The 112,173-nt window shown below is 69.5% G+C and carries 105 protein-coding genes and 4 pseudogenes (2 of these 109 only partly in view); 54 read left to right on the top strand and 55 right to left on the bottom strand.

Going from position 1 to position 112,173, the window contains the following annotated elements:
- Positions 1-304, top strand: the final stretch of a protein-coding gene (locus ACP4J3_RS10995) for an aldehyde dehydrogenase family protein (RefSeq protein WP_426532924.1). It extends 1,163 nt beyond the left edge of the window; the window shows 304 of its 1,467 coding nt (coding positions 1,164-1,467); its start codon lies off the left edge, out of view; its stop codon occupies positions 302-304.
- A gap of 108 nt (positions 305-412) precedes the next feature.
- Here the strand turns inward: ACP4J3_RS10995 and ACP4J3_RS11000 are convergent, their stop codons facing one another.
- The 6 genes from ACP4J3_RS11000 to ACP4J3_RS11025 form a co-directional block, all read right to left on the bottom strand.
- On the bottom strand, positions 413-1,210 hold the full coding sequence (locus tag ACP4J3_RS11000; RefSeq protein ID WP_426532926.1) for an SDR family NAD(P)-dependent oxidoreductase: 798 nt from the start codon (positions 1,208-1,210) through the stop codon (positions 413-415).
- Positions 1,211-1,267: 57 nt separating this feature from the next.
- Entirely contained in the window at positions 1,268-2,116 is an 849-nt protein-coding gene (locus ACP4J3_RS11005) for a TIGR03619 family F420-dependent LLM class oxidoreductase (RefSeq protein WP_426532928.1), read from the bottom strand.
- Positions 2,113-2,799, bottom strand: coding sequence for an SDR family NAD(P)-dependent oxidoreductase (locus tag ACP4J3_RS11010; RefSeq protein ID WP_426532930.1), 687 nt, complete (start codon positions 2,797-2,799; stop codon positions 2,113-2,115). Before ACP4J3_RS11010 ends, ACP4J3_RS11005 begins: the two co-directional genes overlap by 4 nt.
- Complete coding sequence (locus ACP4J3_RS11015; protein WP_426532932.1) at positions 2,796-3,488, bottom strand: FadR/GntR family transcriptional regulator; 693 nt, start codon at positions 3,486-3,488, stop codon at positions 2,796-2,798. The genes ACP4J3_RS11010 and ACP4J3_RS11015 overlap by 4 nt, the downstream gene beginning before the upstream one ends.
- A gap of 144 nt (positions 3,489-3,632) precedes the next feature.
- Positions 3,633-4,742, bottom strand: a complete 1,110-nt coding sequence (locus ACP4J3_RS11020; protein ID WP_426532933.1) for an acyl-CoA dehydrogenase family protein — start codon at positions 4,740-4,742, stop codon at positions 3,633-3,635.
- Complete coding sequence (locus tag ACP4J3_RS11025) at positions 4,739-5,932, bottom strand: acyl-CoA dehydrogenase family protein (RefSeq protein WP_426532934.1); 1,194 nt, start codon at positions 5,930-5,932, stop codon at positions 4,739-4,741. The genes ACP4J3_RS11020 and ACP4J3_RS11025 overlap by 4 nt, the downstream gene beginning before the upstream one ends.
- 414 nt (positions 5,933-6,346) lie before the next feature.
- Here ACP4J3_RS11025 and ACP4J3_RS11030 point away from each other — a divergent pair, with 414 nt between their 5' ends.
- The 6 genes from ACP4J3_RS11030 (at position 6,347) to ACP4J3_RS11055 (ending at position 15,047) form a co-directional block, all read left to right on the top strand.
- Positions 6,347-7,456, top strand: coding sequence for an NDMA-dependent alcohol dehydrogenase (locus ACP4J3_RS11030; RefSeq protein WP_426532935.1), 1,110 nt, complete (start codon positions 6,347-6,349; stop codon positions 7,454-7,456).
- A gap of 134 nt (positions 7,457-7,590) precedes the next feature.
- Positions 7,591-9,075: an aldehyde dehydrogenase family protein gene (locus tag ACP4J3_RS11035; RefSeq protein WP_426532936.1), complete on the top strand. Its 1,485-nt coding sequence runs from the start codon at positions 7,591-7,593 to the stop codon at positions 9,073-9,075.
- 142 nt (positions 9,076-9,217) lie between these two features.
- Complete coding sequence (locus tag ACP4J3_RS11040; RefSeq protein ID WP_426532938.1) at positions 9,218-12,019, top strand: ABC transporter permease subunit; 2,802 nt, start codon at positions 9,218-9,220, stop codon at positions 12,017-12,019.
- Positions 12,016-12,759, top strand: coding sequence for an ABC transporter ATP-binding protein (locus ACP4J3_RS11045; protein WP_426532940.1), 744 nt, complete (start codon positions 12,016-12,018; stop codon positions 12,757-12,759). The genes ACP4J3_RS11040 and ACP4J3_RS11045 overlap by 4 nt, the downstream gene beginning before the upstream one ends.
- Before the next feature lie 77 nt (positions 12,760-12,836).
- Positions 12,837-14,072 carry an FAS1-like dehydratase domain-containing protein gene (locus tag ACP4J3_RS11050; RefSeq protein WP_426532942.1) on the top strand — a complete coding sequence of 412 codons (1,236 nt, stop codon included), beginning with the start codon at positions 12,837-12,839 and terminating at the stop codon, positions 14,070-14,072.
- A 99-nt stretch (positions 14,073-14,171) separates the two neighbouring features.
- On the top strand, positions 14,172-15,047 hold the full coding sequence (locus ACP4J3_RS11055; protein ID WP_426532944.1) for an SDR family NAD(P)-dependent oxidoreductase: 876 nt from the start codon (positions 14,172-14,174) through the stop codon (positions 15,045-15,047).
- A gap of 104 nt (positions 15,048-15,151) precedes the next feature.
- Here ACP4J3_RS11055 and ACP4J3_RS11060 read toward each other — a convergent pair whose 3' ends face one another.
- Complete coding sequence (locus ACP4J3_RS11060) at positions 15,152-16,327, bottom strand: CaiB/BaiF CoA transferase family protein (protein WP_426532946.1); 1,176 nt, start codon at positions 16,325-16,327, stop codon at positions 15,152-15,154.
- A 72-nt stretch (positions 16,328-16,399) separates the two neighbouring features.
- On the opposite strand from ACP4J3_RS11060, the gene ACP4J3_RS11065 reads away from it, so the two are divergent.
- Positions 16,400-17,650, top strand: a complete 1,251-nt coding sequence (locus tag ACP4J3_RS11065; protein WP_426532948.1) for a CaiB/BaiF CoA transferase family protein — start codon at positions 16,400-16,402, stop codon at positions 17,648-17,650.
- 23 nt (positions 17,651-17,673) lie between these two features.
- On the opposite strand, the gene ACP4J3_RS11070 is transcribed toward ACP4J3_RS11065, so the two are convergent.
- Entirely contained in the window at positions 17,674-18,801 is a 1,128-nt protein-coding gene (locus ACP4J3_RS11070; RefSeq protein ID WP_426532950.1) for an acyl-CoA dehydrogenase family protein, read from the bottom strand.
- 110 nt (positions 18,802-18,911) lie between these two features.
- On the opposite strand from ACP4J3_RS11070, the gene ACP4J3_RS11075 reads away from it, so the two are divergent.
- Both ACP4J3_RS11075 and ACP4J3_RS11080 read left to right on the top strand, forming a co-directional pair.
- Entirely contained in the window at positions 18,912-20,042 is a 1,131-nt protein-coding gene (locus ACP4J3_RS11075; RefSeq protein WP_426532952.1) for a hypothetical protein, read from the top strand.
- A gap of 32 nt (positions 20,043-20,074) precedes the next feature.
- Positions 20,075-21,175, top strand: a complete 1,101-nt coding sequence (locus ACP4J3_RS11080) for a hypothetical protein (RefSeq protein WP_426532954.1) — start codon at positions 20,075-20,077, stop codon at positions 21,173-21,175.
- 145 nt (positions 21,176-21,320) lie between these two features.
- On the opposite strand, the gene ACP4J3_RS11085 is transcribed toward ACP4J3_RS11080, so the two are convergent.
- The gene (locus tag ACP4J3_RS11085; protein WP_426532956.1) at positions 21,321-22,835 is read right to left on the bottom strand and encodes a class I adenylate-forming enzyme family protein; all 1,515 of its coding nucleotides are present in this window, start codon (positions 22,833-22,835) and stop codon (positions 21,321-21,323) included.
- Positions 22,836-22,938: 103 nt separating this feature from the next.
- Here ACP4J3_RS11085 and ACP4J3_RS11090 point away from each other — a divergent pair, with 103 nt between their 5' ends.
- Positions 22,939-23,670, top strand: coding sequence for an enoyl-CoA hydratase/isomerase family protein (locus ACP4J3_RS11090; protein WP_426532958.1), 732 nt, complete (start codon positions 22,939-22,941; stop codon positions 23,668-23,670).
- Positions 23,671-23,815: 145 nt separating this feature from the next.
- On the top strand, positions 23,816-25,063 hold the full coding sequence (locus ACP4J3_RS11095; RefSeq protein WP_426532960.1) for a cytochrome P450: 1,248 nt from the start codon (positions 23,816-23,818) through the stop codon (positions 25,061-25,063).
- A gap of 62 nt (positions 25,064-25,125) precedes the next feature.
- Here the strand turns inward: ACP4J3_RS11095 and ACP4J3_RS11100 are convergent, their stop codons facing one another.
- The 8 genes from ACP4J3_RS11100 to ACP4J3_RS11135 all read right to left on the bottom strand — a co-directional run bounded on the left by ACP4J3_RS11100 (position 25,126) and on the right by ACP4J3_RS11135 (position 35,079).
- The gene (locus tag ACP4J3_RS11100) at positions 25,126-26,187 is read right to left on the bottom strand and encodes a phosphotransferase family protein (protein WP_426532962.1); all 1,062 of its coding nucleotides are present in this window, start codon (positions 26,185-26,187) and stop codon (positions 25,126-25,128) included.
- Positions 26,177-27,382, bottom strand: coding sequence for an acyl-CoA dehydrogenase family protein (locus ACP4J3_RS11105; RefSeq protein WP_426532964.1), 1,206 nt, complete (start codon positions 27,380-27,382; stop codon positions 26,177-26,179). The genes ACP4J3_RS11100 and ACP4J3_RS11105 overlap by 11 nt, the downstream gene beginning before the upstream one ends.
- 30 nt (positions 27,383-27,412) lie before the next feature.
- Complete coding sequence (locus ACP4J3_RS11110; protein ID WP_426532966.1) at positions 27,413-28,969, bottom strand: AMP-binding protein; 1,557 nt, start codon at positions 28,967-28,969, stop codon at positions 27,413-27,415.
- Between the two features lie 54 nt (positions 28,970-29,023).
- Positions 29,024-29,848: an enoyl-CoA hydratase/isomerase family protein gene (locus ACP4J3_RS11115; protein ID WP_426532968.1), complete on the bottom strand. Its 825-nt coding sequence runs from the start codon at positions 29,846-29,848 to the stop codon at positions 29,024-29,026.
- Positions 29,845-31,137: a phenylacetate--CoA ligase family protein gene (locus tag ACP4J3_RS11120; protein WP_426532970.1), complete on the bottom strand. Its 1,293-nt coding sequence runs from the start codon at positions 31,135-31,137 to the stop codon at positions 29,845-29,847. The genes ACP4J3_RS11115 and ACP4J3_RS11120 overlap by 4 nt, the downstream gene beginning before the upstream one ends.
- Positions 31,138-31,205: 68 nt before the next feature.
- Positions 31,206-32,465 carry an acyl-CoA dehydrogenase family protein gene (locus tag ACP4J3_RS11125; RefSeq protein ID WP_426532972.1) on the bottom strand — a complete coding sequence of 420 codons (1,260 nt, stop codon included), beginning with the start codon at positions 32,463-32,465 and terminating at the stop codon, positions 31,206-31,208.
- A gap of 5 nt (positions 32,466-32,470) precedes the next feature.
- Positions 32,471-33,667, bottom strand: coding sequence for an acetyl-CoA acetyltransferase (locus ACP4J3_RS11130; RefSeq protein ID WP_426532974.1), 1,197 nt, complete (start codon positions 33,665-33,667; stop codon positions 32,471-32,473).
- The gene (locus ACP4J3_RS11135) at positions 33,664-35,079 is read right to left on the bottom strand and encodes an OB-fold domain-containing protein (RefSeq protein ID WP_426532976.1); all 1,416 of its coding nucleotides are present in this window, start codon (positions 35,077-35,079) and stop codon (positions 33,664-33,666) included. The genes ACP4J3_RS11130 and ACP4J3_RS11135 overlap by 4 nt, the downstream gene beginning before the upstream one ends.
- A gap of 86 nt (positions 35,080-35,165) precedes the next feature.
- Here ACP4J3_RS11135 and ACP4J3_RS11140 point away from each other — a divergent pair, with 86 nt between their 5' ends.
- Positions 35,166-36,140: an LLM class F420-dependent oxidoreductase gene (locus ACP4J3_RS11140; protein WP_426532978.1), complete on the top strand. Its 975-nt coding sequence runs from the start codon at positions 35,166-35,168 to the stop codon at positions 36,138-36,140.
- A gap of 152 nt (positions 36,141-36,292) precedes the next feature.
- On the opposite strand, the gene ACP4J3_RS11145 is transcribed toward ACP4J3_RS11140, so the two are convergent.
- From ACP4J3_RS11145 to ACP4J3_RS11155, 3 genes and pseudogenes are all read right to left on the bottom strand, one after another.
- A complete protein-coding gene (locus ACP4J3_RS11145; protein ID WP_426532980.1) occupies positions 36,293-37,993 on the bottom strand; it encodes an enoyl-CoA hydratase-related protein in 1,701 nt (566 codons plus the stop codon).
- 44 nt (positions 37,994-38,037) lie between these two features.
- Positions 38,038-38,190: pseudogene (locus ACP4J3_RS11150) on the bottom strand (SDR family NAD(P)-dependent oxidoreductase); the annotation flags it as partial.
- A 397-nt stretch (positions 38,191-38,587) separates the two neighbouring features.
- Complete coding sequence (locus ACP4J3_RS11155; protein WP_426532982.1) at positions 38,588-38,866, bottom strand: hypothetical protein; 279 nt, start codon at positions 38,864-38,866, stop codon at positions 38,588-38,590.
- A 457-nt stretch (positions 38,867-39,323) separates the two neighbouring features.
- On the opposite strand from ACP4J3_RS11155, the gene ACP4J3_RS11160 reads away from it, so the two are divergent.
- Positions 39,324-40,166 carry a MaoC/PaaZ C-terminal domain-containing protein gene (locus tag ACP4J3_RS11160; protein ID WP_426532984.1) on the top strand — a complete coding sequence of 281 codons (843 nt, stop codon included), beginning with the start codon at positions 39,324-39,326 and terminating at the stop codon, positions 40,164-40,166.
- A gap of 6 nt (positions 40,167-40,172) precedes the next feature.
- On the opposite strand, the gene ACP4J3_RS11165 is transcribed toward ACP4J3_RS11160, so the two are convergent.
- Positions 40,173-41,690: an AMP-binding protein gene (locus ACP4J3_RS11165; protein ID WP_426532986.1), complete on the bottom strand. Its 1,518-nt coding sequence runs from the start codon at positions 41,688-41,690 to the stop codon at positions 40,173-40,175.
- Positions 41,691-41,775: 85 nt separating this feature from the next.
- On the opposite strand from ACP4J3_RS11165, the gene ACP4J3_RS11170 reads away from it, so the two are divergent.
- The 4 genes from ACP4J3_RS11170 (at position 41,776) to ACP4J3_RS11185 (ending at position 43,889) form a co-directional block, all read left to right on the top strand.
- Positions 41,776-42,516 (top strand): SDR family NAD(P)-dependent oxidoreductase, encoded by a 741-nt coding sequence (locus ACP4J3_RS11170; protein WP_426532988.1) that lies wholly within the window; start codon positions 41,776-41,778, stop codon positions 42,514-42,516.
- Between the two features lie 110 nt (positions 42,517-42,626).
- Positions 42,627-43,172 (top strand): enoyl-CoA hydratase/isomerase family protein, encoded by a 546-nt coding sequence (locus ACP4J3_RS11175; protein WP_426532990.1) that lies wholly within the window; start codon positions 42,627-42,629, stop codon positions 43,170-43,172.
- Positions 43,173-43,326: 154 nt separating this feature from the next.
- Positions 43,327-43,566: a helix-turn-helix domain-containing protein gene (locus ACP4J3_RS11180; protein WP_426532992.1), complete on the top strand. Its 240-nt coding sequence runs from the start codon at positions 43,327-43,329 to the stop codon at positions 43,564-43,566.
- On the top strand, positions 43,536-43,889 hold the full coding sequence (locus ACP4J3_RS11185; RefSeq protein ID WP_426532994.1) for a hypothetical protein: 354 nt from the start codon (positions 43,536-43,538) through the stop codon (positions 43,887-43,889). The genes ACP4J3_RS11180 and ACP4J3_RS11185 overlap by 31 nt, the downstream gene beginning before the upstream one ends.
- A 75-nt stretch (positions 43,890-43,964) precedes the next feature.
- On the opposite strand, the gene ACP4J3_RS11190 is transcribed toward ACP4J3_RS11185, so the two are convergent.
- Positions 43,965-44,798, bottom strand: coding sequence for an SDR family oxidoreductase (locus tag ACP4J3_RS11190; protein WP_426532996.1), 834 nt, complete (start codon positions 44,796-44,798; stop codon positions 43,965-43,967).
- 29 nt (positions 44,799-44,827) lie between these two features.
- On the opposite strand from ACP4J3_RS11190, the gene ACP4J3_RS11195 reads away from it, so the two are divergent.
- Both ACP4J3_RS11195 and ACP4J3_RS11200 read left to right on the top strand, forming a co-directional pair.
- On the top strand, positions 44,828-45,043 hold the full coding sequence (locus tag ACP4J3_RS11195; RefSeq protein WP_426532998.1) for a dienelactone hydrolase family protein: 216 nt from the start codon (positions 44,828-44,830) through the stop codon (positions 45,041-45,043).
- Positions 45,027-45,449: a dienelactone hydrolase family protein gene (locus tag ACP4J3_RS11200; protein WP_426533000.1), complete on the top strand. Its 423-nt coding sequence runs from the start codon at positions 45,027-45,029 to the stop codon at positions 45,447-45,449. Before ACP4J3_RS11195 ends, ACP4J3_RS11200 begins: the two co-directional genes overlap by 17 nt.
- 25 nt (positions 45,450-45,474) lie before the next feature.
- Here the strand turns inward: ACP4J3_RS11200 and ACP4J3_RS11205 are convergent, their stop codons facing one another.
- From ACP4J3_RS11205 to ACP4J3_RS11240, 8 genes are all read right to left on the bottom strand, one after another.
- A complete protein-coding gene (locus tag ACP4J3_RS11205) occupies positions 45,475-46,713 on the bottom strand; it encodes a cytochrome P450 (RefSeq protein WP_426533002.1) in 1,239 nt (412 codons plus the stop codon).
- Between the two features lie 305 nt (positions 46,714-47,018).
- Entirely contained in the window at positions 47,019-48,479 is a 1,461-nt protein-coding gene (locus ACP4J3_RS11210) for a CoA transferase (RefSeq protein WP_426533004.1), read from the bottom strand.
- Between the two features lie 5 nt (positions 48,480-48,484).
- Positions 48,485-49,390: an alpha/beta fold hydrolase gene (locus ACP4J3_RS11215; RefSeq protein ID WP_426533006.1), complete on the bottom strand. Its 906-nt coding sequence runs from the start codon at positions 49,388-49,390 to the stop codon at positions 48,485-48,487.
- A 7-nt stretch (positions 49,391-49,397) separates the two neighbouring features.
- Entirely contained in the window at positions 49,398-49,802 is a 405-nt protein-coding gene (locus ACP4J3_RS11220) for a Zn-ribbon domain-containing OB-fold protein (protein ID WP_426533008.1), read from the bottom strand.
- Complete coding sequence (locus ACP4J3_RS11225) at positions 49,799-50,929, bottom strand: thiolase family protein (RefSeq protein ID WP_426533010.1); 1,131 nt, start codon at positions 50,927-50,929, stop codon at positions 49,799-49,801. The genes ACP4J3_RS11220 and ACP4J3_RS11225 overlap by 4 nt, the downstream gene beginning before the upstream one ends.
- A 47-nt stretch (positions 50,930-50,976) precedes the next feature.
- Entirely contained in the window at positions 50,977-52,188 is a 1,212-nt protein-coding gene (locus tag ACP4J3_RS11230; RefSeq protein WP_426533012.1) for a CaiB/BaiF CoA transferase family protein, read from the bottom strand.
- Complete coding sequence (locus ACP4J3_RS11235) at positions 52,185-53,303, bottom strand: CoA transferase (protein ID WP_426533014.1); 1,119 nt, start codon at positions 53,301-53,303, stop codon at positions 52,185-52,187. The genes ACP4J3_RS11230 and ACP4J3_RS11235 overlap by 4 nt, the downstream gene beginning before the upstream one ends.
- A 16-nt stretch (positions 53,304-53,319) precedes the next feature.
- Positions 53,320-54,135 (bottom strand): enoyl-CoA hydratase/isomerase family protein, encoded by an 816-nt coding sequence (locus tag ACP4J3_RS11240; RefSeq protein ID WP_426533016.1) that lies wholly within the window; start codon positions 54,133-54,135, stop codon positions 53,320-53,322.
- Positions 54,136-54,312: 177 nt separating this feature from the next.
- Here ACP4J3_RS11240 and ACP4J3_RS11245 point away from each other — a divergent pair, with 177 nt between their 5' ends.
- From ACP4J3_RS11245 to ACP4J3_RS11255, 3 genes are all read left to right on the top strand, one after another.
- Positions 54,313-54,942 (top strand): TetR/AcrR family transcriptional regulator, encoded by a 630-nt coding sequence (locus tag ACP4J3_RS11245; RefSeq protein WP_426533018.1) that lies wholly within the window; start codon positions 54,313-54,315, stop codon positions 54,940-54,942.
- Positions 54,943-55,031: 89 nt separating this feature from the next.
- Positions 55,032-56,534: an aldehyde dehydrogenase family protein gene (locus ACP4J3_RS11250; protein WP_426533020.1), complete on the top strand. Its 1,503-nt coding sequence runs from the start codon at positions 55,032-55,034 to the stop codon at positions 56,532-56,534.
- A gap of 60 nt (positions 56,535-56,594) precedes the next feature.
- Positions 56,595-58,010, top strand: a complete 1,416-nt coding sequence (locus ACP4J3_RS11255) for an FAD-binding protein (protein WP_426533022.1) — start codon at positions 56,595-56,597, stop codon at positions 58,008-58,010.
- Positions 58,011-58,585: 575 nt separating this feature from the next.
- Here ACP4J3_RS11255 and ACP4J3_RS11260 read toward each other — a convergent pair.
- From ACP4J3_RS11260 to ACP4J3_RS11295, 8 genes are all read right to left on the bottom strand, one after another.
- Positions 58,586-59,518, bottom strand: coding sequence for an amidohydrolase family protein (locus ACP4J3_RS11260; RefSeq protein WP_426533024.1), 933 nt, complete (start codon positions 59,516-59,518; stop codon positions 58,586-58,588).
- Positions 59,519-59,676: 158 nt separating this feature from the next.
- Positions 59,677-60,102 carry an SRPBCC domain-containing protein gene (locus tag ACP4J3_RS11265; protein ID WP_426533026.1) on the bottom strand — a complete coding sequence of 142 codons (426 nt, stop codon included), beginning with the start codon at positions 60,100-60,102 and terminating at the stop codon, positions 59,677-59,679.
- Entirely contained in the window at positions 60,102-62,555 is a 2,454-nt protein-coding gene (locus ACP4J3_RS11270) for a xanthine dehydrogenase family protein molybdopterin-binding subunit (protein ID WP_426533028.1), read from the bottom strand. Before ACP4J3_RS11270 ends, ACP4J3_RS11265 begins: the two co-directional genes overlap by 1 nt.
- The gene (locus tag ACP4J3_RS11275; RefSeq protein WP_426533030.1) at positions 62,552-63,109 is read right to left on the bottom strand and encodes a (2Fe-2S)-binding protein; all 558 of its coding nucleotides are present in this window, start codon (positions 63,107-63,109) and stop codon (positions 62,552-62,554) included. Before ACP4J3_RS11275 ends, ACP4J3_RS11270 begins: the two co-directional genes overlap by 4 nt.
- On the bottom strand, positions 63,106-63,990 hold the full coding sequence (locus tag ACP4J3_RS11280) for an FAD binding domain-containing protein (protein WP_426533032.1): 885 nt from the start codon (positions 63,988-63,990) through the stop codon (positions 63,106-63,108). Before ACP4J3_RS11280 ends, ACP4J3_RS11275 begins: the two co-directional genes overlap by 4 nt.
- Before the next feature lie 48 nt (positions 63,991-64,038).
- Entirely contained in the window at positions 64,039-65,748 is a 1,710-nt protein-coding gene (locus ACP4J3_RS11285; protein ID WP_426533034.1) for a styrene monooxygenase/indole monooxygenase family protein, read from the bottom strand.
- A gap of 20 nt (positions 65,749-65,768) precedes the next feature.
- The gene (locus tag ACP4J3_RS11290; RefSeq protein WP_426533036.1) at positions 65,769-66,992 is read right to left on the bottom strand and encodes a styrene monooxygenase/indole monooxygenase family protein; all 1,224 of its coding nucleotides are present in this window, start codon (positions 66,990-66,992) and stop codon (positions 65,769-65,771) included.
- Between the two features lie 34 nt (positions 66,993-67,026).
- Positions 67,027-67,815, bottom strand: coding sequence for an SDR family oxidoreductase (locus ACP4J3_RS11295; protein WP_426533038.1), 789 nt, complete (start codon positions 67,813-67,815; stop codon positions 67,027-67,029).
- A gap of 115 nt (positions 67,816-67,930) precedes the next feature.
- On the opposite strand from ACP4J3_RS11295, the gene ACP4J3_RS11300 reads away from it, so the two are divergent.
- Positions 67,931-68,914, top strand: coding sequence for an AraC family transcriptional regulator (locus ACP4J3_RS11300; RefSeq protein WP_426533040.1), 984 nt, complete (start codon positions 67,931-67,933; stop codon positions 68,912-68,914).
- Here ACP4J3_RS11300 and ACP4J3_RS11305 read toward each other — a convergent pair whose 3' ends face one another.
- Positions 68,915-69,334 carry an ATP-binding protein gene (locus tag ACP4J3_RS11305; RefSeq protein WP_426533042.1) on the bottom strand — a complete coding sequence of 140 codons (420 nt, stop codon included), beginning with the start codon at positions 69,332-69,334 and terminating at the stop codon, positions 68,915-68,917.
- Between the two features lie 211 nt (positions 69,335-69,545).
- On the opposite strand from ACP4J3_RS11305, the gene ACP4J3_RS11310 reads away from it, so the two are divergent.
- The 14 genes and pseudogenes from ACP4J3_RS11310 (at position 69,546) to ACP4J3_RS11375 (ending at position 83,274) form a co-directional block, all read left to right on the top strand.
- Positions 69,546-70,604: an Ldh family oxidoreductase gene (locus tag ACP4J3_RS11310; protein WP_426533044.1), complete on the top strand. Its 1,059-nt coding sequence runs from the start codon at positions 69,546-69,548 to the stop codon at positions 70,602-70,604.
- Positions 70,605-70,639: 35 nt separating this feature from the next.
- Positions 70,640-72,244 (top strand): phytoene desaturase family protein, encoded by a 1,605-nt coding sequence (locus ACP4J3_RS11315; RefSeq protein ID WP_426533046.1) that lies wholly within the window; start codon positions 70,640-70,642, stop codon positions 72,242-72,244.
- 52 nt (positions 72,245-72,296) lie between these two features.
- A complete protein-coding gene (locus tag ACP4J3_RS11320) occupies positions 72,297-73,025 on the top strand; it encodes an SDR family NAD(P)-dependent oxidoreductase (protein ID WP_426533048.1) in 729 nt (242 codons plus the stop codon).
- Between the two features lie 7 nt (positions 73,026-73,032).
- Entirely contained in the window at positions 73,033-74,634 is a 1,602-nt protein-coding gene (locus tag ACP4J3_RS11325; protein WP_426533050.1) for an FAD-dependent monooxygenase, read from the top strand.
- A 27-nt stretch (positions 74,635-74,661) separates the two neighbouring features.
- Positions 74,662-75,024: a hypothetical protein gene (locus tag ACP4J3_RS11330; protein ID WP_426533052.1), complete on the top strand. Its 363-nt coding sequence runs from the start codon at positions 74,662-74,664 to the stop codon at positions 75,022-75,024.
- The gene (locus ACP4J3_RS11335) at positions 75,017-75,550 is read left to right on the top strand and encodes a cupin domain-containing protein (RefSeq protein WP_426533054.1); all 534 of its coding nucleotides are present in this window, start codon (positions 75,017-75,019) and stop codon (positions 75,548-75,550) included. Before ACP4J3_RS11330 ends, ACP4J3_RS11335 begins: the two co-directional genes overlap by 8 nt.
- Positions 75,551-75,569: 19 nt before the next feature.
- Positions 75,570-75,968, top strand: a complete 399-nt coding sequence (locus ACP4J3_RS11340; protein ID WP_426533056.1) for a RidA family protein — start codon at positions 75,570-75,572, stop codon at positions 75,966-75,968.
- Positions 75,969-75,980: 12 nt separating this feature from the next.
- Positions 75,981-76,868, top strand: a complete 888-nt coding sequence (locus tag ACP4J3_RS11345; RefSeq protein ID WP_426533058.1) for a fumarylacetoacetate hydrolase family protein — start codon at positions 75,981-75,983, stop codon at positions 76,866-76,868.
- A 25-nt stretch (positions 76,869-76,893) separates the two neighbouring features.
- Complete coding sequence (locus ACP4J3_RS11350; protein WP_426533060.1) at positions 76,894-78,057, top strand: XdhC family protein; 1,164 nt, start codon at positions 76,894-76,896, stop codon at positions 78,055-78,057.
- A gap of 496 nt (positions 78,058-78,553) precedes the next feature.
- Positions 78,554-79,267 (top strand): hypothetical protein, encoded by a 714-nt coding sequence (locus ACP4J3_RS11355; RefSeq protein ID WP_426533062.1) that lies wholly within the window; start codon positions 78,554-78,556, stop codon positions 79,265-79,267.
- 195 nt (positions 79,268-79,462) lie between these two features.
- On the top strand, positions 79,463-79,822 hold the full coding sequence (locus ACP4J3_RS11360; protein ID WP_426533064.1) for a hypothetical protein: 360 nt from the start codon (positions 79,463-79,465) through the stop codon (positions 79,820-79,822).
- 501 nt (positions 79,823-80,323) lie between these two features.
- Positions 80,324-80,524: pseudogene (locus tag ACP4J3_RS11365) on the top strand (hypothetical protein); the annotation flags it as partial.
- Positions 80,525-80,817: 293 nt separating this feature from the next.
- The gene (locus ACP4J3_RS11370; RefSeq protein WP_426533066.1) at positions 80,818-81,939 is read left to right on the top strand and encodes a DUF5937 family protein; all 1,122 of its coding nucleotides are present in this window, start codon (positions 80,818-80,820) and stop codon (positions 81,937-81,939) included.
- Between the two features lie 66 nt (positions 81,940-82,005).
- Positions 82,006-83,274 (top strand): MFS transporter, encoded by a 1,269-nt coding sequence (locus ACP4J3_RS11375; protein WP_426533068.1) that lies wholly within the window; start codon positions 82,006-82,008, stop codon positions 83,272-83,274.
- A 175-nt stretch (positions 83,275-83,449) separates the two neighbouring features.
- Here ACP4J3_RS11375 and ACP4J3_RS11380 read toward each other — a convergent pair whose 3' ends face one another.
- Complete coding sequence (locus ACP4J3_RS11380) at positions 83,450-83,758, bottom strand: CocE/NonD family hydrolase C-terminal non-catalytic domain-containing protein (RefSeq protein WP_426533070.1); 309 nt, start codon at positions 83,756-83,758, stop codon at positions 83,450-83,452.
- Between the two features lie 413 nt (positions 83,759-84,171).
- Between ACP4J3_RS11380 and ACP4J3_RS11385 the strand changes: the two genes are divergently transcribed.
- Positions 84,172-85,161 (top strand): acetyl-coenzyme A synthetase N-terminal domain-containing protein, encoded by a 990-nt coding sequence (locus ACP4J3_RS11385; protein WP_426533072.1) that lies wholly within the window; start codon positions 84,172-84,174, stop codon positions 85,159-85,161.
- 503 nt (positions 85,162-85,664) lie between these two features.
- On the opposite strand, the gene ACP4J3_RS11390 is transcribed toward ACP4J3_RS11385, so the two are convergent.
- Positions 85,665-86,144: an HtaA domain-containing protein gene (locus tag ACP4J3_RS11390; protein ID WP_426533074.1), complete on the bottom strand. Its 480-nt coding sequence runs from the start codon at positions 86,142-86,144 to the stop codon at positions 85,665-85,667.
- Between ACP4J3_RS11390 and ACP4J3_RS11395 the strand changes: the two genes are divergently transcribed.
- Entirely contained in the window at positions 86,096-86,491 is a 396-nt protein-coding gene (locus ACP4J3_RS11395; protein ID WP_426533252.1) for a hypothetical protein, read from the top strand. The two genes, ACP4J3_RS11390 and ACP4J3_RS11395, sit on opposite strands and share 49 nt — an antisense overlap.
- A 282-nt stretch (positions 86,492-86,773) precedes the next feature.
- Here ACP4J3_RS11395 and ACP4J3_RS11400 read toward each other — a convergent pair whose 3' ends face one another.
- From ACP4J3_RS11400 to ACP4J3_RS11410, 3 genes are all read right to left on the bottom strand, one after another.
- Positions 86,774-87,319: a 2,4'-dihydroxyacetophenone dioxygenase family protein gene (locus ACP4J3_RS11400; protein ID WP_426533076.1), complete on the bottom strand. Its 546-nt coding sequence runs from the start codon at positions 87,317-87,319 to the stop codon at positions 86,774-86,776.
- Between the two features lie 225 nt (positions 87,320-87,544).
- Positions 87,545-88,234 carry a response regulator gene (locus tag ACP4J3_RS11405; RefSeq protein ID WP_426533078.1) on the bottom strand — a complete coding sequence of 230 codons (690 nt, stop codon included), beginning with the start codon at positions 88,232-88,234 and terminating at the stop codon, positions 87,545-87,547.
- Positions 88,231-89,847: an ATP-binding protein gene (locus ACP4J3_RS11410; RefSeq protein ID WP_426533080.1), complete on the bottom strand. Its 1,617-nt coding sequence runs from the start codon at positions 89,845-89,847 to the stop codon at positions 88,231-88,233. Before ACP4J3_RS11410 ends, ACP4J3_RS11405 begins: the two co-directional genes overlap by 4 nt.
- Positions 89,848-90,225: 378 nt before the next feature.
- Here ACP4J3_RS11410 and ACP4J3_RS11415 point away from each other — a divergent pair, with 378 nt between their 5' ends.
- From ACP4J3_RS11415 to ACP4J3_RS11445, 7 genes are all read left to right on the top strand, one after another.
- The gene (locus ACP4J3_RS11415; RefSeq protein WP_426533082.1) at positions 90,226-90,975 is read left to right on the top strand and encodes a PIG-L deacetylase family protein; all 750 of its coding nucleotides are present in this window, start codon (positions 90,226-90,228) and stop codon (positions 90,973-90,975) included.
- Positions 90,976-91,222: 247 nt separating this feature from the next.
- Entirely contained in the window at positions 91,223-91,972 is a 750-nt protein-coding gene (locus ACP4J3_RS11420; RefSeq protein ID WP_426533084.1) for a ferredoxin reductase, read from the top strand.
- A 549-nt stretch (positions 91,973-92,521) separates the two neighbouring features.
- Complete coding sequence (locus tag ACP4J3_RS11425; RefSeq protein WP_426533086.1) at positions 92,522-92,857, top strand: hypothetical protein; 336 nt, start codon at positions 92,522-92,524, stop codon at positions 92,855-92,857.
- The gene (locus ACP4J3_RS11430; RefSeq protein WP_426533088.1) at positions 92,854-93,099 is read left to right on the top strand and encodes a hypothetical protein; all 246 of its coding nucleotides are present in this window, start codon (positions 92,854-92,856) and stop codon (positions 93,097-93,099) included. Before ACP4J3_RS11425 ends, ACP4J3_RS11430 begins: the two co-directional genes overlap by 4 nt.
- A gap of 33 nt (positions 93,100-93,132) precedes the next feature.
- On the top strand, positions 93,133-93,822 hold the full coding sequence (locus ACP4J3_RS11435) for a 4-carboxy-4-hydroxy-2-oxoadipate aldolase/oxaloacetate decarboxylase (RefSeq protein ID WP_426533090.1): 690 nt from the start codon (positions 93,133-93,135) through the stop codon (positions 93,820-93,822).
- 14 nt (positions 93,823-93,836) lie between these two features.
- Entirely contained in the window at positions 93,837-94,274 is a 438-nt protein-coding gene (locus tag ACP4J3_RS11440; protein ID WP_426533092.1) for a GntR family transcriptional regulator, read from the top strand.
- A complete protein-coding gene (locus tag ACP4J3_RS11445; protein ID WP_426533094.1) occupies positions 94,252-94,500 on the top strand; it encodes an FCD domain-containing protein in 249 nt (82 codons plus the stop codon). Before ACP4J3_RS11440 ends, ACP4J3_RS11445 begins: the two co-directional genes overlap by 23 nt.
- Positions 94,501-94,866: 366 nt before the next feature.
- Here ACP4J3_RS11445 and ACP4J3_RS11450 read toward each other — a convergent pair whose 3' ends face one another.
- The 11 genes and pseudogenes from ACP4J3_RS11450 to ACP4J3_RS11500 form a co-directional block, all read right to left on the bottom strand.
- Positions 94,867-95,574, bottom strand: a complete 708-nt coding sequence (locus tag ACP4J3_RS11450) for an ABC transporter ATP-binding protein (protein WP_426533096.1) — start codon at positions 95,572-95,574, stop codon at positions 94,867-94,869.
- Entirely contained in the window at positions 95,571-96,338 is a 768-nt protein-coding gene (locus tag ACP4J3_RS11455) for an ABC transporter ATP-binding protein (RefSeq protein ID WP_426533098.1), read from the bottom strand. The genes ACP4J3_RS11450 and ACP4J3_RS11455 overlap by 4 nt, the downstream gene beginning before the upstream one ends.
- Entirely contained in the window at positions 96,335-98,335 is a 2,001-nt protein-coding gene (locus tag ACP4J3_RS11460) for an ABC transporter permease (RefSeq protein ID WP_426533100.1), read from the bottom strand. Before ACP4J3_RS11460 ends, ACP4J3_RS11455 begins: the two co-directional genes overlap by 4 nt.
- 30 nt (positions 98,336-98,365) lie before the next feature.
- Positions 98,366-99,523, bottom strand: a complete 1,158-nt coding sequence (locus ACP4J3_RS11465; protein ID WP_426533102.1) for an ABC transporter substrate-binding protein — start codon at positions 99,521-99,523, stop codon at positions 98,366-98,368.
- A 425-nt stretch (positions 99,524-99,948) separates the two neighbouring features.
- Entirely contained in the window at positions 99,949-100,668 is a 720-nt protein-coding gene (locus tag ACP4J3_RS11470; RefSeq protein WP_426533104.1) for a thiamine pyrophosphate-dependent enzyme, read from the bottom strand.
- A gap of 34 nt (positions 100,669-100,702) precedes the next feature.
- Positions 100,703-101,002: pseudogene (locus tag ACP4J3_RS11475) on the bottom strand (benzoylformate decarboxylase); the annotation flags it as partial.
- Between the two features lie 35 nt (positions 101,003-101,037).
- Positions 101,038-101,313, bottom strand: coding sequence for a hypothetical protein (locus ACP4J3_RS11480; RefSeq protein WP_426533106.1), 276 nt, complete (start codon positions 101,311-101,313; stop codon positions 101,038-101,040).
- Positions 101,274-101,462: pseudogene (locus ACP4J3_RS11485) on the bottom strand (thiamine pyrophosphate-binding protein); the annotation flags it as partial. The gene ACP4J3_RS11480 and the pseudogene ACP4J3_RS11485, both read right to left, overlap by 40 nt.
- A gap of 140 nt (positions 101,463-101,602) precedes the next feature.
- Positions 101,603-103,072, bottom strand: a complete 1,470-nt coding sequence (locus ACP4J3_RS11490) for an aldehyde dehydrogenase family protein (protein WP_426533108.1) — start codon at positions 103,070-103,072, stop codon at positions 101,603-101,605.
- 213 nt (positions 103,073-103,285) lie between these two features.
- Positions 103,286-104,689, bottom strand: a complete 1,404-nt coding sequence (gene ligM, locus ACP4J3_RS11495; protein ID WP_426533110.1) for a vanillate/3-O-methylgallate O-demethylase — start codon at positions 104,687-104,689, stop codon at positions 103,286-103,288.
- A 478-nt stretch (positions 104,690-105,167) separates the two neighbouring features.
- Positions 105,168-105,872 (bottom strand): YceI family protein, encoded by a 705-nt coding sequence (locus ACP4J3_RS11500; RefSeq protein ID WP_426533112.1) that lies wholly within the window; start codon positions 105,870-105,872, stop codon positions 105,168-105,170.
- Positions 105,873-106,675: 803 nt separating this feature from the next.
- Between ACP4J3_RS11500 and pabB the strand changes: the two genes are divergently transcribed.
- From pabB to ACP4J3_RS11535, 7 genes are all read left to right on the top strand, one after another.
- Positions 106,676-107,836, top strand: a complete 1,161-nt coding sequence (gene pabB, locus ACP4J3_RS11505) for an aminodeoxychorismate synthase component I (protein ID WP_426533114.1) — start codon at positions 106,676-106,678, stop codon at positions 107,834-107,836.
- 313 nt (positions 107,837-108,149) lie between these two features.
- Positions 108,150-109,046, top strand: coding sequence for a methylenetetrahydrofolate reductase (locus ACP4J3_RS11510; protein ID WP_426533116.1), 897 nt, complete (start codon positions 108,150-108,152; stop codon positions 109,044-109,046).
- On the top strand, positions 109,043-109,915 hold the full coding sequence (gene purU / locus ACP4J3_RS11515) for a formyltetrahydrofolate deformylase (protein ID WP_426533118.1): 873 nt from the start codon (positions 109,043-109,045) through the stop codon (positions 109,913-109,915). Before ACP4J3_RS11510 ends, purU begins: the two co-directional genes overlap by 4 nt.
- A 17-nt stretch (positions 109,916-109,932) precedes the next feature.
- A complete protein-coding gene (locus ACP4J3_RS11520; RefSeq protein ID WP_426533120.1) occupies positions 109,933-110,805 on the top strand; it encodes a bifunctional 5,10-methylenetetrahydrofolate dehydrogenase/5,10-methenyltetrahydrofolate cyclohydrolase in 873 nt (290 codons plus the stop codon).
- Entirely contained in the window at positions 110,802-111,152 is a 351-nt protein-coding gene (locus tag ACP4J3_RS11525) for a protocatechuate 3,4-dioxygenase (protein WP_426533122.1), read from the top strand. Before ACP4J3_RS11520 ends, ACP4J3_RS11525 begins: the two co-directional genes overlap by 4 nt.
- A gap of 1 nt (position 111,153) precedes the next feature.
- Positions 111,154-111,996: a class III extradiol dioxygenase subunit beta gene (locus ACP4J3_RS11530; RefSeq protein ID WP_426533242.1), complete on the top strand. Its 843-nt coding sequence runs from the start codon at positions 111,154-111,156 to the stop codon at positions 111,994-111,996.
- Positions 111,993-112,173, top strand: the beginning of a protein-coding gene (locus ACP4J3_RS11535; RefSeq protein WP_426533124.1) for an alpha/beta fold hydrolase. It continues 527 nt past the right edge of the window; only the first 181 of its 708 coding nucleotides appear in the window; the start codon lies at positions 111,993-111,995; the stop codon falls past the right edge of the window. Before ACP4J3_RS11530 ends, ACP4J3_RS11535 begins: the two co-directional genes overlap by 4 nt.

Genomic DNA, 112,173 nt, shown 5'->3' on the forward strand with positions numbered 1-112,173 from the left:
CGACGAGGTCTTCGGCCCGGTCTACGCCTTCATCCCCTATGACACGGAGGAGGAGGCGATCAGGATCGCCAACGACTCCGCGTTCGGTCTGGCCGGCGCGGCCTTCAGCGCCGACGAGGAGCGGGCGGAGTGGGTCGTGCGGCGCCTGCGCGCCGGTGCGACGTCCATCAACGGCTTCGGTCTCGACCCGGGCGTCCCCTTCGGCGGCTTCAAGCAGTCCGGCATCGGCCGCGAGGGCGGCGTCGAGGGCCTGCGGATGTTCACCGAGGTCAAGGCCATCCACCACGTCAACGCCAAGCGCTGATCGGCCGGGTGACCGAATGGGGCGGTCGGCACACGGGCAGCGGCGCGTTCTCGCCGGAGACCGCGCCGCTGCCCTTGTGCCGTGTCCATACGGCCGCGGCCGGCCGGCTCAGCCCTGCGGCCGAAGTCCTGCCCAGACCCGCTCCCGGTAGGTGTCGTCGTCACACTCGGCGCGCTGGTCCAGCAGGGCCGCCGCCTCCTCACCCACCGTGTGCCGGCTGAACGGCCGGGTCTCCCTCTCGTGCAGGTCGGCGATGACCGTCGCGACCTCCTCAGGAGTCGAGGCGTGCGAGGTGTGCGAGGCCGAGCGGCGCCTGACCCACTGCTCGGTGATGGTGCGGTAGGGCTCGACGTCCGAGGAGTACGTGCTCCGGCGCTCCCCGAACCCGCTGGCGACCGCGCCGGGCGCCACCAGGACGACCCGGGCGCCGGTGTCCTCCAGCTCGAAGGACAAGGACTCCATGATCAGGTCCACGGCGGCCTTGGTGCTGCCATAGCTGCCGGTCAGTGGCCGCGTCGCCCTGCCCGCGGGGGAACTGACGAAGAAGACGGTGCCTTTGCCGCGCGTCCGGAGCGAGGGCAGCAGCGCCTTCGTGATGCGGATCGTGCCGAGCACGTTGATGTCGTAGAGGTTCTCGATGGCCTCCATCGGGACGACCTCCAACGGACCGTGCAGCCCCACGCCGGCGTTGTTGACCAGGACGTCCACGTCACCGATCCGGGACACGAGGGCGGCCACCTGCTCGTCGCTGGTGACGTCGAGCTGGTGGCGCTCGGCCACCTCGAGGTCGGCGATCGAGTCCACTTCGCGCGCGGTGGCGATGACCTCGTGCCCACGGCGGGTGAACTCCAGCGCCGCGGCCCGGCCGATGCCGCTCCCACAACCGGTGATCAGCACTCTGGACATGTCGCTCCTTCGACTGTTGAGTCAGCTCTCTTCAGGTTCGTCGCACGAGAGGCTCCGCTACGCGCGCGGCGGCAGCATCCGGGCGGCGAACTCACGCAGTTCCGCCGCGGCGGTGCGTGACGACGTCCACGGGCGGACGACCACCCGGTCCACCCCCAGCGACTGCCAGCCCGCCAGGTCCTCCGCCGACCGGACCTCTCCGCCGACCGTGATGCCGAACGGACCCTCGCGGCCGGCCTCGGTGCGCAACGTGCGCAGCGCGGCGATCCGTTCCGCGGCCTGCCGCGGCGTCTGGTACATGCCGAGCCGGCCGTCCCCGCGTACGGCCGCACGGCGCAGCGCGGCCTGGGACTCGCCGCCCACGAGCAGCGGGACACCGCCGGGCCTGACCGGCTTGGGAGCGAAGCCGACCGCTGCAAAGACGTAGAACTCGCCGTGGTGCTCGACCAGTTCCTCGGTCCACAGCCGGCGGCAGACGTCGATGCACTCGTCGAGGCGCGCGCCGCGTCGCTTCGGCGGGACGCCCGCGGCGACCCACTCGCTGGTCAGCCAGCCGGCACCCACGCCGAACAGCACGCGCCCGCCCGAGACGACGTCGAGCGTCGCCACGCCGCGTGCCGCGACGAACGGGTGCCGCAGACCCAACAGGTAGACACAGGTACCTAGTTGGACTCTCTCGGTGATGCCCGCGAGGTAGGACAGGTAGCCGAGCGCGTCGAACAGGGGGGTCTGCGGGCGCATGCGCTCCGCCTCGTCGCCCAGTCCCAGCGCGCCGGTGACGGCGGCGGGGGCTACGACATGGTCCGAGACGAACACCGCGTCGATGCCGACCTCGTCCGCGACCAGGGCGACCTCGCGCCACGACTTGGGATTCAGTGTCCCCAGGGAGATGGCGATGGCGGTCACAGCGCTGGGTTCAATCCGCCGGCGACGGTCAGCAGCTGCCCGGAGATGTTGCGTGCGCCGTTGCCGAGCAGGAACGCCACGGCCTCGGCGATGTCCTCCGGCTCGTTGGGACGGCCCAGGGGGTTCCCGAGCTGTTGTGCGGCGGACCGGGTCAGGCTGACCAGTCCCGCCTTGGCGGCGGCGTAGTGCGCGTGCAGCGGGGATCCCGCCCAGCTCGTCGAGGCGACGTTGACGATCCGTCCACTGCCGTGCGCCATCATGGCCTTGGCCGCCTGCTGCGTGCAGAAGAATGCGGAGTCGAGGTTCACCGACACCGTACGGCTCCACTGCTCGGCGGTGATGTCCCACAGCGGGTTGTCCACCGGGCCCTTGATGCCGCCCGCCACGTTGACCAGGACGTCGACGCGCCCCCAGCGCAGCAGGGCCGCCCGCACGGTGGCCTCGGCACCCTCGGTGTCGGCGACGTCGGCCACCACGGTCTCCACCTCGGAGCCCCGGCCGCGCAGTTGTGCGGCCAGGGCGTCGAGGCAGTCCCGCCGGTCGTTGAGCACGAGGCGGTGGCCGGATGTGGCGAGCAGGGTGCTGATGGCGGTGCCCATCATCCCGCCGGCCGCGGTCACGACGGCCACCGGCCGTTCGGGCGTCTCGCCTGCGGATATCGGGCCGGACGCGGGGGCCGTCACTGCTCACTTCCGTCCGGGCGGCGCTGCGTGCTGCCGCTCTTGCCGTCCGGGCGCGCCAGCCACTTCCCGATAGCGGCGAGGTGGGCCTGCATTCGGTGGCGGGCAAGGGCCGCGTCACCCGCGATCACCGCTTCGGCGATCTTGTCGTGTGCGATCCGCACGTCGGCCGCCGCCCGGGGCGTGCTCTCCCGCGAGCGGGCGGTGTTGCTCAGATTGGTGAGCACCTCGACGAACAGCACCAGCGCCGGGTTGCCGGTCAGCTCCGCCAGCACGGTGTGCAGATCGTGCGAGCCCAGGCCTCCCTGGTGCTGCATCTCCTGTTCCAGGGCCAGCGTCTCGCGCAGCCGAACGATGCCCGGCTCGTCTATCTTCGCCGTCGCCAGCTCGACGCACTTCAGCTCCAGGGCCAACCGCGCCTCGAACACATGCTGGGGACTGGCTTTGGTGAACTCCAGCATCAGCGCGCTGGCACGCACGGCGGACTCGCTGTCCGGTTCGGTCACCACCAGGCCGCCGCCCGGCCCGCGCCGCATGGTGGCGACACCATGGTGTTCGAGCACGCGCACGGCCTCGCGGAGGACCGCGCGGCTGATGCCGAGACGTGCGATCAGGTCGGCCTCGGATCCGAGGACTTCGCCGACCGGGAAGCCTTTCGCGACGATCTCGCGTTCGAGCTGGTACGCGATCATCTCGCCGAGCTTGCGGCCGGTCGGCCCCTCGGCGAAAAGCGGTGATTCAGCCATGCTTGGGTACCTGTTTCATCAACGGTTTCCTGACCAACAGTAGACCGGTCCTCTGGGGCAGAAGGGCGAAGAAGGCGCTGCTCAGCCGTGTCATGAAGACGTCGCAGCCGATGCGAACAAGGACTCGGCGAACGTGTCGCTCAGGGCGCGCCGGCCGCCCAGCAGCATCTGGTTCAGCCAGGCCCGCTTGAGGAAGCGGTGGCAGGGGTGCTCCCAGGTGAACCCGATGCCGCCGTGCACCTGGATGGCGTCGCCTGCCACCGAGATGTACGCGCTCGTCCCGTGCGCCCCGGCGGCGGTGACCCGGCGCGGCGCGTCGGGCAGCCCCTCCTCCAGCGCCTGCGCGGCGCGCTCGGCGGCGGCCGTCGTCGACTCGGTGCGGATGTACATGTCGGCCAGCTTGTGCTTGACCGCCTGGAAGGAGCCGATGGCCCGGTCGAACTGATGGCGCGTCTTGGCGTACTCGGTGGCCATGGCGAGCACCGCCGCCGCTCCGCCCGAGGCGTCCGCGGCCACGGCTGCCATCAGCCGCAGTGCCGCGCTCTTCAGCGCGAGACGCGCGGCCTCACCGCCGAGCAGTGTGTCCTGCGCGCTCACCTCGACACGGTCGAAGGTGACATCGGCCGCGCGCCTGGTGGCATCGGCCAGCGGGGAAGGCGCCAGCCCAGCTTGTTCGGCGGGCAGTTGCACCACTACACGGTCACCGCTGCCCTCGATGTCCACGGCGACGAGCAGGACCGCGGCCGGGTCGGCCCCGACGACGCGCCGGGCCGTCCCGCTGAGCACGAGACCGGAGGCGGGCTCGCCGTAGGCGGTGACACCGCGGTCGTCGACCACGCAGGCGGTCGCCGTGCCTTCGGCGAGCCGCGCGGCCAGTGCCCGCGCGCTCGCCGAGCCCGCGCCGGCGGCGGCTACGACGAGGGTGGTCGCCTGCACCGCGCTGGTGAGGAAGGGGCCCGGCAGCAGGACCCGTCCCATCTCGCCGGCCAGCACCGCCACATCACCCATGGAGCCTTCGGAGCCGCCGAGGCCGGCCGGCACGAGCAGCCCCAAGAAGCCCTGGTCCGCCAGGAGTTGCCACAGACGGGTGTCGTAGCCAGGGGCTTCCGCCACGGTGTCCGGCACCGTGTCGACGGGGGCGCGGTCGGTGAGCAGTCGTGCCACCGCCTGCCTGAGCTGGTCCCGTTCGTCGCTGCTCATGACCGTCCCTCGCGAGGTAGACCGAGAACACGCTCGGCGATGATGTTCCGCTGGATCTCGTTGGTGCCGGCGGAGATGGTCCAGGTCCAGGACCGCAGATGGTCGACGAACCAGTGGCCGGAGAGGAATCCGACCTCGCGCGGCTCGCCTGTGCCGCCCATCTGGTCCATGCCGTGCGCCTCCGTGGCCAGCCTGGTGAAGCGCTGCAGCAGCTCGCTGAAGAACACCTTCAGAACCGAGGAGTCGGGGCCGATCTGTCCGGTGGCCGCCGCGGAGGCGAGTGCACGCTCGGTGAGGGCCGCCAGTGCCTCGATGTCGATGCCGATGTCCGCGGCCTCGCGCCGAAAGCCGGGGTCGTCGCCGAGCGGGGTGCCGTCGGGGCCGCGCAGACGCCGTGACTGCCCGACGAGTTCGCCCAGTGAGCGGCGCAGGTTCTCGGTCTGCTCAAGCATCTGCACCGCGCGCTCGGTGAGCAGCGTGGTCTGGGCGATCTTCCAGCCGTCGCCCTCGGCGCCGATGCGCATCGGCTCGGGGACCACGACGTCGTCGAAGAAGAGCTCGCAGAACTCGGCCGAACCGGTGGCCTGGCGGATCGGCCGCACGGTGATGCCGGGCGTGGTCATGTCGAGGAGGAAGAAGGTGATGCCCTTGTGCTTGGGCGCGTCGGGGTCGGTCCGGGCCAGCAGCAGGCACCACTGTGCGTACCGGGCGAAGCTGGACCAGGTCTTCTGGCCGTTGACCACGTACGTGCCGTCGTCGCGGCGCACGGCCCGCGTGCGCAGCGAGGCGAGGTCGGAACCGGCCTCGGGCTCGGAGAAGCCCTGACAGAAGATGGCGCCGTCGAGGATGGCGTCGATCAGTTGCTGTTGCTCGGGGCTGCCGTGCTCCATGAGCGTGGCGGCGGCATGGCCGAGGGAGATGGCCAGCGGGCGGGGACGGGGCGCGTCCGCGCGGCTGAACTCCTGCTCCTTGACCACCTGTCCGAGGAAACCGAGGTCCTGTCCGCCCCATCGCTTGGGCCAGTGCGGCACCAGGTGCCCGGCCTCGTGCAGCTCGCGCGTCCAGGCCCGGTAGAAGTCCACGACCTGCTCTTCGGAGGACGTCTGCAGGTGGTCGCGCCAGTCGGGCGGGGTATTGGTTTCAAGCCACTCCCGGATCTCGCTGCGGTACTCCTCGAGCGATGCCTCCATGGCCCTCACCTCTGTCAGCCGGCGGTCTGTCCGATCCGCCTCGCGGCCGTGCAGAAGCCTTGACCGGTGAGCGGACTGCCACAACAATACCGTATACTCAATTGCCGCCAAGGAGGTGTGGATCTCACTCCGCCCTGGCCAGATGCCTACGGGGCCTGCCGTGACTCCTGGACCGAGGCCGGGGCGCGCACCGCCGTGGGTCCTCGTACCCGCACCCCTTGCCAGTGACCCAGGTATGAGCCGTCGAGCTCATCACGGCGGACGCGCGCCTTCGCCGGTCGGAGAAGGCCGAACAGACGCGTTCGACCGTCCCGCGCAGCCGGCCGCTCCCGGCGGCGGAGCCCCGCGAGACCTGCGGGGCCCGTTCCCCATGACGGACCGGCCGACCCGAATGTACTGAGAAGGAAGGTCCCCATGAGGACGCGATCTGCAGTGCTCTGGAACACCGGTGACAAGTGGTCCGTCGAGGAACTCGAGGCCTCCGATCCGGCAGCGGGGGAGGTCACCGTCCGCATCCGCGCCACCGGCCTGTGTCACAGCGACGACCACAACGTCACCGGCGACTTCTCCGCGCCACTGCCGGTCGTCGGCGGCCACGAGGGCGCCGGCGAGGTCGTGGCGGTGGGTGCGGGTGTGGACCGCTTCTCGGTCGGGGACCGCGTCATCACCTTCCCCATGCCCTCCTGCGGACGCTGCCGCTTCTGCTCCAAAGGCCGGAGCTGGCTGTGCGATCTGTCGGCCCGCACGATGAGCGCGACCGGTGCGAACGACCGCTTCCGCTTCCACAAGGGCGACACCGGCATCGGCGCCTTCACCCAGCTGGGCACGTTCAGTGAGTACACGACCGTCTCCGAGGCGCAGGTCTTCGCGCTCCCGGACGACATCCCCTACACCGCCGCCGCGCTGGTCGGCTGCGGCTTCAGCACCGGCTACGGTGCCGCGGTGCGCGCGGGCAGGGTGGAGCCGGGCGACAACGTGGTGGTGGTCGGCGTGGGCGGCGTCGGCATGGCTGCGGTGCAGGGCGCCAGGATCGCCGGTGCGGCCTCGGTCCTGGCCGTCGACCCGGTGCAGTTCAAGCTGGACGAGGCGGTGCGGTTCGGTGCCACGCACACCGCCCGCAGCATCGAGGAGGCCGAACCGATCCTGCGCGAGTTGAGCTGGGGGGTGATGTCGGAGGTCGTCATCGTCGCCGTCGGGATCATGCACGGTGACCTGCTCGGCCCGATCGCCGACCTGGTCGGCAAGGGCGGCAAGATGGTCATGACGTCGGTGACCCCGTTGTCCGAGACGACGGTCTCGCTGATGCTGAGCCCGTTCGCGATGTCCGGCAAGTCCCTGGTGGGCAACCTGGCCGGCTTCACCAACCCGGTCGCCGACTTTGACGAGATGTGGCGCCTGCACCGCCGCGGCCACGTCCGGCTCGAGGAAATGATCACGAAGACCTACACCCTGGACGAGATCAACCAGGGCTATGGCGACATGCACGCGGGCAACAACGTCCGCGGCGTCGTCGTCTTCGACTGAACGCCGGGCGCGGCCACCTGTTCCAGCCATGGAAATAAGGGTACTCATTTCCTCGGTCGGCCACTACAGTGGCCTCCCGGGCAGCGGATCGCCGTCGCTGCCGGTTCGGATGGTCGTCGGCCTCGGGAGGCCCAGTGACATCTGTCGTGAACTCGCCTGTCGCATCCTTTCTTGAAAGTGGCTCAAAACAACTGTGGATCGACGGCGCCTGGCGGCCTGCGGCCGACGGCGCCGTCATCGAGTCGATCAACCCGTCCACCGGCGAGGTGCTGTGCAGCTTCGCCGCGGGCGGGGCGGCCGACGTGGACGCGGCCGTCGCGGCCGCCCGCCGCGCGTTCGAGGGCCCGTGGTCCCGCTTCACCCCGGTCCAGCGGCAGAACGTCCTGCTGGCCTTCGCCGACCTCGTCGACGAGCATGCCGACGAACTCACCCACCTCGACGTTCTCGACATGGGCGCGCCCATCGGACGGCCGGTCTCCTCGTTCACCCCGGCCGAGGTGCTGCGCTACTACGCGGGCTGGGCGACCAAGATCCATGGGGAGACCATCAGCAACTCGGTCTCGCCGGACATCTTCACCTACACCCGACGCGAGCCGGTGGGCGTCGTGGGCTCGATCATCCCGTGGAACGGCCCGCTCGGTTCCGCCATCTTCAAGATCGCGCCGGTCCTCGCCACCGGCTGCACCATGGTGCTCAAGCCGGCCGAGGACGCAAGCCTCAGCTCCGTCCGGCTGATGGAGCTCTTCGCTGAACTGAACGTGCCCGCGGGCGTGGTCAACCTGGTGACCGGTGTCGGCTCGGCCGCGGGCGCGGCGCTCGTCGAACATCCCGGCGTCGACAAGGTTGCCTTCACCGGGTCCACCGCGGTCGGGCAGCAGATCGTGCGGGCGGCGGCCGGCAACCTCAAGCGGCTCTCCCTGGAACTGGGCGGCAAGTCGCCCGACATCGTCTTCGCCGATGCCGACCTCGAACGGGCTGTCCCCGGCGCCGGCATGGGCGTCTTCGCCAACACCGGCCAGGTGTGCTGCGCCGGCACCCGCATCTTCGTCGAGCGTCCGATCTACGAGGAGTTCGTCGAGGGCTTGGCGCACTTCGCGGACAGCCTCAAGGTCGGCAACAGCCTCGACGCGCAGACCCAGATCGGCCCCATCGTGTCCCAGCGCCAGCTCAACCGCGTCTCGGGCTACGTCACTTCGGGCCTGGAGGAGGGCGCGCGGGCCGTGACGGGAGGCCGGCGGATCGAGACCGACGGTCTGGCCTCCGGCTACTTCCTGCGCCCCGCGGTCTTCGCCGACGTCAAGGACGAGATGCGCATCGCCCGGGAGGAGATCTTCGGCCCGGTCGCCAGCGTCATGCCCTTCGACACCGTCGAGGAGGCCCTGGCCCGCTCCAACGCAACCACCTACGGCCTCGGCGGCGGCGTGTGGACCAACGACCTCGGCCGCGCCCACCGCGTCGCACACGGGCTGCGAACCGGCGTGGTCTGGGTCAACGGCTACGGCTACTTCGACCCGGCCGTCCCCTTCGGGGGTCACAAGCAGAGCGGCTGGGGGAGCGAGCTGAGCGTGCACTCGCTCGAGGAGTACCTGAACACCAAGGCCGTCTGGGTCACCACCTGACGGCGTCGCCGGAAGACCGGCGCAGCCTCTCTCCTGTCCGTCCCCTTCTGTCTTCAAGCGATGCATGTGGCAACCGACCCGGTGGCGCGCTCCGCCACCGAACACCTGAGCCGCGGTGGCGGCATGAGCTCGCGAGGTGCCCATGGGGGTATTGATCCAGTTCGTGGTCCTTGGCTTGTGCACCGGTGCGCTGTACGCGCTCGCGGCGCTCGGGGTCGTGATCGTCCACCGAGGATCCGGAGTCATCAACTTCGCACACAGCGCGGTCGGCGCGCTGGGTGCCTACACGTTCTACGAACTGCACGACGCAGGGCATCACAGTTTCCTGATCGCCTTCGTGCCCAGCCTGGTGGTGTGCGCGCTGGCAGGTCTCATCATCCAGTTCGGTGTCATGCGGCCACTGCGCGACAGTTCCCCGCTCACCCATCTCCTGGCGACCCTCGGTGTCCTGGCGCTGGTGCAGGGATTGCTCTCGCTGCACTACCGCGAGGCGACGCTGGCGGTCGCCTCCTCGCTGCCGCGCGGACGGGTCAGTATGGGCGGCATCCACGTCGGTGAGGACCGGCTGCTCATCCTCGGCATCGTCCTGGTCGCCGCAGTCATGCTGGCGCTGCTGTACGGGGGCACCCGGTTCGGCCGCGCGACCGCCGCGGTGGCGGAGAACCAGCTCGGCGCCTCCTACCTGGGCCTGTCCCCGGGGCTCATCGCCGGCGCGAACTGGGCCATCGGCTCCATGCTCGCCGGCACGGCGGCGATCCTGCTGGCGCCCATCACCGGACTGCAGATAGGCCAGTTGACGCTGCTGATCGTGCCGGCGCTGGCCGCCGCGGTCGTCGGAAACATGAACTCCTTCCCCCTGACCGTCCTCGCCGGCCTGGTCATCGGCGTCGCTGAGACACTGGCGGCGCGGTACGCCAACGGCGCCGACTGGGGGTCCGCAGCGCCCTTCCTGCTCGTCCTGATCGTTCTGTCCCTGCGCGGCCGCGCCCTGCCCGACCGCTCGCACCTGCGCATGATCCTGCCCTCCGTCGGGTCGGGCCGGATCCGCCCGGTCGCGCTGGTGATCGCCACGGTCCTGGGCATCGTGCTGCTCAACGCCCTTCCCCTGGCCTGGGTCGACGGCGCGACGACCACAGTGACGATGGCGGTGGTGGTCCTGTCCATCACCGTGGTGACCGGCTACGGAGGTCAGATCTCGCTGGCCCAGGTCGTCCTCGGCGGCTTCGGCGCCTGGGTCGCGGGCCGGCTGGTGGCCTCGGCGCACTTCGGCTTCCTCCCGGCCCTGGTGGTCGGTGTCCTGGCCACGCTCCCGCTCGGCATCGTGGTGGGGATGCCCGCGCTGCGCGCCAGAGGCGCCAACCTCGGCATCATCACCCTGGCGTTCGGCGTGGCGATGGAGGCGCTGCTGTTCAACTCCGGCTCCCTCACCGGAGGCGACGTGGGCACGCAGGTCGGCGTGCCGACCCTGTTCGGGATCCACCTCGACACGATGCTGCACCCGCGCAACTACGCGATCTTCTCCCTGATCATGTTCATCCTGGCCGGCCTGGCAGTGGCCAACCTCCGGCGCGGCAAGGCCGGCCGGCGGCTGCTGGCGGTGCGCGCGAACGAGCGCGCGGCGGCCGCCAGCGGCGTGAACACCACGGCCGCCAAGCTCTATGCGTTCTCCGTCGGCGCCATGCTCGCCGGCTTGGGCGGCATCCTGGTGGCCTTTCGCAACAGCGCCATCGTCTACAGCAACATCCACGCCTTCGACTCCGTCAACGTCCTCGGCTACGGCGTCATCGGCGGCGTCGGCTACATCGTCGGCCCATTGGTCGGCGGCGTCCTTCAGCCGGGCGGCATCGGTACGAACATCGGCAATCTCTTCTCCCAGTCGGTGCAGGACTACCTGCCCGCGATCGGCGGCGCGCTGCTGATCATCACGCTGATCACCGCACAGAACGGGGTGGCCAGCCTGGAGGCGCGGCGCTGGGGGCCGGCGCTCGACGCCGGCGCGCGGGCCTTCCGCAAGCTGATCAGGCGTGCCGTGGTGGCCGAGCCCGCGGTGCCCGCGGCGGTGTCCGCCGGGGCCGTCACGAAGGTGACGCCCAGGGAGCTGCGGGCCGAGGGCCTGTCGGTGGTCTTCGGCGCCACGAAGGCCCTGGACAACCTGACGCTGGACGTCAGGCCCGGCGAGGTCGTGGGTCTCATCGGCCCCAACGGCGCGGGCAAGACGACGGCCATCGACGCCGTCACGGGCTTCGTGAAGACCTCCTCCGGCCGGCTGCACCTCGGCGGCAAGGACCTCACCGGCAGCAGCCCGCGACGGCGTGCCGAGGCAGGGCTGGGCCGCTCGTTCCAGTCCCTGGAGCTGTTCGAGGACATGACCGTCCTGGAGAACCTGCTCGTCGTCAGCGAGAGCCGCTCCTGGTGGTCGTACGTCACCAACCTGTTCTGGGCCGGCAAGCCGCAGCTGAACGCGGCGGCGCGGGCCGCGGTGGAACTGCTGGACCTCGGCGAGGACCTGCACCGGCTGCCCACCGAGCTGTCCTACGGGCGCCGGCGTCTGGTGGCCATCGCCCGCGCCATCGCCGGCGAGCCGTCGGTGCTCCTGCTGGACGAGCCGGCGGCCGGGCTGAGCCAGCACCAGAGCGCCGAACTCAAGCATCTGCTGCGGCACTTGGCGGAAGAGCGGGGCATGGGCGTGCTGCTCGTCGAGCACGACGTGGACCTGGTGATGAGCAGCTGCGACCGGGTCGTGGCGCTGGTCTTCGGCGCGGAGGTGGCCGCCGGCACCCCGGCCGAGGTCCGCAACGACCGGCGGGTGGTGGAGGCCTACCTGGGCGAGGTCGAGCCGGACGACGACACCCGGCCCACCGACCGCGAAGAGGCGTTGGAGGCCGCCGCCCCCTCCGCCAGGCGCGCGGGGGAGACGGCCTCGGCCGGAACGGAGGAGGCATGACCAGCCAAGGCACCACGAAGGCCGCGGACACGGCCGCCGTGCTGAGGACGGAGAAGCTCTGCGCCGGGTACGGCGGGGTGGCGATCGTCCGCGACCTCGACCTCGAGGTGCGGTCCGGCGAGGTGGTCCTCCTGCTGGGGGCCAACGGCGCCGGCAAGAGCACCACCATGCACACGCTCGCCGGCGGCCTCCCGGTCATCGGCGGACGGGTGCTCGTGGAGGGGAGCCCGACCACCTCCCCGGCACACCGCCGCTGCCGGCAAGCGATCAGCTTCGTCACCGAGGAGCGTTCGGTGTTCCGCTCCCTCTCGGTGGAGGACAATCTGCGCCTCGGCAGGGGAGGCGTGGAGCCTGCGCTCCAGCTCATGCCCGAGCTGCGGCCGCTCCTCAAGCGCAAGGCGGGCCTGCTCTCCGGCGGCGAGCAGCAGATGCTCACCCTGTCCCGGGCGATCGCGGCGCGGCCGAAGATCCTGCTCGCCGACGAACTGTCGCTGGGCCTAGCCCCGTTGATCGCGGCCCGGCTGCTGGACGCCGTCCGCTCCGCCGCCGACCAAGGACTCGGCGTGCTGCTGGTCGAGCAGCACGTCCGGCAGGCGATGCAGATGGCCGACCGCGTCTATGTGCTGCGCCGTGGCGAGGTCGTACTGCAGGGCACCGCGGCGCAGATGCGCGACCGGCTCGCGGAGATCGAGGACAGCTACCTGTCCGAGGGCGAGCAGCCCGCCCGCGCCGGCTCCTGACGGCCTTCCCCTGCGCACACGCACGACCGTGGGCTCGCCCGGCGGGCCCAGGACGAACCCTCACGAGAGAGATATCGATGTCCGATCAGCTTCTGCACGGCAGGATCACCGACGAGTCGCTCGAGAAGATGCGGCGGCGGATCGGCTATCCCAACCCGACGCTACGTACCGGATATGTCGACTGGCCCTGGAACGAGTTCGGTTCGGTGGACGCCTTCCGCCAGTACGCGCACGGCTACGGCGATGTGAACCCCCTGTACACCGACCGCGAGTACGGGGCGTCGACCCGGTGGGGGCAGATGATCGCCCCGCCCGGCTTCGAATGGACGATGGGCGTGGACCACTCGCCCCAGGTCCCCGAGGACGTGCGCGAGGCGACGCGCGGCGCACTGCGCGGAGTGCACTTGTTCAACGCCGGCCACGAGGGCTGGTTCTACCGGCCGGTCGTCTCCGGCGACCGGCTGCACCGCAGCGGTGTCCTCGCGGACGTACAGGACAAGGTGTCCGAGTTCGCCGGGCGATCCGTCATCGCGACGAACGAGCACACCTTCTGGGACGAGTCCGGCCAGGTCGTCGCGCGGCGGCGGCCCTGGTACATCCACGCCGAGCGGCGCGAGGTGAAGGCGGGCGGCGGCAAGCACCGCGGCTCCTCCGAGCGCCCCCGAGAGGAGCGGGCCAGCTACACGGCGGAACAGCTGGAGGAGATCGACGCGGCCTACGACGCGGAGTTCATCCGCGGCAAGGACACCCTCCACTACGAGGACGCCGAACTCGGCCCGGGACCGCGCATGGTGAAGGGCCCGTTCCAGGTCACCGATCTGATCAACTTCTTCATGGGGGCCGGCTGGTACGGCTACGGCTTCCCCGGCCTGCGGCTGGCCCGGGAGAACCGGCGCTCCCTGCGCGGCTTCTACAGCCTCGACGACACCGGCGCGTGGGACGCGATCATGCGTATCCACTGGCAGGACGACATGGCCCGCAAGATCGGCGTACCCGCCGCCTACGACATCGGCCCCCTGCGCTGGACATGGCTGGTGCACTACTGCACCAACTTCGCCGGCGACGAGGGCTGGGTGTACCGGGTGCGCGGCGAGTTCCGCAAGTTCAACTACGTCGGCGACACCACATGGATCACCGGAAGCGTGGTCGAGAAGCGGATCGACCCGGAACTGGGCCCGCTGGTCGAGCTTGCCCTGACGGGGACGAACCAGCGAGGCCAGGAGAACATCCGCGGCACCGCGACCATCCTGCTCCCGTCGCGGGCCAAGGGCCCTGTGGTGCTGCCGAAGGCGCCCGAGTTGCCGCAGCAGTGACCCGGCCTGTCGAGACATGATGCAATTAGGTATACTCAATTTGGTGGAGTGTCATGGAGTGCCCTGCATTCCACCTTCCCGACAGCACGGAAGCACGCCGTGCCACACAGCCTGGAGGAGCGAGTGTCAGGTCTGGAGGGGCGTACGGTCATCGTCACCGGCGCCGGAAGCGGATTGGGCCGGGCACACGCCCTGCTGCTGGCCGAGAACGGCGCGAACGTCGTCGTCAACGACATGGCGGCGCGCGACGGCGTGCCGGCGGCGGACGAGGTCGTCACCGAGATCGAGAAGGCCGGTGGGCACGCCGTCGCCGACCACTCGGACATCAGCCGTCCCGAGACCGGCGACACGCTCGTCCAGTTGGCGCTCGACACCTTCGGCACCCTCGAAGGTGTCATCAACAACGCCGGCATCCTGCGCGACCACACGCTGGTCAACCTGACCGACGCGGAGTGGGACGCCGTGATGGCGGTTCACCTCAAGGGGCACTTCAACCTCTCCCGCTCCGCCGCCGTGCACTGGCGCAACGCCTCCAAGCGCGGCGAGCAGGTGAGTGCCTCGCTGGTGCACACGTCCTCGACCGTGGGCCTGGCCGGAGCCGTGGGCCAGGCCAACTACGCCGCGGCCAAGGGAGGCATCGCCACCTTCTCGCTGTGCTGTGCGCAGGAGTTGAAGCGCTACGGCGTGCGCTCGAACTGCATCGTCCCGGCCGCGCGCACCGGCCTGACCGCCGACCAGCCCGGTATCGGCGAGCTGATGGCCAAGCCCGAGGACCCGGACGCCTTCGACGAGTGGGACCCGGCCAACGTCTCGCCGCTGGTGGTCTACCTCAGCTCGGCGGACTGCACCTTCACCGGGCGCACCTTCCACGTCCGGGGCGGCGTGATCACGGAGATGGTCCCGTGGCAGAAGTCGACGGTCCTCACCAAGGACGGCCGCTGGGGGCTGGACGAACTGGCGGCCACGTTTGCCTGACGCGGACAAGGAGGGCGCACCGCCCCCCGGCGGCCGGAGCCGCCGTGCGACCGGGGAACGCACGACGGCCCCTTGGCATGCCGTCAGCCCGTGCTCAGGGCCGGTCAGTCGACGGGGGCGACGGCTTTGGCGTCGACAAGTGCGCCCATCCGCTCGCTGGTCACGCCCCAGGAGGCCAGGGGCTCGGTCCGCCGGCCCTCGTCCACCGGCTGCACCCGCGCCGGTGTCCGGCTGAATTTCGGGGCGGGAGCGGGCTGCCGTACACCTTGCTCGGTCACGAACAGTGCGCGCCGCCGGTTGTGCGGATGGGCCTCGGCCTCGTCCACGGAGAGGACCGGGCTCACGCAGGCGTCCACACCCTCGAAGGTCCGCACCCACTCGTCACGGCTGCGGGAGCGGAAGGCCGCGGACAGCCGTTCGCGCATGGCGGGCCAGCGCGAGCGGTCCGCCTGGTCCGCGAAGAGCTCGTCCTCCGCCAGGCCCAGCGGACCGAGCAGGGCACGGTAGAACTTCGGCTCCACGGCGCCGACCGCGATCCACTCCTCGTCGGCGGTGGCGTAGACGTCGTAATAGGGCGCCCCGGTGTCCAGGAGATTGGTGCCGCGGCGGTCGCTCCACTGGCCGGACGCGCGCAGTCCGTGCAGCAGCGCCGACAGGAGGTTGCCGCCCTCCAGCATGGCCGCGTCGACCACCTGTCCCTCGCCGGTCGCCACGGCCGACAGGGTGGCCGCGAGTACACCCACCGTCAGCAGCATGCCGCCGCCGCCGAAGTCGGCGAGCAGGTTCGCCGGGGGCGTCGGCGGGGCGTCGGCCCGCCCGAGCATGGACAGCAGACCGGACATGGCCAGGAAGTTGATGTCGTGGCCCGCGTCCTGGGCGAGCGGCCCGTCCTGCCCCCATCCGGTGGCACGGCCGTAGACCAGCCGGGGGTTGCGTTCCAGGCACTGTTCGGGGCCGAGGCCCAGCCGCTCCATCGCCCCGGGCCGGTAGCCCTCCAGGAGGATGTCGGCCCGCTCGACCAGGTCGAACGCGAGCGCGTGGCCCTCCTCACTACGCAGATCGATCCCCACCCCGGGTCGGCCGCGCTGGAGGACGTCCAGCTCGGGCCGGTAGTCGGGGTGGCGGTCGGGGAGCGGCACCCGTTCGATCCGCACCACGTCCGCGCCGAAGTCGGCCAGGAGCATCGCGGCGAAGGGGGCCGGGCCCTTGCCGGCGAACTCGAGGACGCGCAGTCGGCTCAGGGCTCCTGCCGGTCGGTCGTTGGGCGGTGCGGGAGTCATGACACCTCCGGAAGAGTGCAGGTAGTGATTTACAGTATCCTCAATTATTCGATCCTGCAGCAGGGAGTACTGATGAGTCGACTGCTGGCCGGCTACCGCGTCGTGGAGCTGTCGGTGCTTCTCAACGGCGCGACGACGGGCATGATGCTCGCCGACCTCGGGGCGGACGTCGTCAAGGTGGAGAGCCCCTTCCTGGGCGACTACATCCGCATCCCGTCCACGCGGCATCTGCACACCCAGGTGAACAAGAACAAGCGCAGCCTGTCCCTCGACCTGACCAAGGAGGAGGGGCGCGCCGTCCTGCACCGGCTGGTCGCGGAGTCGGACGTCTTCCTCACCAACCTCATGCCGCGCACCACGCCCAAGCTCGGCGCGGACCATGAGCAGCTCCGAGCCCTCAACCCGGGACTTGTCTACTGCCAGGTGACCGGCTTCGGGGCCAGCGGCCCGCTGGCGGACGTGCCGACGCACGGCCAGATGATGGACGCGCTGGCCGGCACCCTGCCCGGGGAGATCGGCCCCGACGGGCTCGCCCAGGCACGCCGGCCGCCTGCCGTGCGGTCGGGCGGGATGCACGTCGCGGGGGAAGCCACCGCGACCGGCGCGGTCTATGCCGCGCTGCACGTCGCGGCCGCGCTGGCGCAGCGGGCCAGGACCGGCGAGGGCTGCCGCATCGACGTGGCCGCCGCGGACGCGGTGGTCGCCAGCGCCTGGACGGCCGCCGTCGCGCAGCTCAACCTCCCCGAGGAGCAGCGCTGGTGGCAGCGCGAGGACGCCGGCCGGGACACCGCGCGCTACCAGCACTACGTCGCGGCGGACGGCGCCTTCGTCATGTTCTGCCCCGAGGAGAAGAAGTTCTGGGAGTCCTTCTGCGACCTCGTGGGGCGGCCGGATCTCAAGCCGCGGCAGGCCGGGTACGACCTGCGCCAGGAGATCCAGGAGATCATCGGCACCCGTGACCGGCAGTACTGGCTGGACCTGGCGGTCGCCCACCGACTGCCCATCGGCCCGGTCAACGACGGCGCGGTCGAGGTCCGCGAGGATGCGCAGATGCGGGCGCGTGACATGTTCGTCGAGGCGCCCTCGGCCGGCGGTGAGTCCTTCGTCTACGTCGCCGCGCCGGCGCTCGTCGAAGGCCAGCCCTACGGCACTCCGACGCCGGCCCCGGCCCTGGGGGAGCACACCGAGCAGATCCTCGCCGAGCTGGGCTACGACCACGACGACCTCGAGCGGCTCGCCCGCACGAGCGTCACCACGGCCGCGTCCCAGGTGGACGACTACATCTCCGAGCAGATCCACGCCGAGGAGAAGGCGGAGAAGTAGCGTTGCGCAGGACGGCGTCGAACTCAGCCGTCGAGCGTCTTGAGCAGTTCCCTGCGCTGTTCGACCGGAGAGCCGAAGAGCCGCTCGGCGGCCTTGGCGCGGCGCAGGTAGAGGTGGGTGTCGTGTTCCCAGGCCATGCCGATGCCGCCGTGGATCTGCAGGCTCGCCCCGGCCACGGCCAGGAAGGCTTCCGAGCAGTACGATCCGGCGATCGCGGCGGCCCGGCGCAGTGCGGGGGTGTCCGGCGCTGCCACTCCGCCGGCGTTGTCCACCTGGTCACGGGCGCTGGTATAGGCGGCGATCGCGCCCTGGACGGCGATGGCCATGTCGACGCAGCGGTGCTTGATGGCCTGGAACGAACCGATCGCGCGCCCGAACTGGTAGCGTGTCCGCGCGTATTCGAGGGTGGTCGCCAGCAAGTGCTCGCACGCGCCCACCTGTTCGGCACTCAGGGCGACCGTCGCCAGCATGCCCAGCCGGCGCAGCCGCCCGGTGTCCTCGGACGGGGTCAGCACGAGCCGGGCGGGCGTGCGCTCGAAGACGTGCTCGCTCTGGGCACGCGTCAGGTCCAGGGTGACCAGCCCCCGGCGCCGGTGCCCGGGCGCCTCGCCGTCGACCGCCCACACCCCCAGGCCGTCCGCGTGTCGCGCCACGACGTACAGGACGTCGGCCCCCAGGCCGTGCAGTACGCCCGTGCCGCGCCCGGTCAGCGCCCACCGCGGGCCGTCGCCGTCGGCCCGCACCTCCGCCGGCCAGCGTGCGGGGTCGGGGCCGTGATGCAGAGCAGTGACGGCCGCGGTGCGCTCGCCCGCGGCGAGGGCGGACAGGTCCTCGGCGACGTCGGTGTCGGCGACCGTGAGGGTCAGCACGGACAGCACGGCGGAGCTGAGAAAGGGGCCGTTGTAGCAGACGGCGCCGAGCTCCTCGAGGACCACGCAGGCGTCGCCGAAACCCAGCCCCAACCCGCCGTGTTCCTCGGGCACCAGCGTCGCGCCGGCGCCGAGGTCGGTGAGGAAGGACTGCCAGCTGCTCTCGCTGTATCCGAGGCCGCCGCTCTCCATCCGGCGGACCTCCGCGGAGGGTTCGATGCGCTTGAGGACCGACTGGGCGGCATCGCGCAACAGCGCGCGTTCGGTGGTGTCTTGGACCATGGCGCGGAGCCTTTCGGGTCACGGGAATGGGCACGAGGTCTTTGCCTCTGACCATAAAAGAGTATACTCCTTTTGGTTACCAGTCGTTGTTATGTCCTGGAGGAGGGTGTATGCGGGCGGCTGATTTCGCCGAGTACGAGTGGCTGCGCAAGCAGTGCCAGTTCCGGATGACGGTGCCGGAAGGCTTCACGGCCCGGGAGGTGATTCCGGTGGGTGACGTGCTGTACGACCCGCAGCTGTGCTGGTTCGAGGAGGACGGCAGCGCGATCGTCAGCGACATCGGCGGTCAGCGGCAGCGGGGCTGGGACCCGGAGGCGGGGCACGGGGCGCTGTACCGGTTGCGTCCGAACGACGAGCTGGAGACGATCGTCGCGCCGGGCGAGGGCGGCGCGGGGTCGTTCATCCGGCCGAAGCTGGCGCCGGAGTGGTTCGGTTCGTACGGGGGGCACATCTTCATCGCCGGGCAATCCAAGCCGGGCCGGGTGGGGGCGCATTCGCAGCACTTCCTGTACCGGCTGGCGCCGGGATCGAGCACGGCGGAGGTGTTCGCGGAGCTGCCGCATTCCGGGTCGATCGGCGGAGGTGTGCCGGGGGCGATGATGCCGGGCACGTTCGGCGCCAAGGGCACTGAGCACGAGGGGTACTTCTTCGCGCAGTCGATGATGAACTGCACGGTGTACCGCATCTCGGCACAGGGTGCGGTGGAGCCTTTCATCGTGTTCGACGAGAAGACCACGCCGAAGCCGATCATGCCGTTGCTGATCTTCTACGCGCCGCCGCACTGGGGTGAGCTGGCGGGGGAGCTGATCGTGGGCGGGCCGTGGGGGACCAGCTTCACGCAGAAGGCGTCGCGCCGGTTGAGTATGCGGTATTGGCGGCTGTCCGGCCCGGAGACGTTCGACCCGACGCCCCTGGAGGGGGTGGCGTACGGCACCAACACCGGTATCGCACCCGAAGGGTTCGGCGGGTTCGCAGGTGACCTCTTCTGGGCGGACGAGGGCACGGCGAACATGATGCATGAGACGCGTGCCGCGGACGGCGCTCTGGAGTACGACGCGAAGATCATGCACACCGGTCTGGACGGCCGCACGGCGCCGTTCGCGGAGAATCTGCAGGGCGGTTCGACCAGCTTCATCTTCGACGGCCGGCGGATGCTGATCGCGAGCCTGCGCAAGAGCTATGCCACGGGCGAGTACCACGAACCCGACGGCAGCATCTACGAAGTCGTCCACACCGGCTGAGCAGGAACGACCGGGCAAGGAGAACCGCTGTCATGAACGATGCGACACCGCGAGAGACCCGGATCATCGGCCGCGTCGCGGGTGCCACCAACCCGGAGAGCGCCGAGCTGCTCGACGACGGCAAGACGCTGATCTTCGGGAACTGCACGATGGTGATGGGCAATCCGCACCACCGTGCCGGCAAGAGCCTGGTCTACCTGGAGGGCCAGGCCTTCATGACCCAGGCGAGCTTCACCGGCGAGGGAGAGGTCACCGTCACCAGGCGGCGCCTGGTCGACGGGCTCACCGGCACCCTCGGCACCGAGGTGCACCGCAAGGGCACCCGGCTGTGGCCGGCCGGGACGGGTCTGACCGCCTGCGGTGGACGGCCGTACGCCAAGAGCCTGGACGCGCCGCTGGCCACCGTCGAGGAGGCCCGTCAGCAGATCTTCGCCTTCGATCCGCTGACGGGTGAGCCGCGCGGCCGGATCGCGCTGTGGGCCGGTTCGCCGGTCGCGCGGGCCCTGGGGCATCACGTCGAGATGCCCAACGGCATCGCGGTGGCGCCCAACGGCGACCTCTATCTGGCCGACAATCCGAACACCAACCCGGAGGCCGCAGAGCCCCCGCCGGTGCCGTCGTGCGTCTACCGGATCCCGTACGAGAGCATCGACGGACTGCTCGAGGACGATCCGGCGGCGGCCGAAACCGTCGACGCCGTGGAGTGGACGGGCTGGTTCAACGGGGTTGCCGCCTCGCCGCTCGACGGGAGCGCATGGGTGGTCACGTCCTCGTACCACGACCCGCTCAACGGCGCGGTCATCCGTCTTGATGCCGACGACTTCGCGGCGGGCAGGCTGCCCGAGCCGTTCGTGAAGGACCTGGGGATCTGCGACGGTGCCGCGGTGACCAGGCGCGGGACGGTGTTCGCCACCAACCCGATCGCGAAGGAGATCTTCGTCTTCCCGGCCGACGGCTCGCGTCAGCGCATGGTGATCGACGGTGAGCGGCTGCCGGTCTCCAATCCGGCCGACATCAATGTCATCTACCCCTCGTTCCTGGGCGGCGAGCCCGCCCTTACGGTGGGTGACATCTGCGTCGGTTCGGCGCCGGAGGCCGCCCAGGTGCTCGTCCTGGACATCGCCGGACTCTAGGCCGGGGCAGATCGAAGGCAGGGCCCCGCCGGACCGCTCCCAGTTTCCCCGGGGCCCTGCCTTGTGCGTTCTTTCTCGGCACCCGTTGCCCCGAGCGGTCTCGTGTCCGCGGTCCGCCTGCTGTGATCCGCGGACACGGGACCGCTCAGCCGATCGGCAGGTCCTCACCGAGCACCAGGCGAAGGACGCCCTGCTTGTCGGGCTTGAGCGCGATGGTGCGCGGCAGCAGCGCCACCGAGCGGATACGGGCGGGCACCTTGTAGGGCTCGAGCCGGCTGCGCACCCAGGACTTGAGCCGGTCCTCGCCCGGGTCGTCCGCCTCGGAGACCAGCTCGACGCACGCCACCGGAACCTCACCCAGGCGCGCGTCGGGAGCAGCGACAACCGCCGCGTCCGACACGGCCGGGTGGTCGCGCAGCGCGCGGGCCACCTCCTCCGCGTCGATCTTGAATCCGCCGCGGTTGATGGCGCCGTCGACGCGGCCGAGGATCCACAGGAAGCCGTCCTCGTCGTAGCGTGCGAGGTCGCTCGTGCGCACCCACTGGCCGGCGCCCTCGGCGGACTGCGCGGTGCGCACCTCGAGCACTCCTTCCGAGCGGACCGGCAGCACGCTGCCGTCCTCCTCGCGGACCACGCGCACCTCGACACCGGGGTGGACCCGCCCCACGGCGCCCTTCTTGGTGGTGTTGAACCTCTGGTAGTCCTTGAGCGTCCAGCTCGCCAGTGCCTGGAACTCGGTGGCACCGTAGGCGCGCAGCACCGGTACGCCGAAGCGGGCCGTGAACTCCTCGGCCACCGCCGGATCCAGGGGTGCGGAGCCGGCGCGTACGGCCTTGAGGGTGGACAACCAGTCGGCCGGTACATCGCTGTCCAGCAGCATCTTGATCCCGGCCGGCGGTATGCCGGTGGTCACCACCTTGTGCTCGCGCACCGCCTTGGCCCAGGCCCACGGTTCGAACCGGTCGAGCAGCGTGAGCTGGCGGCCGCCCGCGACGGTGGTGCAGATCGTCTGGATCGCGCTTGTGTGGGCCAGGGCGAGCATCTGGATGGTGACGCCCTCGCGCAGATGGACCCGCTCCGGCTCCTTGCCGCCGTGGTGCGACTGCACGGCGGCGATCGACGCCGACAGGCTCGTGTAGCTGAGCTCGATGCGCTTGGGCGGACCGGTGGTGCCGCTGGTCTTGAGGCTGATCGCGCAGTCCGCCCCGGCAGTGAAGTAGCTGTCCGGGGCGCCCGAGGGCGGTCGGTGCAGCACCCGCACACCCGCCTCGGGCGCACGCTCCACCACCAGGGCGAGCGTGCCGGCCTGCCGCGCCGCCTCTTCGACGCCCGGCCGCCGCCAGTCCTCCTCGACCGCCACCAGGACGGCCGGGCGCAGCTTCTCGATCTCCTCGGCGAGAGCGGCGTCGGGCTGCATGTCGTTGACGGTCAGCACGGCGCGGTGCCGGGCGAGGAGCCCCAGCAGCGTGGAGACGACTGCCACACGGTTCCGGGTGATCAGACCCACTGCGACATCGTCGGGAAGGGACATCAGGTGCTCGTGCACCTGGTCGGCGATCGTGCTGACATCGCGCCAGCGATCCCATCTCCCTTCCTGCGCGATCGCGCAGGCATCGGGATCCACGGCCATGACGGCCGCGATCCGGTCGGCAATCCTCACCAACGCCTCCTGAGTGTGCTGTCGGGCTTTTAAGGATACTCTTTCTCCTGGATTGGCTCTACAGACCCTCAAAACAGGCCGATCGAAAGGCGGAGGTTGTCAGGTGGATGCACTGATTTCGGTGGAGCGGCGGGATGCCGTGTGCTGGGTACGGCTGCGGGCGCCGCGCTCCAACGCGCTCACGCGCGCGTTCGCGCGTGAACTCGCGGACGCGGTGCGGGAGGCCGGGCGCGACGAGTCCTGTGCATGCATCGCGATCACCAGCGCACACCGCAACTTCTGTACGGGCGCCGACACCTCGCTGCTCGCGGAGGTCGGCCACGACCCGCTGGAGGAGGACAGCTACGCGGCTCTGGGCGAGATCTACGATCTCTTCTGTACGCTGCAGCGCTCGCCGCTCCCCACCGTGGCCGGGGTCGGCGGCAAGGTGCTCGGAGCCGGCATCAACCTCGCGCTGGCCTGTGATGTACGCATTGCCGCGGACGACTTGGACGTGCGCGGATTCGCGGTGGCGGGCGTCCACCCGGGCGGCGGACACCTGCGGATGCTCGACCGTGAACTCGCACCGGGCTGGGCTGCGGCGGTGGGCCTTTTCGGCCAGACGATCGACGCGAGCACGGCGGTGGCCTCGGGCTTCGCGCTGAGTGCGGTGCCGCGCGAGGAACTGGACGGCGCGGTCGCGGAGATCGCCGCGGCTGCCGGCAGCGACGCGGCCCTGGTGCGGAAGGTGACGGCCAGCCATCGGGCCGTCCGGGGTGCGGATCTGACGCCCGAGGCGGCGGTGCTGCTGGAGCGCCCCTCTCAGCTGTGGAGCCTGCGCCGCCGCAAGGGGTGAGGGGGGTGAGCCGGGAGGCGATCAACAGTAACCCGTTTAGGGGTCGGCGGAGTCATCGATGCACGCATATGTCCAGGTGGAAGCCAATTATCGTATACTCTTTTCGGCTCTTGCTCTTCCCCCATCGTCGTCGGAAGGCGCGTCAATGCAGCTGCAAGGTCAATTTGAGAACCCCCTGGCCGGTCTGGATGTCTTCGCAGAGTTCGACAGGGATGCCGGCGGGAACCTCGGCAATCCCCACTCCGTCTACGACGAGATACGCGCACGCGGTCCCGTGTACCGGGGCGATCTGCTGACCGACACCCTGGGATTGCCCAGCTCCAACTCCTCGTTCTGGGAGGGGCAGCCCTATACGGTGCTGGGCCACGCCGAGGCCGTGCACTGCCTCCGCGACTCCGAGCACTTCTCCAACTCCGCGTACACCCGCACCGTCGGCAAGACGCACGGAACGACCATCCTGGTCCTCGACGCGCCCGAGCACACCCGCCAACGGCGCGCCATCCAGAAGGCGTTCACGCGCAAGGCCATCGAGCACTGGCGTCAGGACTTCGTCACGCCCGAGGCGCACCGGCGGCTGGACGCCATCGCCGCCGGCGGGCGCACGGAGTTCGTGAGGGACTTCGCGCTGGTATATCCGGCCGCGGTCCTGCACCACATCATCGGCCTGCCGGATGAGCTGTTCGAGCCGTTCAACCAGTTGGCCATCGGTCTGCTGCTCTACCGCAGCAACCCGGAGCTGGCCGTGCGCTGTTCGGCCTCGCTCGGTGAGCTGATCTCCGCAGCCATCACCGAGGCCCGCGCCAACCCGAGCGACAACTTCCTGTCGTGGCTGTGCCAGGCCCGCACCGAGGACGGCGACCTGCTGGACGACCTGACCCTGGTCTCCTTCGTGCGCATCCTGCTGCCCGCGGGCGCCGAGACCACCTCGCGTGCCCTGGGCACCCTGTTCTACTACCTCACCGCCGACCCGAGCCGCTACGAGGCCGTGCGCGATGACCGTGAACTGGTGGCCAACGCGATCGACGAGGCGCTGCGGATCGAGCCGCCCACGCAGTACTCCTACCGGCTGTGCGTGAAGGACACGGTGCTCGGCGGCGAGCACATCCCGGCTGGGTCCCCGATCGCCGTGTCGCTGTCCGCGGCCAACCGTGACCCGGAGGTCTTCGAGAGCCCGCACGAGTTCCGGCTGGACCGCAAGCGCGGCCAGGTCGCCTTCGGCAACGGCGTGCACGTCTGCATCGGCCAGCATCTGGCGCTGATGGAGACCACCGTGGCGCTCAACCACGCCCTGGACGTCATGCCGAAACTGCGCCGGGACAAGGACGCGGTGGAGCCCGAACTCGCCGGCATCGCCTTCCGCTCGCCGGCCCACCTGAACCTGCGCTGCGACTGAAGACGTCCTGAACACGGCAAGGGCCCCGGTGCCGTCACCGGGGCCCTTGCCGTAGTGCGCCCTCAGCGCTCGCCGCGTGCGGCGGAGCGGGCCGTGTCGATCAGACGCGGCACCATCCACTCGAAGTCGGCGTGATGTGCATTGCGGCTCGCACCGCGGACGTACTTGGCGTAGTTGCCCTCCAGCACAACCACCAGCTTGAACAGCGCCAGCGCCTGGTAGTAGCCGATCGCCGAGACGTCGCGGCCGGAACGCTCGGCGTAGTGCCGCACGACCTCGGCCCGGGTCGGCATGCCCCCCAGCTGGGTCACCCAGCGGCCGCCGGGCGGAGCAGCCGCGGACACCTCGTCCGCGTGCGCCCACAGCCCGACGAACCACCCGAGGTCCATCAGCGGGTCGCCGATCGTCGACTGCTCCCAGTCCACCAGCGCCGCCACCCGGGCAGGACGGCCCTTGGCGAACATGACGTTCATGAAGGTGAAGTCACCGTGCATGATTGCAGGCGGCGCCGCGGGGGGGCGGCTGTCCTTGAGCCACTGCGCCAGCTCGTCCAGGCCCCCCAAGTCCCGTACCCGGTAGGCGTCCAGCTGTGAGCCCCAGCGGTTGACCTGGCGCTCGAGGAAGCCCGCGGGCCTCCCGTAGTCGCCCAGACCCGCGGCCTGCCAGTCGGTCGAGGCCAGGTCGGCGAGCGTAGCCACCGCGGCGAGGGCGAACTCGCGCCGCTCCTCCACGGCAGGCGCGTAGGGGGCGTCCAGGCCGATCTTCAGGTTGAAGCCGTCGACGAACTCCATGACCAGGAAACCGACGCCGAACGGTTCGGGGTCGGAGCAGAGTGCCAGCGCACGCGGGTGCGGTACGGCGGTGCTGTCCAGCGCGCGCAGCACCCGGAACTCGCGGCCCATGTCGTGCGCCGTCGGCGAGGTCTTGTGCCGCGGCGGCACCCGCAGGATCAGCGGGCCGGCACTGGTGACGGCCTGGTACATGCGGTTCGAGGCGCCGACCGAGATGGGGATCAGCTGCTCGACCTTCAGCGAGCTGCCCAGCTCGGGCCGGAGCGCCTCGACCAGGGCACCGAGGTCGACGGACTCGGCCGCCGCCCGTGGGGCGGAGGATTCAGTGCTCACCGAAATCCCACCCGTCGCCGTCCTGGTAGGTGCGCAGGATCCGCTTGGCCACGCGCTGGATGTGTGCCTCGTCCGGGCCGTCGACGACCCGCCCGAACCTGGCCTCGCGGTACATCGCCTCCAGCGGCAGGAGGTTGGACATGCCCTCCGCGCCGTAGACCTGCATGGCCCGGTCGAGGACGTCGGCCACGGTCTGAGCGCAGTGCACCTTGATCGAGCTGAGTTCGACCCGGGCCTGGTCGCCGCTGTCGAGCAGGGCGGCGGCGTTGAGGACCATCAGCCGGCTCGCCATGATCTGCTGGTAGGAGTCGAAGACGAACTTCTGCACCAGCTGGCGCTCGGCGAGCGGACGGCCGTTGAGCAGGCGGCTGTTGGCCCGCTGGTTGAGGTGGTCGAAGGCCCGCTGTGCGGCACCGAGCCAGCGCATGCAGTGGAAGATGCGGCCGGGGCCCAGGCGGCGCTGGGCGAGTTCGAAGCCCTTGCCCCGTTCGCCGAGGATGCTTGCGGCGGGCACCCGGACGTCGTCGAACTCGATCTCGAAGTGACCGGACATGACACCGTGCATGCCCATCACCTCGATGTCCCGGACGATGTTGAAACCAGGGGTCTCCCGGGGCACCACGATCATGCTGAACGCCTGGTGCACCGGCACGTCCTCGGACTCCGTGCGGCACATCACGATGGTGGCGGCGGAGCGGTCGGCCGCGCTGATGAACCACTTGCGGCCGTTCAGCACCCACTCCCCGTCCTCCAGACGGGCGGTGGTGGTGAACTGCGTCGGGTCGGAGCTGCTCACCCCGGGCTCGGTCATGGCGAAGGCCATGCGCAGGTCACCGCGTACGGAGGGCAGGATCCAGCGCTCGCGCTGCTCCTCGGTGGCGACCGGGTCCATCATCAGGACGGTCTGCAGGGTGGTGGTGCCGAAGACCTGGGTGGCGGGCTCGGAGCGCCCGATCACCTCGTTGACGTAGCCGTACTCGAGCATCGACAGGCCGCCGCCGCCGAGGTGGGCGGGGTGGCCCAGCGCCCACAGGCCGGCCTCCTTCGCGCGGGCCTCCAGGTCGCGCAGCACGGTGGTGCCGTGCTCGCCGCCGGCCATCAGCACGGACTCGACGGGATAGACGTGCTTCTCGAGGAACTCGGCCACGCGGCCGCGCAGTTCGGCGACCTCGGGCGGGATGGGGAGCAGGGACATCCGGAACTCCGTAGCAGAGGTGAAAGAGGGTCAGGAAGAGCGTTTGGCCACGTGGCGCGCACTGCCGGAGTGCTCGCCGGGATAGCCTCCGCCGCCGCCGAGCTCGTCCGCCGCGGCGCGGTCCAGCTGCCCGTTGGCCAGCCGCGGGACGCTGTCCACGATCTGCAGCAGCCGGGGCTTCTTGTAGGAGGCGATCCGGGCGCGGGCGAAGTCCGCGAGCTCGTCCAGCCCGATGCCGGCGCCGGACTCGAGTACGACGAGGGCCTTGACCACCTGGCCCCAGTGCACGTCGGGGCAGCCGATGACACACACGTCCGCGATGGCCTCGTGCTGCTGCAGGCAGCGCTCGACCTCGACCGGGTGGATGTTCTCCGAGGCCGACTTGATCAGGCGGCCCATCGGCGCGACGAAGCGGACCGAGCCGTCCTCCTCGCGCACCCCCAGATCGCCGGTGTGATGCCAGCCGTCGGGCTGGCGGGACAGGTCGAGGTCCGGGCGGTTGAGAAAGCCGGTGGTGACCGTCGGTCCGCGGAAGACCAGTTCGCCGACCTCGCCGATCTCGCATTCCCGGCCATTCGGGTCGAACACGCGCAGCGAGACCGTCGGCAGCGGGCGGCCGAACGGCGAGAGCGGCACACGCCCGAGGCCCCCGAAGGTCGCCAGCCCCATGACCTCCGACTGCCCGTAGGAGCCGCTGCGTCCGCTCGTCGGGTTCAGGCTCGGGGTGACGCTGTGCCACTCGTCCGGGTTCAGGCCCGGCCACAGGCTGCCGAGGTCGAACGGGCGGGAAGCGACGACCTCGCGCATGGCGGCGACCGTCGGAGGCGTGAGGAAGGCGCGGTTGCACTGCTCCGCCTCGATCACCTGGCACAGCAGTTCCGGTTCGACCCGGCGGACGAACACGTTGGTGCCGCCGTGGTGGAACGTCGCCAACGTCGAGACCAGCGTTCCGAGGTGGAACATCGGCCCCGAGTTCAGGAACACCGTCTCGTCGGACATCTCGTTGACCCGGCCGATGGCCAGGCACTCGATCAGTACGGCGAGATGGCTGAGCAGGGCGGCGTTCGGACCGTCCTGCGGGTTGGCCACGTAGATCGCGAGGACCGCATCCTCCCCGCCGAAGGGCTCCTCGGTGTCGTCGAGGGAACCGGAGAGCAGGAACTCCTCGTATTCGGGCGCGTCGTGGCGCAGCCACAGGGGGCCGTCGCCGATATCGGCGCGGACCTTCGCTACGGACTCACCGATCTCCTCCTGCTGCCATACGACGAGGCGCGGCTCGGCCTCGCGGACGGCGGTGGTGAGTGCGGCGACGTGCTCGCGCCAGTTCAGCGGCACCGTGACGGCACCGATCTTCGAGCCCGCGACGATCAGTTCGAGCAGATGGGCGGAGTTCTGCCCGTACCAGATGATCCGGTCGCCGCGGTTGATCCCGCGTGCCGCCAGGGCGTTGGCCAGCCGAGTGGTGCGCTCGTCCAGGGTCCGGTGGTTATAGCGGATGTCACCGTCCACCACTGCGAGCAGGTCGGGACGGCTGCGGCGGTGCTCGCGGGCGACATCGCCCAGGGTCAGGCTGCGCAGGGCAGTCATCGGCCGCTCCTCGGGCGGAAAGCAGTGCTGAAACAGTGTGCTGTATTACCCGGTCTACTCAACGTCGTCGGCCGTCCACTGCGGCGGGCGCTTCTCGAAGAAGGCCCGCGGGCCCTCCTGCGCGTCCGGGTGGTGGTCGGCGTGCGCCCGCAGCAGCACGAAGCCGCGGCGCAACGCCTCGTGCAGCGGGAGTTCCAGCGACTCGTAGACCGCCTCGCGGCTGACGGCAATGGCGGCGGGGGAGCCTTCGGCGACGGTGCGGGCGAGTTCCAGCGCCCGCTTGCGCAGATCGGCGGCGGGCACGACCTCGGTGACCAGGCCCAGCTCGTAGGCGCGCTGTGCGGACAGCCGCTCCCCGCGCCCGAGCAGGACCATCCGCATGACCGCGCCCAGCGGCATACGGCGCGCCAGGCCGATCGGCTCGAGGGCCGAGACCTGGCCCACCGTCACATGCGGGTCGGTGAACGTCGCGTTGTCCCCGGCGATGGCGAAGTCGCAGTCGCTGACGAAGTGCAGGCCGGCGCCCGCGCAGACGCCGTTGACCGCGCAGATGGTGGGCTTGCGGACGTGCGCCTGCTGCGGGGTGAAGTAGTTCTCCCGGTCGTAGTCGCTCGTCCGCCGGCGCGAGACGTCCGCCACCGTGGCGACGTCGGCACCCGAGCAGAACGCCCGCTCACCGCTGCCGGTGAGGACCGCGACCCGCAGGTCGGGATCGGAGTCCAGGGCCGCCCACACCGAGCGCAGCTCCTGCTGCATGCGCGGGGAGAGCGCGTTGAGCCGGTCCGGCCGGTCGAGGGCGATGATCGCGACGGGGCCGTCGACCTCGACCTCGAGCGTCTCCCACGGGCCGGTGATCTTCCGGTCGCCGGCCGCCGTCACCGGGCGACCTCGATCCGGCGCGGCTTGAAGGAGGCGCGGGGCAGACTGCCCACCTCGAGGATGGCCACCTCGCTGCGTACGCCCAGGTGTTCCTCGACGAGGGCGGCGACGTCGCCGGCCGACTTCGTCGACTCCACCGACAGGCGTAGGACATCGGCGTCGCCGGGCACCATGCGGAACTCGGGCGAGCCGAGGTTGTCCAGGGCGAGCTGCACGTCCATGGGCAGGATGCGCCTGCCCTGGACGGTGGCGGCGTCGGCGCCCCGGCCCCAGAAGGTGTAGCGCGGGCCGGTCTCGCCGCAGGGACACGGCTCGGTGGCCTTGCTGACGATGTCCTCCAGGTCGTAGCGCAGCGCGAAGGCGTCCAGGCCGAAGGCGGACACCACCAGGTGGCCGCGCTCGCCGTCCACGACCTCCTCGCCGGTCTCCGGGTCGACCACCTGGACCACATGGTGGTTGGCCGACACATGCAGACCAGTGTGGAAGCGGCAGTCGGTGCTGGTGAACCCCGGCAGCTCGGAGGCGCCGCTCAGGTTGTGCAGCCGTACGCCGAAGCCTTCCTCGATGCGCGAGCGCGGACCTTCGAACTGGCAGGACGCCTCGCTCAGCAGCAGGGAGGCACCCTCCATGACGTCGGCCAGATCGATACCGAGGCCACGGGCCACCCGGTCGTAGGTCTGCAGCTGGGAGCCGGTCAGCATGTAGCCCGTCGGCCGCAGCATCTGCCACAGCCGGACGTGCTCGGCCGCGACCTCGTCGGTGAACGGCGGGCCCATGGGGATCTCGAGAATGTCGAGTGCGGCGTAGTCACGGCCGCCGAGCACCGCGGACGGGTACAGCCCCAGCGGCCAGCTGTGCGCGAACCGGCCGCCCGGGCGCAGCCCCACGCGCCAGAGGTACGGGACGCGGATCTTGAGCATCTCGTCCAGGTCGTGCTTGGAGAAGAAGACGAACCACGGCTTGCCGGTCGTCCCGGTCGACATGCCCATGCGCAGCGAGTGCTCCAGCCGGACACTGCGGTGCGTGCCGAAGGGCGGGAACTCCGCCTCGTTGCGGCGCAGATCGTTCTTGGTGAGGGACGGGATCCGCGACAGCGAGGGCATGGCCGATCCGTCCAGGCCCGCGGCCTGGTAGAAGTCCTGGTAGAAGGCGAGGTCGTCGGAGGACCAGACCCGCTCCCATTCACGCGCCAGGGCCGCCTCGGCCCGGGCCTTGAGCTGGTCTGGCGGGATGCTCTGCACCGAGGCGTCCCACAGTTCCCGGTCTTCGAAGGACACGGAAGGGCTCATGGCCTCATCCTTTCTACGATCGTGGTGAGGGGCAATCGTTACGACCATGGAGCGGTCGCCGACCGCGGTCACGGCCCCCGGCGGATGCTGGTCCAGGGGATGTCCTTGTCCGAGAACGGGTCCTTGGGCAGGCCCAGGTCGCGCTCGGCCACGTTGTTGCGCTGGACCTCGGACGTCCCTCCGCCGATGGTGTCGCCGCGGCTGCGCAGGAACCCGAAGACAACGCGGGCGGCCTCGTCGTCGTCCTCGTGGTGCGCGAGCCCCGCCATGCCGAGGAAGTCGAGCATCGCGCCCTGGAGGCGCTGGTTGTGCTCGGACGACATCACCTTGAGCATCGCCGGGGGCGCGCCCGTGCCGCCGGTCTCGCGGGCCCGTTCGTTGGTCAGCCGCACCACCTGGTTCTCCACGTACATGCGGGCCAGCTGGTCCGCGCGGACCGGGTCGTCGATCGGGCGCTCGCCCTCGGGGCCGCGGCTCGCCAGCGCGACCAGCCGGTCGATGGACGAGCCGCTGGTGCGCTGGCGCAGTGCGGAGCCCGCGCCGGACAGCATGGCGCGCTCATTGGCCAGTACGGTACGGGCCACGTCCCAGCCCGCGCCGGTCTCGCCGATGCGGTCGGCGTCCGACACATGAGCGTCGTCGAAGAAGACCTCGTTGAACTCCGCGTCGCCGCTGATCTTGCGCAGCGGACGGACGGTCACTCCGGGCTGGTCCAGGCGGATGGCGAACGCTGTGATGCCCTGGTGCTTCGGCACCGACGGGTCGGTGCGGGCCAACAGGATGCCGTAGGCGGCCTCGTTGGCGAAGCTGCTCCAGATCTTCTGGCCGTTGATCCGCCAGACGTCGCCGTCCCGCTCGGCCCGGGTGGACAGCCCCGCGAGGTCGGAGCCCGCGCCCGGCTCGCTGAACAGCTGGCACCACAGCTCGCCCGCGTCGGCGATGCGGGGCAGCATCCGCGCGCACTGCTCGGGGGTGCCCCAGCTCAGCAGGGTCGGGGCGGCGAGGGCGACACCGACGATGTTCAGCGCCGTCAGGCGGGCCCGCCGGCTCTCCTTGGCGACCACGCTCGCGAGCTGCGGGGAGGCGCCGAGGCCGCCGTACTCGACCGGCCAGGCGGGACCGACCAGGCCGGAGCGGCCGAACACCGGATACCACGCCCGGTAGGCCTCGGGACTGCGCACAGCGTGCAGCCGGGCCATGTCGTCGGCGAGGGCGGCGTCCAGCCACTCGGCCGGCACGTTGGTGGTGATCCACGTCCGCACCGCGTCGCGGAACACACCGGCGTCGCCGCTGCGGGCGGCTTCGAGAAGGTTCGGATCGGGACCCATGACGATCACCCGCGCTCGATGCCGAGGATGGACACGAAGGACACGCAGTCACCGGGCGGACCGCCGAGGTTCTGCGTCAGGGCCCGGGTCCGCGATGTGCCCGGCCCGATGCCGGGAATCTGCCGGTCGCCGGCCTCGCCGCGCAGTTGCAGCCAGCACTCGTAGATCATCCGCAGGCCCGAGGCGCCGACCGGGTGACCGAAGGCCTTGAGCCCTCCGTCGACGTTCACCGGGAGGACGCCGGCGGCGTCGAAGCGCCCGTCCATGACGTCGCGCCAGCCCTTGCCGGGCTCGGCGAAGCCGAGGTCCTCCAGCAGCACCAGCTCGGTCGGCGTGAAGCAGTCGTGCACCTCGGCCAGCGCCAGTTGCTCGGCCGGCCGGTCGATTCCCGCGGCGGCGTAGGCGCGCCGTGCGGAGGCGACGACCTCCGGGAAGCTGGTCAGGTCGGCGTCCGCGCCGACCGCCCCGCCGCCGGGGCCGGCCGCTACTTCGAGTGCCTTCACGTACAGCGGGGCGTCCGAGTGGCGCCCGGCGTCCTCGCCGCGGACCACGATGGCCGCCGCCGCACCGTCCGCCATGCCGGAGCAGTCGAAGAGACGGAGCTTTCCGGCGACGGCCTGCGCCGTGCTGATGGTCTCCTTGTCGATCTCCTTGCGGAACTGTGCCCGCGGGTTGCGTGCGCCGTTCGCGTGGTTCTTCCAGGCGACATGCGTCAGCACCTCGCGCATCGTGCGGTCGTCCAGCCCGTACTTGCGCTGATATGCGTCCACCAGGGCGCTGAACAGGGCGGGCGCGGTCGCGTCCATCGTGGTGCCGTCGTCGAAGATCGTGCCGGCGACCAGACCGGCGTGCGGGGAGTCCTTCAGCTTCTCCACGCCGATGGCCATCGCCACGTCGACCGCGCCGCTGGCGACCGCGTAGCACGCGCCGCGCAGGGCCTCCGAGCCGGTGGCGCAGAAGTTCTCCACCCGGGTCACCGGCTTGTTGCGGATCTTCAGCGGCTTGGACAGCGCGAGCCCGCTGCTGCCGGAGCGAGTGGTCCCGAGCCAGAACGCGTCCACGTCACCGAGCCCGAGGCCGGCCGATTCCAGGGCCGCCGAGGAGGCCTCGATCAGCAGGTCGTCGGTGCTCTGTGCCCACAGGTCGCCGAAGCGGGTGCACCCCATCCCGACGACTGCCGTGCTGTCCTTGAAGCCACTCATGCCTTCTCCGTCCCGGGGCCCGGCAGCGGGACCGCCTTCCAGAAGTAGTTGTGGATCCCGTCCACCGTGCGCAGCACCCGGAAGGACATCGCCACGCGGTCGCCCTCCTTCACCTCGCCGTCGAATGCGTCGGTGATCTCACAGCGCATCCGCCCGCCGTCGTCGAAGGCCACGATCGCCTGGATCAGCGGCGGTTGGGGCGACCAGGCCAGTCGGTCGGTGGTGACCTGGCGGACCGTGCCGGTCTGCTCGGCGACCTCGTACTCGTCCATCGCGTCGGTGGCGCCGCAGGCGCGGCAGACCCGTTCCGGGGGCAGCTGCACGGTGTCGCACTTGCCGCAGCGCGCTCCCACGAGGCCGAACTTCCAGCGCTTGTTGCGGGCGGCGGGCATCGGCGCGGGCGCGGCCAGCGGCGGCCTGCGGCCGACGTCGCGCTCGATGAGCCCGCGCCAGCCCAGGTAGACGGCGTAGGCGAGGTCCTGGCGGGCCTGTGCCGCCTGAGCCCGCACGGTCGGCGCCGTGTTGCGGGACCCGTCGGCGGCGACCTGGAAGAGCAGCGCATCCACACCGTCGGCGAGCGAGACGAGCAGGATGCGCTTGCCGGCGGACGCGGTCTCCAGCGCGGCGGCGAGCAGCAGTCCGGCATCCGCGGCGCCGGCGCAGCCGACCCCGTCGACGCCGGTCAGGACGCGGCCCGCCGCCACCCGGCTGCGGCGGGCCAGCGATCCGCGGACACGCTTGTGCTCGGTGGAGACCACCAGCACGTCGACGGCGCGCTCGGCGTCGCCGAACAGCTCGGCCAGTGCGGTTTCGGCGGCCTGAAGGTATACGGCCTCGGTGGCGCGCTCGTCGGCCTGTCCGCCGAACCGCTCGGAGGCCGGCCGCCAGCGGTCGAGCAGCTCGACCGTCACGCTCGCCGTGCCGATGAGGTCGGCGGCGGCCGGATGCTCGGCCGGGTCGGCCACCAGGAAGGCCACCGCCGCGTCGCCGCCGTCGAGTTCGCCCGGCGCTCCCACACGTTCGGTGCGGGTGTCGGCGCCGGCGACGAGCGTCGGGCGGCTGCCCTCCAGTGCGGCGAGGAGCGCGGTCACGCCCGAGCGGGTCGCCCCGCCGGCGTCCACCGCCCGGCAGGCGGACGGCAGCGAGAGCGCCGCGTGCACGGTGCCGGCCGAACTCTTGACCAGATACGGCGGGTTGGAGGTGGCCAGCACGAGCGACCGCGGCAGAAATCCGTCCACTGTTCTCAATGCCGAGCGGGCGGCCGCGGCCGCGAGCGTGACCGGGTCCTCGTCGTGCGAGGCGACCGCGCGGGCCTTTTTCCCACCACCGCCCATGAGGGCGGTCAGAGCGCGTCCGGTGAGTTGGAAGCGGGGCAGGTGGGTGCTCCAGCCGACGATGGCGAGTGAGGACATGCGTGGCCTCTCCGAGGTGGGCGCAGGGCGAATGCACGGGTGCCGAGCGGATGAAAGGAGTATACTCTTTTATTGTGGATATCGAAATGCTGCAGCCCACTGCGTTCTCCCGACTCGGCCTGACGGCGCCGCTTCCGGTCCTGCTCGCCGACCACAAGGACCTCTTCCGTGAACTCGCGGACGCCGGCTACACCGACATCTGGACCACCGAGGCAGCCGGCACCGACGCCTTCAGTCCCCTTCTGCTGGCGGCGGCCTGGGAGCCGCGCCTGAACCTCGGCACCGGCATCGCCTCCGTGTTCACGCGCGGCCCCGCCCTGCTCGCCCAGAGCGCGGCGGCCCTCGCGGAGGCCGCCCCGGGCCGGGCCATGATCGGCATAGGCGCCTCGTCGCCGATCTTCACCACGCGCTGGAACTCGATTCCCCACGAAGCGCCCTACCAGCGGGTGGTGGACACCCTGGCCGTGCTGCGCCGAGCACTCGCCGGCGAGCGGGTCGATCACGAGGGCAAGACGCTGAGCGTGCGCGGGGTGCGTCTGGAGCGCCCGCCCGCCGTGGCGCCGCCGGTCGTCCTCGCTGCTTTGCGCCAGGGCATGATCCGCCTGGCGGCCCGCGCCGCCGACGGGGTGATGATCAACTGGCTGTCGGCCCAGGACGTGCGCACCGTCGCCGCCACCTACGCGGAGGCCGGCGGATCCGGTCCGATCGTCGACCGCATCATGGTGTGCCCCAACCCTGACGCCGAGCTGGTGCGCGCCAAGGTCAAGCCCTTGATCGCACGCTATCTCTCGGTCCCCGGGTACGCGGAGTTCCAGCGCTGGCTCGGCCGTGGGGAGGCGCTCACTCCGATGTGGAAGGCATGGGAGGCCGGCGACAGGACGGGCGCGGCCAAGGCCGTCCCGGACGAGGTCGTGGACGAACTCGTCGTACACGGGACACCCGAGGAGTGCCGGCGCGGCCTGGCGGAGTTCGTCGCGTCCGGAGTCACCGTCCCCGTCGTAGCGCTGCTCCCGTACGGCGTGGACCCGATCGAGGGAGCGATGGCGATCGCCAAGGGCTGAGCGGCGCACACGTGGCACACCCGGAGCGTGTACGGAACCGGCGGGCGGCGAGCCCCGACCGAAGCGGCCAGGGGCTTGCCGGTCTGCCGGTGCCGGAGGCCGAGCACGGGATGCCTTCGTCGCGGCGGAGGGCAAATCCCGCTCGGACCCGGTCAGTTGGCCCCGGTCAGGCGTTGGCTCTCTGTGCGCGACAGCTGCCATGCCTCGGCCTCGGCGGGTGCGATGCCGCCGCTGATGCCGGCGGCCACGCGCTTGGTCGCCTGCACGGCCGCCGGAGGGTTCGCGGCGACGGCGCGCGCCAGTTCGGTCGCACGGGCGAGCAACTCCGCCGCGGGAACGATCCGGTTGATCAGCCCGAGTTCACGTGCCCGCGCGGCAGGGACGGACTCGCCCAGGAGCAGCATCTCCATGGCGATCTTCGGAGGGATCTGCGCGGGCAGCCGGAACGCCCCGCCGGCGTCGGCGAGCAGGCCCCGGCTCACCTGGGGCAGGCCGAAGATGGCCGTGTCCGCCGCGACGACCAGGTCGCAGGCGAGTACGAGCTCCATCCCGGCGCCCAGCGCGGCACCGTTCACGGCCGCGACGATGGGCGTACTGATGTACTGCGCCGCACAGTCGGCGACGCCCCGCTCCGGATGGGCCGGGTCGAGCGCGGGGCCCGCACTCCCCTCCGCGTCCTCCTCGTCCGCGACGCCCGAGCAGAACCACCGGGAGCCGGAGCCGGTGAGGACGATCGCCCGCACACCACGGTCGCGGTCGGCCTCTGCCAGTACTTCTCCGAGCGCCGTCGCCATGGCCCGGGTGACCGCGTTGCCCGCCTCCGGCCGGTCAAGCGTGAGGGTGAGGACATGGCCGTCCCGCTCGACCAGCACTCCGCTCGTCATCGATGCCTCCTGTGCCGGCGGAAGGTGAGATCTATGAGTGTACTGATTTATCTGGCGTTGTGGACCGCCCGCAAGTCGGCCGCCGCGACCGCTCACGCCCGCAGGACGCGTCCCTGCGCCTCGTCCCCGGCGTGCCGGTACGCCGCGGCTTGCCCCGAGCGGATGGCGCACATCGCGTTCCGTGGGGCGTCCGCGTCGCCGACCACCTGGACCGGCACGTCCGGGAACTCCTTCGCCAGCAGCGGCAGTACCTCCTGCCGGGCCCGCGCCGGAGCGTCGACCACGACCGCGTCGAAGCGCGTCGCTGGAGTCACCGCTCAAACCGTCCAGCGTGGTCACCATGTCCTTGTCCATGGCGGTGACCGAGGTGTTGGGTTCCAGTCGGCAGCCGGCCTCCCGCAGCGCCGTCGGTGTCGAATAGGCGTGGGTGCGGCCTTGGTTGCCGCCGATCATGGGGGCCCGGCTGACGACGGTGACCTTGCCCACCACCAGCACCGTGCCGAGCGGCTCGTTCGTGGTCACCGCGTCGTCCACGGACAGCAGACGGCCCGACCACATCTCGCCGTAGGGCGGAAGCGACCGGCTCGGCTCCGCGCCCGTGGTCACCACGAATGCGTCGGGCGGCAGCGCGGTCAGCACGTCCCGGTCGGCCTCGACGCCGCGGCGGACGTCCACCTCGAGCTCGGCCAGCTCGGCGGAGAGCCAGGTGAGCCTGTCGCCCAGCTCAGCCGCCGAGGCCCCCTCGACCAGGCTGAGCCGGCCGCCCACCCGGGCCGCCCGCTCCAGCACGGTGACGAGGTGGCCGAGACGGATGATCAAGCCGCAGCCACCGGCCGCGCGCCGCTCCTGATAGGCGATGTAGCGACTGCCATCATCGGCGGGGGAGCGGAAGTCGTGCCAGCCACCGTGAGCGGTGGACACGACCCGGTTCGCCACCGTGCGGGGGCCGATCCGTATGGGGGACAGCATTTGGCCTGCACAGCACCGCTGTTGACCAGTACGGACAGGCAGTTCACGGTGACACCGGACGGCCCCCACTCGGCGGCCAGCGCCTTGGTCACGCCGCGGGTCGCCGCCTTGACGGACGCGTAGAACGGGTTGCCCGCACTGCCCTCCAGACCTGCCGCCGACGTCATGAGGAGCAGCCTCCCGGCGTTGTCGCGCAGGGCGGGTAGGCGGCGGTGACGAAAGCGTAGGCGCCGTCCATGGTGACTTTGAGGTGCTGGTCCGGGACGGAGAAGTCGGGTTCTCCAGGGGGCCGCCTTCGCCGTTGCGCCGGGCCATGGCGTTGTGCACGACCGCGGTAAGCCTGCCGCGGCTCAACGCGGCCTCCACCGCCGCCCGGACCCGGGTGGGATCGGTCACGTCGCACCGCGTGCGCTGTGCGCTGCCGCCGCGTTTGGCGATGGGCGCCGCCGTTTCGGCGTCGTTGCGTCCCGGGGACGCGATCACCACGTGCGCCGGCCGCGCCGCAGGCCAGGGCCGTGCCCCGTCCCACGCCGGCCCCGGCGCCGGTGATCAGGACGGTCCGCCCTCGCGCCGCTTCGGAGTTGTCCGGGATGCTCATGGCGCCATGACCTCCCCACCGTCGACGACGACCGTCTGGCCGGTCGGCGCTCCGAATGCCGCGTCACGGGCCATCAGGCCGAGCAGCGGTCCGACGTCCTTGACGAAGCGCGCCCAGGGGCCGCCGTTGTGGGCGGCCTCCAACGCCTTCCGCCCTACGGCGAGAACGTTCGAGGTGATGCCGTCGGTCTTCCACATCCGCGCGGCCGATTTGGCCAGCCCGCGGATGCCTTCTCCGACCACCGCGCCGGCCAGTGACGAGTCACTCCCGAGCATGGCTGCGAGGCCCAGTCGGCGGGGCCGGTCCCGGCGAGGCTCCGGTTCCGGGATCCCTCGATGTCGATCGCTATGGCCACGGCTGCTGTACGCCCGCCGGATGCCGCCTCCGCGGCATCGATGACGGCGGAGCGGCAGGCGGCCGCGAGCCGCTCGGTGTCCGCGGGATCGATGCCCGCGGTGGCGGCACCGACGTCGACGGTGGTGCGGTAGAGGCCGGTGGCCTGTTGCTGTCGGGTCCTGGATCGGAAGAAGGCGGCTGCCCGCACAGGGAGCGCTCCGATGCTACTCGGTTGAGTATCCTTTATCTGTCCGGATGAGTGCCGAGAGGTCTGCCGCGGCGACCTGGGCAAGGCGTCATGTGGGGGGATAGACGCTCCACGCGCAGTAGAGTGCACTTAATGTGAGAGTCGGCCGTAGGCGCCGACGTTCCGCCGCTACGTGAAAGAGGTGCTCCGTGCCAATCGACGAGACCTTGGTGGGCAACACGACGCCGCCGGTGAGGCGCGTCTGGACGGCCTCCGACGCGATGCTGTACGCCGTCGCCGTCGGGGCCGGTCAGCCAGACCCGCTCGCCGAACTCGAGTTCACCACCGAGAACAGCCAGGACAGGCCGCAGCGGGTGCTGCCGACGTTTGCCAACGTGGCACTGCGCCCGAACCGGCCGACCCTGCCCGACGACGTGGACCTCGGCAGGATGCTCCACGCCGAGCAGGCTTTCGAACTGTACGACGCCCTCCCGGCGGACGGCGAGGTGGAGACGGACAGCCGTATCTCCGCGGTGTACGACAAGGGGTCGGGCGCGCTGGTGGTCTCCGAGGCGGTGGCCCGCGACACCGCGGGGAAGCCGCTGGCGACCATCCGTACCTCGCAGTTCTTCCGCGGTGCCGGTGGCTTCGGCGGCCCGCGTGGTGCCGGGTCGGGCTGGGAGAAGCCCACCGGACGGCCCGACCACGTCGTCACCTACCGGACCCGGCCCGAACAGGCACTGCTGTACCGGCTGACCGGTGACCGCAACCCGCTGCACTCCGACCCGGTCCTCAGCGCCCGGGTCGGCTTCGCACGCCCGATCCTCCACGGCATGTGCACCTACGGCTTCACCGGCCGGGCCCTACTGCACGCGGCCGCCGACTCCGACCCCAAGCGATTCCGCGCGATGAGCGGCCGCTTCACCAAGCCGCTGGTGCCAGGAGACCGCCTCACGGTCTCGATCTGGATTGACGGCGGCGACGTACGCTTCCAGACCACCGACGAGACCGGGGCGACCGTCATCGACCACGGGACCGCGACCGTCTCCTGAGACCTGTCACGACTCCGCGAGCAGTTCGCGCCGCAGCAGCTTGCCGGTGGGGGTCCGGGGCAACCGCTCGGTGAACTCGATCGTGCGCGGGCACTTGAAGTGCGCGAGCCGCTCCCGGCAGTACGAGAGGAGCTCCTCGGCGAGCGCCGGACCTGCGGTCGACGGATCAGCCGGGTCGACGACCGCGCGGACGCGCCGGCCGAACTCCGGGTCCGGGGCGCCGACCACCGCCGCGTCGAGCACGGCCGGATGCTGTACCAGGACGTCCTCGATCTCGCGTGGATAGATGTTGACGCCCCCGCTGACGATCAGGTCGACCCGGCGGTCGACGAGATAGAGGTAGCCGTCCTCGTCCAGCCGGCCGAGATCGCCCATGGTGGACCGGCCCTGCGCGTCGTGCGCCTGCGCCGTCCTCTCCGGGTCGTTGTGGTATGTGAAGTCGCCGCTCCCCTCGAACCACACCACCCCCACCTCGCCCGCGGGGACCTCATGGCCGTCCTCGTCGAGCACCAGTGCCCGACCGACCGCGGCCCGTCCCACCGATCCGCGATGCGCGAGCCACTCGGCCGAGTCGATGAAGAAGAAACAGTTGCCCTCGCTGCCCGAGTAGAACTCGTAGACGATGGGGCCCAGCCAGTCGATGAACCGCTGCTTGACCTCGACCGGGCAGGGCGCGGCGGCGTGCACCAGTGCACGCAGGCTGCTCAGGTCGCGGCTCAGCCGGACGGCCTCGGGCAGTTTGAGGATGCGGACGAGCATGGTCGGAACGAACTGGGTGTGCGTGACCCGGTGACGCTCGATCAGCTCCAGCGCCGCGGCCGCGTCGAAGCGGTCCATCAGTACGACGGTCCCGCCCAGCCGGATGGTGCCCATGGACCAGGCGATGGGCGCTGTGTGGTACAGCGGTGCCGGGCACAGGTAGACCGTGTCCTCGCCGACGCCGAGCAGCTTCGGGAGGAAGTTCCGCTCCAGCGTCGAGCCGGTGCCGAAGGGGGCGTCCGGGCGGACCGGGAGGATGCCCTTGGGGCGGCCCGTGGTGCCCGAGGAGTACGACATGCGGGCCCCCTCGCGCTCATCCGCGGGCGGGGTGGCCGGAAGGTCGGCCGACACCACGTCGAGGTCCTCGAAGCCCGGCACGCCTGGGGTCCCGAGAGAGAGGCGGAGTTCCAGACGCGGCGCCAAATCGGCTGCGGCCGCCACCAGTTGCGCACAGGTGCCGGCGGCGATGAGGGCGCGAGCCCCGCAGTCGTTCAAGACGTATCCGGCCTCCTGCGCAGTGAAGTGATGGTTCACCGGCGTCCACAGGAGCCCGGCCCGCTGACAGGCGAACGCGGTCGCCAGGAAGTCGGGGGAGTTGTCCGCGATCAGCGCGGCGTGGTCGCCCGGGCGGAGCCCGCGCAGGGCGAGCAGGCGCGCGAATCGCACCGATCTGCGGTCCAGCTCGCGATAGGTGGTGATGTCTCCGCCAGGGCCGATGATCGCCGGCTTCTCGGGATGCTGTTCGGCGAGTCGGGTCAGGTGCATGCGGCGGTGCTCCTCGCTTGGTCAGGATGCTCTGAGGCCGGATGAAAGATGGATCATATGAGTGTACTTATTTAATGTGAGGGTCATGAGACGTCTGGCCGGCAAGGTCGCAATGGTCACCAGTGCGGGTTCGGCTATCGGAGCCGCGATCGCCAGAAGGCTGCATGCGGAGGGCGCATGTGTCGTGGCCTTCGACTGGTCTGGCGCGGAGGACGGCATCGTCGCCGAGCTCAACGAGCTGCGGGCCGGAGCGGTCGGAGTGCGAGGCGACATCCGCAAGGGCGACGACGTGCGGCGAGCCGTCGCCACGGCGGTCGAGCGGTTCGGAAAGCTCGACGTCCTCGTGAACAACGCGGGGATCGCGGTGCCGCTCCGCCGCGTCACCGAGACGTCCGAGGACGACTTCGACCGCGGTATGGCGATCAACGCCCGAGGGGTCTTCCTGGGCATGAAGCACAGCATCCAGGCGATGATCGAGACCAGCCCGGGCAGCGGCTCGGTGATCAACACCGCCTCCACGCAGTCCATCGACGGCATGGCCAACATGGTGGCCTGCTGCGGTTCCAAGGGAGCTGTGGCGCTGATGACGAAGGCGGTCGCGGTGGAGGTCGCTCCGCTGGGCATCCGCGTCAACGCGGTGTGCCCCGGTCCGACCGGGACCGATATCAAAGTGAACTCGTCGCGCACGGCCGTCGCGCTGCCCGATGAGGCGAAGACACAGACCGGGTCGAGGGCGGTCACGGTCGACGAGGCGGCGATCCGGTCGATGGTGCCCATCGGGCGAGTATGCGGTGGAGCCCCGCTGCCCGCCGTGATGTCCCCGTGAGTGTGCGGGCGGGGATCGCTTCGTGGATCAAAGGGCTACTGGATCGAAGCCGCCGATATAAAGTATCCTTAATTCATTGCCCCAGGGGTGGAAGGAGTTGGAAGGCTCTGATGAAGACCTCTCACAGGGTGTTGTATGAGGTGGTGGACGGCGTCGCCTGGATCACTCTGAACCGGCGGGATGCCCTCAATGCCGCGGATCGGGCGATGGTCACGCAGCTGCGACGGGCGTGGCGGAGAGTGCAAAGCGCGTCCGGCCTCGTCGGGGCCGTGGTGATCGGTGCGGGGGTGGAGGCGTTCTCCCTGGGCCTGGACCGCTCCGGTGGCGTCGCGCCCGGATCCACCGACAGCCTGCTGCCGCCACGGCTCGATGTGCCGCTGGTGGCTGCCGTGAACGGGGCGGCGTGTGCGGAGGCCTGGGGCCTGGTGGGGGCGGCGGACGGCGTGGTGGCCGCACGGCACGCGCGATTGAGCCCGGGCCGGCCGCCGGTGTCGCTGCGCGGCGGTCCCGGGATGAGTGCTGAGGAGGCGTCGGCGGCCCTGGTGGTCGACACGGTCGTGCCGCTGATCCAGCTGCGGCGCGAAGCCGACCGCACCGTACGGCAGTTGGCGCCGGCGGGTGAGGGGTGCGGCAACGGCTACCGGCTCGTCCCGTAGCCCGCCAGGCCGGTCGGGGGCGTATCGCGTCGGCCGGGCGGCGGGCGGTTCCAGGTGTCAGTGTTTACGGAACGTAAGCCGTCCGAAAGTGTGCCCGGAGCGGGCGGAGTGCGTTCAGCATCAGCCGGGAGAGATCGTGTAGGAAAATGAGGCCGTGACTAGCGCGCCCAGGGCCACGCCGGGAGGGCCGCGCGACGACCGGGGCGACCAGCGGATCGCGGACGCTGCCGTCGAGCGGTTCGCAGAGCACGGCTGGGCGTCCTTCAGCATCGAGGCGGTGGCCCGGTCGGCGGGCGTCGGCAAGGCCTTGGTTTACCTGCGCTGGCGCCGCAAGGATCCTCGCTGCCCGCGCAATCGTGCGCCGTGGCATACAGCGCGGCGAACTTCCCGATGACACATCGGTCACCTTCCTCCTCGACCGAGGTCAACGGCGGTCTGCTGCTGGCGCCCGCCCGCAACCGGTCCCAGCAGCAGGTGCGTGAGCGGGGATGGCGCAAGATGGTTGATCTGGAGGGTCAGCTTGTGGCCGTGTTCGGTGAGGGGGCGGTCACTGAAGAGGCCGCCGACGTTGTTCGCGAGCACGTCGATGCGCTCGGTGCGCTTCCGCAGGTCGTCGGCGAGCCCGTGCACCTCGCCGCTGAATTCGCGTACTCGACGAGGTGCACGGGCTCGCCGACGATCGAGCCTGCCACGGCCGCCGACTACTCCGGCGAGTAGCCGACGATGATGACGGTGCGGCCGCCCTCGACGAGGAGCTCAGCCGCTGTCGCGCCGGTGACGACAACCGTATGGTTACTCACTGTGTCCTTGCGCCTCGGCGGACACCTTCTCCCACTCGTTCCAGGTTGCGAGCCGCTGCTCGTACAGGCCGCTGACCAGCGGCAGTGGGGCGGTGCCGAAGAAGATGCGCAGCGGCGGCTGCTCGGCGTCGACGACCTTCAGGAGCGCGGGGCCGGCGGCGACCGGGTCGCCGATGTACGACGCCGGGGTGTGCTTTTGCTGCTCGGCGAAGGCCTGGCGGAGTCCGTCGTACTGCGGCTGAGGTGTGGTGTGGACGGCGCTGCTGCCGCTCCAGTCGGTGGCGTAGCCGCCGGGCTCGACGAGGGTGACCTTGATGCCGAAGGGGGCGACCTCCTGGGCGAGCGATTCCGTGAGGCCTTCGAGGGCCCACTTCGATGCGTGGTAGCCGCCGAGGTACGGGAAGGCGGCGATGCCGCCGATCGTGGAGATCTGGACGATGTGGCCCGAGCCCTGCTCGCGCAGGATCGGCAGGACCGCCTGGGTGACATGCAGCACGCCGAAAAGGTTGACCTCGAACTGGTCGCGCAGCTGCTCGACGGTGATCTCCTCGACGGGGCCGAAGAGGCCGTAACCAGCGTTGTTCACCACGACGTCGAGTGCGCCGAATTTGGCCTTGGCGTCGGCCACCGCCTGGAAGACGCTGTCACGGTCGGCCACGTCGAGCTGCAGCGGCAGCAGCGCATCGCCGTACTGCGCGAGGAGGTCGTCGAGGGCATCCGTGTTCCGGACGGTCGCCGCGACGCGGTCGCCGCGATCCAGCGCTGCCTTCGTGAACTCCCGGCCGAATCCTCGGCCCGCTCCCGTGATGAACCATGCCTTTGACATAACTTTTCCTTTTCGACTACGGACAGCAGGTGTACGTGTTCGCGCCCGACGACGCGACGCACCCCGATGTGATCATGTACGCGGATGCCTTCGACATCCGACCGCCAGCGCTGGGCATGGGCTGGCGCCTTGCTGAATACGGCTACGTCGGCATCGTCCCCGACGTCTTCTGTCGGGCCGGGGCCGACGGACCGCTGAAACTGAAGGAGGGTCTTCGGGAGCTCGAACATGTCGGAAGTGCTTGACCCGATGACCTCCTTGACCGACGCTCGCCGCGCTGCCGAGGACAGCAAGGCGTTCCTCGACTACCTCGCCTCGCGCGACGATGTCGCCAGTACGGGATTCGGCGTGACCGGTTACTGCATGGGCGGGGCGCTCGCATTCACCGCCGCCGGCACCTGTCCCGACCGGATCGTCGCGCTCGCGACGTTCCACACCGGGTGCCTCATCACCGACGACGAGCTGAGCTCGAGCCGCGTCGTGCCGAACCTCAAGGCCCGGGTGCTCGTCGTCGGCGCGGACCATGACGCGGGCTACTCACCGGAGATGGTCGAGGAGTTCGACTGGCAGCTGACCGAGGCCGCCGCAGAGCGCCACAGGACCGAGCTAATTGTCCTGTTCGACGAGACCCTGACGCCGACGGACGCATGATGGCCTTTCTGCGCGCAGCCCCGGATCATGCTCGCGCGACCGGCAGCTCGGTGATCTGGTTGATGAAGTTCGACCATCCACGCTTCGGAGCACCGTTCAAGCGGAGGCGGATGCCGGCGGCGCGTAGTTCCTCGAAGAGGATCTGGACCTCGAGCTTCGCGAGATATGAGCCGATGCAACGATGAACCCCACTGCCGAAGGCGAGGGTTGCCGTCTCCGTCCGCCACGGATTGAATGTGTCAGGCTTGGCGAAGACGGACCCGTCCCGATTGGCCGAGACGAAGTAGAGAACGACCGCGTCACCCTGAAGCACCTGCGTGCCCGCCACTTCCACGTCGCGAGTGGCCAGGCGAGCCATCTGCATTGCAGGGCTGATGACGCGGATGAACTCGTTCGCCAGCTTCCCGCTGATCCCTTCGTCAACGGCTCGGTCGGTAGCAGCCCGGATGTCCTCGTTCTCGAGAATCATCCGCATCGACTGACCGATCGCCGTGTGCGTCGTCTCGAAACCCGCGGCCAGGATCAAGAGCGTCCACTGAAGAAACTCAGATTGAGTGATGTCGCCGGCATCCGCGATCTTGGCGAGCGCGGTGAACATGTCATCAGCGGGTTCCTTCCGCTTGCGCTCCTGCATGTCGGCGCAGTACGCCTGGATCTCCTCCTGGACGAGCTGCACCGCCGCGATCTGGGCGGCCATGCCGTCCTCAGTCTGCATGCCGGCTGCGAACAGCCTGTTCGTCCAGTCGACAATGCGCTCGCGATCCTCGCGGGGACAGCCGAGCACTTTGGCGATCACATAGGCCGGAATGGTCCGGGCGAACTTATCGACGTAGTCGAATTCCGTCACCGACTCGACGTCGGCGATGACTTCGCGGACGATCTCCCGGATCCAGGGGTCAAAGTTTGCGACGACCCGCGGCCCGAATCCCGCCGCGGCCGCGCGGCGAAGGCCTGCGTGACGCGGGGGGTCGGTGAACATGAGGTTGTCGCACATCGGCGCCGGGGCCGGGAACGGGAAAATCATCGGGTAGGACACGCCGTGTGTTGATGTGAAGGCGCTGGGGTCCTGTTCGATGGCGACGATGTCCTCGAAGCGCGTCACGGCCCAATATCCGCCGCGTGCCGGTGAGGCCTTGGCCGGCTGCCAGTACAGCCCGTCGCGCTCCCGAAGCCGGCGGAACCCGTCATGGGGCACCGCGTCCACGAAAGTCCGCGGATCGCTTAGGTCAGGTATGACATCTTCTACGGCTGTCGATCCGGTCACTTCTTCCTCCTTGAATGAGTGACTCGAAAGAAGCAGAGCGTCCTCAGTCGGAATCCCACTCTGCTTCGCTGCAGACGAAGGTGCGCCCCAGAAACGAGTTGCAGCTTCACGCTACAAAGGCTCTGGGTCGGGGTCAACCGTTTGGTTGACCCACTCGGAAATAGTCAGGCAGCTCATGTCGCGGCCGATGAGCCAGGGCGTTCCGCCGACGCGCGCACGACCCGGTGTTGTGCGGCGGCAGCCCGTTGGTGCCGACGAGGTGATCAACCTTGTGCGTCGCGCGAAAAAAAGGCGGCCGCGAGCGACTAGCTGTTCCAGACGGGGGCTGCGGCCCCAGGTCGGTCGGGGGTCTTGTCCCAGAACAGAGGAGTGCGCTCTATCCCGATCGGGAACACCATCCGCTTCACGGGGCCGAGCGGGCTGCCGTAGACGCGGTCTTCCCAAGGCCCGTCGAGCGGGAGCCGGATGTCGGGTCCGCCCGCGGGGTTCGGCCCGGCCTTGATGAGCAGAGATGCGGTGCGCGCGAGCGAGTACTTGGTCGTCGACCCCGCCCCGGTCTGCAAACGCTTGGTGAGGCCGCGGATCGCGGCCGCCGCGATCTGATACCCGGTGGCGAGATCCAAACCCTCCACGGGGGTGTGGCGTGGCCGCGATGCGTCGAAGTCGTACCCGTTGATCTGGAGCGGCACACGGTGCGACGGGTCGGCGAGCGCCCATTCCTGCGTCGCGTTGGCCAGGCCGACACTGAACTGCACCACGGTGTCGAAGCCGCGGCGCATGCTCCAGGGCCCCTCCCATCCGTAGGCGCGCAGGGCGACCTCGACGAGATCCGGGTTGAGCCGGCGGCGCTCCTCCTCGGGAACGAACCCGTCGATCGCGCCGGGACGGTAGCCGTGCACGAGCACGTCCGCTTCGGCGAGAAGGCGCTTGAACTGCTCGACACCCTCCGGCGTTTTCAGGTCGAGGAAGGCCCACCGCTTGCCCAGCAGCAAGTCGTAGCCGAGCGGGACGTGGCGCGACTCCTCGGAGCCGGGTGCGTCGATGCGCAGTACCTCGGCGCCGAGAGCGGCGAGGAAGCGGGTGCCGGTCGGGCCGGCGACGACACGCGTGAGATCGAGCACCTTGATGCCCGAGAGCGGCCGGCCCGGTGTGGGTCGCCACCCACTGCCCTCCGCGGCGAACTCGGTCACCGCGGCCAGGGGCTCGGCATCCACCGCGGCCCCGGCCGGATGCGCGAACCACTCTTCGGGGGTGCGGCTCGCCGCGACGACGCACCCGACGTCCACGAGTTCCTGCTCGATCTCGTCGGCGGCGCGCTCGCGAACGACGGCTGCGACGGCTTCGATGTCGTCCTCCACGCCGAGTGCCTTGACGACGCGCTCGCGGTTGGCCGGGAAGCCGTGCAGCCGCAGCCAGCGCCCGTCCGTGGTCGCGATCTCCGTGTGGAACGGAGGGAAGTGAACCGGACGCGGCGGCGGCGGGTTCAGCAGTCTCGACGGTCCTGGTGGCAGCAGGAACCATCCGCTGCTGAGCACGCGGTCGACCTCCACCGCGGACGCGGGGGCTCCACCGGCCTCGAGCAGCTCGCTCACGGCGGCACCGGCCACGCCGAACGAGGCGGCGGCGAGATCGGTCTGCGCGAAGGCGCCGGGCAACGAGCCCTCACCGGTGAACGTGACGCGCTCGGTGACGGACGCGTCACCTCCGAGCGCCGCCCACATCTCGGACAGGAAGGCGCGGGCGAGGGGCTGAGTCGTCTCTGACATGGCGGTTACCTCTTCATCTCGGTGTTCGGACGGCCGGGATCGCGCGACCGGTCGCTGGTGCCGCCCGGCATCGACCACCAGCCGTCAAGAAGCGCGCGGAGCACCCCGACGAAGGCGAGCGGCTGCTCGAGCATGGGGTTGTGGCTCGCCTCCGGCACGGTGGTCACCACGGCACGGGCCGGGGTGAGTTGCCGCATCTCCGCCGCCGCCTCGGGCGTGAGCAGCCCGTGGTCGGTGCGCACGATCGCGAGCGGCACGCGCAGGTCCGGCAGGAGGCGGCGCAGCGGGATGCGACGGATCCCGTAGTTGTCTGTGCGCTTCCAGCGCCAGGCATCGCCGTCCCACCTGAGTGAGGTCTCGGCGACATGCCGCAGGAGAGCCGGGTCCACCTCGAGGCCCGCACGGGCGGCCACGGGGGCGAACCGTGCGATCCCGTCCTCGAGGGTCGCGAACCGCTCACTGGGCTTGTCCCGTCCCGGCCACTCTCCGTCGTGGAACCGGACGTCGACGGTCGCGACACCCGAAAATGCATCACCGAACTCGACGGCGGCGGTCACCGCGGGCAGGCCGCCCATGCTGTGCCCGACGACGACCGGACGCTCGAGTCCGTCGTCACGAACCACCGCCACGAGTTCCCTCGCCCACTGCTCGGTGTCGTACCCGGAGCGCCAGGAGCTGTCACCGTGGCCCGTGAGGTCGGGGGCGAGCACACGATAGCCGCCCAGGAGCGGAGCGATGTGGTCCCACCACCTCGCGTGGGCCGCACCTCCATGCACAAGAACGATGCCCGGAGCACCCACAGGGCCCCACGCGCGGTACCGCACCGCTGCACCTTCGACGTCGACGGCCCGCTCATCGGGTCGCGCGGCGAGCGCACGGCGCAGCCACTCGGGTCCGGTCGACTCGGTCATCGACGCGTCACGCGGCGCCGAACCGCACGAGGGTGACCTCGTCGCTGACGTCGTCCCAGGTCGCGGTGACGCGCATGTCCACCTTCGCGTCCTCCGGCGCGATGTCGAGCCGCACCGTGAACACGGGACCGTCGTCGGTCTTCACACGTCCCACGACGTAGGGGATCTCGTCCTTCTTGCTCGGATCGAGCGCACGGTGGTACACGATGTAGCTCCACAACGTGCCGTTGGGCGAGATCTCGGTCCAGGCCTGGTTGGTCGACCAGCACCGGGGGCAGATCTCCAGGGCCGGGTAGCGCAGGTAGCCGCAGTCCAGGCACTTCTGAGCGGTCAGGACATGACGCTTCGACGCCTCCCAGAATCCGGCCGTCAGCGGCAGGTCGGTGGCGGGCAGATTGGGGTTGTCACTCACGGGTTCACTCCGATGATCGATGCGGCGCTCTTGAGGAAGGTCATCGTCGAGCAGTACAGGGCCAGCTCCGCTCCGGGCACCTGACGGTCGGGCTCGACCGTGCCGCGGAGCTGACGCACGGCCTCAACCATGTGCAGCCAGCCCCACATGTAGCTCTCCGACAGCTGACCGCCGTTCGTGTTCAACGGCAGGTCGCCACCGGGACGGATGTGCCCCTCGGCCGCCCAAGCCGCGCCCTCCCCTTCCGGTGCGAAGCCGTAGGCCTCGACCATCTGGAGGTTCCAGACGGCCGTCGGGTTCTGGATGTACAGCACGTCGATGTCGGACGGCGTGAACCCGGTGGTCCTCCAGATCTCCGCCGCGGTGCCCTTGATGTTCGGGCGCATGAGGAAGTCGTCGAAGGTGTCGCCGGCGACCTCGGTGTTCTCGGCGATGCCGAGCACGTAGACCGGCTTGTTCGGGTAATCCTTCGCCCGCTCCGCAGAGGTCACGATCAGTGCGACCGCACCGTCCGAGATCATCGTGACGTCCTCACGACGCAGCGGTTCGACCAGGTACGGCTTGGCCAGGTAGTCGTCGATCGTCATCGGCTCCCGGAAGATCGCGAGCGGATTGCGCTGCGCCCACTCCCGCTCGGAGACGGCGAACCAGCCGAAGTCCTCCTCCTTGGTCCCGTACAGCGCCTTGTGGCGCTGCAGCGCGAGGGCCGCCGGACCGGCGACGTGCACGAAGCCGGACGCGCTCTCCAACGACGGGGCCGCCGCCGAGAAGTTGAACTTGCCCGATCGGGCATTGGCGCCATAGACCAGCACGACCGTCTCGGCGAGTCCGGAGAGGACCGCCTGGGTCGCCAGGTGCAGCGAATAGTTGCAGGTGCCGTAGTCGAGCGTCTGCGCGTACTTCGGGCTCAGCCCGAACAGCGGGCCCACCTGGATATCGATGTTGTTGCCCTGAACCGACTTGCAGGTGATCAGCCCGTCGAGCTGATCCTTGGTGAGTTGCGCGTCGGTCAAGGCCGCCTGGATCGCCTCGATCGAAAGCTGCTCGGCCGTCTTGCCGGGGAACGTGCCCTGGTCGGAATGGCCGACACCGACGATCGCGACCTTGCCGCGGACGTCCACTGTCATTTCTTGTCCTTGCTCTGAGTTCTCTGAAGTCCGTGGATTCGGGTGCGTCAGCCCTGGTGGGCGTTGGCTGGGGCCGACACGACTCTCCGCTCGACGAGCGACGTGATCTCGTCCTCGTCGTAGCCGAGTTCGCCGAGCACCTCGAACGTGTCCTGGCCGATCCGCGGACCGTTGCGACGGATACGGTCCGGACCGCCCTCGTCGAAGGCGACCGCCCAGCCGCGCTGGCGTTCGGTGCCGCCGCCCGGCGCGGGCACCTCCTGCCACCACCCGCGCGAGCGCAGATACGGGTCATCGAGCAGCTGCTCGCCGCTGCGTACGGGCATCGCCATGACGCCCGCCGCCCGCAGTGACGCGGAGGCATCCGCGTCAGAACGGGATGCCGACCACCGCTCGGTCGCCGCGCGCACCAGCGCGGCGCGCGCCGCGTCGTCCCCGGCACCGGAGAGGTCGGCACCGACGACGGATGCGACCAGTTCGAGCTCCTCCGGCGAACGCAGCGAGATCGCGACCCACGCGTCGTCTCCCGAGCTCGGCGTCAACCACTCGATGCTGTCGGGGGTGCTGTTGCCGGTGGGCACCGGATTCTCGCCGGTCAGGGAGGTGCGCAGCACCTGGTCGCCCATCAGGGCGGTGACGGTCTCACGCTGGGACAGGTCGAGCCAGCGCGCCTGACCGTCGCGACGGGACGCCAGCACGGCCGCGATGATGAGGGCCGGTCCGAGCGAGTTCGCCGTCTGGTCGGGGTAGTTGATGCGCGCGCTCGACCAGATCGGGCTGTCGCTGTCGTACCCGGAGTACGACATGACGCCGCCGAGCGCGTCCAGGGTCAGGCCGAAAGAGGTGAAGCCGCTGCTCGGACCGGTGAGGCCCTGGCTCGAGATCGAGGCCAGCACGATGTCGGGTCGGATGGCGATCAGGTCGCGGAACCCTAGGCCGAGGCGCTCGACCACGCCCCGGCGGAAGTTCTCGGTGACGACGTCGCTCGTGGCCACGATCCGCCGCACGACCTCCAGCCCGTCAGGGGTCTTGAGGTCGACGGCGATGGCGCGCTTGTTGCGGTTGGCCGTGCGGAACGGCGGGAAGGCGACGTCGGCGCCGATGTCGCCGCCCATGCCGCCGCGGTACAGGTCGGGGCGGGTGACGCCCTCGATCTTGATCACGTCGGCGCCGAAGTCGGCCAGTACCTGGGTGGCCGCGGCCCCGGCGGTCACGATGGTGAGGTCCGCGACGCGCAGACCGTCCAGCATCCCGCTCATGCGACCGCGTCCTCGGGACCGAAGACCTGCCACGGCGCGTCCGGGAGCAGTCCGGCTCCCGCCTCCGGCACCTCGATCGGCTCGAAGAAGCCGCGCGCGACGTACTGCGGCGATTCGAGGAGGTCGGTGACGGTCGCCACGTACCCGGCGGGGATCCCGCGGGCCTGAGTGGCGTGGTAGAGGTCCTTCTTCGACATGGTTGTGGTTGTCTCCTCGATCAGGGCGACGAGCCGCGCTTGGTTGCGGAGCCGGCCCTGAGGGGTGTCGAACGCCTCGTCGTCGAGGCGGCTGTCGCCGATGATCTCCTTCATGACGCCCCAGTCCCGGGGGATGTAGAAGGCGGCGAAGTGCCCGTCCCGGCAGCGCAGGACCAGTGCGCCGTTGTCCTCGCCGCGCAGCTCGCGGCGGAGCCCTGCCTGCGAGAACGTGGCGATCTTCCACTCGGCGTGCGCCGCGGCCTCGAACTCGGAGGTCGTGAACCGTGCGCCCTGACCGGTGCGTTCGCGAGCGAAGAGCCCGATCATCACGCCGTCGAGTGCGAGCAGTGCCGCGATCGACTGCAGCGGGTGGCCGCCGAGCCGTACGGGCTCGTGGTCCAGGTCGCCGATGAGCCGCATGAAGCCGCTCGCCGCCTGGAGCGCCAGCTCGCTGGAGGGAAGGCCCGCGTACTCGTCGCTCTCGCCCCAGGGACTGATGCGGCCGATGATCGCTGTGGGCGCCAGCTCCTCGAGGCGATCGGCGGACAGACCACGTGCGCTCCACTCGGCAGCGGTGCCGGCCACGAGGACCACATTGGCGGAGCGCAAGCGCTCGTGAAGGTCCTCGCGCGCGGTCGCGTCGTCCAGGTCGACGTCGACGCGGGTCTTGCCGTCGCGGAGCCAGAGGCCCAGCGTGGAGACGCGCTGCGAACCATCACCGACGAAGGGTCCGCTCTCGTCGAGTACGTGCGCTTCTCCGGCAACCGCTACCTGCGTGACCTGCGCCCCCAGCTTGAACAGGAGGCGTCCGCAGATCGCGGTCGACACGGACTTGCCGAGCTCGACCACCCGGAGCGTTCCGGGCAACAGCGCCGAATTGCGGGGGGCGCGCGCGCCCCCGTGTGCAGTCTTGGTCATCGACGTGTCCTCGGTCTCAGCGACCCTGGCCCGGGCCACGCGCGCCCGCCAGGAACTTGTTTACGCCCTCCGCCGCCTCGGGGGCCTGCGCACGGATGCTGGTGACGATCAGGCTGCTGTAGTCCTGGGCCTCGTCCCAGGTCATCGACTGCACTCGGTGGTACGCGCGCTTGGAGATGTCGAGGCTGAAGGCGTTGAAGGCGGCGATGTGCTCCGCGAGCGCGATCGCCTCGTCGAGCAGCTCGGCATCCGGCACGACCTTGTTGACGAGGGCCATACGGAAGGCGGTCTGCGCGTCGGCACGCCGTGAGGTGAAGATGAGCTCCGCGGCGTGCTTGGGAGCGATCCGCTTGATCGAGGCCGGCCCCGCCTGCATCGGCCAGCTGCCGAACCCCTGCTCCGGCATGGCGATCTGCGCGGACTCGGCGGCGATGGCGAGCTCGCACGTGTTGATGAGCGTCGACCCGCCGCCGAGAGCGTACCCGTTGACCGCGGCGATGAAGACGGCGCGGTGCGCTCGGATGTCGGCCTGTACCTGTGTCCAGGGGTGCAGCACCTGGGTGCCGTTGGCCTTGGTGTACTCCTCCATGCGGTCCTGGTTCTCCGGCGAGAGATCGACGCCGGCGCAGAACGACGGACCGGTGCCGGTGAGCACGACGACCTTCTTGTCGGCAACCTCCACGAGCGCCTCGCGCAGCCGCCTCATGGAGTCGACGCTCATCGCGTTGCGCTTCTCGGGACGGTTGATCGTCAGTACGGCGTAGTCGCCTCGGTCGTCGACGAGCACGAGTTCGTCGTACGGGGTTACGGAGCTGTTGTTGGAATGCGGCACGGGAATCCCTCTCGAATCGGGACGCCGACCGGACGCGCCCCGGGCCCCTGAGGAGGTCATGCCGTCGCGTCGCTGAAGGTCGGCGTGGGTGATGGGTGGCACGTTACGCGAGACCAGCATCCGCTTCAACCGTTTGGTTGACATAAGGCTGCCCGGTCGGGGGACTACCGTTGACCCATGACCGACAGCGACACAACCACCGCGCTACCTGCGCTCACGGCCAGAGAGCGGATTCTCCGCGCAGCCATGGAGGAGTTCGCCGAGCACGGGTTCTCCGGCGCCCGGATCAACCGCATCGCGGAGGCCGCGAACTTGAACAAGCAGCTGATCTACCACTACTTCGACAGCAAGGACGGCCTCTATGCCGCAGTGCTGGGCGAGATGCTGACGTCGATACACGACTCGGTCGACGCCACATCGGACATCCGGGACCTGATGCGGCAGCAGATCGGCAACCCAGAGGCGCGGCGTGCATGGTCACGCATGGTCGCCTGGGAGGGTCTCGCCGGCGATCGGCCGGTGGCCGCCGCCGCCGAACGCCAGGAGTCGATCCACCGGCAGGTGCAGGTGATCATGCGTCTGCAGCGGGAAGGCCAGCTCGCAACGGACATCGACCCCCGGTTGGCCCTCGCCACCATTTACGCAGTAGGCACCGCGCGGTACGTGATCCCGCAGCTGATCGACTTCTGCCTCGGGCCGGAAGCGTCGGATTCCGAGGACACGATGGCAGCCTGGGCCGACATGATCACGCGGCTGCTCACTCGGCGCGCCCCCGCGGTTCGTGAACGCGGAGAATCGACCGCGTAGTAACCAAACGGTTGACGATGGATCGTCGCAGGAATATTTTGCTCATCACACCGGGCAGCGACGCCCGTGCTGAAGACAAGGGCAGTTCGATGACGATTGCAAACCCGCGGAGTGCCATCCGCTTCCCCGAGTTCGACTACCAGCAGCGCTACTGGATGATCATCGACGGCGAGCAGGTCCAGGCCGCAGACGGTCAGACCTACCGCTGCGTCGACCCGTTCGAAGACGCCGAGTGGGGCTACGTTCCCGTCGCAGGAGCCTCCGACGTCGACCGCGCCGTGCGCTCCGCCCGCGCAGCCTTCCCCGCGTGGGCCAAAACGTCGCCCTTCGCACGACTCGAGCTGTTCCGACGCTGGGCCCAGCTCATCCGCGAGCACTCGTCGGAGCTGGCGCGGCTGCAGGTGCATGAGAACGGCAAGACCATCTCCGAGATGAACATGGTGCCCGGCGCACTGGCGCAGAGCGCCGAGTTCTGTGCCAACTACGCGTTGACACTGCACGGCGAGACGGTCACGCCGATCATGCCGGGGCACACCGCGTGGACGGAGCGCGTCCCGATCGGCGTCGTCGCCGCGATCGCCCCGTGGAACAACCCGCTCGGCCTGCTCCAGTGGAAGCTGTTCGGCGCGCTGGCGTCCGGCAACACGGTCGTCGTCAAGCCGTCCGAGGTGACGCCGGTGTCCACCATCCGGTTGATCGAGCTCGCGCTGGAGGCCGGATTCCCGCCCGGCGTCGTCAACGTGGTGACCGGGGCCGGAGCCACCGGGGCAGCCCTGGTCGAGCATCCCGGCATCGACAAGGTGGCGTTCACCGGGTCGACTGCGACGGGCCGGTCCATTGCGCAGGCGATCGCGCCCCGTCTCATCCGGGCGACCCTCGAACTCGGCGGCAAGGGCGCCAACATCGTCTTCGAGGACGCCGATCTCGACCGCGCCGCCGAGGGCGTGCTCACCGGGATCATCGCCGGGACCGGCCAGGCCTGCAACGCCGGCTCGCGCATCCTGATCCAGAGCAGCGTCCGCGACGAGGTGCTGGCCCGGCTCGAGAACCTCATGTCGCAGGTCGTGATCGGCGACCCGCTGGAGCCCACCACCCAGATCGGGCCCCTCGCGTCGCGTCCCCAGTACAAGAAGGTGACCGGCTACTTCGACATCGCCGACGGCGAGGAGGACACGTCGCTCATCGTGGGCGGCCGCTGCGGCACCGATGTTCCCGGCGTCACCGGCGGCTTGTTCGTCGAGCCGTCCTTGTACGCGACTCCGGACCGCGCGTCGCGGCTGCGACGCGAGGAGATCTTCGGGCCGGTCGGTTCCGTCATCATCTTCGACACCGAGGACGAGGCCGTCGAGATCGCCAACGACACCGAGTTCGGTCTGGTCGGCGGCCTCTGGACGCGAGACCTGGACCGGGCGCGACGCGTCTCACGGCAGATCGACACCGGCGTCGTCTGGATCAACACCTGGCGCGCCTTCAGCCCCAACGTCCCCTTCGGCGGCCGCAAGGTCAGCGGACTCGGGCACGAAATGGGGCTCGACATCTTCGAGGAGTACACGGAGCCGAAGGCCTACTGGCACGGTCCTGACAACTCCTGACCCCGTCCGTCCATCCCACCCGTCAGTCTCCTCATCATGCATTTGAACAAAGGTGTTCATATGTCCGAATCCAGCACCCCCAATGTCCGCGGTCCTTGGGATGCGGTGGTCGTCGGCCACGGCTTCGCCGGCCTGACCGCCGCAAAGGCGCATCTGGAGGGCGCGGCGAAGGAGGGGCGCACCGCGCGCGTCGCCGTCTTCGAGCGCGCCCCGTTCGAGCAGCGTGGCGGTTCGACCCGATGGACCACCGCAGTCCTCTCCCTGACGCCGGAGCAGGAGCTCATCCCGTTCTGGGGCGAGCGTGTGCGTGAGACCGCCGGTCAGCTGGCGAACGAGGCATACATCGACGCGTTCTACCGTCTCGTTCCCGAGACGCTCGAATGGCTCCGCGGCAGCGGCATCTCGTTCGACAACTACCACGGCATGTGGAGCGTCCACGGCGGTGGTGCGTCCGTCGTGGAGGCCTTCCCCGACCAGATCCGTGCGGCGGGCGGAGAGATCTTCTACGACACCACCGCGCTCGGCCTGGTGCGCGGCGACGAGGGACGAATCGTCGGCATCGACGTGCGCGACGCCACTGGCGCCACCGTGCGTGTCGACACCCAGGCGGTGATTCTGGCCAGCGGCGGCTTCGAGGGCAACCCTGAGTGGCTGACCCGCTACATCCCCGAGGCCTACAAGCTGCGAACGGTGTCGCCCGGCACGCGCAACAACCGCGGCGACGGGATCCGCATCGCGATGGAGGCCGGTGCCGACACCGCCGGCCAATTCGACGGCGCACACGTTGAGCCGTGCGACCCGCGTTCGGACGACATCGAGCCGCTGGTCGGCGCCTACTGGTGGGGCATCCTGGTCAACCAGCAGGGCGATCGGTTCATGGACGAGGCCGCCGATGTGCAGATGATCCATTTCGACACCGTCGGCAACACGATCCTCCGCACGCAGGGCAACCTCGCGTACGCGATCGTCAGCGACCCGCAGTCGAAGTTCATCGTCCCCATCCCGAGCGTGCGCCAGACCGACATCGACCCGGTGGTGGCCGATTCCATCGAGGAACTCGCCGAGAAGCTCGGCATCGACCCCGGTCGCCTCCGCCGCACCGTCGACGATTTCAACGCCGCAACGCCCGACCAGGCCGGCTTCGACCCCACGGCCCTGCTCGACGGCCTGGGCACGACCGGCATCGTCCCGCCGAAGTCCAACTTCGCCACACCGCTGACGCAGGGTCCCTTCCGCGCCTGGCCGGTGTCCGGCCAGATCTGCTTCACGTACGGCGGCCTTCGTGTCGACGGCGACACGCACGTGCTGGACGTCTTCGGCCGTCCGATTCCGGGCCTGTACGCCGCAGGCGAAATCGCGGGGATCTTCTACGAGCAGTACCCGGCGGGAACCTCCGGCCTCCGTTCGATGACCTTCGGCCGGTGGGCGGGGCTCACCAGCTCCCGCGAGATGGCTTCCACGGCGGTCACCGCATGACCTCGGGGCATCCCTACGCGAGGGACGCGGAGAGCAGCCGCTCACAGGACGTATCTGACAAACGTTGAGCGTGAGGCTGAGGGCCCGCTTTCGTGTCGCAAGTGTCAGGTGCTCTCGCATGCTCAGTGGTCGTTGATCGAGGCGATGGTGGAGCGGCCAACGGTGACGCAAAGCTGCTCGAGCGGAGGGATCAACGAGGGTGCGTCCCCCGACTGCCCGGGCCATCGGGATCACCAGTGGAAGCCCGTTCCCGTCGACGATGTGGTGGATCTTCGTCGACTTCCCGCCACGAGAGGTGCCAAGCGCGTGGTCACCCAGCTGCGTTACCGGCAGACTGCACCGTCCGTGGCAGTCCCGGCGGCACGGCTCGGAGGGGCATTCCCTCCCGCTTCGCCGCCGTGCGCGGGGGTCCCGGCAGCAAAGCAGTCGAGAGCCTCACCAAAGTCCGCTTCAAGATCGAACGCTGTCGCGGAGCCGGAATTCCGACTCCGTGGACCATCGAATCGGCAGCCGGCCACGGCTGACCGCTGAGCAAGACACCTGGAGAACACTACGTCACCCGCGCGCACCGAGGTTCAGGGACAGCGGCCCAGGGCCGCCTGTGCGATGCTCAGCTCGGCACGGCGTACCAGGTGTCCGTCCCGGTGGGCGATGAGCGAGCGCGGGTCCTTTGTTCCCATGGGGAAGGGCCAGTCGCTGCCGAGGACGAGGCGGTCCTCGCCGAAGGTGGCGATCGCCAGATCCACCACCGCAGGGTCGTGGGCGAGGCAGTCGACGTAGAGGCGGCGCACGGCGGTACGTGGTGGTTCGGTGAGGTCCGGGACGCCGGGGCGATGGGTGTCGGCCCCTCGCTGCCAGCGGCCGACGACCGCCGGAAGCAGCCCACCGCAGTGCACCAGCACGAAGCGCAGGCGGGGGTGCGTGGCGAGTATGTCACCGAAGACGAGCTGGGCGGCGGCGAGCGCGGTCTCGGCGGGGTTGCCGAGCAGGTTGGCGAGGTAGAAGGAGCTGAGACGGGGATCGGGGGCGGTGCCCGGGTGCAGCAGCAGCGTGCGGGCGTCTGCGTCCATGGCCTTCCAGAGTGGGGCAAGGGCGGGATCGGCCAGGGAGTACGAGCCGCCGCCGGCCGCGGCGGTCAGGCCCGCCCAGCGCTCGTCCTCGCGCAGGCGCACGTATTCGTCGAGGGCCAGCTCCGGGTGGTCCAGGGGCAGATAGCCGAGTGGTGTGAGGCGGTCGTATGCGTCCACGGCTTGGAGGAGACCGTCGTTGACCTGACGTACCCACGTACGCGCCGCAGCCTCGGGCAGGCCCTGCCGGAAGAAGGGCGGAGGGATGGTGACGACCGCCTCGCCGAGGTCTGCCGTGTCGAGGTGGTCGACCAGCCGGTCGGGGCGGTAGAGGTCCGGTGGACCGATCGGGTGCCCGTCGATCAGCAAGAGGCCGTCGGCGTTGCGCGGCTGGTCGCCGAGGTCGGGAGCGAGGTGGGTGTGCAGGTCGATTCCGGGCACGAAGGGACTCCGATCAGGCAGGAGGAATACGTGGAACGAGTGGGGGGTGGTGCGGCACGCCCTGACAGTGCCGCACCACCCGAGGGGCCTCGGCTCCGGCCAGGTCGGTGCAGGTAACCGGACCGGCCGAGGCCCCGTTCGGGGAGCCTGACCCGGGATCAGGCGAGGGCCGCCGCAGACTGGAGCACCTCGGCGATGGCCCGGCCGGCGACCTCGCGGGCCACGCGCTGGCCGACGCTGGCGGCCGGTCCGCGGACCGTCAGATCCGCTGCCCAGCTGACGCGGCTGCCGGACTCACAAGCGGTGAAGGTGAGTTCCATGCGTACGTCGACGGCATGCTGGGCCCGCACCGCGTGCACCGAGAGCAGCGCCCGGTCCGCGGCGGCGTGTTCGGCGCGGATCCGGGTGCGCAGGGGGAGCGGGCCGAAGGGGGTGGCAGGGGTGAACAGAGCATGCACCGAGCCGTCCGGACCGGTCGTCACCTCGTCGAGGGTGGCGACGGACTTCAGTTCGGCGGTGCGGTCGGCCAGCGCCGCGAGCGCCGAACCGGACCCTCGGGTCGTGAACTCTCCGGTGACGCGCATCAGTCCACCTTGACCTTCTCGGCGTTCGCGCCGCGCAGAGCCCGCAGCACATGCTCCGGGGGGTTGTACGAGTCGAGGATCATGCCGGTGTCGCCGATGGCGTCCTGGATCGCGGCGCAGATGGTGTGCAGAGGGGCTCCTCCGCCCTCGCCCATGCCCTTGGCGCCGACGGGGGTGAACGGGGAGGGACTGACCACGCTGTCGTAGCGCAGGCTGGGCATGTCGTACGGGGTCGCCGCGTGGTAGTCGTAGAAGTTGGCGGTGACCAGCTGGCCGTCCGCGTTGTAGGCGAAGTCCTCGAAAAGGGCGGCCGAGATGCCGTGCACGGTGGCGCCGTGCACCTGGCCCTCGATGACCATGGGGTTGATCGGGGTGCCGCAGTCGTCGACCATCGCGTAGCGCAGGATGTCGACCTGGCCGGTCTCCTCGTCGATCTCCAGGACGCAGGCGTGGATCTGCGTGGCGTAGGTGAGGGTGAGGTTGCCGTACTTCCGTTCCAGGTCGGGCAGTTCGAACGGGGCGCGGTAGACGGCGCGGCCGACCAGGCCGACCTCTTCGGCGACCTCGGGCGGCAGTGAGCCGGGTGAGAAGTGGACGATGCCGGCGATCGCGTCGAAGGGCAGGGCGCGTTCGGCGTCGTCGCGGACCTTGGCCAGGCCGCCTTCCAGGACTATGTCCTTGGGGGGCGCTTCGAGGACGGCGCCCGCGACGAGCTGGATCTCGCGGATGAGTTTCTTCGTCGCGTTGATGATGGCGCCGATGCCGGTGACCGCGAACTGCGAGGCGTAGGAGCCGGAGAAGCCGGTCTGCGCCGACAGAGCGGAGTCGCCGCCCCGGTGCACGATGACATCGTCGTAGCCGATGCCGAGCAGGTCGGCGACGACCTGGGCGACCGTGGTCTCGTGGCCCTGCCCGAAGGCGACGCCGCCGGTGACGGCGTAGACCGAGCCGTCCGCGCCGAGCCGCACCAGACCGCCCTCGGTGTTCCCGGCGAACGGCAGATGCTCGTTGATCAGGCGGGCCTGCGCGAAGTTGTTGGTGCCGGAGTCGAGGGTGGAGCCGATACCGATTCCGATGCGCCTGCCCGTGCCGTGTGCCTGCTCCTGGAGGCGCCGTGCGTCGTCGTAGTCGATGAGGGAGAGGGCCCTGCGCAGGGAGAGAGGAAGGTCGCCGGAGTCGTACACGCAGCCGTTGACCGTGGTGTACGGGTACTGGTCCGGCTGGACGTAGTTCTTGATGCGGAACTCGACTGGGTCGAGGCCGAGTTTGTGGGCGGCGATGTCCATCATCCGCTCCACGACCCACATGTGCTGGAGCCGGGAGTAGCCTCGGTTGGGGTGGACGGGGCCCTTGTTGGTGTAGACGGTGCGGTAGCGGACCTTCAGGTGCTTGAGCTGGTAGCAGGCGTTGGCGACCTGGGTCCAGATGGCCCCGCCGAGCGGCTCGTAGCGGGTGTACGCGCCCACGTCGTCCAGCGCTTCGTAACTGAGGCCGAGGACCGTGCCGTCGTCCTGCACCGCCATCTTCACGTCGTGGAACCAGCGTTCGTTGCCGTGACCGCCCATGTAGTGGTGCTCGGTGCGGGTCTCGGTCCAGCGCAGCGGGCGGCGCAGCTTGCGGGCCAGCAGGGCGACGGCGACGGCGGGCACGTACATGCCGATCTTGACGCCGAAGGAGCCGCCGATGTCCTTGCTGACGATGCGGATCCGTTCGGCGGGATGCCGCATCGCCGCAGCCATCATCAGCGTCGTGATCTGCGGCATCGCGCAGCCGCCGGTGATGTGGAAGACGTCCGTGCCGGCGTCGTACTGAGCAGTGACGACCATGCACTCCAGGGGAGTGGAGCTGAAGCGGTGGAAGTGCAGTTCGTCGACGCTGATGACGTGGTCGGCGTGTTCGAGGGCGAAGTCGATGTCGCCCCAGTCGTAGTCGCCTTCCCATGCCACGTTGGTGCCCGTCTGGGTGTGGACGAGCGGGGCGTTCGGGGCGACGGCGTCGCGGGCGTCGACCAGGTGCTCCAGCGCCTCGTAGTCGACGACCACGGCCGCGGCGGCGTCCCGTGCGGCCTCGCGCGAGTCGGCCGCGACGGCCACGACCGGCTCGCCCACGAAGCGGACCACTCCACCGCTCGCCAGGCAACGGTCCACTTCCGGCTCGCCGCCCGGCGGCGGGCCCTGGATCTCCATGAACGGCTCGGTGAGGGCCTCGGCCTCCTCGGGCAGCAGGCAGCCGAGGTAGCCGGGCACGCGAGCTGCGGCGGAGACGTCGATGCCGGTGACGCGGGCGTGGGCGTAGGGCGAGCGGACGAAGAAGACATAGCCGAGCCGGGCCACGGGCGTGTCGTCGCCGAACTCGCCCTCGGCGCGCAGCAGCCGGTCGTCCTCCTTGCGGGGCATGGAGCGCCCGGTCCACGACCGGGTGCCCGTGGTGGTCCGGGTGGTGGTGCTGGTCACTGCTCCTCGCCCTCCTCGCGGCTGTGGGGTTTCGGCACGTCCTGGCCGGCCGCGGAGCGGATGGCGCGGACGATGTTCTCGTAGCCGGTGCAGCGGCAGATGTTGCCCTTCAGGGAGCGGCGCACCGACTGTTCGGTGATCTCCGCGTCGGACTCCAGGAGGTCCGTGGCGGTCATCAGCATCCCGGAGGTGCAGTAGCCGCACTGCAGGGCGTGGTGCTCCTTGAAGCACCGCTGCAGGTTGTTCAGGGTGCCGTCCTCGGCGGCCAGCGAGGCCGCCGTCTCCACCTCGGTGCCGTCCGCCTGGACCGCGAGGATCATGCAGGACTTGGCGATACGGCCGTCCCACCGGACCGTACAGGCGCCGCAGTTGCCGGTGTCGCAGCCGATCTTGGGGCCGCGCTTGTCGAGGTCGTCGCGGAGCCAGTGGACGAGCAGCGTGCGGGAGGAGACGGTGCCCTGTTCGGTCCGTCCGTCGACGGTGACCTCGATCGCGTGGATGTCGGGGCCGTCGGGGGTTGTGTCCCCGGGGCTCGTGGGGTCGGCGATGGTCATGCCGTGGTGCTCCTCTCGGCGGTGGTGTCGATCGCGTCGTCGATCGCGCGGCGCAGCTGGACCCGGGCCATTTCGAGGCGGTACTCGGCGGAGCCGTGCGCGTCGCCCGCGGTCTCGACCCCTGCCCCGTCGAACGCGACCAGGGCCGCTTCCGTGAGCGAGGTGTCTGCCGGGCGCCCGATCAGCGCTTCCTCGACGGCGGCGACTCTGAGGGGCGAGCCGGGCACGGTGCCGAGGACGACACGGGCGTCCTCGACCACTCCGTCGGTCACATCGAGGCGGACCACGACCCGGGCCAGGGCCCATGAGTCCTTCGCGAGCTGCTGGTGCCGGTGGACCACGCGGCTGCCCTCCGGCAGCGGCCGGAGGTGCACGGACGTCAGCAGTTCGCCCGGTCGCACGGCGGTCGCCAGGCTGCCCGCGAAGAGGGTGTCGGCGGTGATGCTGCGCCAGCCCGTCGCCGACGTGAGGTGGAACCAGGCGCCGAGTGCGGTGAGCAGCGGGGGGTAGTTGCTGGTGGGGTCGTTCAGGCAGCAGTTGCCGCCGATGGTGCCCCGGTTGCGGACCTGCCGGTCCACCAGGCCGGCGGCCATCTCGGCCACCGACGGCTGGAGTCGCCGTACCTCGGGAGACGCGGCGATCTCGACGTAGGTGGTGGCCGCGCCGATGACCACAGTGCCGTCCGTGGTGACCTCGATGCCGCGCAGCTCGTCGAGGCGGTGGACGTCGATGAGTGCGGTCGGCTGGACCAGGTCGAGCTTGAGGGCGTTGATCAGGGTCTGGCCGCCGGAGAGCACGGCCGCTCCGTCGATCTCGGCGAGCAGAGCGGCCGCCTCGGTCACGGACCGGGGGCGCACATAGCGCAAGGGGGGAAGGATCATCCGGGCCTCACAGGGGCGGGAGCGGACGGTTGTGCGGGAGACGGGAGGTCACAGGTCGGGGTGTTTGGCGGCCAGGCGGTACAGGCCCGAGTGGAAGACGAGCGGCTCTCCGCCGGGCGCGTCGTACCGCTCGACCTCTCCGATCATCAGGATGTGGTCGCCGGCGTCGACGGTCTGCACCGTGCGGCACTGGAACCGTGCAACTGTCCCTTCGATAAGGGGGGTTCCGGCGATGCCCTCGGCGATCTCGGTGTCGGCGAACTTGTCGTCGGCCCGGGTCGAGAACTGGCGGGAGAGGTGGTGCTGGTCGGACGCGAGGATGTTGACGGCGAAGTGGGAGGCCGACGTGAAGTCGGGTGTGCTCGGCTGGTTCTTGCCGGGGCACCACAGGACCAGCGGCGGGTCCATCGACACGGAGGTGAAGGAGTTCGCCGTCATGCCCACCTTGCGGCCGTCGGCGGCGCGTGCGGTGACCACGGTGACGCCGGTCGCGTACTGGCCGAACGCCTGGCGCAGGCCCCGTGCGTCGAAGGCGGAGTCCGCCTGCACGCGCTTCTCTTCGATCAGGTGCTCGCTCTGCGCCGGGTCGGACCACCACGGGTAGAGCGTGCGCGGGTCGTCGAAGCCGTTGGCCAGCGCACCGGCCACGCCGGGCACCTCGGCCGCCTCGGTGACGAGTCGGCGCTGGTGCGGGCGCAGGCCCTCCAGCAGGGAGTTGGTCCAGGCGACCGACCACTGGGCCCAGCCCCGCCAGTAGCCGTCGAAGGTGCGGCGCATCCACTCCGGGGTGAAGTCACCACTGCCGTGGCGGACGATGCTGTCCAGGTAGTGCTCGGCCGCCTGGGCCGCGTTGTTGGAGCCCTGGCCGGTGATCGGGTCGCACAGGACCACGGCGTCGGCCAGGCCCAGCACGTGCCGTCCGGAAGGGAGCTGGGCGACCGGCTTGCGCACGGTGGGTGTGAGCCGGCCGCGCAGCACTCCGCCGTCATCGGTGAGCGTCGCCTCGCGGCACCGCTCGTACTCGTCGGGGAAGTGCTGCCGCAGGATGTCGAGTGAGCGGGCTAGGTGCTGCTCGGGGGTACGGACATCGTCCCAGCAGTCCATGGGCCCGCCCGGCACGCCCTCGAAGACCATGATCTCGCAGGGGCCGGAAACCGTGAGTGCCGGGAAGGTGAAGTACTCGCCCACCCCGGGGGCGATCCGGAGATCTACGGCCGTGTCACCGGGACGGGGCCGTGCCCCGGTGACGTAGGTGAGGGCCAGGGCGCGTCGCGGGCGGTCGTACGGGGACCGCTCCGCGTCGCGCGGGAAGATCCGGCCCAGCTCCCCCTTCCCGGTCGCCACGACCACCAGGTCGTTGCTGCGGGCGTACTCCTCCAGGTCGGCCACCGTCGCCGCCCGCACCACGAGCTTGCCGCCGGCCTTCTCGTAGCGCTCCAGCCAGGCAGCGCACTTGACCCGCTGGTCGACGGACTGGGCAGGCGCGTCCAGAGGTGCTTGCCACGCCACCCCGTCGTCGGCCAGGGACACCCGGATCCCGGAGATCTGCGGGCACTCCTGCTGCCAGTAGTCCAGGCCGAGGGCGCGTTCGGTGCGCAGAGCGGTGTCGAACATGCACTGGCTGGACATGACCTGCCCGCGCCGGACCTCGTCCGGGCCCCGGTCGGTGACGAGGGTGACGTCGTAGCCCCGGTCCAGCAGACCGAGGGCGAGCTGTGCGCCGGACTGCCCGGCTCCTATGACCGCGATGCTGCGCATGGCCGTACTCCCCGAGCTCGTCAGGCCGCGACGGCGGCGAGGTAGGACTCGGCGGCGGCCGGGTCCATGAACCAGTGGAAGAAGTCGCGCGGGTCGTCGAAGCCGTTGGCGAACCGGCGCGCGATGCGCGGGCTGTTGCTTGCCGCGCCGAGCAGCTTCAGCACGTGCTCGGGAGGCGTGCCCAGCAGGGCGTTCGTCCAGGTGGCGACGTACTGCGCGTAGTCCCAGTACCGCTCGAAGGTCTCCTGCATGAACGCCCGGTCGAAGGGACGCTCACCGTGCTCCAGGATGCTGGAGAGATAGGAGGCCGCGCACTTGCCGGCGTTGTTCGAACCCTGTCCGGTGATCGGGTCGTTGAGAAGCACGACATCGGCCAGGCCCAGGACCGTGGCGCCGGAAGGGAGCTGCCCGACGGGCTTGCGCACGGTGGGTGGGAAGCGACCGGCGAGGATGCCGTTCGGGTCGGTGAGCTGGAGGTCGGTGCAGCGCTCTGCCTCCCAGGGGAGGTAGCTGCGCACGAGCTCCAGGGAGTGCTCCAGGTGCTGCTCCGGGGAGGCGATGTCGCGCCAGGAGTCGAGCGGGCCGCCGGGGACGCCCTCGAAGACCATGATGTCGCAGGGGCCGGTGGTGGTCAGCGCCGGGAAGGTGAAGTACTCGCCGATGCCCGGCAGCAGGTTGAAGGCGACCGCGGAGTAGTCGTCGCGCGGCTTCATACCGGTGACGTAGGTGAGGGCCAGGGCGCGCTGCGGGGCGTCGAACGTCGACCGCTCGGCGTCGCGCTCGAAGAGGCCGGCGATCTGGCCCTTGCCCGCGGCCACGATGACCAGGTCGGACTCACGGGCGTAGAACTCCAGGTCGTCCACGTCCGCGTCGCGCAGCTCGACCTTGCCGCCGCGCCGCTCGAACTCCTCCAGCCACACCGGCATCTTGACGCGCTGGTCCACCGACCGGGCGGGAGCGTCGAGACGGGAAGCCCAGTCGATCGCCTTGCCGCCGGTGCCGTCCGGCACACAGAAGGAGATGCCCTCGACCGGCGGACAGTCGCCGTCCCAGAAGTTCAGGCCGAGGTTGCGCTCGTGCCCGAGGGACGTGCCGAACATGCACTGGCTGGACATGACGCGGCCGTCGCGGATCTGCTGTCCGGTGCGGTTGGAGACGACGGTCACGTCGTAGCCGTGTCCCAGCAGTCCGATGCCGAGTTGGAGACCGGCCTGACCGGCCCCGATGATGGTGATCTTGCGCATGGTGGTGGACCTCCGGTCCAGGAGAAGTCGGGGATTACTCGGCGAGCTTCGGGATCGCCGGGACGAGGCCCTCAGGGCCGATGGCCGAGTAGCCGCCGTCGACGGCCCAGTCGGCGCCGGTGACGAAGGACGCCTCGTCGGAGCAGAGGAAGGCCACGACGCGGGCGACCTCCTCGGGGTCACCGACCCGGCCGAGCGGGTGGAAGGGGGCGGCGACGCGGTCGGTCTTGGCCCGGTCACCACCGGTGAGCTGGTCCATCACCTTCGACCAGGTCCAGCCGGGGCTCACGGAATTGACCCGGATGTTGTCGGCCGCCAGGTCCGCCGCCATGTTGCGGGTCAGCTGCACCAGGGCCGCCTTGCTCACCGGGTACAGCCAGCGGCCCGGCTGGGCGACCTTGCTGGAGATGGACGTGAAGTTCACGATGGCCCCGCCGCCCTGCGCGAGCAGGTGCGGGTGGACGGCCTGGGCCATGAGCGCCGCGCTGGCCACGTTCACGTCGAGGGCCTGGATCCACTGCTCACGGGTCGAGGCGAAACCGTCGTCCACATAGCTGCATGCCAGGTTGACCAGGATGTCCAGACGGCCGAAGGACTCGACGGCGCGGGCCACGCAGTCGGCGACCTGGGCGTCGTCGGAGATGTCCGTGTGGACGAAAAGGACGCGGTCTCCCAGTTCCTTTGCCAATTCCAGGCCGCCGTCGTCGTCGATATCCGCGATGACGACATTCGCTCCCGCGGAATGGAATGCGCGTACGACCGCTTTGCCGATAATGGTTGACCCGCCGGTAACAAGCGCGGTCTTGACCGACAATCCGCTCATGCTGTCTCCTGGTCTTTGTCGGGAGTTGCCGAAAAATTAGGCTGGGCGGCCAGGAGCCGCTATCCGCATCCCGCCGCTCCCTGTCCAGATCGCGCTCCCGGCGGTGGAGGTCCTCATGACGACGAGTGCACCGGTCCCGCTCAGCGGGCACGAGCGCTTCCACACGACCGAAGTGGAGGTCGCCCGCGCACAGGTCGGCCGTGCCTTCCGCCCGCACGACCTGCGCGTGGTCGGCCGGACGGCCCGGCTCGACGCGCGGCTGCACGGTGTCACCTTCGGCGACACCGGCCTCTACTACCTGGACTACGGGGCGGACGTGATGATCACGCCCGGCCCGCTGGAGGACTTCTACCTGGTCCAGATGCCGCTCGCCGGGGCCGCCGAGATCACCTGCGGCTCTGAGCACATCGTCTCCACGCCCTCGCTGGCGTCCGTGCCGGCGCCCACGGAGTGCCTGGCGATGCGCTGGCACGAGGGAAACCCCCAGCTGATCCTCTGGATCAAGCGGTCCGCGCTGGAGGACCATCTGGGCAAGCTCCTCGGCCGTCAGCCCAAGATGCCCCTCCGCTTCGACCTCGGCATGGATCTCACGACGCCCGGGGCCCGCTCCTGGCTGGGCATCATCGACATGATGCGGCGCGATACGGACAATGTCGGCGGCATGCTCGGTCAGCCCCTGGTCGTGAAACAGCTCGAATACCTGCTCAGCACGCAGCTCCTGCTCACCCAGCCGCACAACTACAGCTCCGCCCTGCACGGCGAGCAGCCGCGGGTGGCGCCGCCCGCGGTCCGTCGGGCCATGGAGCTCATCGAGTGTCACGCCGCCGAGCCGCTGACCGTGGAGGACGTGGCCGAGGCGGTGGGTGTGAGCGTGCGGGCGCTGCAGGAGGGCTTCCGCCGGCACCTCGGGACGACGCCCGTGTCGTATCTGCGCGAGGTGCGCCTCGACCGGGTGCGGGCCGACCTCAAAGCCGCGGACCCGGGCATGGTGACGGTGACCGACGTCGCGTTTCGCTGGGGGTTCTTCCACCCGGGCAGGTTCGCCATCGCGTACAAGGAGCGGTTCGGGGAGCACCCGTCACAGACCCTGCGCGGGTGATCAGCGAGCGTCGAACTCCGCCCAGCGGACGCATTCCCCCGCCTCCTTGTACGCGCCGCAGTTCGCGGCCAGGAGTGAGACGATCGCGCAGCCCCGTCCGTGCTCGTCCTCGGACAGATCCTGAACATCCTCGGCGGCGGCACCCTGGTCGCGCACCTCGACACGGAGACGGTGTCCGTACGACAGCCTCAGCGCGGCCGGCGGCCGCGCGTGGACGACAGCGTTGGTGACCAGCTCGGAGACGACCAGGACGACCTCGTCGGCCGCCTCGTCGGGCACTGCCCATTCCGTCAGGAGTGAGGTGACGCGGCGGCGGACCAGGCCCACGGCCTGGGGGATGTGCGGCACCGGGCACTCGTACGCGAGGCGCTCGGAGTCCGCGATCGCCGTGTCGGCGGTGAGAACAAGATCTGCGGTCATCTCGATGCACCTCCTGCGGGTCCTGTGCGATTCACGCTAGAGACGCCACGGATTCCCGCTATCCGCCCTGCGCGACGGACTGTCCGGATAGCGCTCCGGCCGTCCGTGGGCGTGGAAAGTGGACAGGCGCCCGCGTTCTGCGGATAGCGAGGAAATTCACGGTCTCCTAATTTCATGGCCACCCGATGTCAGCCACCGTGTGGAGATCCGAATGACCGACCCCATTTCCCTTTCGTCCGAGTGGCTGGTCGAATCCGTCGGCGCTGTCTTCGTCGCCGCCGGCCTCTCGCCGAAGGCGGCCACCACGGTGGCCGAGAGCCTCGTGGAGGCGGATCTCCGCGGTACCCCGTCGCACGGAGTGCTGCTGGTGCCGATGTACATCGAGCGGCTCCGCAAGGGGTCCGTGAGCAGGCACGAGAGCGCCGAGGTCGTTCTCGACGCAGGCGCGATCGCCGTGCTCGACGCCCGGCACGCGCTCGGCCAGCTCACCGGGGACCAGGCGATGGACCTGGCCGTCGAGAAGGCCCGCACCTACGGGCTCGGTGTGGTGACGGTCCGGCACGCGTTCCACTTCGGCGGCGCCTACCGCTATGCGCGCACGGCCGCGACGAGTGGCTGTATCGGCATCGCCGCCGCCAACACCCGGCCTCTCATGCCGGCGCCCGGCGGAGCGGCTGCGGTGGTCGGCAACAACCCGATCGCGGTCGGTGTCCCGACCGGGGACGGCGAGCCGATCCTGCTCGACATGGCTCTGTCCGAGGCGGCCCTCGGCAAGGTCCGGCTCGCCGCCCAGGAGGGCCGCCCGATCCCGCCCACCTGGGCCACCGACCGCGAGGGCACACCGACAACCGACCCTGCGAAGGCCCTGGCCGGCCTGCTCCTGCCCGCGGCCGGACACAAGGGCTACGGCCTCGCTCTCGTCGTGGACGTCCTGAGCGGTGTGCTGTCCGGAGGCTCCTTCGGCAACGCGGTCCGGGGCCTGTACGCCGACACCGCGACCCCCAACGACTGCGCGCACTTCTTCCTCGCGCTGGACGTCGCCGCCTTCGGGGAGAGGGCCGACTTCGAGGACCGCGTGAGCACACTCGCCGGTCAGATCACCGGTTCGGCCAAGGCGCCGGGCACCGAACGGCTGCTGCTCCCGGGCCAGTTGGAGGCCGAGCGCCAGACCGCCGCACGCCGCACGGGGGTCCCGCTCGACGCGAGCGTGCTGCGTGCCCTGCGCGAGACCGCCGCGTCGGTGGGCATCGCCCTGGGCGACCCCTGTTGAGCGGCAGCCCCGACCCACGAGCCCGAGGAGTACCCATGTCCCGTACGGTGGACGCCATCGTCGTCGGATCAGGCGTCAACGGTCTGGTCGCCGCCGCCGAACTGGCCAAGGACGGCTGGTCGGTGGCCCTGGTCGAGCGCAACACACGGCTGGGCGGCTTCATCGCCACCGAGCAGCGCACCCTGCCGGGATACCTGCACGACACCTACTCCTCCTGGCACCCCCTCTTCGTGTCCGGCGCCGCCTACGCCACCCTCGGGGAGGAGCTCCACCGCCACGGCCTGGAGTACCGCAACACCGACGAGTACGTCACCGGGACCCTCACCGACGACGGCCGCACCGTCCTCGCCCACCGCGACGCGCGGATCACGGCACAGGAGTTCGCCCACGCCGAGGACCGGACCGCCTACCTCGCCATGCTGCAGCGGTTCCTCGACAACGCCGACGTGATCGGCGGCTTCATGGGCAGCGAACTGCGCAGGCCCAGCACGTTGAAGCACGCCGTGCGGCTGCTGCGCAGGGAACGCGTCGCCGGCACCGAGACCTGGCTGCGCGACACCCTCACCAGCGCCCGCTCGTACTGCCGCCGCGAGTTCACCGGATGCGAGGCGGACCTGCTGTGGACTCCCTGGCTGCTGCACGCCGGACTGTCCCCGGACCATGCCTCGGGCGGCCTGATGCTGCCGATCATGGCTGCCACGATGCACGGCTTCGGCCTGCCCGTGGTGGCCGGCGGCGCCGGGAACTTCGTCCGGGCCTTCGAGGCACTCCTCACCGAACTCCGAGTGGACATCCGCACCGGCCAGCCGGTGGAACGGCTGCTCGTCAGCGACGGCAGGGTCACCGGCGTCGTCTGCGGCGGCGAGACCATCCGGGCCCGCCACGCCGTCCTTGCCTCCGTGACCCCGACCGCGCTGTACGGCGAGCTCCTGCCCGCCGAAGCCCGGGTCGAGCCTGCCGTGCGCGAGCAGGCCCGACGCTACCGCCCCGGACGCGCCGCGATGCAGATCCACGTCGCCCTCTCCGGACCGCTGACCTGGAACGACAGCCGCCTGGCCGCCGTACCGCTGCTGCACGTCAGCGACGGCTCGCCGAGCACCGCGATCGCCTGCGCGGAGGCCGAGGCCGGCCTGCTGCCCCGCAGGCCCACCGTGGTGGTCGGCCAGCAGCATGTGCTCGACCCGTCGCGGGTGCCGCAGGGCGCGGCGGCGCTGTGGCTTCAGCTCCAGGAGCTGCCGTACGACCCCATGGGCGATGCGGCCGGGGAACTCGACGTCAGCGGCGGCTGGAGCAAGGACCTGACCGACGGCTACGTCCGTCGCGTCCTGGCCCGGGTGGCCCGGCACGCTCCCGACCTGCCCGACAAGGTGCTCACGTGGGACGCCGTGACTCCGGCGGACCTGTCCTCGTACAACCCCAACGCGATGGCCGGCGACCCGTACGCGGGCTCCGCCGAACTCGACCAGAACCTGCTGTGGAGGCCGCTGCCCGGCGCATCCCGCCACGCTACGCCGGTGCCCGGCCTGTGGCACATCGGCGCCGCCACCCATCCCGGACCCGGCCTCGGCGGGGGCTCGGGACACCTCGTGGCCCAGCAGCTCATCCGCAGGAACCGGTACACCCGCGCCCGCCGCCGCTGACCCGACCCGGAACAGCCCCGACTTGCCACGGAACCCGTAGGAGCCCCCTGTCATGAAAGTCCTCTTCGACGCCTCGGGCGAGGTGCTGGTCGTCACCGGCGGCGCCCGTGGCATCGGTGCCGCCCTCGCCCGCGGCTACGCCGCCGCCGGCGGAACCAGCGTGGTCCTCGACGCCTCACCCTCCGACGAACTGGAGGACGTCGAGGGCGTCACGCAGTACCGGACGGACGTCTCCGACCGTGACGCGGTACTGGCCGCGGTACGGCAGGTCGTGGCCGAGCACGGCCGCGTGGACGCGCTGGTCGCCGGAGCCGCCGTGCAACCTCGCACAACCGTCGTCGACACCGACCCGGGGGAGTGGCGGCACACCCTCGCCGTCAACCTCGACGGAGTGGTGTGGAGCTGTCAGGCGGTGCTCCCGCACATGATCGAGCAGCGCTCCGGAGCCATCCTGGTCTTCGCCTCCGGCCTCGCCCACATGGGCCGGGCCGAAGCCTCCGCCTACGCGGCGAGCAAGGGCGCCCTCATCCCCTTCGCCAAGTCCCTGGCCGCCGAGGTCGCCGAGCACCGGATCCGCGTCAACACCGTCTTCCCCGGGGTCATCGACACCCCGCAGTTCCGGGCCGCCAACCCGAGCGGCGGCGAGCGCGAGCACTGGGCGCGCACGACCGGCATCGGCACCCCTGAGGACGTCGTCGGCCCGCTGCTCTTCCTGCTCTCTGAGGCGGCCACGATGACCGGCTCCACCCTGACCCGCGACCGGGCCTTCACCAAGGAGTGAGTACACGATGACCGAACAGCTCACTTCCGAACAGCTCCCGGTCGCCGTCGTCGGCGCCGGGCCGATCGGCCTCATCACCGCCCTCGGCCTCGTCCAGTACGGCGTCCCCGTCGTGGTCTTCGAGGAGGACGACCGCCTGTCGCTCGACACGAAGGCGGGCACGGTCCTCACCCGGACACTCGAGGTCCTGCACCGCTACGGGGCACTGAGCGAGGTGCTCGGCGCCTCCCTGCGCGTCGACGAGATCGGCGAACTCGACCGTGCCACGAACACCCCCACCCTGAGCGTCCGCACCGGGGACCTGACGGAGGACACCCGCTTCCCCTTCGTCGTCAACATCCCCCAGCACCACCTGGAACCCGTACTGCGCACGGCACTGGAGAAGAAGGCACCCGGCGTCCTGCACATGGGCCACCGGCTGACCGGCTTCACGCAGCACGAGGACCACGTGGAGCTGCACCTCGCCACCCCCGGCGGTGAACGTGCCGTCCGCGCCCGCCACCTGCTCGCCTGCGACGGCGGCCGGTCCCAGGTGCGCGAAGACCTCGGCATCACGGTCGAGGGCCGAACGCTCGAAGAGCGCTACATGCTGGTCGACCTCAAGGTGGACCTGGACGTCGACGAGCCCCGGGACTACCCGTACCTGGCCTACTTCGGCGATCCCGAGGAGTGGATGATCCTCGTGCGGCAGCCGCACTGCTGGCGCTTTCTCTACCCGCTGGCAGCCGGCCTCCCCGAACCGGACCGGGACGAACTGGCCGCCAAGGCACGCCGGTTCATCGGCGATGTGAGCAACCTCGAGATCCTCGGCACGAACATCTACACCGTCCACCACCGCGTCGCCGACCGCTGGCGCGACGGCCGCGTCTTCCTCATGGGCGACGCCGCCCACCTGATCACCCCGATGTGGGCACTCGGCCTCAACACCGGTGTGCTGGACGCCTCCAACCTGCCCTGGCGGCTCGCCTGGGTGCACCGGGGCTGGGCCGACGAGTCGCTCCTCGATGCGTACGAGAAGGAACAGGCGCCCGTGGCCGTGCAGGGCAGCGGCGAGATGGCCGAGGCCGCCCGCGCCTACATGGACCGCCGCGGCGGCGCCCTGGAAGCCATGACCGACGGCAACTGGGGCAACGCCTTCACCCGCGCCCTGCTCGGCGTCCGACTGGACGTGGACGGCTCCGGCGACTGGTCGATGGTGAAGACCGGAGACCGTCCCGCTGCGGTGGCCGCGGGCGACCGCGCTCCGGACCTGCCGCTGTTCGGCCCCGACGGCCAGGTGTATCTCCACGACCTGACAGCGGACTCCTTCGTCGCCCTGTACTTCACCGACACCCGCCGCCGCCCCGCGATCCCGGCGCAGAACTCCCCGGCACTGCGTCACTACGCGGTCAGCCGCTGGGACGCCCCACAGGACTCCGGGCTGCGCGACCGGGCGCTGTTCGACCCGGGGGAGCGGGTCCGGCAGCGCTTCGGGGTGGGCGACGACACGCTGGTCCTGCTGCGGCCGGACGGCCATGCGGCGGCGATCGTGCCGTACGACCCGGCCTGCGAAGGCCGGGCGGCCGAACTGTACGAACGGATCACCGGCCGCCCGGTGCCCCGTACCTGACGAACCATCAGAAGACTAGGAGTCCCCATGACGACCGTCACCGCCCCCGACGGCTCCCAGGTCGAGCTGGCCCCTGTGGGCCAGGAGATCGTCTTCGAGAACGACCACGTGCGGGTCTGGGAGATCACCCTGGAACCAGGCGCCAACCAGCCCTGGCACCAGCACCTCAACCCCTACCTCGTCATCGCGCTCGAAGCGGCCGACAACCGCATCGACGCCCTGGCCGGCGGCGAACCCCGGCTGGTCCACGAGCCGTCCGGCGGGGTCGTGTACCGCGAGCCCGGCGAGGTCCACATGCTCACCAACCGCGGCACCACCCGCTACCGCAGCCGACTGGTCGAACTGAAGGACCTCGGCAAGAACGCCACCCAGGAGCACACCCATGACTGAACCCACGCTGGTTTCCGCACCCCCGCGTCCGGAGGCGGTGTCCGCCGAGGAGTGGGCCGAGAACCTCTCGGAGCCCGCCGACTACGGCGGCGAGGGACCCGACCGCTCCCGGGAGCAGAAGGCCGAGGGGCCCGACGGCGAGACGCTGTACCGCTTCCGCGAGATCCTGCTGAACACCCAGGACCTGGAGTGGGTGGACAAGACCCTGGCCGGCCTCACCCACAAGGCGCTGTGGCGCAACGAGGAGACCGGTGCGTCGATCTCCCTCGTGCGCTTCGAGAAGGGCTCCGGCATCCCCTCCCGGCACTCGCACGCCTCCAACCAGTTCATGTTCTGCCTCAAGGGCCGCTACACCTACGTGCCGACCGGCCTGACCCTCACAGAGGGCTCCTTCTACTGGAACCCCAAGGGCAGCCTGCACGGCCCGACCCTGGCCGAGGAGGAGTCGATCCTCCTCGAGGTCTACGACGGTCCGCACTACCCCACCCAGCCCGACTGGTACTCCAGCCCCGACGACGCCCGCTGACCATCCCGAAGGATCATCCATGCCCAAGCAGGAAATCATCTCTCCCGAACTTGCCGTCCCCAACGGCCACTTCGCCCAGGCGACGGTGGCTGAGGCCCGCGGCCGGCTGCTGTTCGTCTCCGGTATGACCGCCCGCGCCAAGGACGGTACCGTGACCGGCGTCGGCGACATCACCGCCCAGACCCACCAGGTCTGCCAGAACCTCCGCGCCGCCGTCGAGGCGGCGGGCGGCACGCTCGACGACATCGCCCGGGTCGACGTCTATGTCCGCAACATGGAGGACTTCGACGCCATCCACGCCGTACGCCGCCAGTACTTCACCGGTGTGGCGCCCGCTTCCACGATGGTCGAAGTCTCGAAGTTCGTGAACAAGGACTACCTGATCGAGATCAACGCCATCGCCGCGATCCAGGACTGAGGGGCGGTCGTCATGAAACTCGCTTCCCTCACCGTCGGCGGCGTCCGCAGGGCCGGGGCCGTGAACGAGGCCGACGCGACCGTCGCCCTGCTGCCCGGTTCCGTCGGCACGGTCGACGACATCGTCCGCGGCGGCCCGGCGGCACTCGACGCGGCCCGCGCGGCGGTCGCCGGAGCCGAGACGCGGCCGCTGTCCGAGGTCCGCCTGGAGTCACCGCTGCACCGCTTCAACCGCGACATCCTGTGCACCGGCTGGAACTACTGGGACCACTTCGAGGAGTCCAAGGGCAAGCGCGAGGGCCAGGACCCCGCCTCCCGTCCCGAGCACCCGACCTTCTTCACCAAAGGGCCGGACACGGTCATCGGGCCGGTGGACGACATCGCCTACGACCCCGCTGTCTCCGCCAAGTGGGACTACGAGGCCGAGATCGCCCTCGTCATCGGCCGTGACGGGCGGTCGATCCCGGAGGAGAAGGCCCTGGAGCACGTCTTCGGTTACCTCGTCGCCAACGACGTCTCCCAGCGCGATCTCCAGCGGGCACACGGGGGCCAGTGGCTCAAGGGCAAGAGCATCGACGCGACCATGCCGCTGGGCCCGTGGCTGACCACCAGCGACGAGATCGACGACCTCGGCGGTCTCCAGGTGCAGTGCGAGCTCAACGGCCAGCTCCTGCAGAACGCCTCCAGTGCCCAGATGGCCTTCTCCATTCCCCGCATCATCGCCGAACTCAGCCATGGCATGACCCTGCGCGCCGGCGACGTCGTCCTCACCGGCACGCCGAGCGGCATCGGCAACGCGCGTGAACCGCAGGTCTTCCTGGGCGACGGGGATGTGGTCGTCACCAGGGTCAGCGGGCTGGGGGAGCTGCGCAACGGGGTGAAGCTCACCCCACTGACGTGACAAGACGATGTGACGAGGAGCCCTGATGATCGACATCGCCGCGGAGTTGAAGGAGTGGTGCGCGGACGGCCGTCCCTTCGCGCTGGCCACCGTCGTCGAGGTCACCGGTAGCGCGCCACGGCCGTCGGGCACCTGCGTCGCGGTCGATGTCTCCGGACGGGTCCTCGGCAGTCTCTCCGGCGGCTGCGTCGAGGGCGCGGTGTACGACCTCGCCCTGGAGGTGCTGGAAACGGGGGTCCCGCAACGGATCTCCTTCGGCTACAGCGACACCGACGCGTTCGCGGTCGGGCTGTCCTGCGGCGGGGTCATCGATGTCGTGGTGCGGCGCGTCACGGACGACCCGTCCCGGGAAGCAGTCCGCTGCGTCCTTGCCGCCCTCGCCGAAGGGCGGGCCGTCGCACTGGCCACCGTCGTGGAAAGCCCCGGAGACGAGCTGGGCTCGGCAAGAGCCCTCACCGCCTCCAGCGCGGTGGGCGACCCACCGTCCCATCCGGACGCGGACCGCCTCGGCCGAGCGCTGCTCGCCCGAGGCGCGGGAGGCACACACCGTTTCGCCGCCGACGGCGGCTGCGACCCCACCGCACCGGGCGAGCTGACCGTCTTCACCGCCGTGTACGCGGCGCCACCGCGCATGTTGGTCTACGGCGCGATCGACTTCGCCGCCGCCGTCGCGAGCATCGGCAACTTCCTCGGCTATCACGTCACCGTCTGCGACGCCCGTGAGGTCTTCGCCACCCGCGAGCGTTTTCCCGACGCCGACGAGGTCGTGGTCGACTGGCCGCACCGCCACCTGCGTTCCCTGGCCGACGCCGGGGCACTGGACGAACGTACCGTCGTCTGCGTCCTCACCCACGACGCCAAGTTCGACGTCCCGCTGCTGGAGTCGGCCCTGCGTCTGCCCCTCGCGTACGTCGGGGCCATGGGGTCCCGCAGGACTCATGCGCAGCGACTGGAAGCCCTGCGCGCCACCGGCCTGACGGACGGCGAACTGCTCCGGCTTCATTCGCCCATCGGTCTGGACATCGGAGCGACCACGCCGGAGGAGACCGCTGTGTCGATCGCGGCCGACATCGTCGCAGCCCGCACCGACGCCCCGGGACGTCCGCTCAAGGCCACCAAGGGCCCGATCCACCGCCGTTTGCGTACGGGGCGCGTCGGCCAGGAGGGGGAGAGGGCTCGGGCCGGCTGAGGGTTGTCCGCGCTGAACGGCGCCGGGATGGAGTTCCCATGCTGGGATCTTGCTCGGACAGCGCGCCTCAGAACCGCGTTTCCGCAGGTAGGAGCGCTGTACCAAGAGCTTCGCAACGGACCTGTCCGCCGTCCACGCTTCGCGAGGACCCGCATCGATGACCGGACCGCTGTAGTCCTGAGCGTCGGCGCCACCGATGAGGCAGACGCACGGGAACTGGTTATGCCGCTGCGCACCTGCCGCCGCCGGGGCGCGGAGCTGCTCGCCGGCCTCGATGTGGCATCGCGTTTCCAGGCCGGAGTGCGGGCGGGGTACCAGGAGATCCGCCGGGTGCGCCGGCTGATCGAGCGGGTCAAAGCCGATCTCGGCGACCTCAACGCCGAGGAACAGGCCCAGATCGGCGAGGCCGTCGCCGTCGTACGCCGCAGCCGAAGCGTGATGCTCGCATGCACCGCATCCGCCAGCCCCTGCCCGACGTCCACACCACAGGGACCGCATGAACACCTCCATGGCCGACGGCCGCCGCGCCGATGGCGAACGACGCCGCCAGCGCGTGAAGAGCGGCGTCCACCGCGCCACCCAGGACGGCATCACGATCAGCGTGAGCGGCATCGCCCGGCAGGTCGGCGTCGACCGCACCTTCCTCTACCGCCACCGTGACCTGCTGGCCCTCATCCACGCCGCCGAACTCCAGCCGTCCGCATCGGACCCTGCTGCCGGCCTCCCGGTCAGCCTGGCCTCGCTGCAGGCCGGCCTTGCCAACGCGCAGGCCCGCATCACCCGGCTCGTCACCCGGACCCGGCGGCTGGAGCGCCGGCTCTCCGAGTTGATGGGCGAGCAGACGTGGCGGGAGCCAGGACTCGGTGCCCCGCCGACCAAGAAGAGCTTCAGGGTCGTATCTCCGGACTGGAGCAGGCGAACACCGAACTGTCGGCGCGCCTGGAAGGGAGGGATGCGGAGTTGGAGGCTGCCCGCGCCGCCAACCGCGAATGACCCGGGCCCTGCATCACAAAGGAGTCGCGGACCGAATAGACAGGGTTGCCGCGGCGGCGCGCGTCTCCCCGACGGGGCTCTGCGGCCCCTGCGCACCTGGCCGCGGCCCACCCCGACGACGAGGACACCGAAAAGTGACCACACCACGGGCAGTCTGAACAGGTCTCGCGGTGGTCGGCCGCGGCTGGAGGGGCCCGTGCGGCCAGTCAGGATCTGACCCGCGCCCTGAACCAGTCGGGGGCCGACCGGCTGCAGTCCACTGTTGCACCGGTACGAGTGCGTGCAGGCAGGTGGGGTGGGCCGGTGATCAGGTGGCAGCTGTGGCTGCCTCGCCTTCACCACCATCGAACACCATTGGGCGGCCGAGGAGCAGCGCCTGGCGGGCCTTTCGGCCGCCGAGCGGATCGAGCACTTGGCCGCGTGGGGCGCGGACTGGTCGCACGAGGAGGACGAAGTCGTCGCCGCCCTCCTCCTGCACCTCCTCACCGAAGCGAAACCAGCGCCGGAAGACCTCGCCGTCGTCCACCACACCCTCGACGCATGGCACCGCGAACTCGGCCAATCGGCGGAAGCCGCAGGCATCCCCGACCCCGGGGCAGCCGCCGACCTGATCTACCTCGTCTCCCGCGGCGCCATGCTCAGCTCCCTGGAACACCTCGGGACCTGGACCGCCGAACGCCTCACCACGGCAGCCGGCAACCTCAACCGGCTACTTCGCCCCGGCTCGACCGCCCCTGTCCAGCCGACCCGGCAGACCAGGGCCGACGCCTGAGGCGGGCCGCGAGGCATCGTGCCGAGAGAAGACGGGCAACCCAGCGGCCTGCCCTCAGCTCCCCGATGCGCCGCCAGGCGACATCCATCTGTGCGGAATGATCGTCGCGTTGCTGGGGCATCGTCACCAACCACGGTCGGGCGATTCCCGACGCCGGAGCAGGTGTCCTCTCGTGTTGGCGCATCACCCGAAACAGCGATCGTGCAACACCCGTTGCGGCTGCCAGCGCCAGAGCACCTGGCACTGAGCTGTAGCAATCCCATTGGATCTGCCTCGTGTCACAGCATCTACCCGAGAGAACTCCTGCCCGTCCGGCAGCGTCAGCGCTATGTCGGACGGAGTGGATCCAGCCCCTCGCGGTCGTCACCGTGCGGGCCGTCCACCTACCGAATCCTTGGTTCCACCCCCTGGGCTGAGAAGAGCAGCGCTGCCCGCTGCGCGGCCCTGGCCTGCTGCCAGTAGGGGTGTCACCACACATGGACCGACAGCTCCAGCAGGTGGCGGCGCAGGGGCGACTGGTATCCGCTCTTCCCCACGCCCGTCGTCGCCGAATCGCTGCTGGACCGGCTGATCAACGCCAGCCACCAGGTCATCATGAACGGCTCCAGCTACCGGCCCAACAAGCGGCCCAGGAATCACGTCGGCAAGAACGGCGCAGCCTCATGGTCGGTCGTCCAGCAAATTCGCCGCTCACGGTCCTGATCGCTCGCGAGGCCAGGCACCGAGGCTTTCAACGCGGCAGCGTCTGCCCGCTAGAAGCTGTCCGGCCGATCACGTGATCATCGCTTGATTTGCTCGTTCTGCGGTTGGTGCGGGCGCTTGCGTGATCACCGACAGGTGATCGATGGGATGCGGAAGTACTCGAGCTGCCGGACGTACATGCGGCGATTCTCACTCGCCGCAGGGCCGCCCGCCGCGTGCAGGTAAGCGGTGCAGAAGCCGTCCTGGGGGGCGCGGCTCCCGTCGCTGATGCCGTGAGGCCAGGATGACGGGTCATGACGATCGTGTTCCGGGTCCCTGCCGACGGTGCGGAGCGGGTGGGGTTCGCCTACTCGCCGACGATGGAAGCCGTGCTGAGTCTCCATGTGCTGGTGGAGCCCAAGCACCACCCCGTCCAGCACGGCTGGGTGCGTGCGATGCGCAAGCTGTCCCCGGCGCTGAAGCGGGAGATCGACGCGTTCTCCTACGCGGTGCGCTCGTACTTCCCCGAGTTCCTCTTTCCACGGCCGACCGGCCAACTGGCGGACTTCGAAGACGAACTGGCCGGCTTGCGCGGGGCGGATCCGGAACTGGTCCGCCTGGAGTTCGCCGTGCCCCTGCTCACGCCCTGGCCGGGCGGCGGCGAGGGCAGGGATCCGCACGTGCTGGACGCACCGGAGGTACGCGGCCTGTTGCGGGAGCGCCTCGCACGGGAAAGCGACGAAGCGATGGCCGCGATGCTCCTCGACGACCCCCGCGCGCTGCTCGAACGGTTCCTGAGCATGCTGGAGCGCTACTGGCGGGAGGCGTTCGAGGAGGAATGGGCACGGCTCGAACCCGAACTCGCCGCCGGCGTCAGCGAGGCCGGACACCAGATCGAGCAGCGCGGCCTGTACGGGATGCTCCGCGGCCTGTGGCCGGAGGTGCGCAGCGATCCGCAGGCCGAACGCTTCTGGCTGGAGCGGCCGCACGACCACGAGGTCGCCATCGGCCCGGACGACACACTCGTCCTCGCCCCCAGCGCCTACGTGTGGCCACACGTACGCGTCAACTGCGACGGTCCGTGGCCCCTCGGGCTCGTCTTCCCCGTCTCCTCGATCGTCCGGGAAGCCCGCCCGCGGATTCCGCCGACCAGGCTCGTCGGCACACTCCGCGCGCTCGCCGACGACACCCGGCTGCGCGCCCTGCGACTGCTCGCCGAACGCCCACGCAGCACACAGGAGTTGGCCCCGCTCGTCGGCGTCAGCGAGGCCGCCCTGTCCAAGCACCTGCGGGTGCTGGCGGACGCGGGCCTGCTGGAGCGCCGCCGCGAAGGCTATTACGTCCTGTACCGGCTTGCGCCCGGACAGGTGGCGGGCCTGACCCCCAGCCTGGAAAGCTTCCTGCACGGCGATGGCGAGGTGACTGAGTACGAGTGAGCCGGACTGATTAGCCATCTGCCTAATAAGTGGATCAGGCCCCCGACGGGACCCGACAGTGGCCGCATGTCACTGCTGAAGGACCGCAACTTCCTGCTTCTCTTCGCCGGCCAGGGCATCTCACGCTTCGGCGACGGCCTGTACACCGCCGCGACCGCCTGGCTGGCCTGGTCACTGACGAAGGACCCCACGGCCGTCGCCGTGGTCAGCGTCTCCGCGTTCGCGCCCGCCTTCGTGGCCACCTTCGTCGTCGCCTCGTACGCCGACCGCCGCGACCGCCGGAAGCTGATGATCGCCACCGACCTGGCCCGGGTCGCCGTGGTGGCCGTGGCTTCGGTCCTGCTCTCCCTCAACCTGCTGAACCTGCCCCTGCTCGTGGCGACCACGGCGCTCCTGGCGCTGATCGGTGCCCCGTTCGCCCCGGCCCGCAACGCCATCGTTCCGCAGATCGTGCCGGACGACCGCCTCCAGCAGGCCAACGGGCTGCTGCAAGTCGCCTTCCGGGCCGCCTTCTTCGTCGGCCCGCTGATGCTCGCGCCGCTGCTGGCCTTCGGCTCGCTGCAGTCGGCGCTGGTGGTGAACGGACTCACCTTCCTGGGCTCGGCGGCCGCCGTGGCCGCCATCCGCGTGACCCGCCCCGCCCCGACCAGCACTCAGACCGGGCTGTGGTCCGATCTCGCCGCCGGGCTCAGGGCGGTGCGGGCCGCTCCCGACGTACTCGTGGTCATCGTGACCTTCGTGCTCGCCCTCGCCCTGACCAACGGCTTCCTGACCGTCGGGCTGGTCGCGGTCGTGGGACAGGGCGGGCAGTACGGCCTGCTGCTCGGCGTCGCCGGGGTCGCCGAAGTGGCGGGTGCCCTGCTCCTGGCTGGCCTGCGCATCCGCAGACTCGCCCTGGCCGCGGTGCTGGCGTGGGCCCTGCTCGGGATCTTCCGGGCTCCGCTGGGAACAGTCACCCCCCATGCTGTGGCGGCGGTTCTCCTGACCGCCACGGGGCTGGCCTCGGCCCTCACGGACATTCCCTTGATCGCACTGGTGCAGCAGCGCATACCGAGCCATCATCTGGCGAAGGCGCTCGGCCTGTGGGAGGCCGGAGTGGCAGGAGCCCTGGCGATCTCCCCCTTCGTGGCCTCGACCGCCATCACCCTCGCCGGAGTCGAGAACGCCTTCCTGCTCTCGGGAGCCGCCGTTGTCGTCCTGGCCGTGACCGCCACGCTCACCCTCGCATGCGCCGGCCTGCGGCAGCCCGATCAGGAGCCCGTCGTCACGGCCGACGGCACGGCAAGCGTCGCGGGGCCGGAAGAGACAGCGGTGAGCACGGCCAAGCCAGAATGACTGCGCGGATCAGCTCAGGACCCCAAGGACCGGCCGTCAGTGGTGCGAGGCACTGTCCACGGAGCCAGGAACCGCCCGGTCGATCATGTGACTGTTGCCTGATCTGCTCGTTCTCCGAGTATTCGGAGGGCGGAACGCGGCGATCTGTGAATCTCCCCCTCCTTCAGGGGGAGCGTCAAGGCCGGACGACGGGGAGAACGATGCGTGAGGGCCGTGCCGCGTCGTGCGCGATCTCCTGGCGTGCCGGGTGGAAGTCCGTTCCGCTGTCAGGGGACGCGCCGGTGCTGAGGTTGCGGTCCCAGCGTGGGAAGTTGCTGGAGGTGACGTGGACGCGCAGACGGTGACCGGCACGGAAGACATAGCTGGTCGACCACAGGTCGACGACGTGTTCGGCGAATTCACCGGGTGTGGTCTTCACCCGTGCGATTCCGTCGACGACGTTGAGGGACACCCTCTGGGAGTCGACGTCGCAGAGCCGGACCACCCAGTCCGTTGAAGGGGCATCGGTCGCGGCGTGGACGAAGGCGCGGACCCGGCCGGTACTCGCTGGACATCAGGATCGCGCCGCCGACCGTCGGCACCGGATCGGCCGGATCATGGACGTACGTCTCGACGCCCCCCTCGGGTCCCGGAGCATCGAACGCGAGCCCGCCGTCCGGGTGCAGGAACACGTCCGTGTCCACGGCACGGGCGAGCGGCCACTCCTTCCTCCAGGGCCTTCAGCACGCGCAGGCCGCGCTCGAGAGAGCTGATCGTTTTCACCTGGTACTGCCGCATGAGACGACCCTCACCTGCGCAGATGGGGAGCGGATTTCACCAAGTGAAAAGCTAGCAGGGAACTGTTGCTCGCGTCCCGGCTCGTCGGAGACCGTTCCTCCAATGACGCGAGGAGGCGACATGACCGTCGAGACAGCGGGGGGCTTCCCTGCCACTGGTCGGGCACACGGCGCAGCCGGCAGGGCCGCCGTGGTGGCCGAAGGCGAGCTGCTGTGGACGCCCGGCCCGCGGCGGGTCGCGGAGGCCAATGTCACGCGGTTCGCGGATTGGCTGTCCCGGGAACGGGGACTGCGGTTCGACGGATACGACGAGCTGTGGAACTGGTCCGTCACCGACCTGGAGGGATTCTGGGGCGCACTGTGGGACTACTTCGGCATTCGGTCGACGGCCCCGTACTCCTCGGTGCTCGACGGCCGGAACATGCCAGGGGCGCGGTGGTTTCCCGGGGCGCGGCTGAACTACGCCGAGCACGTCCTGCGAAACGAACGGTCGGGCACCGACGCCGTGGTGTTCGGCTCCGAGAGCGCCGCTCCGGTCGGCCTTCCGTGGGAGGACTTCGCGGGCCGGGTGCGCGTCCTGGCGACCCGGTTGCGGGCGTTCGGCGTACGCCCCGGCGACCGGGTCTGCGGGTATCTTCCGAACGTGCCTCAGGCCGCGATCGCGATGCTCGCGACGACGGCCATCGGGGCCGTATGGGCGAGCGCTTCCCCCGACTTCGGGTCGCGAGGCGTCATCGACCGGTTCGGCCAGCTCAGGCCGAAGGTCCTGTTCTGCGTCGACGGCTACCGCTACGGCGGAAAGACCTTCGTCGGGTCGTCGTACTGCTCCTCGGTGCCGCCTGTGGTGAGGGCGAGGTACTCACGGCCCAACCGGAGCGCGGAGGCGTCGCTGGTCTGTTGTGCGTATCCGGCGAGGAAGGCGGCGGCGATGCCGGGGTGGAAGTACGCCTGCCGGGGCGACCGGAAGTCGACCACGCGCAGGAAGGCCGTCTCGTCCGGGAAGTCGGTGACCAGGGTGGCGCCGCGGCGGCTGGTGAACAGCCGGTGGGGCAGGTCGGGCTGGTCGGCGAGGATGCGATCCAGCCACCGGTGGACGCCCTCGGCGGTGTAACAGTCACCGGTGACCAGCGCGGAGAAGCCCAGTTGGGCGGTCTTGAGGTTGTCCTCCAGAGGGTCCTGCGCGAAGTCGCGAAGGTCGTAGGCTCCGCCGGTGCCGGGGTTCTGGAAGCGCGCGAGCGTGGTGTTGATCGCGGTCGCGGTGTCGTAGCGGCCGAGCAGCCAGGAGGCGATCGCGAGGGGGGAGGTGGTAGACGGGGCTGCCGCCGCCGGGGGCGTCGTAGGGGCCGGGGCGGAGGTCGCCTTCGTCGGTGAGGGCCTCGCGTTCGGCCCAGCCCATCATCGCGGCGGCGGCGTCCGGGGCTCCGCCCACCAACAGGGCCCAGGGGGCGCGCCACCACGAGTTGGCGGTCTCGGCGCCTTCGGGGCGGCCGTCGTCGGCAATGCGGTCGCGCAGCCAGGCCACCCCTTTGGACCGTGCCTGGCTGATCCGGGTCAGCAGGTCGGGGGTGGGTTCGGTCGGCCAGGGGGCCGTTTCCGTGTCTGACGCGCGGGTCGTCATGGTGTCTTCTCCAGGGCGGTTGTGGAGGAAGGAGTGAGGAGGAGGGTCAGGTCGTCGAACGGTTCGTCCACGGGGTAGACCCCGTTGAAGAGTTCGGATCCCTGAGCCGTCAGCCGGACGTGCGTGCCGAGGCAAAAGCCGGTGTGGTCCGTCGGATCGGCGGTCCGCAGGCGGAGAGTGGTCAGGGGGATGCGCTCGGGTGACTGGCCGGGCGGTGCCGCGATGGTCAGGGTTCCCGCGCCGCCGATGACGGACAGCCAGGGGTCGGCGATGCGGAGGAAGAGCAGCCCGTGGTGGGCTGCGAAGCGCACGTCTCCCCGGAACTTCAGCAGGCCGGTGACCGTGTCGGCGTCGAATGCCGACGCATCGTACTCGCCTCCATGATCGCGCCGTCGCGGCGGGAGAAACTGCGCTACGAGGCCGCCCAGTGGGCGCATGGCCCGAAGATCGTCGAGCACAACTCGGACGGGAAACATGGCGAGGGTTCGCCGCGGCCAAGGAACTGACCGACGTCGCCGCCGGCATCATCCTGATTTCACTGCCCGGCCACACCTGCGGCCATGCCTGCGTCGCCGTGGACACTGGCACCCGATGGCTGCTGCACTGCGGGGATGCCTTCTACCACCCCGGCACGCTCGACAGCGGTCCCGTGCCGCGCTCGCTGCGTGCCATGGAAACCGCGTTGGCCTGGGATCTGAAGCAGGTCCACGATAACCACGCCCGCCTGGCCGAGCTGTACCGCCGCAACGAGCCCGACCTCGTGATCATCAACTCGCACGACCGAACGCTGCTGGAGAAGGCTCTCGAAGCGCACACACGGTGAGCTGGAGGCACTGCCGTACGGCTCCGGCCCTCGAACCTCCACCAGGGCCGAGCACCTCGAGTTCCCGGCTTCTTGGGGCCTGGCCTGGGCCCGTGCAGTCACCCGCAGGCCGTCGTCTCTACGTCGGCGTCCCGGTTCAGGCCCGTCGCACCGCCTCGCATGAGCACAGGAACGGCCCGGTCGCAAAGTACCGGGCCGATGCCCACGCAGGTGTCCGAGCTGAGTTCCGCCCGGTTCGCGGCACTCTGCCGTGCCGCGGTTGAAGAGCTTCCGCCTGTCAATTCACAGGTAAAGCTTCTTGTTGATCGGAATGCCGTTCTCCCGGCAGTACGTCTCGTAGTGGTTGATGTACCACCACACGTCGAGCGTCTCGAGGAACTCGCCCTGGTCGTCGAAGAAGTCGATCGGCCCCTGCAACCACCCGAACAGCTTCACACCCTCCGGATGATCGCTCACCAGCGTGTGCGACAGCCCCGGCGTCTCGTAGATGAAGCTTCCCGGCCCCGCCACCCAGTCGTACTCCAGGTACCGGCAGCTGCCCTCCAGACACACCATCACCACCGTCCCCCGATGGTTGTGCGTCCCGACCACCCCAGGACCCTTGATCCACAGGATGTTGCTGAACGTGTTGCTGCGCACGTCGAAGCCCAGATGCCGGATCGCCGCACCTTCCCCGAAGGGAACCCACGGACTTTCCTCCTCCGACATCCCGATATGACTGCCGTCCACCCCGTACCGCTCGATCACGTCCTTGTACAGCTGCGGCGTGTCCACGATCTTGTACGCGGTGGACGGTGCCGAAAGCCCCGTCGTCTCCACATCGGACATTGACGATGCCTCCTTGCATCTGAAATCGGAAAACGCGTCCCGCTGCTTCCCGTCGGCCCTTCGACTCGGAGATCCCTGCACTGGACCGTTGCTGCGAGCCTAAGACGCGGCGTGTTCCGGGTCGCGAGTCGTTGGACCCGATCCTCCGGGTCAAGTCCGCCGACGGAACCTGCGACATATGTCGCAGGAGTGTTCACTGCCCGCTCACACTCGGTGAGGGCCGGCCTAAGGTCGCTGGCGCGGTACCAGCCCCTGTTGCACGGCGAACAGCGCGGCCTGCGTGCGGGACGTCATTCGAAGTTTGCGCAGCACGTTGCTGACGTGCGTGCGTGCAGTGCGTTCGCTGATCACCAGTTCGTCGGCGATCTGCTGGTTCGTCCATCCCTCGGCCACGAGGACGAGCACGTCCCGTTCACGTCCCGTAAGGGCCGCGAGCCCTGTCGGGGGTGAGACGATCTCCTGTGTGAGTCCGCGGGCCACCGCGGGGTCGAGGAATACCTCGTCCCTGGCCGCCGCACGAATCGCGGAGACCACCTCGCCCGGCTCCGCGTCCTTGAGGAGATAGCCGGCCGCTCCCTGAGCGAGCGCTGCGTGCACACGCTCCATCTCGCCGAAACTGGTGAGTACCACGATCTGGACCTCGGGATATCGCTTCTTGATCGCCCCGATAGTGGTGGCCCCGTCCATCTTCGGCATAAGGAGGTCCATCAGCACGACATCGGGCATGCACTGGTTCACCGCCATCCACTCCAGACGCGCGAGGGCCTCCTGACCGTTGGCGGCCTCCTCTGCCACCTCCATGTCGTCCAGAACTTCCAGGTAAGCGCGGATACCCCGTCGGACGACCGCGTGGTCGTCCACGATCACCACCCGCGTTCGCCTCGGCACGGCGCCGTTCACCACGGCGCCGTTCACAGGGACACCGTCCGCAGATCGGTCGGGTCTGCCGTCGATTCCGTCGGGACCGACTCCGGTAGCTGGATGGGCAGCGGTATGACCGCCCGCACTGTCGTGCCTCTTCCCGAGCGCGACCTGATGTTCAGGCTGCCTCCCCATCGTTCCGCCCTTTCCCGCATGGTGGTGAGTCCGTAACCGCGGTCGCCGGACCCCGCGGGACCCGCGCGGCCGCCTTCCGAACCAGTACTGGGTGTGCCGATGACCAGCCCGTTTCCATTGTCGGCGACCGTGGCGACAAGTGTGTGGTCCCGCAGCACCAGACGTACGGTGACGGCCGTGGCCTCAGCGTGCTTGACGGTGTTGTGAATCGCCTCAGCCGTGATCCGGTAGACGTCCTCGGCGAGTTCCGGTCCCAGTGCATCCAGTCTTTTCGAGAACGTCATCCTGCAGGCGAGGCCTGCACGGTTCTCCGTACTGCGCACGAGTGCCCTGACGGCTTCCTCCAGTCCCAGCCGTGTGAAGGGGGAGGGTCTCAGTTCGTGGACCATGGCACGCAGGTCGGCCAGAACGGTCTGAGACAGTGCTCCGATCTCGCCCGCGAAGCGCTGCACCGCAGCCGCGGGTACATGGCCTCCGCGATCACCCAGAATTCCGATCGCGTTGGCCTGCATGCCGATCGAGAACACCTGCTGGACGATCGAGTCGTGCAGGTCGCGGGCGAGGCGCTGCCGCTCGTCCTGGCGAGCACCGTCCCGCTCTCGTTGCAGCAGTGTCGCGTAGTCCACGGCGAGCGCGGCCTGCTCCGCCATGGCGGCCAGGAACTCCAAAGTCCGGCTGCTGATCTCCTGGCCGGGCGCGAAGTAGGCGTTGAGGACACCCTCCGCACGCCCTCGGACCATCAGCGGCACGCTGACGAAGGAATCCCAGGTGAGCTCCCCCAGATACGCGTGCAGGGGCTCCCAGGCGGGATCCGAGTGGATCTGCGCCCATCGGTGGGGCACCACGACCGGCTGGCCATCCCGAACCGCATCGAGCATGCACAGGCGTGCCCCCCGATCACGGCACTCCAGCAACCGGTCGAGGAACAGATCCCAGTGCCGCAGACCGGCGGATCCCAGCAGTCGCAACTCCTTGCCCGTGCTGTCCAGAATGAGAATCTGCACGCCGGCCAGGCCGTCCGTCCGGACGCTCTGCTGGGCCACAGCGTCCAGCGTCGCACCCAGCGAGCCCTCAGAGGCAAGCCCTATCGAAATGCGCGCGATCGCAGCGAGGCGACGGTGCCGCTGCCACTCGTCGGTCACATCACGGAACGACACCACCGTCCGTGTCAGGTCGGTCGGCAGTCTACGGGCACGATACGCAAGTTCACGCGACGCCCCAGAGGCAGGAACCCAGCACGCCACCTGTTCGTCAGGCCGATCCTCCAGGAGCCCCACCTGCGACACGATGGCCCGCTCGCCAAGCTCGAAAGGGGACTGCACCCCAATCAGTTCGGCTTCCGTGCTTCCGCCGCAGAGCGCAACCCCAGCAGGGTTCAGCTGCACGAAGCGGCCTGAATCGTCGATCAGGGCGAGACCGTCGGGTGCGACGGACGCAATGTCGTCCCACCCGACGAGCGGGGTACCGGACATGAGCGGGCTCCTCACCGATGCCGCCACGGACGAACGGTACACATGGACGGGTCATCCGACCGCGCCGCACATTGATGGTGGTCAACGCTGGTGGACACCAGCCATAACCTGTGGGCGGCGACATCATCGTAGCCCGAGGGTACTGGGCCCGTTCTACGTCATTTGACCTATTCCTTGTCGGGTCGAAGCTCCCGGTCAGACACGTCATTACTCGCGTTCCGCCGCGTGCGGCCGCCCGCCTAGCGTTGGCGCTGGGCCCGGGGGACCGGGCCGATCAACTGTCCTACGCCTGGTTCGGGCCCGCGGGTCGTTCCATCGGCCTTGGGGTCGTTGCCATGGCATGCCCCAGCCCCACCCTACGAGCCACAGGAGTCCGTAATGAGCACCACCGCCTCTGCCCCGGCCGACGGCCCGCTGCTTGTGATCAGCGCACACGCCGGGGACTTCGTCTGGCGGGCTGGCGGTGCCATCGCTCTGGCTGCTGAGCGGGGGCAGCGTGCCAAGGTGCTGTGCCTCAGCTTCGGCGAGCGCGGCGAGTCCGCCCGTGCCTGGCGGGACGGCCTCGCGCTCGACGAAATCAAGGCCCTTCGCCGTGCCGAGGCCACGAGTGCCGCAGCAGCGCTGGGTGCGGAGATCGAGTTCCTCGACGCCGGGGACTATCCGCTGCTCGAGACGCCGGAACTGGTGGACCGCATCGTGCGCGTGTATCGGGAGGTCGACCCCGGGGTGGTGCTCACGCACACGCTCGTCGACCCGTATAACGGGGATCATCCTGCAGCGGCGAAGATGGCCGTGCAGGCCCGCATCCTGGCGCAGGCAATCGGCTACGACGCCCCCGGTGAGCCGTTGGGCGCGCCGCCTGTTTTCTTCTTCGAACCGCACCAGCCGGAGCAGTGCGATTTCAAGCCCGACGTGCTGCTCGACATCACGTCCGTCTTCGACCGCAAGCGCAAGGCCATGGAGTGTCTGGCCGCTCAGCAGCACATGTGGGACTACTACACCGACCTGGCGAAACGCCGTGGTGTCCAGCTCAAGCGCAACGCCGGCCCCAACCTCGGTCTGGCGCACACAACGATGGCCGAGGCGTATGTCCGGCTTTACCCCCAGACCGTGGATGCCCTGGCGTGACGGCACAGCCGGCGGCGATGGGGCACGTATGTGGAAACCCGGCCCCGCCCGGCCTTGCGATCACTTGAGCCGCGTCCAAGCCAAGGCCCACGCGTGTGGCAGCTGCGGCAAGGAGATGATGAATGTGGGTCCCCAGTCAAAGGTTGCCCTGCACCCTGCGTCAGGCGCCTCGCCCCCCGACCGGACATGCACCGACTACGGCTGTGTGGTCACTGTCCGCGCGCTGTCTGCGGCTGCTGAGGGCGTTGTGACGTTGGAGCTGGCGTCGGCCTCTGCCATGGCCTTGCCAGAGTGGGAACCTGGGGCACACATCGACGTGGTTCTGTCTACCGGCCAAGTAGGCAAGTTCGCGCTGTGCGGCTCCTTGGTACAGACGCATGGGTGGCGGATCGCCGTGGCAGGGGGATCTGAGGGGGACCAAGGGCCGGACTGGGTCCAGGAGCATGCCCACCCGGGAAGCGAGCTGCGAATCCGTGGTCCGCACAACGACTTCCCTCTGCACCCCGCATCGCTCTATCTGTTCGTCGCATACGGCATCGGCATCGCCTCCGTGCTGCCGATGATCGCCCGTGCCGAGGCATACGGCGCCGACCGGACACTCCGTTATGGGGGCCGGAGCCGGTCGTCCATGCCTTTCCTGTCCGAGCTGCTCGGCTACCGGGAACGCGTGGTCGTCTGGCCGGAAGATCAATACGGGCCACCCGGCATCACAGGGTTCCTCGGCGACCCGGACCCTTCGATGCTGGTCTATTGCTGCGGCCCCGGAGAGCTGCTCGCAGCCGTCCGGGAACACTGCGCCGCATGGCCGCTTGGAGCTCTCCAACTACGGGAGTCGACCGCGTGGCCCGCCTGCCCCGGTGAAGAAGCGGAACTCACCGCTGGTTCGCCCGGAATCGCCGAGCTGGACCTCGAATCTGCCTCGACGCCAAGGCACGGTCGTCACACGCAGACGCCGCGGAATGCCCAGGAGCAGCGATCCACAGGGGCCTCCACGTGAACGGCCTCGTTTGGTTTTGGTCAACAGTGCCCTGCGAACTGCAGGACGGGGTACTGGTCAAGCACGGCTCTGGGCTCCAACCACTGGGCCTCCGCGGTCAGGCGGATCTGGTGCCGGGTAGGCCGGTCATGGCCCCCAGCGCCAGCGTTCACGCTGCTCCGGGCCGCGAGCGGTGATCGTGTACGCACGCACCGGAGCCGTTCGACCGCAGCGAATCCTGCCCGACCCACTCGTGCGAACAACGACAGCAAGGACGCGGAGCCTTGGCTGAGGTCACATGGGGGCTCGCCACCTCATACGCCCTACCACTCGGCGGGTTCACATGCCCCACCATGGCGGAGGACCCCTACGAGAGATCGCTGAAGGACGAATACAAACCGGCACACGCCTGGATGGCCCAGAACATCCCGGACGTGGCCCTAGTCATCGGCGGCGATCCCACTCGCGTCCTCAACGGCCCCATCACCTCGAACTTCGCAATCGGGGCAGCCACATCATACGAAGCGAACGATCGCGAACGAGGAAGGACGCCCGGTCCGGTCCTCGCGGGTGCGCCGCACTTCGCGGACCATCTCTCAAAGCCTGGCCAACGCGTCGTTCGACATCTCCATGTACCGAGAGCCCGACGTAGATCCCTGCCTGACCGAGCCGCTGGCGGCGTACCGACTGGCCTCCGGCGGCAACTGGCCCTGTGCCATGGTCCCGCTCGTCGTCGACTCCGGAGAACGCTCCCAACTCACTGCCGAGCGCTGCCTGGCCCTCGGGTACGCACTCGGCGACGCGATCCACCGCTACCCGAAGGGCATCAAGGCTGCTGTCCTCGGCACGGGCGGCATGTCCCCCGGTTCGCCGGTACCGGGCCGGTCAACGAGGCCTTCCACATGATGTTCCTCGACGCAATCGAGCACCTTCCGGGAGTACTGGCCGGACTGACCCGGGTGGTCTACGCCAGAGAAGCGGGCGCACTGGCCGTCGAGCTGTTCCTGTGGCTGATCGTGCGCGGCGCGCTGGGTCCACGGATCCGTAGGGTGCACGAGACCTGCCACGCCCGCGCGTCGGACACCGACGCCAGCCTGGTCCTCTACGAATCACTCAACGAAAACACCATTTCACCTGCAACGCCTTGATCACCTGTTGCGAACCCATCACCTGGAGGGGCCATGCCCGGCCGTCACGTCGTCGTCAGGAACATCACGAGAACCGATCCAAAGGTCGTCACCCGGCTCGCCGAAGCCGGTGTCTCGACAGTCCATGAGGCCATGGGACGCCGCGGGTTCGCCGGGACGGAACTGCGGCCGAACCAGACGGACGTGCGGATCGCGGGAACCGCGGTGACGGTCAGTTCTCACCCGGGAGACAACCTCATGATCCACGCCGCCGTGGAGACGTGCCGGCCTGGGGACATCCTCGTCGTCACCACCACCTCGCCGTCCACGGACGGAATGTTCGGCGAACTGCTGGCCACATCCCTCGCCGCGCGAGGGGTGATCGGGCTGGTCACCGCCGCAGGGGTCCGGGACACGACCGAACTGCGGGAGATGGGATTCCATGTATGGGCCCGCGCCGTCTCCGCCCAAGGCACGGTGAAGGCCTCCCCGGGCTCGGTCAACGTGCCGGTGATACTTGGCGGTGTGCCGGTCTGCCCAGGTGATGTCGTCGTCGCCGATGACGACGGTGTCGTCGTGGTGCCCCGCGACCAGGCGGAGCACACTGCTGAGCGGGCCGAGGAACGGATCGCGAAAGAAGCCGCCACACGGGACGTCCTGAGTTCGGGTGCGCTCGGCATCGACTACTACGGACTGCGCCCTCTGCTCGCCGAACTCGGCGTCAGTTATGTGGACCAGGCGTAGCCCTGACACGGACGATGAGCACAGACGGGACGGTCTCGGAGACTCGGGTCACGGTCGCGATCGGGGCGGAGATCCTGCGCGGAACTCTCGTACCCGGGCAGCGTCTTGTCGAGGTGGACATGTGCGAGCGGTTCGCCGCCAGCCGATCGATCGTGCGCCTGGCACTGCGGCGGCTGGCGGCGGACGGACTCGTCGAGATCCGGCGTAACCGTGGCGCCTGTGTCCGTGCGGTATCCCTGACCGAGGCCGTACACGTCCTGGAGGCCCGGGCGGCGCTCGAAGGCCTGGTGGCCGCCCGCGCTGCGGAGCGAGCCGATCGTGCACAGGTCGAAACTCTGCGCGCGTTGGCGGCCGACATGCGCGAGGCGTTCGCCCATGGGCACCTGACGCGCCACCGCGAACTCAACACGCGGCTGCACGAGTTAGTGCATGCCATCGCCGGTCAGTCATGAGACGGCACATCGGATCATACAGGTGCTCCGTGCGCGGACCGTTCGACAGCCGGACTTGGTGTCACTCATGGGTGACCGGGCCGAGTCGTCGCTCTGCGAACTATTGGAAGTCGTCGAGGCCGTCGCCGCTGGAGATCCGGCAGCGGCTGAGGCGTCCATGTGCCAGCACATGACCGGCGTGGTGGAAGCATTGCGGGGAAGGGCGCCGGCTGACACAGACCGGTGAGCTCTTCCATCCCGGCGATGATGCGCGCACCGAACTGCTCAAAGGCCTCCGTGCGCTTCCACATGGTTGCGCGGACCAGGCCTACGTTCGTGCCCAAGTGGTAGCCGAGGCTCCGGTGCCACCTAGGCAAGTCCTTGGACCTGCGTGCCGACGTCAGGACGGCATCGGTCGAAGGCGCCGCCGTCCGTGGTTTCTCCCGGATGATCCGAGCAAGCGGCCCCGTGCTGGCTTCGTCGCGGTGACAGACTCCAGGCTCAAGCGCAAGGTACAGGGCGAAGGCTCCCCTGCACGGCATGGGTGTGGCCGCCGTCGGCGAACCGCCGGCGGCCACACCCATGCCTCTGCTGAGTCACCGGCCCCGCGTGATCAGTTACCTCCCAGGTAGCTCGCGAGGATCAGGCCGCGGTCCTCGGCGAGTTCCCGCGCGGGCCGCTCGACGGCAACCTCCCCGTGAGACAGCACGTATCCCCGGTCGGCGATCTCAAGGGCGAGCTCGATGTGCTGTTCGACCAGCAGGACACCGCATCCGGTGTCGTCGGCAAAACGACGGATGACGGGGAGCAGTTGCTCGACGACCACCGGGGCCAGGCCGAGGCTCAGCTCGTCCAGCAGGAGCAGCCTGGGACGGCGGGCGAGGGCCCGGCCGACGGCGAGCATCTGCTGTTCGCCGCCGGAGAGCAATCCGGCGCGCCGGTTCTGCAACCGGGTCAGGGCCGGGAAGCGCTGATAGACCTCGTCCGGGTCGAGGCGTTCGCCCCGGTGACCCAGTCGCAGATGTTCTGCGACGGTGAGTCCCGCGAAGATGCCTCGGCCCTCGGGGACGTGGGCGATCCCCTGTTTGGCCCGGGCGCTCGGAGTGGTCTTCCCCAGGGATTCACCATCGAGGGAGATGGTCCCACCGAGGGGGCGGACCAACCCTGAGACGGCCTTGAGCGTGGTGGTCTTGCCGGCGCCGTTTGCCCCGAGGAGGGCCACGACCTCGCCGCGTCCGACGGTGATGAGCAGATCTCTGACGACGGCGACACCGTCGTACCCCGCGGTGAGGCCGTCGATGTGCAGGATGGGGTCGATCATGATGTCTCCCGCTGTGCCGGGGCCGCCGCGCCGCCGAGGTAGGCGGCGATGACCGTGGGGTCCTCGCGTACTTGGTCCGGCGGACCGGAGGCGATGACCTTGCCGAAGTCCAGCACGACGACGGTGTCACACACCTCGAGGATGAGTGTCATGTCGTGGTCGACCAGCAGCATGCCGGTGCCGGCATCGACGACGGCGCGCAGCCGGCGTCCAAGCCTGATGCTTTCCTCGCTGTCCAGCCCGGCTGCCGGCTCGTCCAGGCACACCACGCGGGGCCGACCGGCCAGGGCACGGGCGACTCCCACCAGCTTGCGCTCGCCCTGGGACAGGTCGACGGCCTGCGTGTCGGCACGCTGGCCGAGGCCTACGACGGAGAGCGCCTCGTGGATGTCGTCGCCGAGGCTGTCAGGCTTGGTGAAAGTCTCCCGCCAGGTGGCCGCCCATCCTCTGCTCTGGGCGGTGGCCACGGCCACGTTCTCCGCGACGCTGAGTCCGTCGAACAGCTCGATGCTCTGCCAGGTCCGCGCCAGTCCATGCCGCACCCGGGTGTGGGGACGCAGCCGGGTGAGGTCCGTTCCGGCCAGTTCCACCCGTCCACCATGACGGACGAAGCCGGTCACGGCGTCGATGAAGGTGGTCTTGCCCGCCCCGTTAGGGCCGATGAGCCCGACGAGCTGCCCCTCACCGACGGCGAGGTCGACGCCCGACAGGGCGTGGACGCCTCCGTAGCTGACACTGAGGTCCCGTACTCTCAGCCCGTTCATCCGGTCACCTCCGCGGTGTGCGGTGCTGGGCCTTCCGCCGGTGCCGAGCCGCTGTCCGGGTTCGGGGGTGCGGCTCGCCGTAGGCGCTTGCTCTGCTTGCTGCGGTATCGTGCGCCCGCCACGCCGTCTGGGTTCATGACCAGGGTGACGATCAATGAGACGCCGGCGAACAGCAGGGCCCAGGTGCCGCTGATCCCGAACCACTCCTGCAGAGCGTGCGGGACAAGCGCCTCGGTTGACAGCAGTCCGGCGAACACGGCGCCCGAAACCATGGTGACCCCCCCGACATAGGCAAAGGCCAGGAGCCCGAGAGAAGCCAGTGCGGTGAAACGACCGGCGCTCACGGAGGAGAAGTTGTACGCGTAGAGGGTTCCCGCGGTCGCCGCGGCGAAGGAACTGATGCTGAACGCCGCGACCTTGACGTTTCGGACGTTGATCCCGGCCGCGGCCGCCGCGCGCTCGTTGGAGCGTACGGCGAGCATCTGGCGGCCGAGTGAGGTGCGACGCAGATGGGCTACGTACAGGCCGATCGCGACGGTTACGGCCAGGACGAGGAATCCGAACATCGGGCTCGGCTCGGAGCCGTCGAGCCCGCGGAGGGACGCGTCCGTGCCGAGCGAGATGCCGAAGAGCTCCGGGGAGGGAACCTGGACGCCGCCCAGGCCCCCGAACGAAGAGTTGGCGAACAGCGCCTGCTCCATGGCCAGGGCGGCGGCCAGGGTGACCACGGCGAGACTCACTCCGCGGACCCGCAGCGCCGTCACCCCGATGGCAACGCCGAGTACGGTCGCCGCGGCCACCGCGATCAGCGGGCCGAAGGGGAAGGGGACGTGGGCCCCGGCCGTCAGATGGGACAGCAGGAAACCCGCCGTACCGGAGAGGGCCAGCTGCACGACCGAGATCTGTCCGACGTAGCCGGTGATCACGATGATGGACATGATGATGACAGCGCCGATCAGGGAGTTGGTCAGCGCCTGCCGGAAGCCAAACGGGAAGACCACGAGCGCGACGGCGCAGACGCCCGACCATACCAACGCTGTTCGCAAGAGCCGTTCGGGAAGGGGCACGGCCGGCAGCCGCTGCTGTGTGTCCTCGCCGCGGCCGGGCAGCTCGGCCCCGCGCAGGAACAACGCGATGGTCATGCAGGCGAAGACGAGGAGTTGCTGTACGCCGGGCAGTGCGTTGCCGTTGTCGGTGGGGAACCAGCTCTGTGTCGACAGGTAGGAGAGCACCGACTGGAGCACGCCGATGAGCAGGCCCGCTGTGCAGGCGATGCCCAGAGACGTGAACCGGGCGAACAAAGCCGCCGCTAGAGCCGGCACGATCTGCAACGGCAGTGTGGTCGAGTCGAGTTGAACGATGGGGGCCGCCAACACACCGATCCCGCCCGCGACGACGCTGGCGATCAACGTGCCCGCGAGTGACAGTTCTTTCGTGGAAAGGCCGGCCAGCAAAGCGGCTTGTTCGTTCTCCGAGGCGGCCCGGGTGGCCAGGCCGAACCGGGTCCACCGGTAGAGCGCGGCCAGTGCGAGCGTCAGTGCGACGACCACCCCGGCGAGGATGAATCGGTCGACCGGAATGATCGCTCCGAAAATTTTCACTGCCTGGTCGGGCAGCAGGCTCGGCATCTGCTGGGGCCGGGTGCCGAACCCGAGCAACACGGCGGCCTGCGCCGTCAGCAGCAGCCCCAGTGAGGCTGCGAGTTTGGCCAGGGGAGGTGCGTTCCGCAGCGGCCGGAACGCGAGATACTCACTGAGCAGTCCGGCGACCGCAGCGGCGACAAGCGCTCCGACCAACGACACGGCGGGTCCCATGGAGACGCCGAAGTGGTCGGACCGCAGCGCCCAGAAGGCGTAGCCGGCGAGCATCGCCACCGCTCCGGTGGCGAGGTTGATGATGCCGGACCCTCGATAGGTGACAACGACACCGAGGGCCATACCGGCGATGAGGGCACCCTGTCCGAGTCCGAGCAAGGTGAAGAGCAGCAGCTGATCCATGGACTGTGTCCGTTCGCTCGTCGGTCCTACTCAGGCCGGGGGACGCAGCCAGCCGGTGAGCGCGTTGAACGCGCCCTTGCCCTCGTACTGGTAGAAACGGGCCTGGTCATTGCAGACGGCGGGCGAGTCTGAGTACTTGCCGCATTCCACCTTGGGCGCGCCCATCACTACGGGGCCCTGGAACGTGGCGAGCTGAGCGCTGACGGCCGCGGGGGTGATCTTGTCAGCCCCGACCTCGTTCATGACCTTCGCATAGGCGAGAACCGTGCTCCAGGAAACGGCCGCCCAGACCTTGCCCTGGTCCGCCTTGTCCAGCCCAGCACTGGACGAAGCCTTGACGTACGCCTGCACGTCCGCCGCCTTGCTGTCGTTCGGCAGGGTCTGGGCCACGCCGTAGGTCCACTCGGGGAAGTCGCCACCGAGCCCCTGGGCCACGTCGGGCGACAGGCAGACCGGCCCGGAGACGACCGGCTTGGTGCTGCCCAGCTGCTTGAGCGCCTTGGCGATGCCGACACAGCCCTGGCCGGCCGAGATCGGCACGATCATGTCGGCGCTCTGGCCGCCGGCCGCGGTGACCGGACCGAGCAGGTCCGTCGCCTGGGCGTCGAAGCCGACCGACTTGACCTTGATACCGGCCGACTCCATCGCCTTGCGAGCCGCCTCCGCCGCGACCTTGTCCGGCGGAGTGTTCGTGTGGATGATCGCGGCCGTCTTCGCGTTCAGGACGTCGCGGCCGTACGAACCCCATGGCCCCCACACGTGGGACAGGTCACCGAAGATGATGGAGGTGTTCTTGGCCGTCGGCACGGAGGATCCCGTGGCCACGCTCACGAGAACCGGCTTCTTGCCCTTGAGTACGGAGTTGAAGGACTGGTCACCGACGAAGACGCTACCGAAGGCGACTGCCGACACGGCGGAGTTGTTGATCATCTCCTGACCGCACCGCTGCCCTTCCTCCTCGGCCGACGCGATCTTGCAGACCTGAAGAGCCAGCGGGTGGCCTCCGATCCCTCCGAGCTCCTTGTTGACGTAGTCAACCGCGGCCTGGGCACCCTTGGTCGCCTCGGGCGCGCCGTTGGCGGTCCCCTCGACGTTCGCCCAGCCGATGGTGACGGGCGCCAGGTCCTTCTTCGCGGCACCGGCCTTGCCTCCCACGTAGGCGAGGTAGTCGGTCACACCCTTCTCCACGGCGTCACCCTTCGCGGCACCGGTGGCAGCGGGCCCGGATGCGCCGGACGAGGCGGAAGTCCCGTTGTCGGCCGCACCGGCACATGCCGAAGTAAGCAGAACCGCCCCGATCACTGGTGCGAGCCAACGCCTGTCGGTCCTCGACGCTCTGGTGAACTGACGTGATTTGGGGCTCATAGCGGTCCTCCCTGGGACAGCGTGAGGAGCCCTCCACGGCTCCTTCACCGGATATGCGGCGGAGTGTAGGTAGTTCACCGACTCGGCTGGAACGCGACGGGGAGCGCGGATTTCATGGAGTAATGGCGCGTTTTAGATACGTCATTTGTCCTGCATTACCATCCAGGGCGCACGAAAGGGCGGTGCCGACTGCAGCGTCGGCACCGCCCACGGGGTTGGCAGCACGAGAGAAGGCTTCTCAGGCCAAATCAGATGGTCATTCCACCGTCAACAGCCAGGGTAGCTCCGGTGGTGAATTCCGAGTCATCACTCGACAAATACATGACGGTAAGGCGGGTCTCGGCGTGGACCGGGATTTCCAGCAGTCTGGGTCCCGAGGCGGGAGTCGTGGCCTTCAGTGCGGCGACAACCTCCTCCGCGTCGGTGAGGTGCTGGGCGGGTATGCCGTACCCGCGTGCGATGCCAACGCTGTCCAGACCGCGCAGGTCGAGACCCGGGGGGTCGGTGATGCCGAGCTGGTTCACGAACCCCTGCAGGGCTCCGTACCCGCCATTGCGGAGCACTACGAAGGTGACCGGAAGATCCCACTGCGCCGCCGTCCACAGTCCGGCCACTCCGTACCGGGCGGCGCCGTCGCCGAGCACGGCGACCACTGGGCGTGTCGGGTCCGCCAGTGCCACGCCGACAGCCGCCGGCAGTCCGAAGCCCAGCCCCCCCAGCGGCGGGGAAGAACATGCTGCGCGGCCGGTCGAGGTCGAGGTGATTCCAGAACTGGGTGGTGTTCGATGTCGATTCGTTGACCATCCGGACGCCTGGGGGCAGCTGGAGTGCCATCTGGGCGAACAGCCAGTCCGCCGTGAAGGCAGCTGTCTCGGATCGCGGAGCGGGCTGAGGTTCCCGAGGCGTGGGCCACGTCCGGGGAGGCGGCGGAAGCCTTTCCAGCAATTGGCCGACGACTTCGGCGACATCACAGACCACCGCGTCCCCGAAGGCGGGCCGGGAGGCGGACGCCGGATCAGCGCTCAGCGCGATCAACTCGGTGCCCTCCGGCAACCACGGGCCGGGACGGTAGGCGTGGTAGCGGAAGACCGGGGCACCCACCACAAGGACAAGATCATGCCCCGTCAAGTTATCGCTCACTCCGGCGATGCTCGGGGGCAATACTCCACGGCACAGGGGATGGCGCGTGGGGAAAGGGCACCGCGGTGGCGTGGGCGCGGTCCACACCGGCGCGCGCAGTTGCTCCGCCAACTCCACGACCAGAGCGAAGACCCGCTCGTCGTCCGCCTCCAGCCCGACCACCAGCGCCGGTGTGGTGGCCTTCCGTAGCCGATCCGTCAGCTCGGAGACGAGCTCGTGACCGGCCGCTCCGGCCCACCGGACCCGGCGCCCAGGAGGTGGACGACCTCCTGGGCGCCCACCTCCAGGGCCCAGTCGTCCATGGGCCGAGAGACCAGCACCGGCCCGGCGGGCGGCAGGGTGGCGAGGTGGAACGCCTCCGAAAGAGCCCGGGGAATGTCTTGGGCCTTGGCCGGTTCAAATGCCCACTTGACCTGCGGCTCGGGGACCCGGGTCATGGCCGGCTCGGCGAGCACCGATCCCAGTCCGACCATGGACCGCGCCTGCCCCCCATCGCGTTGCCCAGTCCCGGCGCGGAGTGCAGGTTCACCAATGCAGGACGGCCAGTGGCCTGCGCGTAGCCGTCCGCCATCGCAACGACCGCGCCCTCATGCAGGCCGAGAACGTACCGGAACTCCGGAGGAAAACCGTCGAGGAACGGAAGCTCGTTCGAACCGGGGTTACCGAAGACAGTGGTGAGCCCCCAGCCCGGAGGAGGTCATACGTGGTTTCGCGAACAGTCGGCAAGGCAACCTCGGATGAGAAGTGGTGGGTGAGGAGGGCTCAGCCAACCGGCCTTGTGACGGTGTGTGCCTCCGTGAACGAGAGCAGACCCTCCGGGCCCATCTCGCGTCCGATGCCGCTCTGCCGGAAGCCGCCGAACGGGGCCCGGTCGTCGCATGCGACGGCGTTGGCGTGGTTGATCCACGTCGTACCCGTGCGCAACCGCTCCGCGAGGGCGTCGGAACGGTGGGCATCTGCACTCCAGACCGAGGAGCACAGGCCCGACCAGTCGTTGTTGACCTGCTCTACGACCGTGTCGAGATCGTCGAACGGCAGGATGGGCAGGGCGGGGCCGAACTGCTCCTCCCTAACGATCCGCAGGCCGGGGTCGGGGTCGAGGACGAGTGTCGGACGCACGAAGTAACCCCCGGAGGAGGCCACCGCGCTGTCCAGGGAGCCCAGCTCTCGGATCTCGGCTCCGGCATCGGCCGCCTCCGCCAGCATGGCGGCCACGGTGTCGCGTTGGGCGGCGCTGTTGAGCGGGCCCATGGTCGAGGCGGGGTCGGAGCCAGGGCCCACGCGGTAGGTGTCAATGAGCGAGGAGAGCCCCGAGACGAGTTCGTCATAGCGGGACCGATGCACATACACCCGCTTCACCGCCATGCACACCTGCCCGCTCGTCAGGAAAACCCCATGGGCCAGGCGCTGGAGGTGCTCGACGTCCAGCTCGGCATCGGCCAGCACGATCGCGGGGTCGTTGCCGCCGAGTTCCAGGGTGACGGCGGCAAGATTCTGCGCGGCGGCGGTCATGATGTGCTTGCCGGCCGCAGTGCTTCCAGTGAACACGATCTTACGGACGCGCGGATCGGTGATCACCGGGGCAACAGCTTCGTTGCTGCCGGTCACCACGTTCAGCACGCCGGCCGGCAGCCTGGCGGCGAAGAGTTCGAGCATGCGCACCATGGCCAGCGGCACGGTGGGCGGGGGCTTGACCACCGTCGTGTTCCCGGCCAGCAGCGCGTACGGCAGGCTCGCACCGAGGATCGCGATCGGCCAGTTGAACGGCACGATCACGGTGACCACACCCATGGGAAGCCGGTGGATCCGCGAGGTCAGCGGCGAACCGGCGAGATGCTTGACCTGGTCGAGAGTGTCAACGAGGTCCAACGCCGCCCGGGTGCGGGACACGAAGACCCCCAGCTCCACCTGGCTCTCGAACGAGATCTTGCCGTTTTCGCTGGTCAACAGGGCCGCCGTCTGCGCGACCGCGTCGTCGTCGAACACGGTGAGCGCATCGCTGATGATTTCCGCTCGACGGCGGGCCGGGGTGGCGGCCCAGGCGGGGAACGCGGCGTCAGCGGCGGCGACCGCCGCTCGCGCCTGCTCCCGGCTCGCGGCTGCGGCGTATCCGACGATCCGGCGCGGGGCGGCGGGATCATGAACAGGCAGACGGTCGTCCGTCTCGACAGTCTTACCGCCGATGAACAGTCCGGTCCGCACCGGGGCGGCCTGCGGTTGCTCTGCTGCCATATCGGCTACTTCGGACATGCGGCTCTCCCAACGGCTCAAGCGGGTGTTGTAGGACCGTCTCCTGCGTCGGCATCCTGGCTCAGGCCCCTGACACGGCCTTCCGTCTGCAAAGAAATGACCCGGTCTCCAGGACTGGGTTTACGGCGGTGTGGATCACCCACCCCCGCTCGATCACATCGAGAGGTGACGCGGGGGCCGGGTGTGGCCAGGTCGTCAGCGCGCGCCGCCGGTGCGCCAGCCGGTCTGGTAGGTCTCGCGTGCCATGACCGAGTAAGGAGCGGGGCTGACGATCGCGCGCACGGCGAACTGCTTGTGCGGCTGGACGGTGGTCTTGCGGCTGCCTCCGTCCGGCTCGCCCCAGATGACACGGACCTCGACTCCCAGCGGGACCTCAGGGCCGACGGTGGCCAGGGACAGGGCCTTGCGCTCGTTGGCGCTGTAGCCGGTGAACAACGACAGCCCGATCACATTGTCGTCGGCGTCGACCACGGAGTCGTAGTTGGACGATCCGTAGTTGGCGTTGGGCAGGTCGAAGAACTGGTAGCCGGGGCCCTCGGGGTCGACAGGGGAGGCCAGCAGCTTGGCCACGTCCTCGGTGTTCCAGGCCAGGGTCACCTTGCGCCGCTGGGTCTCCGGGTCGATGGCTTCCAGCGCGTCACGTCCGATGAAGTCGTGGTCGAACTTGACGAACGAGCCGTAGCCCAGTTCCCAGGGGTTGAGGTAGTAGTCGTCGATGCTGTCGGAGACGAAGCTGCCCGCCAGGGCGTTGGTCGCCTCGTAGCTGTCGCCGCCGAGCCACTCGCGGAACGGACGGAGTCCCTCGCTGCTGTAGATCGCCGGCAGGGGCGACGGGATCCAGCCGGACTCCAGGGTGTTGCACGAGTAGGCGCGGGCTCCGGCGGGCTCCATCCCGAACTCGGCACCCGCCTCCAGGATGGCCTCGCGCACCTTGTCGTACGTCTCGTACGGTCCCCACAGCTCCAGGCCCGGCGCGCCGGCCATGCCGTGGCGCAGGGTGCGGACGCGCTCACCGGCGATGTTCATGTAGTCCATGCGGAAGAAGCGGAGCTGTTCGACCGGACCGCCGTTGACCTTCTCGATGACTTCCCAGGCCCGAGGCCCCTGGATCTGGAAACGCCACAGGTCGCGGGTGACCTGCTTGCCGTACGGCCGCGACGGGGACCTCGCGTCCATTCGGAGCTCGACGTCGTATCCCTGCTCGGCCCGGAAGGCGAGCCAGTTGGCGACCGGGGCACGTCCGACGTACGTGAACTCCTCTTCCGCTTCACGGAAGAGAATGCCATCGCCGATAACTCCACCCTCGGGGGACACCGGGACGAACTGCTTGGCCGAGTTGACCGGGAACTTCGCGACGCTGTTGATCCCTGTGTCGGATATCAGCTTCAGCGCGTCAGGTCCCGTGATGAACAGGTTGACCATGTGGTGGGACTGGTCGAACAGCACAGCCGTCTTGGTCCACGCGGTCACCTCCCGGCGGAAGTTGGTGAACTCCGACGGCACCACGGGATAGATGTAGGCGCCCAGCTGGGAGTTGCGCAGCAGCTCCACCGTGTTGCCCGCCTCATCCAGGACTTGCTGCAGGTTCTTCGCGCTCATGTTTGGGCCCGTCCTTCTTCGACGCCGTCGGCGATTGCTCGGCGCCTAGTCTTGTTTCGATCTGTTTGGTGCGGATCTGGGGAATGGCTGGAGTTGACCGGCCTTCATCGGCCATGACTTCCGAGTCATATGACGTAGCCCAAAACGCCGGTCCTGGCTTTGTCGCAGCCGAGTCCTGTCGGCGTGGTGCACGGTCCGGGCGAGCATCCCCACTTCGCCGTCGCGCAATGGCGTGCGGATCGCCAGCTGTGGCTGCTGGAGGCGGAACGCGTGCGCTGCTCAGCTCATGATGGATAGCGACCCGGTGGCCCCCACCACGTGTGCTTCACCGCCGCGCAGTCGGCATCGCGCGCTGTCCACTGCTGTCCACGGCTACGACCGTGAACATGTCACCATGGCATGCTCTGCCACGGTGACAGGCGCGACGTGCTGGTCCGACACCGGAACCGAATCGAAGGTCCAGTGGCAGAGCCTGTCGTCATGCCGGGAGGAAAGTGAGAAGGAACTCGATGGAGCCTTTGTCCTCGACAGTGATGCCGCCGAAATTGGGGCTCTTGACACCGTAGTCGGCGTAGGTGACGGGCAGGGAGCCCTGAACACGAAATGTATTGGCGGAACGCCGAGCGGTGACCTCGAAGGAGACGTCCTTGCTCTTGCCGTGGATGGTGAACGTGCCGGACGCCTCGGCCTTGACCGTCTTCCCCACTTCGGGCACGGAACCGAATTCGATGGGCTGGGTCAGCTTGAACGTGGCCTTCGGGAACCTATCGGTGTTCATGATCCCGCCTCGGAACTGACCGTCGCGCTCCGCCTCGTCACTCTTCACAGCGGTGAGGTCGACCGTGAACGCGCCCTCGGTCACCTCGGCCGCTTTGATCGTCAGCTCTCCAGTGACCTTGTCGGTCCGTCCGACGGCAGTGGTGTGCTGGCCGAACAGCACTTCCTTGACGCGGTAACCGGCCTGCGAGCCGGCACCGGCCTTCCAGGCGCCTTCCACGCCCTCACGGGCCGGTTGCATGCCGCTCTGTCCTGCCGGATCCTGTCCGTCGTCGATGGACAGTTCGGACGGACCCTCTTCCTTGATGTAGTGGATGTAGACGTACGGGCCGCCCACCACCAGGAGGGCAGCCACCACGACCCCCGCAATCAGCCAGCGCTTCCAGTACCTGCGAAAACGACTCATGGGTGTCCATGGCCTCATGTCGTAGCCAGTGGTCAGTCGAGGGGAAGCCCGAGCGCTTCTCATGGGGAGCGTCCTTGGCGAGCGAGGGTCGGCCGGGGAAGCAAAGCACCGTCCGTGGCGCCGACACGGACGGGCACCGACGTGGGCGCTGCAGCAGACAGGGCGACGCCCAGGTCGTTGCCCTCGTGGAAAGCCAGTGCCCAAGAGAACTGGTTCGGCGTGAACCACAGCCCACCGCGCCAGCCGGTGGCCAGGTTTCCTGGGGCCACAGGTGCGCAACGTTGCCAGAAAGCAAGCATCCGTTGCAGCGGCTGTTCAGTATCGCCAGAACCCCGATGAGCCCCAACGACGGCTCCGCCGACTGCAATTCCAAGTCCGGGGGGGGGCCGGACGTTATCACGTGTGGCACTGCCGCCAATCCCGAGTTGGAAAGGCACCCATGGCGCGGCGGGCCCGCACACGTCATCACAGGGACATCAAGCCGGTAGCAGACGCCGTCTGCCCCACCCTGCGGGACCTTCCTCTCTACGTCATCCGACCTGGCTCAACTGATGGATATGTCTCTTCAAGAAGCGTCATCAAGCCGTGCCGACAGCGGATGAGCCGCGCATACAGTCGATGTCGACCCGAGAGCTCGGCACCAGCGCTCTCCAGGAACATTCCTGGCCGGGAAGGAAATTCATGCGTCTGCCGAACGATCTATCGCGCTCGTCGCCCAACCATGTCCGGTCAGGCCTGAGGTCGTCTCTTCCCCCTCACGCTCTCTGCGACGCTGTCGCCGAGGCAGGGAAGCCGATGACGCCATGAGGCCGCGCACTGCAGCGGCTCGGTTCGACGATCTGCGGTCCGGAACTGCCTGGGGCTTTTCCCGTGGCGTCCACGAGTTGGTGGCGACCCGGCCCGAAGACGTCGCCCCGGTCCTCGCCGAACTGGACCGGACGACGGCGAACGGGTGGTGGGCGTTCGGGTTCGTCTCCTACGAGGCCGCTACCGGACTGAACACGAAGCTCACCACCCATCACCCGATGGACGGACTGCCCCTCGCGTGGTTCGGCGTCTGTCCGGAGCCGAACCTTGTGCAGGTCGTGCGACGGCCCGGGTCCGGCGCCTATGACACACGGGGGTGGGCCACCGAGTGGGATGCTGAAACCCATCGTGGGCGCGTCGAGGCCGTCCGGCAACACATCGCCGCCGGCGAGACCTACCAGTGCAATCTGACCACCCGAATGTCGGGCGAGGCGAGGGGCGACCTGTCCTCGTTCTACGCCCATCTCGCACTCGGGCAGAACGGGGCTTACACCGCCTACCTCGATCTGGGCCGCTTCGTCATCGCGAGCGCCAGCCCGGAGCTGTTCTTCGAGATCAGGGACGGCCTGGTGCACATGCGGCCCATGAAGGGCACGGCCCCACGTGGTGACACACCGGCCGAGGACGCACGGATCGTCGCCGAACTACGGGCCAGTGCCAAGGAACGCGCCGAGAACATCATGATCGTGGACCTGGTCCGCAACGACCTCTCCCAGATCGCCGCCACCGGCAGTGTGCGGGTCACTTCCGTGTGCCACGCGGAGCAGTACGAGACCGTGCACCAACTGACCTCCGATGTCACGGCCGACCTGCGTCCGGACGCCGGACTCGCCGACGTGTTCCGGGCCCTGTTCCCGTGCGGATCGGTGACCGGTGCGCCCAAGTACCGCACGATGGAGATCATCCGCGACCTCGAGGACGGGCCACGGGGCGTGTACTGCGGCGCAGTCGGGATGGTTGCGCCCCCCGGCGCGCCGTTCCGTGCCCGGTTCAACGTCGCCATCCGCACGGTACTGATCGACCGGGCGACCGGAAGGGCGACCTACGGAACCGGCGGCGGGATCACCTGGGACTCCGAACCGTCGGCGGAGTACGCCGAGCTACAGGCCAAGGCCGAGGTCCTCAAGAGGTGTCTTCGGGCCGGGGTACCCCGATAGCGGCTGGTTCGCCGCTGACACCTCGGTCTTTTGTCTCGACCGAATCGGTTCTGATGCCCGACGAAATGACCGCGGAGATTCGCTGTACTGGTGGCGGCGGTACGGCTTCCCGTCACACGAACTACGGGGCTTGAGCGGTGGTCCGTATGCAGGAGGCCGTGAAGCACCACCCATGCCAATCCCCGACACCGGTCGTCCCCACCACGTGCCCGGGAGGTCCGCGGTCACAGCGCACTTCTGACCCGCCTGCGCCGCAGGGACAAGAGCCGCAGGAAAGATTTCCCATGCCCGTAGGAAGGAACGAGACAAGGCCATGACCATACAGCGGGAAGACGCCGTTCCCCGGCGCCGGCGCTCAGATCTCGTCGACCTGGTGCACAGCATCAGCTATGAGGTGATGCCGTTCAGGAAGACCGAGCGGGATGTGCTCGACTACGTGCCGACCGAGGTCCCACTGACGGTAACAGTGACCGAGGCGAAGGGCATCGACACGACACTGGACCTAACGGAGCGGCTGGCGCGACACGGCTACTCGGTCTCGCCTCATCTTCCGGCGCGTCAGTTCGTGGATGCGCAGCACGTGGCCGACGTCGTGGCTCGTCTCAAGGAGTCGCAGATTCGATCGGTGTTCGTGGTCGGCGGCGACGCGCCGAAGCCCGCGGGCTCCTTCCAGGACGCACACTCGCTGCTGCGAACCCTGGAGGAGATCCACCACCCCTTCGATCAAGTCGGCATCGGCGGCTACCCGGAGGGCCATGCCGCCATCCCTCAGGGCGCTCTTGAACTGGCTTTGAAGCAGAAGGCGCCGATGGCGACGCGGATCCTCACCCAGATCTGCTTCGACGCCACGACGACCGCGAACTGGGCCGCGGGAGTGGCGGAGACGGGAGTCGACCTCCCCGTGTACGTCGGGATGCCGGGCCCGGTGAACCGGCAGAAGCTGATGCGCATCTCGGCCGGCATCGGACTCGGTCAGTCAGCGCGGTTCCTGCAGAAGCAGCAGAGCCTGCTGTGGCGGTTCCTGCTGCCGGGCGGCTACAACCCGACGAAGCTGGCGAAGCAGTTGGGAGCCGTGGTGCCGAAGACCGAAGGCAATGTCCGCGGGCTGCACATCTTCACCTTCAACGAGCTCAGGCAGACCGAACTCTGGCGGCAGCGGCTGCTGTCGGCCGTCTCCGCGAAGACCGCAGAAAGGGAAGACCGGTCATGACCGAGCAGAACCACGACCCCGACTCCGGCCGGCTGATCGTTCAGGGCGCGGACCGGCCCGGCATCGTCGCCAGCGTGTCGGGAGCACTCACCGAGTTCGGGGCCAACATCGTCTGGCTCGACCAGTCGTCGAGCGACCCCGTCGGCGGGCGTTTCTTCCAGCGCACGGAATTTCGTCTGCCTGGCCTGTCGGGGCGACTCGATGAGCTGGACAAGGCCCTGCAGACAAGGCTGGGGGACGAACTCGGCCTGGAATTCAGGCTGGTGGAGGCACGGCGCCGCAAGCGCGTGGCCATCATGGTCTCGAAGACGGACCACTGCCTGCTCGACCTGCTGTGGCGGCAGCGCCGCGGCGAGCTGCAGATGGACGTGCCGATGGTGATCTCCAACCACCCCGATCTCGGTGACGAGGTCCGGGGGTTCGGCATCCCCTTCTTCCACGTGCCCGTGGAGAACGGCGACAAGACCGCCGCCGAGAAGGAACAGCTGAACCTCCTCAAGGGCAACGTGGACCTCGTAGTCCTGGCCCGCTACATGCAGATCCTCTCCGGAGACTTCCTGACGGACGTCGGCGTTCCCGTCATCAACATCCACCACTCCTTCCTGCCGGCGTTCATGGGCGCGGGTCCCTACCAAAGGGCCAAGGAGCGGGGCGTGAAGCTGGTCGGCGCGACCGCGCACTACGTGACCGAGGACCTCGACGAGGGCCCGATCATCGAGCAGGACGTGGTCCGCGTCTCGCACCGGGAGACGGTGCGCGAACTCCAGCGCCAGGGCGCCGACGTGGAACGACTCGTGCTCTCCCGCGCGGTCGGGTGGCACTGCGAGGACCGCGTGATCCGGGACGGCAACACCACCGTCGTGTTCTAGGAGTTCTGGGAGATCGAGTGACTGCACAGATTCTCGACGGCCGGGCCGTCGCGGCGGCGCTCCTGGAGCGGGTCCGGCAGGAGGTCTCGGAGTTCGTCGACGAGCACGGCCGCGTTCCCGTCCTGGCGACCGTCCTTGTGGGCGACGACCCCGCGTCGCACACCTACGTCCGCATGAAGGCGAACCGCTCGGCCAAGGTGGGCATGCGGTCCCAGCGCATCGAACTGGACGCCGGGATCACCACCGAAACTCTGGTGAAGCAGATCCGTGACCTGTCCGAGGATCCGGACGTCGACGGCATTCTCCTCCAGCATCCGGTGCCCGACCACATCGACGAACGGGCCGCTTTCGAAGCCATCGACCCGGCCAAGGACGTCGACGGTGTCACCCGCACGTCCTTCGCCACCACGGCGTTCGGGGAAGGTGGGTTCAAGTCGGCCACCCCCGGCGGGATCATGGCACTGATCGACGCCTACGACATCCCGCTCGCCGGGAAACACGCGGTGGTCGTCGGCCGCAGCCCGATCCTGGGACGGCCCGTGGGCATGCTGCTGCTGACCCGGGACGCCACGGTCACCTACTGCCACTCTCGCACGGTCGGCCTCGCTGAACGGGTCGCCGAGGCGGACGTGGTCGTCGCGGCCGTCGGCCGGCCGGGCCTTATCCGCGGTGACTGGATCAAACCCGGTGCCGTGGTCGTCGACGCAGGCTACGCCGACGACAGCGGAGACGTGGAGTACGAGGCAGCCGCCGAGCGGGCGTCGTACATCACGCCCGTGCCCGGCGGCGTCGGCCCCATGACCATCGCCACGCTGCTCGCCCAGACCGTCCAGGCGGCACAGGAGCGCGAGACGGCACATCGGCCCCGCACCACCCCGGAGAGGGTATGACCATGACAAAGGCGCAGGACAACTACCTGCTCGACTTGTCGGCGAGCAGGCGCGGCTACGCGATCAACCGAATGTGCGGGTCGCTGGCGGACGAGGAGAACCGGCGCAGATTCAGCGAGGACGAGGCGGCCTACTGCGACGCCTACGGCCTCGGCGCGGAGCAGAAGAAGGCGATTCTGGAGCGCGATTGGACCGCGATGCTGGACCTGGGCGCATCCATTTTCTACACGTTCAAACTCGCCGTGCTGGACGGGAAGTCCATGCAGTACCTCGGTGGTGTGTTCACGGGAATGTCGGCCGAGGAGTTCACCGCGGCCATGGTGTCGGGAGGGCGGAAGGTTGGCTGAGGTGATCTGGGGTCTGGCGACCTCCCACGTACCGTCGATCGGCGCCGCGATGGACCACGCCAAGACACAGGAACCGTACTGGAAGCCGTTGTTCGACGGCTATGAGCCGGCGCGACAGTGGATGGCTGCGCACCGGCCGGACATCGCGGTGATCGTGTACAACGACCACGCGAACGCGGTCGATCTGGATCTCGTCCCCACGTTCGGGATCGGTACCGCCGAGTCCTACGACGTCGCCGACGAAGGGTGGGGGCGTCGGCCGGTGCCGACCGTGGTCGGCGCTCCCGAGCTGAGCGAGCACCTCGTGACCGAGCTCATGGACGAGTCGTTCGACATCGCCACCTTCCAGCGGCTGGACGTCGACCACGGCCTCACCGTGCCCCTCTCCGTGTTCTGTCCCGACCCGGGTGAGGCGTGGCCGTGCGCGGTAGTGCCCGTGTTGGTCAACGTGATCCAGTACCCGCAGCCCACGGCTGCTCGCTGCTACGCCCTGGGGCAGGCGCTCGGGCGGGCGATCCGGTCGTTCCCGCGGGATGCGAAGGTAGCGGTGTTCGGCACCGGCGGCATGTCGCATCAGCTGGCCGGTGCACGGGCCGGGCTCATCAACGAAGAGTTCGACCGCATGTTCCTGCAAGCGATTGAGAACGAGCCCGAGAAGCTCGCCGCGCTCACCCGCGAGGACTACATTCGCGAGGCAGGCACCGAGGGCATAGAGCTGATCATGTGGCTCATCATGCGCGGGGCGCTGAGCGAGAACGTCGCCCGGGTCCACGACACCTACCACGTACCTGCCTCCAACACGGCCGCTGCCCTCGCGTTGTTCCAAGACCTGGGGGCGAAGTGAGTACGTTCGTCCTGGTCCACGGCGCCTGGCACGGCGGCTGGGTTTGGCAGCGGGTGGCACCGGTGTTGCGCGCGGCCGGTCACGAGGTCCACGCTCCGACCCTGACCGGCGTCAGCGACCGCGCCCATCTGGCCGGCCCCGCTGTCGGGCTGTCGACCCACATCCAGGACGTGGCGG

This window comes from Streptomyces sp. UG1 (assembly GCF_049974585.1).
GTDB lineage: Bacteria > Actinomycetota > Actinomycetes > Streptomycetales > Streptomycetaceae > Streptomyces.

Bases quoted from the DNA above. Each gene is read 5' to 3' on its own strand.
- ACP4J3_RS11000 (WP_426532926.1), bottom strand. From the start codon at position 1,210: ATGTCCAGAGTGCTGATCACCGGTTGTGGGAGCGGCATCGGCCGGGCC.
- ACP4J3_RS11015 (WP_426532932.1), bottom strand. From the start codon at position 3,488: ATGATCGCGTACCAGCTCGAACGCGAGATCGTCGCGAAAGGCTTCCCG.
- ACP4J3_RS11020 (WP_426532933.1), bottom strand. From the start codon at position 4,742: ATGAGCAGCGACGAACGGGACCAGCTCAGGCAGGCGGTGGCACGACTG.
- ACP4J3_RS11025 (WP_426532934.1), bottom strand. From the start codon at position 5,932: ATGGAGGCATCGCTCGAGGAGTACCGCAGCGAGATCCGGGAGTGGCTT.
- ACP4J3_RS11030 (WP_426532935.1), top strand. From the start codon at position 6,347: ATGAGGACGCGATCTGCAGTGCTCTGGAACACCGGTGACAAGTGGTCC.
- ACP4J3_RS11040 (WP_426532938.1), top strand. From the start codon at position 9,218: ATGGGGGTATTGATCCAGTTCGTGGTCCTTGGCTTGTGCACCGGTGCG.
- ACP4J3_RS11045 (WP_426532940.1), top strand. From the start codon at position 12,016: ATGACCAGCCAAGGCACCACGAAGGCCGCGGACACGGCCGCCGTGCTG.
- ACP4J3_RS11050 (WP_426532942.1), top strand. From the start codon at position 12,837: ATGTCCGATCAGCTTCTGCACGGCAGGATCACCGACGAGTCGCTCGAG.
- ACP4J3_RS11060 (WP_426532946.1), bottom strand. From the start codon at position 16,327: ATGACTCCCGCACCGCCCAACGACCGACCGGCAGGAGCCCTGAGCCGA.
- ACP4J3_RS11065 (WP_426532948.1), top strand. From the start codon at position 16,400: ATGAGTCGACTGCTGGCCGGCTACCGCGTCGTGGAGCTGTCGGTGCTT.
- ACP4J3_RS11070 (WP_426532950.1), bottom strand. From the start codon at position 18,801: ATGGTCCAAGACACCACCGAACGCGCGCTGTTGCGCGATGCCGCCCAG.
- ACP4J3_RS11075 (WP_426532952.1), top strand. From the start codon at position 18,912: ATGCGGGCGGCTGATTTCGCCGAGTACGAGTGGCTGCGCAAGCAGTGC.
- ACP4J3_RS11080 (WP_426532954.1), top strand. From the start codon at position 20,075: ATGAACGATGCGACACCGCGAGAGACCCGGATCATCGGCCGCGTCGCG.
- ACP4J3_RS11095 (WP_426532960.1), top strand. From the start codon at position 23,816: ATGCAGCTGCAAGGTCAATTTGAGAACCCCCTGGCCGGTCTGGATGTC.
- ACP4J3_RS11105 (WP_426532964.1), bottom strand. From the start codon at position 27,382: ATGTCCCTGCTCCCCATCCCGCCCGAGGTCGCCGAACTGCGCGGCCGC.
- ACP4J3_RS11110 (WP_426532966.1), bottom strand. From the start codon at position 28,969: ATGACTGCCCTGCGCAGCCTGACCCTGGGCGATGTCGCCCGCGAGCAC.
- ACP4J3_RS11120 (WP_426532970.1), bottom strand. From the start codon at position 31,137: ATGAGCCCTTCCGTGTCCTTCGAAGACCGGGAACTGTGGGACGCCTCG.
- ACP4J3_RS11125 (WP_426532972.1), bottom strand. From the start codon at position 32,465: ATGGGTCCCGATCCGAACCTTCTCGAAGCCGCCCGCAGCGGCGACGCC.
- ACP4J3_RS11130 (WP_426532974.1), bottom strand. From the start codon at position 33,667: ATGAGTGGCTTCAAGGACAGCACGGCAGTCGTCGGGATGGGGTGCACC.
- ACP4J3_RS11135 (WP_426532976.1), bottom strand. From the start codon at position 35,079: ATGTCCTCACTCGCCATCGTCGGCTGGAGCACCCACCTGCCCCGCTTC.
- ACP4J3_RS11140 (WP_426532978.1), top strand. From the start codon at position 35,166: ATGCTGCAGCCCACTGCGTTCTCCCGACTCGGCCTGACGGCGCCGCTT.
- ACP4J3_RS11145 (WP_426532980.1), bottom strand. From the start codon at position 37,993: ATGCTGTCCCCCATACGGATCGGCCCCCGCACGGTGGCGAACCGGGTC.
- ACP4J3_RS11155 (WP_426532982.1), bottom strand. From the start codon at position 38,866: ATGCTCGGGAGTGACTCGTCACTGGCCGGCGCGGTGGTCGGAGAAGGC.
- ACP4J3_RS11165 (WP_426532986.1), bottom strand. From the start codon at position 41,690: ATGCACCTGACCCGACTCGCCGAACAGCATCCCGAGAAGCCGGCGATC.
- ACP4J3_RS11170 (WP_426532988.1), top strand. From the start codon at position 41,776: ATGAGACGTCTGGCCGGCAAGGTCGCAATGGTCACCAGTGCGGGTTCG.
- ACP4J3_RS11175 (WP_426532990.1), top strand. From the start codon at position 42,627: ATGAAGACCTCTCACAGGGTGTTGTATGAGGTGGTGGACGGCGTCGCC.
- ACP4J3_RS11190 (WP_426532996.1), bottom strand. From the start codon at position 44,798: ATGTCAAAGGCATGGTTCATCACGGGAGCGGGCCGAGGATTCGGCCGG.
- ACP4J3_RS11200 (WP_426533000.1), top strand. From the start codon at position 45,027: ATGTCGGAAGTGCTTGACCCGATGACCTCCTTGACCGACGCTCGCCGC.
- ACP4J3_RS11210 (WP_426533004.1), bottom strand. From the start codon at position 48,479: ATGTCAGAGACGACTCAGCCCCTCGCCCGCGCCTTCCTGTCCGAGATG.
- ACP4J3_RS11215 (WP_426533006.1), bottom strand. From the start codon at position 49,390: ATGACCGAGTCGACCGGACCCGAGTGGCTGCGCCGTGCGCTCGCCGCG.
- ACP4J3_RS11225 (WP_426533010.1), bottom strand. From the start codon at position 50,929: ATGACAGTGGACGTCCGCGGCAAGGTCGCGATCGTCGGTGTCGGCCAT.
- ACP4J3_RS11230 (WP_426533012.1), bottom strand. From the start codon at position 52,188: ATGAGCGGGATGCTGGACGGTCTGCGCGTCGCGGACCTCACCATCGTG.
- ACP4J3_RS11235 (WP_426533014.1), bottom strand. From the start codon at position 53,303: ATGACCAAGACTGCACACGGGGGCGCGCGCGCCCCCCGCAATTCGGCG.
- ACP4J3_RS11245 (WP_426533018.1), top strand. From the start codon at position 54,313: ATGACCGACAGCGACACAACCACCGCGCTACCTGCGCTCACGGCCAGA.
- ACP4J3_RS11250 (WP_426533020.1), top strand. From the start codon at position 55,032: ATGACGATTGCAAACCCGCGGAGTGCCATCCGCTTCCCCGAGTTCGAC.
- ACP4J3_RS11255 (WP_426533022.1), top strand. From the start codon at position 56,595: ATGTCCGAATCCAGCACCCCCAATGTCCGCGGTCCTTGGGATGCGGTG.
- ACP4J3_RS11265 (WP_426533026.1), bottom strand. From the start codon at position 60,102: ATGCGCGTCACCGGAGAGTTCACGACCCGAGGGTCCGGTTCGGCGCTC.
- ACP4J3_RS11275 (WP_426533030.1), bottom strand. From the start codon at position 63,109: ATGACCATCGCCGACCCCACGAGCCCCGGGGACACAACCCCCGACGGC.
- ACP4J3_RS11280 (WP_426533032.1), bottom strand. From the start codon at position 63,990: ATGATCCTTCCCCCCTTGCGCTATGTGCGCCCCCGGTCCGTGACCGAG.
- ACP4J3_RS11285 (WP_426533034.1), bottom strand. From the start codon at position 65,748: ATGCGCAGCATCGCGGTCATAGGAGCCGGGCAGTCCGGCGCACAGCTC.
- ACP4J3_RS11290 (WP_426533036.1), bottom strand. From the start codon at position 66,992: ATGCGCAAGATCACCATCATCGGGGCCGGTCAGGCCGGTCTCCAACTC.
- ACP4J3_RS11295 (WP_426533038.1), bottom strand. From the start codon at position 67,815: ATGAGCGGATTGTCGGTCAAGACCGCGCTTGTTACCGGCGGGTCAACC.
- ACP4J3_RS11300 (WP_426533040.1), top strand. From the start codon at position 67,931: ATGACGACGAGTGCACCGGTCCCGCTCAGCGGGCACGAGCGCTTCCAC.
- ACP4J3_RS11305 (WP_426533042.1), bottom strand. From the start codon at position 69,334: ATGACCGCAGATCTTGTTCTCACCGCCGACACGGCGATCGCGGACTCC.
- ACP4J3_RS11310 (WP_426533044.1), top strand. From the start codon at position 69,546: ATGACCGACCCCATTTCCCTTTCGTCCGAGTGGCTGGTCGAATCCGTC.
- ACP4J3_RS11315 (WP_426533046.1), top strand. From the start codon at position 70,640: ATGTCCCGTACGGTGGACGCCATCGTCGTCGGATCAGGCGTCAACGGT.
- ACP4J3_RS11320 (WP_426533048.1), top strand. From the start codon at position 72,297: ATGAAAGTCCTCTTCGACGCCTCGGGCGAGGTGCTGGTCGTCACCGGC.
- ACP4J3_RS11325 (WP_426533050.1), top strand. From the start codon at position 73,033: ATGACCGAACAGCTCACTTCCGAACAGCTCCCGGTCGCCGTCGTCGGC.
- ACP4J3_RS11330 (WP_426533052.1), top strand. From the start codon at position 74,662: ATGACGACCGTCACCGCCCCCGACGGCTCCCAGGTCGAGCTGGCCCCT.
- ACP4J3_RS11335 (WP_426533054.1), top strand. From the start codon at position 75,017: ATGACTGAACCCACGCTGGTTTCCGCACCCCCGCGTCCGGAGGCGGTG.
- ACP4J3_RS11340 (WP_426533056.1), top strand. From the start codon at position 75,570: ATGCCCAAGCAGGAAATCATCTCTCCCGAACTTGCCGTCCCCAACGGC.
- ACP4J3_RS11345 (WP_426533058.1), top strand. From the start codon at position 75,981: ATGAAACTCGCTTCCCTCACCGTCGGCGGCGTCCGCAGGGCCGGGGCC.
- ACP4J3_RS11350 (WP_426533060.1), top strand. From the start codon at position 76,894: ATGATCGACATCGCCGCGGAGTTGAAGGAGTGGTGCGCGGACGGCCGT.
- ACP4J3_RS11355 (WP_426533062.1), top strand. From the start codon at position 78,554: ATGAACACCTCCATGGCCGACGGCCGCCGCGCCGATGGCGAACGACGC.
- ACP4J3_RS11370 (WP_426533066.1), top strand. From the start codon at position 80,818: ATGACGATCGTGTTCCGGGTCCCTGCCGACGGTGCGGAGCGGGTGGGG.
- ACP4J3_RS11375 (WP_426533068.1), top strand. From the start codon at position 82,006: ATGTCACTGCTGAAGGACCGCAACTTCCTGCTTCTCTTCGCCGGCCAG.
- ACP4J3_RS11385 (WP_426533072.1), top strand. From the start codon at position 84,172: ATGACCGTCGAGACAGCGGGGGGCTTCCCTGCCACTGGTCGGGCACAC.
- ACP4J3_RS11390 (WP_426533074.1), bottom strand. From the start codon at position 86,144: ATGTTTCCCGTCCGAGTTGTGCTCGACGATCTTCGGGCCATGCGCCCA.
- ACP4J3_RS11400 (WP_426533076.1), bottom strand. From the start codon at position 87,319: ATGTCCGATGTGGAGACGACGGGGCTTTCGGCACCGTCCACCGCGTAC.
- ACP4J3_RS11410 (WP_426533080.1), bottom strand. From the start codon at position 89,847: ATGTCCGGTACCCCGCTCGTCGGGTGGGACGACATTGCGTCCGTCGCA.
- ACP4J3_RS11415 (WP_426533082.1), top strand. From the start codon at position 90,226: ATGAGCACCACCGCCTCTGCCCCGGCCGACGGCCCGCTGCTTGTGATC.
- ACP4J3_RS11430 (WP_426533088.1), top strand. From the start codon at position 92,854: ATGATGTTCCTCGACGCAATCGAGCACCTTCCGGGAGTACTGGCCGGA.
- ACP4J3_RS11435 (WP_426533090.1), top strand. From the start codon at position 93,133: ATGCCCGGCCGTCACGTCGTCGTCAGGAACATCACGAGAACCGATCCA.
- ACP4J3_RS11440 (WP_426533092.1), top strand. From the start codon at position 93,837: ATGAGCACAGACGGGACGGTCTCGGAGACTCGGGTCACGGTCGCGATC.
- ACP4J3_RS11445 (WP_426533094.1), top strand. From the start codon at position 94,252: ATGCCATCGCCGGTCAGTCATGAGACGGCACATCGGATCATACAGGTG.
- ACP4J3_RS11450 (WP_426533096.1), bottom strand. From the start codon at position 95,574: ATGATCGACCCCATCCTGCACATCGACGGCCTCACCGCGGGGTACGAC.
- ACP4J3_RS11455 (WP_426533098.1), bottom strand. From the start codon at position 96,338: ATGAACGGGCTGAGAGTACGGGACCTCAGTGTCAGCTACGGAGGCGTC.
- ACP4J3_RS11460 (WP_426533100.1), bottom strand. From the start codon at position 98,335: ATGGATCAGCTGCTGCTCTTCACCTTGCTCGGACTCGGACAGGGTGCC.
- ACP4J3_RS11470 (WP_426533104.1), bottom strand. From the start codon at position 100,668: ATGTCGCCGAAGTCGTCGGCCAATTGCTGGAAAGGCTTCCGCCGCCTC.
- ACP4J3_RS11480 (WP_426533106.1), bottom strand. From the start codon at position 101,313: ATGGTCGGACTGGGATCGGTGCTCGCCGAGCCGGCCATGACCCGGGTC.
- ACP4J3_RS11490 (WP_426533108.1), bottom strand. From the start codon at position 103,072: ATGGCAGCAGAGCAACCGCAGGCCGCCCCGGTGCGGACCGGACTGTTC.
- ligM (WP_426533110.1), bottom strand. From the start codon at position 104,689: ATGAGCGCGAAGAACCTGCAGCAAGTCCTGGATGAGGCGGGCAACACG.
- ACP4J3_RS11500 (WP_426533112.1), bottom strand. From the start codon at position 105,872: ATGAGTCGTTTTCGCAGGTACTGGAAGCGCTGGCTGATTGCGGGGGTC.
- pabB (WP_426533114.1), top strand. From the start codon at position 106,676: ATGAGGCCGCGCACTGCAGCGGCTCGGTTCGACGATCTGCGGTCCGGA.
- ACP4J3_RS11510 (WP_426533116.1), top strand. From the start codon at position 108,150: ATGACCATACAGCGGGAAGACGCCGTTCCCCGGCGCCGGCGCTCAGAT.
- purU (WP_426533118.1), top strand. From the start codon at position 109,043: ATGACCGAGCAGAACCACGACCCCGACTCCGGCCGGCTGATCGTTCAG.
- ACP4J3_RS11525 (WP_426533122.1), top strand. From the start codon at position 110,802: ATGACCATGACAAAGGCGCAGGACAACTACCTGCTCGACTTGTCGGCG.